Source organism: Anaerospora hongkongensis (genome assembly GCF_004339805.1).
GTDB classification, from domain to species: domain Bacteria; phylum Bacillota; class Negativicutes; order Sporomusales; family DSM-15969; genus Anaerospora; species Anaerospora hongkongensis.
In genome coordinates this window covers 1-100,731 of record NZ_SLUI01000017.1, presented here as the reverse complement: position 1 = coordinate 100,731, position 100,731 = coordinate 1, and the positions used below count along the sequence as shown (strand labels likewise).

Genomic DNA, 100,731 nt, shown 5'->3' with positions numbered 1-100,731 from the left:
TGCATTTATTCTAACAAGGGAGGCTGCTTTTTTCGAGGCATAGCTATAAGCTTTTTGGAACCACACGCCTAGCGTGTGGTATTCTGCAGACGCAAATAAGAAGTCCTGTCCAGCGCCATATGCTGGACAGGACTTCTTTAATCAGTAAAAGTCCCTTGGCCGCACCAACGAATAACACGCAGTATGCCAGCCGAACACAAATGTGGAGGGTTTATGCTTTTTTTGTCTAATACTATTACTGGACTTTTTCTTGCGGGAGGCCGGTATGGAACTTCGACTTGCAATCGTAGATGATGATATTACCGTTCGCAAAATACTTGCCAGGATTATTAGCGAAGCAGCCGCAGGCGTTGTTGCCGTAGAATGCGGCGATGGTCTGGAGGCGCAGCGAATCCTGCAGGATAATCCTGTGGATATTGCTTTAATTGATATGCTCCTGCCCGGACAGGATGGCGTGGAGTTAATAAAAACACTGCGAACACAAACGCTGACGACCTCATTCATTATGATCTCTCAAGTCAAAAACGAGCCAATGATTACCCGGGCTTACGAAAGCGGCATTGAGTTTTTTATTCATAAGCCGATTAACGCCTTAGAGGTCGTATCGGTGATTAACAGAGTAAAGGAAAGCCGCAAACTTCGCCAGTTTATGTCGCTGATCTACCAGGCAACCTCCCACTATTCTACCCTGGGAGATGCACCGCCGCAGACGGGTGAAGGAAAACACAAAGCAGCCGTGTACCGGACGTTTTCTGATTTAGGCATTATTGGCGAAACAGGCGCCAACGATATTTTCCTGATGACCGAACTGATTGCAGCCAATCAGCGCCAGGGCAATGAAGCTTCCTATCAGCTGAACGAGCTGTATGGACAGCTTTCACAAAGGCAAGGCCTGGATGCGAAAACAATTGAGCAGCGAATTCGCCGGGCGATTTCCAAGGCTTTACAGAACTTAGCCAACCTCGGTGCCGAAGATTACTACAATGAAAAATTTCAAAATTACAGCACCTCCCTGTTTGATTTCAAGGAGGTGCGGCAGGAAATGAGCTTTATAAATGGCAAAAGCAATTATCGCGGCAAAATCAACGTGAAAAAATTTATTGAAGGCATTATGTTTGCTGCTAAGCATACTAATTGACAAAGGAACAAATCACCTGTACATGCTTAACATTGCATAGTGAAGCAACAGCATTACGGTAAGCCGGGGTACCAACGGAGCAGGGATCTTTCAGGTGGATGGTCACCATTTCCGTCCCCTCTTTCACAATCATCCAGCCGGCGCCGGTAACTACTCTTTTGGACATGATAACACACCCCTCTCTTGCAAAATGAGCGTCTTAGCCTGTCAGGCTGAGGCGCTTTTTTCCTTCTTAGTTGTAGAAATTATAGCACGCCCTTTACAATGTTACAATTATTTACGAAAAGGTATTTTGTATACCCAAAAGTGTAACTTTCCTCTACCGAGGACAAACACATAAGCCAAAACAATAATTTTATTAATCCCACTATAAATAATATCTATCATTTTTCGTCTTTTTCTGTAGTTTTTTATAGAGCCACAGCTACAGTGGTACTACAGACATGTTTGGCCGCATGCTGACTGCAACTTTATAAACCGGAGGAATACGATGGAATCAAAACTGGTAAATGGCTTGTTGGTCTTAAAGTTTAGTATGATTCAAACCGTCGCCTTAGCTATTATTATTTACTATCTGGGAATTGCCATCCGGAAACATATTCCTTTTCTGGTAAAGCACAGTATCCCTGCACCGGTAGTCGGCGGTCTGCTGTTTGCCTCATTATCCACCTTTCTGCGCACGCAGGGTATCGTGGGCTTTGAACTGGACAGCACCATGCAAACCAATCTGATGATTATGTTCTTTACAACGATTGGCATGGGAGCCAGCGTTCTGTTGATCAAACGCGGGGGGATACCGCTTGTTCTATTTTTTGGTTTAGCCTGTCTGCTGGCAGTATTCCAGAATGTTATTGGCATACTGCTCGCCAAAGCGACCGGGATTCATCCCTTATTCGGCATCATCGCCGGAGCAGTCACACTAATGGGTGGCTTAGGCACAGGTGGTGCTTTTGGACCGCTATTTGAAAGCTGGGGATTATCAGGGGCAACCACGGCAGCAATTGCCGCCGCCACTTTCGGTATGGTAGCCGGCAGCCTCATGGGTGGACCTTTCGGAGAAAGACTGATTAAGCATTATGGAATCAAAACCCCCGCATCGCAGGGCATTACCTATGACCTGGCTGAGGTTACCTTTCAGGAGGAAGAGGCCAAAGTCTCAGGCGCAGCTCTGATGAACACCCTGGCGTTCGTCCTGACCGCGATGGGGCTGGGTGCGATTGTGAGCTATTACTTTACCCAGCAGGGAGCTACGCTGCCCCCTTATATCGGTGCCATGATCGTTGCAGCAGTCTTGCGTAACATTGGTGATTTATCCAGGAAATTTACGATTGACGGCAATGCTCTGGAAATCATATCCGATATTTCACTGGGGATCTACCTGACTATGGCTATTAATGGCTTAAAGCTTTGGGAACTGTTTAATCTGGCCGGTCCGCTGCTTGTTATCTTAATCGGCCAATGTATATTAATGCTCCTGTTCTGCTGGCTGCTTGTTTATCTCATCATGGGCCGCGATTACGAAGCAATGATGCTGTCCGTCGGCATGATTGGTTTTGGTATGGGCGCTACACCAAATGCGCTGGCGAATATGCAGGCGATCAGCCGGAAATATGGTCCGGCCCCGAAGGCCTATTTAATCGTCCCGCTGGTGGGAGCTTTCCTGGTGGACTTTATCAATGCGCTCATCATTACCGGGATGAGCAGTTTGTACCGCTGAAGCATGCAGGGCTGTCAACTGACGGCTCTGCATTTTCTTTTTAAAAGTGCTATAGTAGTAGTAGACTAATCAGGCAGGTGAAAATATGACGAGAACATTACCCAATCTAGTCCGCCAGCATCGGCTCGAGCTGAATACCATCATGCTTGTGACACTCACGAGTATGGTTTTTATTTACCCCTTTGACAATCACTTCCGCTTTACGCTGGGCATAGCGGTTTTATCGACGCTGCTGCTCTATTTCCCCGAGCTTCCGGCAGTCAGGTTCACGATTGCCTGTGGAGTGTGTATTGTCGCCCTGCGGACAGCCATCTACTTTTTTATTGGCCCCGAAGAACTCGATGATACTCTGTTTCGGCACTCTCCTGCTTTTCTCTACTATGTCATCTTCGGTATCTTATTTAAGCTGCTGTCAATCCGCACCTTTATTGACAATCTACCGGTAGCCGTACTGCTGCTAACCCTGACGGATGCACTCAGCAACCTTGCTGAGCTGCTGCTGCGCCCTACCCTGCAGCCTGTTTCCTTTGATCTGATTCTGGCGAGTATCGTTTCCGCCGGTCTTGTACGCTCCATTATTACCGTATACGGCTATGTACTGCTCAAGCAGTATCATGCATTTGTGCTGGAACAAAATCAACTGAAGCATTATGCGGAACTTACCATGATGACTGCCAAACTCAAAACAGAGCTCTTTTATTTGCAAAAGTCGTCGCAGGACATTGAAAACGTTATGGAGCGCAGCTATTGGCTGTACAATCAGCTCAATCATAATGAAGACGAGGCCGGTAACCGGGAATCCAATTCAGCCAGCGCTCTGGAGATCGCCCGGGAAATTCATGAAGTCAAAAAAGATTATGCCCGGGTAATCACAGGTATTGAAAACATCTTAAAACCCTCCAGTCTTGAGCAATTTATGAACTTATCCGAAGTTTTGTATATTATTGAACAAAATGTCCGCCGCTATCTGGCTTCGTCAAACAAAGCTATTTCCATTACCTTTGATCATACGGAAGACTTTAAAACCGGACGCCATTATACCATCGTCTCTCTGCTGGACAACTTGATCATGAATGCTATTGATGCCTGCGGGAAATCGGGACACATCCGCGTTTTACAAACAACCTCAGGTACGGATATTGTTTTTGAGGTTAGGGACAACGGCTGCGGTATCCATTCCCAGGAAATCGCCCTGGTTTTCCAGCCCGGATTTTCTACCAAGTTTTCTTTACAGACAGGCAAAATATCAACCGGTCTGGGGCTTTCCCATGTTAAAAATCTGACGGAATCCCTGAAAGGAACGGTTAGTGTCTCCTCCTCTATCGGCAAAGGGGCCCGGTTCATGATCACCATTCCACGGGAAGAATTGATCATCCGGGAAGGCTGAAATATTTTAATCTTTTTTGTTGTTTCCTGTAGTAAACAGATTATTCTAAATATGCAAAATGTTTTGCGGCCAAATTCCTGTGCGTAAAGAAAAGAAGAGACATAAAGGGGAGAAAACCAATGTCATCTAGCAACCAAACTGCGCTTGAAGTGGCTCAAATGCAATTAGATGCCGCCGCCTCCTATTTACAATTAGACCCCAGAATACACAGTATCCTGAAAGAACCGAAACGCGTGCTGGAAGTAGCGATTCCCGTTAAGATGGATGATGGCAGCATCAAAATTTTTAAAGGCTACCGTTCCCAGCATTGTGATGCCGTAGGTCCAACCAAGGGCGGTATCCGCTTCCATCCTGCCGTTACGATGGATGAAGTCAAGGCATTATCGATCTGGATGACCTTTAAATGCGGTGTCATCGGACTGCCGTATGGCGGCGGCAAGGGCGGGGTTGTCTGCAATCCGCAGGAGCTGTCCCAGAATGAACTTGAACGGCTGAGCCGGGGATATATCCGGGCGATCGCTCAATTCGTCGGGGCCGACAAAGATATCCCTGCCCCTGATGTGAATACCAATCCCCAGATTATTGCCTGGATGAGCGACGAATACAATAATATTAAAGGGCACAACGAACCGGGTATGATTACCGGCAAACCGATCAGTATCGGCGGATCACTTGGCCGGACTGCCGCAACCGGCCGGGGTGTGGCCTTTGCTACCCGCGAGGCAGCAGGCAAGCTCGGTATGGCGCTGGAAAATGCCACTGCCGTAATCCAAGGCTTCGGCAATGTTGGCAGCTATGCCGCCAGAATATTAGCCGATATGGGCTGTAAAATTATTGCGGTCAGTGATGTTTACGGCGGCATCTGCAACCGGGATGGCCTAAACCTGGAACAGCTTACTCTTCATCTGAAAGAAACAGGCAGCGTTGTCGGCTTTCCGGGAACCACTGCCTTAACGAATCAAGAGCTGCTGGAAACCAAATGCGATATCCTTGTCCCCTGCGCGCTGGAAAACCAAATTACGGCTGCAAATGCTCCTGCCATTAACTGCCGGATTGTAACCGAAGGTGCCAACGGGCCTACAACCCCGGAAGCGGATGCCATACTCAAACAACGCGGCATTCTGGTTATTCCCGATATTCTCGCCAATGCCGGCGGCGTAACGGTTTCGTATTTTGAGTGGGTGCAAAACCTTTCCAACTTCTATTGGACGGAAAAAGAGGTCAACGAGCGCCTTGAAGCCCTGATGGTCCGCGCCTTTGCCGAAGTATGGGATATGTATCAGAAGCATGATGTCGATATGCGTATGGCCGCCTATATGGTATCCATCAACCGGATTGCCGAAGCTGCGAAAGCCAAAGGCTGGGTAACAATAACAGGCTGATACACAAAGCTCCTGTACATCTTTAACGGATGTACAGGAGCTTCTTATATTAGTCCGTTATCTTCAACAATGCGTCCAGCTTCAGGATGCGCACCGTCTGGCGCTGAAAGGTGATCAGCCCTTCCTCCTGCATACGTGCCATCTCCCGTGACATCGAAGGCCGGGAAACATGCAGAAAGTCGGCTAATTCATTACGGTTGAGCAGCAATTGCAGGTCAGGCCTGCCCTGCTTTTTATATTGATCTAAGAAAAAGGCACTTAGCTTGCCGCGTAATCCCCGTATGGTCAGATACTCTACTTTTTTATTGAGCATCACTGCTCTTTCGGAGATAATGCGCAGCAAATTATGAATCAGCGTTCGATGCCAGCTGCAGGACTGACAGCGCTCGCCAATAATTTTCTCCCTGTCTAAAAACACCACGGTTGAAGCCTCACGGGCCTGAACGGTAGCCGGCCATGCGGAGTTGGCCGCATAGACAACCATTTCTCCAAACAAGTCTCCCGGCTGCAGCATGGTCATGACATGGCGGGAACCGGCAGCATTTTCTTTGATGACTACCGCTTCGCCTTTGACGAGAATCCCAATACATTCAAACCCGTCCCCGGCCAGGGCAATGGTCTCATTTTTATCGTAATGACACACCTTAGGCTGCAGACAGGCCAGCATATTGATCAGATCCTCTTCCCTGATCCCTGCAAACAGCAGTGTTTTTTTTAGTGCCGGCAGCATTTCTTTCATATATACCCTCACCGATTGCTCATAATCGTTTTACATTTATCGTAACATATTTCTCCCAAAAACAAAAAACTTTTCTGAATCGGTAGCCACGGCTACCGATTTTTCATTCTGATCTCTTTATAATGAGAATACAGAGAGAAAAACTCAGGAAAAAGAGGTGCGCTATGAAAAGAAACATGATTCTCATTGATGAAGATAAATGCAATGGCTGTGGGCTGTGTATCTCCGCCTGCCACGAAGGCGCCCTTCAGCTAATAGATGGAAAAGCCCGCCTGGTTTCCGATATTTACTGTGATGGTTTGGGTGCTTGTCTGCCTGCCTGTCCCACCGGAGCCATGCAGATAGTAGAACGGGAAGCGGCCCCTTTTGATGAAGAAGCGGTTGCCGAGCGCATGAAACACCACGCTGCCGTTCATCCCCAGACAGTAATTCCGCCGCTGGGCTGCCCGGGAATGCAGGCACGCGTTTTTGACAAGCCGCAGTCTGCTGCCCAGCCTGTTCAGCCAACTGCGGCACAGTCGGAATTACGGCAATGGCCCTGCCAGCTGCGCCTGGTACCGGTGCATGCGCCTTACTTCGATAACGCTCATTTGCTGATTGCGGCCGATTGCACTGCTTTCGCTTATGCGAATATCCATCAGGATTTTATCAAAAACAAGATTACGCTGATTGGCTGTCCCAAGCTGGATGATGCTGATTACAGCGAAAAACTGACACAAATTCTGGCTGCTCATTCTATTAAAAGCCTAACGGTACTCCGCATGGAAGTTCCGTGCTGCGGCGGCCTGGAACATGCTGCTAAACAGGCTCTCATCAACAGCGGCCAAATGATCCCCTGGCGGGTAGTCACCATCAGTACAGACGGTAGAATCCTTGAGGATTGAGCCGTAGCTGATGTGGATCATATAAAGACAAAATAATAGGGAGGCGTTTCTTATGTCCAACAACATGTTTTGCTTTCAGTGTGAACAAACTGCAGGTGGAAAAGGGTGCTTCACTGCCGGTGTCTGTGGAAAAAATCCGGAAACAGCCAATAACCAGGATGAGCTTACAGCAGCCCTCATTGATCTGGCCAAAGCTGCAGGCGGTAAATCTCCCAGTAAAACAGCAACCGAGCTTGTTATTCAGGGGCTGTTTACAACCGTCACCAACGTCAATTTCGATCCCGCAAAAGTAGCGGAATGGACAGCGGCGGTTAAACAAGAAACCGCGAAATTAAACGGAGCAACAACCTATGCCGGTAAAGACCTCTGGTCCGGCAATCCTGATATTGTATCCCTGCGCTCTACCTTGCTGCTTGGGATGCGCGGCATGGCAGCTTACGCCTGGCATGCTTATGTTCTGGGCAAAGAAGATGCTGCTGTGTCCGACTGGTTTTTCAAAGGACTGAAGGCACTGTCTGAAGACCATTCCGTCGACGAGTGGCTGGGACTGCTCATGGAATTTGGCGGTGTAAACCTCAAGTGTATGGGGCTGCTTGACGAAGCTAATACATCAGCCTACGGTCATCCTGTCCCCACTAAAGTAACGACGAATGTAGAAAAAGGACCGTTTATTGTTATCACCGGCCATGACCTGCTTGACCTGAAACAACTGCTCGAACAAACGGAAGGTAAAGGCATTAATATCTATACCCATGGTGAAATGCTGCCAGCCCACGGTTACCCGGAATTGAAGAAATATGCTCACCTCAAAGGCAATTTCGGCACAGCCTGGCAGAGCCAGCAAAAAGAATTCAACAATCTTCCCGCGCCGATTCTCTTCACAACCAACTGCCTCATGCCGCCCCGCGCCAGCTATTCTGACCGGATTTTCACCACTTCAGTCGTAGCTTATCCCGAATTAAAACACATTCCCGATGTCGAAATCGGTGGTGTAAAAGACTTTGCACCGGTAATTGAAAAAGCACTGGAGCTTGGCGGCTGGGATACGGATAAAGAATTCACCGGCATCAACGGTGGTTCAGAACTAATGACCGGCTTCGGCCACAATACGGTAATGAGTGTCGCCGGAACGGTAATTGACGCCGTCAAAGCCGGTGCGATCAAGCATTTCTTCCTGGTAGGCGGCTGTGACGGGGCTAAGCCCGGCCGTAATTACTACACTGAGTTCGTAAAACAAACTCCTCAGGATACCGTCGTATTAACCCTGGCCTGCGGCAAGTTCCGCTTTAATGACCTTAATCTGGGTGAAATCGGCGGCCTGCCGCGCATCCTGGATATGGGTCAATGCAATGATGCCTATTCCGCTATTCAAGTCGCCGTCGCTCTGGCAGGTGCTTTTGAATGCGGTGTAAATGATCTGCCGTTAACCCTGGTGCTTTCCTGGTATGAACAAAAAGCTGTCTGCATCCTGCTGACCCTCTTGTCACTCGGTATCAAAGACATTTATATCGGGCCATCCCTGCCCGCCTTCCTGTCTCCCACAGTATTGGGCGTGCTTGTTGAGAAATTCAACCTGCACCCGATCACCACTCCGGAACAGGATCTCAAAGCTATTTTGGGCTAAGATACGCATAAAAGAGTGCGTCCATTGGACGCACTCTTTTTATGTCTCCCCAGACGATTTAAAAAAGTCTCACTGTTTAATGTCCTGCCCCTTTTAAATTCAACAATACCACTCCGGCAATGATCAGAACAATACCAGTAACCGTATACAGGTTCATCGTCTCTTTCCAAATCACTACCGCCACCAGCGCAGTCAATGCCGTTCCTAATCCGGACCAAATGGCATAGGCTATGCCTAAAGGGATTTCTGTCAATGCCTGTGAAACGGAATAAAAGGAAGCGCCCATAATAACAACAAATAAGAGGCTGGGCACGAGTTTAGTAAAACCTGCGGAAGCTTTCATTGTCGAAGTTCCGATGATTTCCAGGACAATAGCAATGCCCAATAACACATATGCGTTCATTTTTCAATTCTCCACTGCAGCAGAATCGTTATGCTCTGTAGTATGATACTTTTTTCCGCTCTCTATGACACTTGTACCGGAGCGGTTTCCTTACTCTTTTTCTTCCAGCTCAGCTTAGCGGCAGTCCATTCGACAACCACAAACAACACCGGGATCAGGAATATGCCGAAAGCTGTGGCAACCGTCATGCCGCCGACAACAGCCGTCCCCATCGCCTTTCTGGCGGCCGCGCCGGCACCACTGGCTATCGCCAGCGGCAGGCAGCCGATAATAAAGGCAAAAGAGGTCATCAGGATGGGACGTAGTCTGAGTGCCGCCGCTTCAACAGCGGCTTTAACCGGATCCATCCCTTTGTCCACGCGGACCTTGGCAAACTCTACGATTAAAATTGCATTCTTTGCGGCCAGCCCGATCAGCATGATTACACCAATCTGCATATAAACACTGTTTTGCAGGTTCATTACATATTGGGAAAATAAGGCACCAAAAATACCTGTTGGCACAGACAACATAACGGCATAAGGGACACTCCAGCTTTCATACAGCGCTGCCAGGCATAAGAAGACAAAGATCAGTGCCAGCGCCAGAATCTGCATGGTTGTACTGCCAGCCTTCTTTTCCTCCCTGCTCTGTCCCGACCACTCAACGCTAAAACCGGCAGGCAGTGTTTCTTTTGCCAGCTTTTCCATGGCGGCAATTGCCTGCCCTGAGCTGTAGCCATCACCTACCGAGCCATTAACCGGGATACTGCGGGCTGCATTGAACCGGGAAATAATGGACGTACCCGTCGTTTGTTTTGGCTTGAGCAGGGTATCCAGAGGAACCATGGAGCCATTCGAAGAGCGGACGAAAATAAACCGGGTCATATCGGCTTCATTGCGGAAAAGCGTATCAGCCTGCATGACTACCTTATACGTACGGTTGAACATGTTAAAGTCATTGACCTGCGTGCCACCGAAATTGACTTGCAGGGCTGTAAAAACATCACTTAAGGCAATCCCTAAGTTTTTTACCTTTTCCCGGTCAATTTCAAATTCATAACCGGGGGAATCGCTTTTATACGTTGAGTAAACCGCACTCACTTGGGGAAGCTGATTGGCAGCGCCTACAAATTGTTTGGTCACCGCGTCGAGCTCTTCCTTGCTATGCCCGGTTAAATCCTGCAGAACCATGCTAAAACCACCAACCATCCCCAGCCCCGGCAGAGACGGCATATTAAAGGCCATAATCGTCGCTTCCGGGAACATATCAGTTTTAGCCTGCACCCCGCCGATAATGGAATCAATTTGGGTTGCGTCAGCCTTACGGCTGCTCCACGGGTCAAGTCCGACAAATAGAACTGCCGTATTCGCTTTGGCGGCATTTGCTAAGATATCAAACCCGGCAACGGCGATAACCTGCTCGACTCCTGCCTGCGTTTTGATTTCCTGCGTCAGCTTGTCAACCACCAGCTGGGTTCTGTTCATACTTGCCCCCTCCGGCAGATTGACGGCTACGGCAAAAAAACCCTGGTCTTCATCCGGCACAAAGGTGGTCGGAACAATTTTGTACAAGAATACCGTTCCTGCCAAGACGATCAGCAAGAAAATGCAGCAATATCTGGCTTTGGCTATTAATGATTTCACCCGGTTGCTATACGCTGCGGTAGTGCGGTCAAACCAATCATTAAACCTGCCGAAAAATCTGCCAAGCATACTGCTTTTGGCTTGCTCTTCATATGGCTGTAACAGCAAGGCGCACAGTGCCGGGGTCAGCGACAAAGCTACCAGTGCGGATAAAGCCATCGATACGGCAATCGTTAAGGCGAACTGCCGATAGAGAATTCCCACCATACCACCAATAAAAGCAACCGGAACAAACACGGCGGCCAGGACAAAAGCAATGGCAATAACCGGTCCTGATACCTCGGCCATAGCCCGTTTCGTAGCTTCTACCGGTGTCAGCTTATTATAGCGAAGGTGATGTTCAACTGCTTCAATTACTACGATGGCATCATCCACGACCAGCCCGATTGCCAGAACCATCGCAAACAGCGTCAGGGTATTTATAGAAAAGCCCAGCAGCACAAAAGCACCGAATGTACCAATGAGCGATACAGGAACAGCCAGCATGGGAATGAGAGTCGCCCGCCAGCTTTGTAAGAAGAGAAAGACGATCAGCATCACGAGTGCCATCGCTTCAAGGAAGGTTTTCACGACCTCGTATATGGATTCCGAAATATAATTAGTGTTATCAAAAACCGATTTATATTTGAAGTCCGGCGGAAAATTCTCTGCCGCTGCTGCCACTGCCTTTTTTACACCGGCAATAGTATTCATCGCATTAGCGTCACTGGTCAGCTGAATTCCTACCGCCACCGCATTGGCGCCATCTTGTTTGGAAGAAAAATTCAAATCCTTACCGGCATTTTCAATCCGCGCAATATCTTTTAGATAAACAAAGGCCCCATTGGGCTGAGCCTTTACGATAATATTCTCAAAATCGGCAATGCTCGCTAAACGTCCCTTTACTTTCGCCGGATACTGAAATTCCTGCTTTTGTGGAACAGGCATTGCACCGATTGTCCCTGCCGGTGCCTGGACATTTTGTTCTTTTACCGCATCAATTACATCGGCGATTGTCAGCCCCAGTTCGGCCATCCGGTCTGGGTTGAGCCAGATGCGCCGGGAAAAATCGGCTCCCAGGATCATGACATCACCGACACCATTGACCCGCTTAATGGCGTCCTTTAGGTACACGTTAAAATAATTAGTTAAAAACGTATTGTCATAAAAGCCCTTCGGCGAATAAAAGCTCAGCATCATCGCCATATCGGAGGAGGCTTTCTTAGTTGTAATACCAGCGGCAGTTACGTCTGCCGGCAAAGCGGCATTAGCCTGGGCAACACTATTTTGCACCTTAACAGCGGCAATGTCACCGTCAACCCCCAGATCAAAAACGACTTCCAGGCTGTAGGCACCGGAGTCATCCGAGTTGGAGCTCATATAGTTCATGCCCTGAACACCGTTGATCTGTTCCTCAATTACCTGGGCCACTGTCTGGTTGACAACCTCCGCGTTCGCACCTACATACGTTGCCGCTACCGAGACGGTCGGCGGCTGGATTTGCGGATATTGGGCAACAGGCAGACGCAGCCCGGCGATTGCTCCTGCCACCACAATCATGATCGACAGTACAATTGCAAAAATTGGTCGCTCAATAAAAAATTTTGCCATGCTTCGTCACACCTCCTACGAGTTAACTGACAGCCCTAACTCTTCGGGAGTAACAACGGTTACCTCAAGCGGCATACCCTCCTGAACCTTAGTCAGGCCTTCTACAACAACTGTGTCATTCACTGTCAAACCTTCTTTTACCAGGTAATAACTGCCTACCTTTTCGCCCAGGATTACCGGACGAGGCTCTGCCTTACCGCCCTCACCAGCGACCATAACAAGCGATTTGTCCAACACTTGCTGAACAGCCCGCTGGGGAACCAGTACCGCATTTTTCACAGGCACCCCGGTAATTTTGACTCTGGCAAACATACCGGGAATTAAAATTCCGTCAGGATTGGCAACCGCCGCTTTTAGCGTCAGTGTCCCGCTGTTGTTGGCCAGGCTCCGGTCGGCCTGCGTGACTTTGCCTTTTAACGGATAGGCTGCGCCATTGCTCAAGGTAATCTGCACATCATTTCCCCAGCCGCCGCTGACAACGGAATCCTCAGAAGTCTGGCGCAGGCTCAGGTATTCATTCTCACTCATATTGAATTGAACAAACACCGGATCCTGGGAACCTACTGTTACTAATGTAGTCGTTCCTGCCTGTACATAAGTGCCGACACCGACATCATTTATGTCAATACGTCCGTCGATTGGCGAAACGACCAGAGTGCTGTTCAAATCATCCTGCGCCTTTTTCACCAGTGCACGGTAAGAAGCCACAATTGCTTCATTCTGTCGTTCAGTAGCCTGCTGCGTGGTCAAGCGCTGCTCGGGAATAGCCGCCTCCTTCAGCAGACTCTGGTACCTCTGGGTATCAATCCGCGAATTTTCCCAGTTGGCCTCAGCTTGTACCAGCTGGGCCTGCACAGACAGCAAGGTGCTTTCGTATTGAATGCTGTCTATGCGAAACAACGGTTGACCGGCTTTCACCATATCGCCGCCGGAAACCATCTTTTCTACAATATTACCTGATATACGGGCCTGAATTTTTACTTCATTTCTGCTCTGTATCTGCCCGGCATATTCATGAACTCTTGCTACATCCTGCTGGATAACCTTTACCGCTTTAACCGGCACTGCTTTGGGCGCCACCTGCACCGGTGCGCTGCCGCACCCTGCAAGGATGAAGCCTGTTAAGATCATACTCAAGCCTGCGCAGTAAACTCTATTAGCTTTTGCTGAAAACACGGCTGTCCGACCTCCTTATATCCCCCTGCCACTATTCATTTCCGGCAGCTTGCCGTTTCCTGAATTTGACTATTCGGGGGTTGCTAAGGTATCATAAACTATACAGTAACGTTATAGTCAAGAGGAAAATCAAATGCATGAGATTTTACAGAAACATTTTACAACCGGCCAGTTTGCCGCCTTATACGGTGTCAGCAAACGCACCCTAATGTATTACGACAGCATTGACCTGTTTAAGCCTGCAATTGTAACAGAAAACGGTTACCGGTATTATACGTTTGGCCAAAGCGGACTCTTTGATGCCATCCAGCTGCTGCGTAAACTTCAGGTTCCCCTGGAGGAAATTAAGCAGCATCTGAGACACTGTACCCCTGCAGCGTCACAAAAGCTGCTGCAGAATCAGCAGCAGCTTTTGGAGCAGCAAATTGCCGAACTCACCTGGCTGAAAAAAGTTGTGGATAACAAGCTTAACAACCTTGCAGCCACTCCAGCTATTGATTTTACCAAAATGACCGTTGTCCAGGAACAGGCGCAGCCAGTATTGATCAGCAGCTCATTTAGTGAAGTTCCGCTCGAACAAGCAATGAAGGTCATGCTGGCATTTATGCAGGACAGCTACCATACGCGTACATACAGCGGCTATCCCTGCGGTTATATGCTTGATGCCAAAAAACTGCAGCAAAAAGACTTCAGTCAGTTCACCCATTGTTTTTACTATCTTGATGAAAACAGTGTCCCAGAGAGCCCGAACTATAAACCGGCCGGGCAATACCTAATAGGTTATTACAAAGGGGATTGGACAAAAATTGATCAAGCTTTTCAACAGCTTGTCCAGTATGCCAATGAACATACTCTGACTTTCAGCAGCCATGCCTATATCGACAGCATCCTGGATGACACTACGGCAATGGCTGAAGACCCCTACTATTGTGAAGCGCGAATATCCGTGCTGCTGGAATGCTAAAAGGCCTTAGTCAACTAATCTGACTAAGGCCTTTTTAATTCCCGGTCATTTATTTTTTTTACTATACAAAGTTACCTTCTCAAAAACTGGTAAATCTGCCATAATGTAGGAGTATCGCCCAGTAGAATATGCCAGAAATAAAAATAACCACATTGATTTAGAGGGGTGGTAGAATGGATTCACTTAACAGCAGCTGTAAACAGATATTGGACAACCTGTTCGACGGAGTGTATTGCCTTGATACCAATAAACAGGTTACCTTTTGGAATCGGAGCGCAGAGCTGATCACCGGCTACACCAGCAGCGAAGCAATAGCAAATATGCACTGTACAAACATGCTTGCTCATATTGATCAAAATGGTGAAAACCTGTGTGAAAGCCAGTGTCCCATTTCGCTTACGCTTCAAGACGGCTTAACCAGAGAGCTCAACGTGTTTTTCCGGCACAAGAAGGGCTATCGTGTACCTGTATCGATTCGCATTTTTCCGCTCTGGGCAGAAGACGGATCTATTGCCGGGGTGGTTGAAGCCTTTGTCGATAACTCACCCCATGAAACGTTGTTCCGGGAGCTGGAGCAGTTGAAAGACAAGGCGAACATCGATCAGCTTACAGGTATGTTTACCCGGCGCTACGGCGAGATTATTCTGAATGCAAAACTCGCCGAGCATCAATTGGGCGGCCGCTGCATGGCTGTGCTCTTTGCTGATATTGATAAATTTAAAACAGTAAATGATACATACGGACATCCGATTGGGGATTTTGTACTCAAAACGATATCCAAAACATTATCGAGCGCTATTCGTGAGGGTGACTACGTCATCCGCTGGGGCGGAGAAGAACTTCTGATCGTCCTAACCGGAACTTTTACTAGCGCCTTGTTAGATCGAATAGCAAACAAATTAAGGATGCTTGTACAACAAACTCCGATCTCTATCACCGGATATTCCCTTGAGGTAACAATTTCAATAGGAGCTACGCTTGCCACTTCCGCAGATACTCTCGAAACATTAGTGAATCGTGCCGATACTCTGATGTATCAGAGTAAGCGTGCCGGCCGAAATCGAGCTACGATAGGATAATCCCGCTATGCAGACCGTACCGGCAGCCTCAGCATACCAGTACCGAACACAACTCCCACCAGCACCAGGGATAGGGCAGCAAAATGCAGCCAGCTTAATTGTTCGCCAAGAAAAAATGCAGAGGCAAATACGCCGACAATAGGCGATGCATTCTGAAACAAGGACGCGGTCGTTGCGCCAACTTTTTGTATCCCCATATTCCATAGCACTGCCCCGATCGCTGTGCTGATAAAGCTGGAGAATAGCAGCACGGCCAGCGTATTGATTCCCAGGCTGTCAGGCGAATACGTCCAGACGGGATTAACGATAAGTCCGAGCAGCATAAGTCCTGCGGCCCCCAGACCATGACTGTAGGCGGTAACAACCAGGGGCGGCACGGTTACTGTAGCCTGTTTGACAAAAAAACAGCCGCAGACAAATGTAAACATGGCAACAAAAACCAGCAGATCACCATATAACGTCGCTGCCCCCTGGGCTTTACCACAGATGACGGCAGCCAGACCGCCCATCCCCAAGGCTATACCCATGCACTTTTCCAGCGTAAAGGCTTCCTTGAAAAGCACATTAGCCAGCAATATGGTACACAACGGGCTGGAACCGAGGATAATGACCGAATGGGTTGCACTGGTGGCCTTGATCCCATAGGTAAGCGCAATTTGATGCAAAAAGATTGAGAGCACGGCAATGCCTGCTATTGACCGCCAGGCCCGGCGATCTACTTTATGCCAGCCATGCCGGCAGTACGCAATCAGTAAGAGAAAGACCGCTGCCAGCGAAAGGCGGACCGGCGCCAGGGCCAGCGGCGGAAAAAAGTCAGTCAAGTACTTGATCGAGATCGTATTAACTCCCCAAAGAAAAACAACCAAAAATAAGGCACTCAAGGCGCGGTGCCGTTCATCTGTTTCATCCAAAGCTCAGCACTCCAAACATACTAATTCTATTATCTATAATAGCACATTGACTAAAAATGTGAACTGTAGCAACAAAAAAAGACACCTGTAAATCCACCGCGGAGGATTTTCAGGTGCCTTTTTTTGTTGTTATCTTGGCTGTAAATCCTGTAAATAAGCGGTAACAAAGACTTTGCGGTCATCTTCATAACCGTTGCTTAGATTCACAACTCCGCAGTTGTGTATGCACCAAGGCTGCTGCTGCCGGGGAATAACCACACTGTAGCCGGCATGACTGAATTCCAGGCACTGAGCCAGATCATAAAAATGCCATCCGGCAAAAACCTCTTGCTGCCAGGGAAGGTCATATTGGGTGATCATCAGCAGCCCATCAACACATTGAACCGCCTGATAAGGCTGCTCAATCTCCTGAAAGGCAACAAGCCCCAGCTCTCCTGAGTGACTATCATACACCTTACCGTACTTACCGGCCGCTTCCCACCAAATGCCGTTAGCCGGAAGCTGGGAGCAGCCGACAACCCCAAGCATGCCAATTTGCGGGTTAGTAAAAATCGTGATCATATCCTGAAGCAGCGTTTTATGAATGATGTATATATCCGGATGAAGATATACCTTATATTTAGCGTTTGATTGGCTGATTGCCTGGTTGTATGCAGCAGCCATAGAAACGCAATTTGTTACATTCAGTACCTCTACTTCGTAGCCGCTGGGGATTTCGAGTCCTTCTATATGAGAAAGACATTGCGGGAATTTGGCTTCATCCCCTTCGCAGATAACAAAACAAATCTTCCTGTCATCCAAGATCCGTTCCGCTGAAAAAGTGGGACAAGCACCAACCGGCCTGCGGGCTTTAACAATGTATTGATAAGTCCGGCATTGCTCCTGCAGCAGGCTATTGCCGGAAATAGCAGCCAGACTGCGGATAAATTCCTGATCGGCAGGTGACTCATAAATCGTATTGGGGCGGTAGCTGCCGACCTGATAGCCGGTACTGGTAAACAGCTTCTTTATTTCATTGAGGGTAAAAAACCGTAGATGAGTTTTGTCTAAAATCCCGGCTTCTTCATACGTCCAGTTCCCCTGCAGCAGGCTCCGCAGGACACTAAAGTGCATGATATTGGGAATACTCGCCAAAATCTGCCCTCCCGGCTTCAAATGAGGCCGAATATTTTCCAGCGCTTTCCACGGATCAGTCAAGTGTTCTAGAACATCTGCCAAAATCACATAATCAAAGTATTCCTCCTCATAGGGCAGTGTTGTTTTTTCGATATCGGCCGCAATAACATCGGCAAATAACTTTGCACTTAACGCCGCTTGCTCATTAAGCTCGATGCCATAAAGCTTGGCCTGGGGATATTCATTCTTGATTTTCAGCAGCGTTGCTCCGCAGGCACAGCCAATTTCCAAAACGGTAATCGCCTGCGTTTTGGGGTTCTCCAGCAGCCCCGTTATATCATGCCGAATCCAGGTGGAGTAAGTGAGATTAAACCCCCATTTAGCGCTAAACTTTTGTAAATTTTGATTAAACCAGTGATAATGTCCGCCCGGCCCGTTAGTAAAATGCTCCACTCCTGCATGATACACGAAGGTATCCCGGCATAGCAGAAGTTTGTATCCCCCAAACCGGATGCGAAAGGAATAATCCTCATCTGCAAGATAGCCCGGTTCCAGACTTTCATCCAGTTGACCTGCTGACTCCACTGCAGCTCGCTTTATAAGCATACAACAGCCGACCAGCTTGATCCGCTCTTCCCAAAGCTGTGGATTAAGCCGGTTATGTCTCTGGGCAAATATCTGCACTTCCTCCAGATTCTGATACGTAACCGGCAACGACTGATAATAGGCACTGTTGTTTGTAACTGGTGCCACTGCTCCTATTTGGTCGCTGCTGTACAGACTATGGAGCAAATTATCCAGCCAGCCTTGCGTGACTACAACATCAGTATCCAATAGCAGCAAATTGTCGCCAGAGGCCAGCTGTAAACCCTGATTACAGCCAGCCGGATATCCCTTGTGCTCCTCATTGCAAATGCAGAGGATATCCGGCTGGCTGCCGAGCCATTCTTTCGTGCCGTCAGTCGAATGATCATCAACGACAATGATTTCGACAGTCCCGGCAGCAGTGTATCTACGAATACTGGCAATACACTGCTGCAAATAGCATAACTGATTATAGGCCCAGATAATTATACTTGTTTTCATATTTCCCTCTCACTTATCCCTTTTCGTTCAAAATCGGCTTGTAAATCCAGTCTTTTAACCAAACCGGGAGTTGCTTAGGCCGGATTGCTGCTGAAAATAGGACCAGATAATATCGCTTCGACCAGGAGTCTCTTCCACTGCCGGTATTTCCGGCAGCGTATGTGAGCTGGGAAGCGAAGCATACAGCTGTTCCAGACTCTTAGTCCAATCCGAATGATGATTCTGAAGGATTTCCGCTCGTAAGCACTCACCCACTCGGCGCCGATAATCGCCATCCGTTACCAGCCGGTCCAGCGCCGTATTGAATTCACTTCTGCTCGTAAAGTGAGTCCGGCAGTTGGGGGATGCAAATTCATTGTCAAACTGCCTGGCAATCACTCCGCTCAGGCCGATTACCGGTATTCCCAAAATAGCCGCCGCCAGAACATCTTCCAATGACCCTAACGGAAGAGAATCAAGATAAATATCGGCCGCACTCTGATAGAGCCTTAGATCACTAACTGCCCCCAGTGCTTTAATCCGGTTATTGGTTTCGTTCTTTAATTGCGTCCACTCGCCGGCTTCCGCAATGCCTGCAATCAGAAATGTGGTGTTCGGATATTTGCCGCATATTTCCTTGAGCAAGGTTTTAAAATTATAGTCGCCACAGGCTGCTAACCGGAATACCTTGGCTGTAGTCAAGAATACGATCTCGTTTTCAGGTATCCCAAGCTTTTCTTTAGCAGATTTTTTCTCTTCAAGTTCCAGCGGTGCTTCCAGCGGCAGCGGCAAATGACTGGACCTGCTAAGTCCTCTGCTGGTCTGCGTAATAAACTGACCTGAAGGTCCATGATCGGCCACAATATCAGCACAAGTCATCCCGATCGAGAAAGCATGGTACGCATGATTAACAAATATGACCGGTGGTTTACTGCCGGTCGCAAATGCCACCGCCCCAACCGGATCGTGAGGATGAAGATGAAGCACCACAATATCTGCTGTTGAGTCTGCCAGGTCCCGTACTAGTTTTGCCCGCTGAACCAAAGAAAGGCCCACCTTATCGAGTGCAATATACCAACCGCCTGACTCCATTGCGGCTGTGGACAGTTCCGCAGGAGTAGTGTCACTATTTAAGGTTACGAGGATTGAGTGGGCCGAGCCAGTATCCATCCGAATCCAGTTTCTTACCGTTCTGGTATGCCCGCCTCCGGCATAACCCTGACTAAGAATATGTAAAACGTTTCGTTTATCAGCTGCTTTGGGGACTGCTACAACAGGAAAAGCTGTCTGAACAGTACTGGCCGCAGCGATTCTCCGCAAAAGGTTCTCCAGCCGCGGTGAAGTCAAAAAGCCGGGATGCGAATGGTGGGCGGTATTGGCCGCATTCATCATCTTGGTCATTGCTTTTTCACAGTCTCCGGTTAAAAAAGCATATTCGGCCTGATCAAGCAGCTCGTTAAATTTACAACGCTCATTTTCGATCAATTGACGATAATAGTTAAAATTGTGTTCATAGGCAAACCACTGCTTTAATTCTTCATCTTCGATCCGGTTGGATGACGGAGCACTGTGGGGGCCAAATCCCCATTTATTAATAAACTTCTGCTTATTGGTCTGTAAAAGGGTGCTAAACTGCGCCGACTGGGCACCAAACGATACACTGCCAAAATGATGAACAAAGGTGTCACGGCACAATAGCAGGCGATAACCGGCATTGCGTATACGAACACTATAATCGTCATCCTCATAGTTGCCCGGTGTAAAAATTTCGTCCAGTAATCCAATTTTCTTAATTACCTCGGCCTTAATCAGCATACAGTAGGCAACCAGCCGCTGTCTGTTTTCCCACAGAGTGGGATCAGAGCGGTTAAACTGCCGGGCAAACTGAATCATTTCATTAATACTGTCGTACTTGCAGACGATGGTCTGGAAATTGGAGCAATTGTTAGTAACCGTTCCGGCAGCACCAATATCATCAGCGCTCAGGAGACACTTTTCCAGATTGTCCAGCCACCCTGGCGTAACAATTGTATCGTTATTTAACAGCATAATATCATTGTCGCCGGCAGCAATAATTCCCTGATTACAGGCTGCGGGAAAACCAACGTTTACGGAATTTAGAATTACGCGCAGATCAGATTGCTCCTGCAGCCACGCGATTGTTCCATCGGTAGAACCATTATCAATAACAATAATTTTATAAGTTCCCTGCGCAGTATATTTGCGGATGCTGTCAATGCAAAGCTTGCTATAGTCCAGTTTATTGTAGGTTATCACAATAATGCTGATCACGAGTTGCACCTCTTTCCAGCGAATTCCAATAATGTATTATATGATTGAGTGCTCTTAATTGCCACTATATTTTCCGCAAGCGTAAACAAGGCACCTTACAAAATTTTGTAAGGTGCCTTGTTGGCAGGTATTTATTTTTCAATATGCTCCGCTTCCGCGTCTCTCATGAACAGCTTGGATAGTTCTTTGAGGATCAGCGGCACCAGGCTGAACAAAAGCACCAGCCCCCAATCCGCTGCAGAAAGCATTTGTACCTTAAAGGCACTGGCAAGGAACGGAACGGAGATCACCATGAGCTGCAGCATAAAGCCAATAATGATCGCCAAAATGAGAAACCGGTTCGAAAACAGGCCTATTTGGAAAATGGACTTAGTGGAATGGCGCATAGCCAGTGAGAAGAACAATTGGGAACCTGCCAGTACTACAAAGGCCATTGTCCGGGCATAGGTTAACACTGCCTCCGGGATATTTTTTGAGCTTAAGCTGTAGCCATACTCCCGTAACCCAAAGTAGAAAGCGGCCAGCGTAAGTGCACCAATCAGCGTACCGCCAAGCACGGCCCGGAAACCGGCTCCTTTGGCAAAAAAGCCTTCTTTCGGGTTGCGGGGCTTCTTCTTCATAACATCCTTATCCCCAGGGTCAACCCCCAGTGCAATAGCAGGCAGGGTATCGGTAATTAAATTGATCCACAGCAGCTGGGTAGCCATCAACGGTACCGGCCAGTAAAACAGGACGGAAAAGAAGATAGCAATTACTTCGCCTAAATTGCAGGATAGGAGAAAGATAACTGATTTTTTAATATTATTATAGATGTTCCGGCCCTCTTCTATCGCATGAACAATCGTCGTGAAGTTATCGTCAGTCAGGATCATGTCACTGGCACCTTTGGAAACATCAGTACCCGTAATTCCCATGGCAACCCCAATATCGGCATTTTTTAAGGAAGGAGCATCATTGACACCGTCACCGGTCATGGAAACTACATTGCCATGAGCCTGATACGCCTTGACAATCTTTACTTTATGTTCAGGCGATACCCGGGCAAATACCCGGTACTGACTAATCCTGCTAACGAATTCTTCTTCCGTCAGTTCATCGAGTTCGGCGCCGGTAATGCTTTGTTCCAGCGAAGTGGCAATCCCCAGCTCCTTGGCAATAGCCACTGCCGTATTTTTATGGTCGCCGGTTATCATGACTGGCGTGATACCGGCATTTTTAGCTTCCGCAATCGAGTCCTTAACCTCTAGTCTTGGTGGATCAATCATCCCTACCAGACCAACAACGGTTAAATCTCTTTCCATTTCAGCCGGGCTGACGACAGTATCGGTATTTTTAAACGCCGTGCCCAGCACCCTAAGTGCGTTATCGGACATTTTTTCGGCAATCTTGAGATAGGTGGCTTTCATTTCTTCCGTTAGGGGAACAGCTTGTCCATTGACTAACGCGTACTTTGACAGCATTAGAATATTATCGATAGCGCCTTTGGTATGAACCCGGAAAGCATGTTCTTCCCGATTGAGAGTTGACATGAGTTTCCGGTCCGAGTCAAAGGGATTTTCACTAACCCGCTTATACCCGGCATGTAGTGTCTTCCGGCCCAGGTTGTATTTTTCGCCCAGCACAACCAACGCCACCTCGGTAGGATCACCTGTGCTTTCCCCATTCTCATAAGTCGCATCCGAACAGAGGACAAAGGATTTGATCAGTTCCTGCTCATCCGGTGATGCCTCAAGGTCTGTAACTTCGGTGGGGACATCCTTTTCATTGCCAAGGGTATATAGCTTGACCACTGTCATTTTGTTCTGCGTAAGTGTACCTGTCTTGTCGGAACAAATAATATTGACCGAACCAAGCGACTCAACAGCAGGGAGCTTTTTCACTATCGCGTTAATTTTCGACATCCGGGTAACACCAAGTGCCAGTACAATGGCCACAATTGCCGGCAGCCCTTCCGGTATTGCCGCCACAGCCAGACTGATGGCTGTAATAAACATTTCGAATAGATCCCGGTTTTGAAATAAAGCAATGACAAAAATCAATACGCAGATGCCAATAGCAAGAAAGCCCAGCGCTTTGCCCAACTCATCCAGCCTTTTCTGCAGCGGCGTCATTTCCTCGATATCTTCATCCAGAATAGTGGCAATCCTGCCAATTTCCGTATCCATTGCTGTTGCCACAACAACACCTTCGCCCCGGCCATAGGTAACCAAAGTGGACATAAAAGCCATATTGGTTTTATCGCCAATTGGCGTTTTAGGATCTTCATGCAGATCAGCTGCATTTTTTTCCGAGGGAACTGATTCTCCGGTCAGCGACGATTCTTCTATTTTTAGATTGGCACTTTCAATGAGCCTCAAATCAGCCGGCACATACCGCCCGGCATCGAGGATAACAATATCGCCGGGTACTAATTCTTCCGAGTGGATTTCTTTTACTTCTCCGTCCCGTCTGACAAGTGACCGGGGAGTGGTCATTTCCTGAAGAGCTTCGATGGCTTTTTCCGCTTTGTATTCCTGAACAACACCAATCACCGCATTTAAGATAACAACCAGCAGGATAATCACAGCATCTACATATTCGCCGATATAAACGGTAATGACTGCCGCTCCCAATAAAACGTAAATCAGCATATCCTGCAGTTGAGCAAAGAATAAGGCAATCAGGCCTTTCTTCGGTTTGCCTTTCAGCTTGTTTTCACCGTATTTTGCCAGCCTGGCCTGCGCCTCCTGCAAAGTCAGGCCTGAGACCTGCTTGGTATTAAATTCGGCAATTGCCTCTTCTTGCGACTTAGAAAACCACATAGGGCAGTCACATTCCTTTCTGCTGAATATTTCAGTTTAACCCCCGCAATCAGAGGATATGTACATTACACCAGCAATTTTCCTTTCAGCACTGTCACTGCCTTACCGCCAATCCTTACCCGGTCACCTTCCATAAGCAATTCCAGAAAACCACCTCGCTCAGATGCCTGATAGGCAGTAAACCGGTCCTTCTGCAGCTTTGCCTGCCAATACGGAGCAAGCTTACAGTGGGCGGAGCCGGTAACGGGATCTTCATTGATCCCTTCCACGGGAGCAAAAAAACGGGAGATAAAGTCATATTCCTTTGCTCCAGCTGCCGCTGTGACAATTGCCCCTCTGACGACTTGAGCCAGACGTGGAAAATCAGGAACAACGGACCTTACCTCTTCCTCTGTTGCCACTTCCACAAGATAATCGTCATTCACCCGGCCAATATAGAGCGGCTTAACCGGCAGTGCTGCCAGCAATCCTGCCGGCAGTTCACAGGCAGACGGTAAAGCGGCTGGAAAATTGAGTTCAATTAAACCGGTGCTTTCTTCATATGCAGCTGTCAGTAAACCGCTTAAGGTATAGAACCGGGCCTCCCGATCAGCCGGGAGCAGTTTTTCCGTATATAAGATATGCGCACTTGCTAACGTTGCGTGGCCGCATAACTTCACTTCCGTTTTCGGAGTAAACCACCGCAGCCGGTAGCCATCGTTTTCGGGCAGCAAAAAGGCGGTTTCCGACAAGTTCATTTCATAAGCTACGGCCTGCATCCAGCTATCCTCTCTGGGCTGATCGAGCAAGCAGACTGCTGCGGGATTACCTTTAAAAGGCTCACTGGTAAAAGCATCAACCTGATACATGATTAGTTCCATTTTCCTCTCTCCTCCTGTAGCGCCGTAATACTCATTAATTTCCCAACAAAAGAGAAAAAGTCCTGCCAGATTGTTCATAATCTGGCAGGACAAGGTTTTCCGGATTAATCTAGTCTATTTTATAACTATAGTTGGCGCAGGATTGCCAGTATGGCAAAAATACGGCGTATTTCCCGTTATACCCTCAGCCGTATTATCAACGGCTTCACAGTTATTTGCAACAATTACCCAAGGCCGATCTCCTTGCTTTGTCGGAACATTCGTCCCACTATAAAACCAAAAGATATGGCCTGATTTCATATTTGTCGTAATGTTTTCAAAGATAGTCTTATTGGGCAAAACTAGCTTACCATCAAAGACACATTCGTACGTGTATCCATTGGAGATTACCTGCGCACCTTGTGCATACGCTGTATTGGCCTGCCAAGTATCGATTTCAGCAGCCGTGGTTTGGTTTGTAGTTGCTGCTCGAGCTACTGCAGCCTCGCCGATATATTTTAGGATGACAGTACCATTTTTAAATACGTTACCGCTAGTATCTGTCGGGGCGGAAGAGCCGCTTGTCCCGGGTAAACTGAGGTAAAGGCGCACTTGCCCTCCCGTCTCGCCATAGTCACAAATAAAGATCATGCCCGATTTGTATTTAGTGCTGGAATTTCTCCATACACCATCTGCCTCTGTATTGGTAAGCCGCTGCCATACACAGGAGCCGTCTTGGAAAGTCCCTGCACTCGTCCATGCTGCCCCAGCTACAGGTCCCCATTTATTATTAATATTCGTTGTGCCTGCTGTAATGCATTTAACAACAAAGGTATTATCACAAATGATATCCCCTACCGCATAGGTATTACCTGCTACACGCCAAGTTAGAGCATGCCTGCCTAAACACTCAAGAGGGATTTCACCATCCATAATCACTGTACCTACTGCGGTTGCGGTAGGTTGAGACGAGCCGCTTGTCCCCATCTGAACCACATACAGGTGCGTCCCCGACTTAATGGTAGTGTCTACTGCAAAAGGGGTGTTCGCTTGCCACCCTACAGCGCCGGAAGGGTCTGGGGGATCAGGATCTACTACGACTGGAGATGTATAACCAGATTTATACTCCCAGATAATGTCCCCGTCAACGCAAAATGGATTACCTCGTGTTGGTAAAACGCCCGTTGTAGTGCCGTCATGATTAACCAATTGATAAATGTTACCCATTACTTCACAAAACGACCCCTTGGCATACCAGGCGTGATGAGTCCATGTCGCCCCAATAAATCTAAGGATAGCTGTACCACATTCACTTTTTCCGAACCAAAACGTGTCATATGGAGGGTACTCTGTTAGTACACCAGACTTGACCACTTCATAAATTCGCCCTTCAGTGGGAATGTGAATACGCTCTCCTGCAGTTACGGACATATTGGCATTCCATTCATTGCACCAGCTGGCCTTCGGAGATACGAAAGACCACCAACATTCATCGGGTTCATTGACTGCATCATTGACACCTTCTAGTACCGTACCGCTTGTATGCGTTGGCGGATACCCATTTGACTGTCCAGCTTTAGTACACCGGAATAAGTTAAGTGGATAGAAATTGGATTGACTTGCAGCACATAAATCTCCCACTGCGTAGTTATGCTTCGCTTTCCAGAGGATATCAGGCGTATAGCGTAGTTTTGCAGTGCCACAAGTAAATTCTATATTGTCCTTATTTTGCGGTTTACTCCCGCTAAAGTCCAACATACCTGCTTGTGTGCAGATGTAGTAACGTCGGTTGTAGAACTGCGTCTTTTTATCTTTGTCGAGGAAGGAGTCCATCACTCGCAAAACACCGTTTACAGGGATCGACCGTATATCATCGCCCCAATTAATACCGCGTCCATAATATTCCCATGTGACAGTGCCATCATTTGAAACGCCATAGACATGCGAAGGGCGAGTAGTACTGGTAGTCGCCCGGCGTGTACCTGTTATTTTAAAATATGCATAGTGAGTATTCGGGTTACTTGAGTGAATATAGAGATTTTTACAGATAATCTCTGGTAATTTAAAGTGCTTCGTTATTGCGGTAGCGTGTGGCGAAAACTCCATCTTGAAGATATTAAACTCATCGTCCGGCGGGTTCTTGGTAACGACACGACAATTGTCAACATATACGGAACCTTCAAAAATTCGGCCATAAGTAAGATTAAACTCAACAATATGAGAGGAGGGATAAGAGTCATTCGGGATGTTGTTGTAGAAAAATAAGCAGTTTGTGAAAGAAGCCACTCCCCTGCCATAGCCTATCTGAATGGCATGATTGTAAAAAGTACAGTTATCAGCATATAGGTTGGCGAAGTAATCATGAATATCGAGCCTGTTCAGATGGCAGCGCTTGAAATAAATATTTTTGACGCTGTCCATTGCGGTAACGCCCCAATATCCCTGCATTCGGCAATCTTCTACATGTACATCCGCACAATTAGTGATGCGCAGCATGTAACCCGATGTCCCACTTTCGCTCCCCTGCGCCTGTCCGGAAGCATTGAAGCCTTGAAGATTTTTTACGGTTACGTTGTACGAATCCCATAGGTAAATCATGGTATTTCTGAATTTTGTATTGTGTAACTCCTCCTGCTTCGGGTGGAATAGGAAATCCTTCACCGTGGCATTATGCCGCTTGCACCACATAACAGAGCAATACTTATTAGCAGATACGTCCAACTTGACATCACACCCAACAAACGTACCATGTACATTGGGAACGTAGGTGTAAGAGGCTTTCAATCTCGTGAAGGCTTGCTGGGTTGTCACCGTTCCATGCTCAAGATCCGAAATCTGACAATTGATTTCCTCACCACCTGCGTGGGTCCAGTCATCTACCAGCGGCGCAGTACAAATGCCATTCATTCCATGCACCATGAGTTCACGACGAGCTACCGTATAGAGGTATCCTGAGTCATCACGAGCAGGATAGGGTTCTTCCTCTATTTTCAAGACTGTATTTGCTGGCAGTTGATCGGCACTGGGCATTTTGATTACGAAATTATCCGCTTCAAAGGATGCTTTCATATCATCCGACAATTCGTAGTCAAAAAATAGGGAATTGACATCACCCCATACATAAATGCCAAACCAAGTCGCATTCGTATCGTCTACAAGTAACGTAGAACCGCTAAGATCCACATCAGAGCAGCATGCGATTGCATCCGTCCCTTTCTTATAAATGATACCTTGATGATTTGTGACTTTGCAAAAATACTGTTTTAACAGACCGGTACCGTTATAATTAAAAAGTGAATCTGCGTATTTATGGCAGAGTAGCATTGCAGGTGCATCATCGTTAACTCCATCAAGAAAAGCACCAAACTGCTTGTAATTCACTTCTTCTTTTTCGCTGATTTCGGCAAAAAGGCCGTTATTCAGCGCTATCGCCCAGGGCTTATCTGTATTGTCTTCAATGATAATATAGTTAGCTGCTCCCCCATCATATGGCTCATAATACCCTCGTACCGCTGCACTGTACCCAACTTGTGTATCACTTGATGCAATTAGATCCGCCACAGTGTCAAAATCATCGAATCCTCTCCCATCGCCCTTGGGTCCTGGAATGCCAACCTCTATTACTTTAATTTCAATTTCATTCGAGTCCAAAATACTAATCGGTGTATCGCTGTCCATATCAAGTGCACCAATAATCCGTGCCTGATCGATACTCATTTCGTCACCTCCGGGCTAACAAATACAAAGCCATTTAAAAGCCTTCTACGGCGGTCATTGTAGACAATAAACAGGTCGTACACATATCGCTCTGTTTTCCAATATGCCTCTCCTGACGCATCTAGTTGCATATTTCTGCCGATTTCTATTTTGATTTTCCCTTGTGTGGCCGGTTGTAAAATCTCAATTGCTGGCGAACACGAAACACTGCTGGATTGTGCTGTTTCTCGAATTTGCATTTCTACTGTTGCGTTTGTTAAATCTATTGGTTTTCCATCAATTTTATACAATGACAGTACTCTTTCCCAGTCCGTCCCTTGCTCAATATATAAATTCAGTTCTGCAGCTCTCATTACGCACCTCCTTGCCTATCTATAGGATATGACTATATCTTTCCACACTTTCTAATGGCTGCTCACTCTTGCCAAAAACGTTGAAGGATGTCAGTTTAATATAAATGGTCTGGCCGCTATTGACCTCGGCGTAGTTGTATTTGAAGACCGCTTCGTTGAGTTTTATAAACGGCGCACCTTCTTTATGCGCGCTTATCTGCGTTCCATAGATACCTCTCACCAGATAGGAAACATCATAGCAATTTTTACCCGTCAATTCGGCGTCTTTGTAGCTGATAAGCTCACCGTCTACATATGATAGCGTCGTATAGGTGTCGGCAGCTTCTTTCGCTACATTATAAATCTGCCCCCGGCTTTCGGATAAGTCCACGCTTAGAATATTGGTTATGTCCGGGTTCTGCATTCCGCCTTCTACCGTCTCCGTTTCCGGCGGCGGAACGGGTAAATCCGCTGTCAGCCGTCCCATGGTCGCCGGAGCGGTCACGCTGCCAATCCGCTGATAGGTACTGCCATCCTGCGATACCCAGACACCGCAGCCCCCCCAATTGATGCTTTTACCGCTGGCAGCCAGATATACCACCAGTGCGCCGCCGGTTAAGCCAGCGGGGGCATTGAACAAAATCGGCGGGTTCGCATCGCCTGGATCGGCAGCAGCGTTAAGGCTTGGACGATCAGCTGCCTGCGTGGTGTAGACAGTCGGACTATTGACGCCCTCAGGGCAGTCCTCAGCGACAATCCGCAAGTTTTGTTCGTCATCTTCCTCAATTTCGATGATTCTGACCGGATGATGATCCAGTCCCAGAAACGCTTTTTCTGTGATTGTTATAACATCCATCGGATCAAGGAGGCAATGCCGCCATGAAAGTGTAAATTCATACTGCATGGCCGTGTAAAGCTGCCTTTGCAGTATGCTTTGTGCTGCAAATTGTCCGACCGACGCTTGGGTAATAAAGTGCATTTCGATGCTGTCAGCCTGCCGGATGCCTCTTGTACTGACATCTACATCGTCGGTTGCCTTAATCGGCTCGATGTTATAGTCATTGGCACGGTTCATGATTTCGATAGGCTGAACGTTGAAGCGGTCGGCAACAAGGTTCGGCTTAGCCCTGACCGGCGGCTCGCCCTCAACATAAACAAAATCATCCATCGTGATATCGTAAATTGGTGCTTTGGGGGGCTTGTAGGTTGCACCACCTCCCGTGACCTCTGCCAGACCGTAAGGAATCAATCGTAGCTTGCCTTGTGACCATACCGGCTCAGTATTCGCCGCTTGGCAAAGGCTTGTAATGATCTCCTGGGCCTCGGTCTGCGCCGTATAAGTCGGAGAAAAAAGGATGCCGTTTGCGGTGCAGTAATTACGAAAGCCTGTTAAATCATCGATATACTTTGCCGGGAAGCCAACGCCGATTTGTTCGTCGGCGATAATCGCGGCAATGATATCCGCCGGATGAGCATCTAAAGACCCAGGATAAATCAACTTGCCATATACCTCAAAGTTTAAGTTCGGCAGACTGCCGCTGTTTCTAAGATCAAGGTTCGGCGCCGCAAGATAAGCCGTACCGGGATAGCAAAGCGCCCGCTCGGGATGCTTGGATGCCATATAGTCCCAAGGCTGCTGGCCTGCCGCTCCTGTAAAGGCGACGAACCTCAATTCGCTCGGGCTGCTGTAAATCTCCTTATCACGCCAGACCTTGCCAAAATGCGATATTGCGCCCTCACAGAGCGCGAAGATGATTGCTACTTCATAAGTATAGGTGGTTTCACTGGACGTGACTTTTCCACCACCCTTACCGCTGGTGGTCGTTTTTGTGTGCGGGATCGCAGTAAAATCCATGTAGTCAATGAGATTGCCAGCCACACGATTTGTGCCGAAAACGACGGGGACAACCGTGCCGTAAGTACTCTGCTGTACTTGCAATGCATTGATCCGGTTTTCCTCGTGGCTGATGGTCGCTCCACCACCGAATATTCCGCCCATCTACTCACCCCAATAGGAGTAAAAGCCCTGCTGCCGCACGGCAAGCTCGCCTTTACTCGCGTCAGCCAGCACTACGCCTAAATCGATGTATGCGTGAATAACCTGCGGCCACCTGATTACGATTGCCCCGTGAGATATACAACGCCCGTATTTGTAAGCCACTATATCCCCTGGCTCCGGGACATCTACCGGCTTCGTGTATTGACTAAGCCATTCCAAATACTGCTGTTTGTCGCGGTGCAAATGCCAGTCATGAGGATAATAGTCAACCTTGACATGGTTGATCAGACCGCAGTTTTCAAAAACACCGAGGAGAAACATCCCGCAATCCACGCCTGCACCCTTGACGCGCCCCATATGATGGTATGGTGTATTCAGCCATTCCAGCGCTTCTTTTACAATTGCCTGCCGCTGCTTTTCTTCGTCTTGTTTCATACCTTTTATCACCCCTTCAATACGCCGTTTCAGGAACTGGAATAAACGGATAGCCCCGAAAATTGCTCAAATTGTTGAATCTATTGCGGCAGCAATTCATACTCTTGTCACAAGCAGGCAACACCTCAAATGTATCCCCCGCCTCCGGCACTGCCTGAAACGGCAGCACGACGCTGATTGTTCCACCGGTATTGCTGCGGATGCTGCGCGTTACGTTGGTATTTGCACCGCTGGTAAATCTGATGCTGCCTTGCGACAGATAGCCGTTGTTGAAAGTTAAATTGCTTTTGACTATGCTGCGTGTACCGAATGCCGCAGCTTGCCCCAGCACTTTGAAGCGATTTAAATCCACCTTGCAGCCAACGTCACCGAGCGTGTAGATGCAAGGAGGATAGTAAAGATTGCGCGGGAATTTGACGTTTAAAAGCTGTGTCATGGCCGCAGCCGTTGCCTCGATGGTATTGCCTCCGGCGCTGTTGATATTAAACAGGCCAATCCACCATAAAAGCGCATAATTGGCGCTGATCGCTGGCATGTTGAACCGGAACGGCTCCGGCGAAAATACCCGTTCAAGCTGAAGGATCGCATTTTCAAACGCGCCATTTACCACGCCTTGCATAAAAGTAAGCCCGCCGGGAATCACATCATTTTGATCTACCGTAATAGTCAGGTTAACCTCATCAACGCTGATGCCGCGCGCTTGTTTTGTGCCGGTGCGCTCGATCAAAAACGGTAGATAGGTATTACCGCCGACCAGCAGCTTGACGTCGCAGGTTGTATAGCGTAGGATCACACCGTTTGTCAGCGTAATCGTGTACAAGTCAGCCATATAAAAAACCTGCTGTTGTAGCAGTAACTGGTTGAGCTCTTCGTTTGCTCTCTTCATCCGCTTACTCTCTTTACGGATACAAATTCAACTTTTTTTGCTTCCCATAACCGATACGTAAAGTTAGCAAATTCCATGCTGCTCTCTTTGAATTTTACGCGGTAATAGAACTCGCCGCTCCAGGAGATTACAGCACGTTCCGGCGGCGCCTTCTTAAATTTCACAATACCTGTATCAGATACGGAAAAGGGCGCGGGAACGTTGTTAACGGCTACAACGGGCGTATCTTTTACGCCATAAACCGGCTCGGTAAATCCGGCGTAGGTACGACAAAGTTGAAAATCCGTTGCTGCACCGTCGCCGACGCCAATCAGCTCGTTTTGCGCTTTATGGTCGTTAGGATCAAGGTATAAAAAATCCTCAACGTTGCCATTGCAGGCCAAGAACAGTCCTAACAGCTTTTGCAGCTCACCGCGCGCCGTGCCATCATCACGAAGGAATTCATAACTTAAGGAAAATTGCCAGCGTGGATAGGCTGACAAGACGGCACTGACATCCAGCCCCGTCGGGCTTGTCTTAGTCAGAGTGTAGAACTCCGGTGTCTTAGTTACGCTCCACGACAAGCCGCGAAGCTCTGGGAATATGGTATTTGACAATTTCATCACCTACCTGAAAGGATTTTTAAATACCAGAAGAGAAGGGTGGCATTATACAAAACTGGAGGGATGTGGATAGATGAAGCGGATACTTTTGCTCTGCTTAGCACTATTGATGCTGCAAAGCGTTTGCTTGGCAAAGATTGAGAAAGAAGTGGATAAGTTTGATGGGTCATTTTGCTACTACGTGGATGCGACTTATTACGATCCCTATAATCCTCAATATACCGTAGCCTCATTTACGCTTTTCCCTGACCCGGAAAATGGTGATAGAAAATATCTGCAGATTTTTTTAAATTCGAAGACTGCCTACGCCATTGAACCTACAATTAAAGTACAAATTGATGATACAATTTACACTTGGGATTCCAATCACCAAAGCTCGCGCAGAAATGGCGCTGTAGATTTCACATTTACTTTACCGGATAATGTCTATGAGGCTTTACTGAATACAAATAGAAATATTTCCTTGCGTTTTTTTTATAAAGACATCAGCGGCGACTACAAACAAGATTTTGCTATTCCCTATAAGAAAATCAAAGAGGTTCAGACCATGTATAAAACATATGGCAGCTCCTCTGCAAAGCAGCCTGCAAATTAAAACAGGCTGCTTTATTTTAATTCATTACCTGCCTCAAAGGATTTCCAAATCAGAACAGAGAATGGTAGCATTATACAAAATTGGAGGGATGTGGATAGTATGAAGAAGATACTTTTGATCTGCTTAGCGCTTCTGCTGGTACAGGGCGTTTGCTTGGCAAAGATTAAAGAAGGTTCGGATCATTTTGAAGGCACGTATTGGTATTATGTGGATTATAGTCGCGCGGCATCAACAATGGACTTTCTTAACTCATCTTTTATTGTTTTTTTTAGGCAGGGTGATGTTTACGATGGGAAAGGTTTTGAAATCGCTTTTCTGCGTGATGATGGCTATGCTATCGGCGACACTATAAAAATGCAAATAGATGATACCATCTTCACCTGGGAAACCACTGTCGATAGTTATCGCGGCGCTTTTGTCCGACGCTCCTTTCCGCTCCCTGAAAATGTTTACACTGCCTTAATGAACACGAAAAAAAATGTTGCCGTAAGATTTTACTTTTATTCCTTGAGCGGCGATTTTAGAGAAGACTATGTTCTCCCCTTTAAAGTGATTAAAGAAGCACAGGAACTATTTACCAAATATGTGCCAAAGACAGATTCCCCGGCGCAGGCTGCACAATAAGCAGCCTGCTTTATTTTTTACCGCGATTGAAATTCCGGTGTTCAGTACCTAAAGCCTTAACTAGAAACCGTGCGTTTTGCTTAATCTCTGCCTGTACATCTTTATTCGTGCGGCCATAATGCGCAGCGCTATAGTTCAAATTGATCGTCGGAGTGCTCTGCCCGCCGCCACTTCCTAACAAATCTCGCATCCCATCAGCAAGGCCCCCTTTGGCAGGTACAATCATTTCATCTTTGTGTACCATCGCCAGTGTATCAGCCGGAAGCCGCCAGGAACCAACATCGAAAGAGGGGATTCCCGTCAATGTCGGCGTAGAATAATAGCTGTCGGGATTGCGGCCCAGATTGATACCCGGCCCCGTGCTTTCGGTTGTTTTACTGCCGCCACCGCCAAACATACCGGTGAGCACGCTCATCAAAATAAGCATGGGCAGCATTTCGATCATTGCCGTAATGGCCGATTGAATGGACGCTACTGACGCTTGACCTGCCGCCTGCGCCGAAGCTGTTATGTTGGTATCCTTAGTCGTTTCTATCGCTTGTTCAGCTTCCGCTTTGAGTCCCCTTGTCATGATTTGCTGCTGACCTGATACTCGATCTTGTGCCAATCGCTGTGCGTTACCTTGCGCATTTGCTGCTGTAAGCTGTGCCTGCGCTGCTTTTTCTGTTACAACTTTTGCTTGATTACCAACATTTTTTTTAGGACTTCTGCGAATATCCTTTTCATCATTCTTTATTATTTGATTATCAAAAGCTTTTTTAATAATGGTCTGAGAAATCGTATCGGTAAACTGCTTTAGGATACTTTTCATGGTCGTTGACCAAATACTTTTTAAAGCATCAAGAAAATTTGCCTGCCGGGTCAGCACGTCCTGAAAGGCCTGAGACATACTGTCCTTCAGCGAATCACTGATCTGCCTAATCTTCTTAATTTTCTCATCTACCAGTGAACGTTCCAGCTCTTGTTCTTTTTTCTCATGCTGCACCTTCAGGGCATATAATTCGTTTAAAATGCGAATGGCTTCGTCGGCGCTTTTCCCGTTTGCGGCAATTTCCTGCATGATCATTTCACGCGTCGCCTGATCGCGCGCGTCAACGTACCTTTGATATATTTCCTGCATCTTCCCGGCATCCTTGGCGCATTCATTTAATGATCTTTCAAGGCTTGCCTTTTCCATCTCATATCGCTGCTCTTCGCAGGTTTTCAGCGCGGCAGTAAGCTTCTCCTGGCTGATCAAATTTTGTTCGTACAGCCAATGCAGCCGGTTTTCTTCCGCTGCGATGGAATCCAACGCTACCTGTTTTCGGAAATCGTTAATTTTATTTGCGATGCTTAGCTGATAATCAGCAAGCGTCTTTTCGGCGTTTAAAACTTCTTTTAAAGCCTGCTTATACCATACAGTTGCTTCTACTTTTTCTTTGTACGCCGCAAGCTGCTGTGTCTTTTCTGCTTCGGACAGCTTCTCTGCTTCCATTGCCGCCTTTGCCCTGAAAGCGACCTCGGCATCCAAATTCTTTCTTTTGATCTCGGCAAGTTCGGTATGATATTGCAATTCTGTAACCAGTCCACGCGTCTTGGCATTCTGAAGATCTGCTTCCTGCCCTTTGAGCATTTCGGCGAACGCATTCTTTTCCACTTGGTACAGGCCGATCTTATAATCGATAGCCTCTTGATCCGATTTCTGCACATTTTCCAAGTACTTTTTATATAGCGCTTCCTTTTCTGTCGCCGTGTAGTCGGCCAACCGAAGCTGCTGGTCGTAAAGCTTCTTCGCGTTTTCATACTCGGATTTATCTTGTCCGGATGCCCGCCCGCCGGAACTGAAGCTGCCGGCAGACATTGCAGGCATAAATTTCGGCAGCTCCGGTTTCTTGAGGCTCTCGTCAGCATTTCCATCCTCACCGACGCTTGCATTGCCGCCTTCGCCGGATATCTTTAAATTTTTCCGGATCGCATTGCCAATCTCCGCCGTTTTAGCCGCGAGCGCGTTGCCAAGGCTTACTACCTGACTCCATAGCGATTTTGCCCAATTGGGGATAAAGGACCCAACCAAGGATGCTAGTGCATCGGCGAATTTACTTACCCCTTTTTGCGCGCCGTCGACAAACCTCGGCCAAGCTTCGCTTACGCTGTCGATAATTCGTTTTACAACTTGAACGATCTCATCAAGGAATTTTGTAAAACTCGTCCATAGCCCACTGACCGCCTGTACCGCGTCGTTCCAGTACTCATAGACTAAGTAAATGATTGCCCCAAGCCCCGGAAACAGCGCCATAATTAAACCAATATTATTGGCGATAAGATCTACGATTCCATTCCACAGCCCAATGCACCAGCCCTTGAATTCTTCCCAATTTGTATAGACCAGATAGACGCACCCAGCTAATAGTGTTATCGACGCCGTAACCGCAAGGACAAGCGGGCTGATGTTCATCGCCCCTGCCAGCGCTCTAAAGGCTGCTGTCAGTCCACCCGAAAGCATGGCCTTTTTCATATTATCGATAGCATCATAAATATCATTGAGCAATACCAACGGTTTTTTCAGATTCGTGATCGAATCTGTCAGCCCAATCACCGATTGCATCGCATCTTTCATACTGCCTGCAATCCCTTTTGCAGAAGCTGTATTTTCCATTTCCGGTTTTAATCCTTTAAGCGCTTGTGAAAGATTACGGATGGATTGCGCAGTCTGCACCGCCGATTCTTCTATCCCAGCTGAGATGTTTTGCGCTGCTATGCTTGATGCGTCCGAAGCCTCTTTCATGGAGGTTGTGATAGCATCTGTCATCTCACCAAAACCATTTTTCATCTCACCGACCATATCGGTAAGGCTGCTCATCGCATCCTTTAGCGCTCCGGAAAAACCACTGGAATCCGCCTCAATTTTAACTTGTACCGTATCTTCACTCATTTTATTTCACCTCCCGCCGCTTGAAATTCTGCGGTCAATTGTCCGCCGCCGCCTTGCCGCCAAGGCGACACCTCTGTATTCTCATAATAGGATTCATCAAAGAAAACATCTGAACTTTGCTTTGCCTGCACCCGATCCGGTACAGCCTTCATTTCCATTCCCAAGCATTTCGCAATTGCCAGCGTCGTAATAGAGAGGGGCGGCAGCTCGCGCCACGACTTTTTGAGCGCTTCATAGCGCTTAAAAGTCATGGCAGAGCGCACATAATCCCACGTCCAGCCCGTCGCTGTCACGATCTCGCAATAGATCGCGGTAAAATCAACTTCTTTTTAAGGTTGCGCCTTTCGCGCCGTTACCTCCTGCACCTTTCATTTTCATGAAGCCGGAGGCGCCCATAACTGCCTCCAGCACAACTTTCATATTGCGCATATCCATCATATCCTTAACCTCATCCAAGGTCATTGCCGGATAATTCCTGGACAGTGCCGCATGACTGATCTCGGAAATCGTTGTCATCATTTCCTTGCTCAATTTGTCGCCATTTTCCGCAATGGACTGGATTTTATCGGCCATACTCTCAATCTGTCCCAAGGACAACCCCGGTACGATATACTCTTTTCCCCGGATTTTTATGCTCTCGCCTTCATAAAGTTCATTTGCATTCATCGTTTTTTACCCTCTCCCCTTATTTCATTTAGTCCGCAGACGAAAGCGTTCCAAGCCGTCCAAGTTCATCCACCGACGCCGAGAAGTCAAATTCCGGAATATTGAAATCCTCCAGCTTTGTCGTAACCAAACTCAATTTTGATGCAACGCAGGTGTTTAAAATCAGCGTCATTTCCTTGCCGCCGAACCTGCCGCTGAAAATACCCATAAATGACGGCGCAGCGCCCATCGGTTGGTTATTGATGATGATTGTTCTGCCATTTACAGCATCGCTATACATATAGGAAAGATAAACCTGCTTGTCCGCCATATCGGCATTGAACGTGTATGTACCTGTTTCATTTGCCAGTGCGTACTCACCGGTTTTCGGGGCGGAGGCTACCCTTGTCAAAGCTTTGCCTGTTGCCCCGTCAATCACGCCAAGGTCGGTTAAAAACTTGCTTTTCTTGGCAATTACTGTATAGCCAGCATCTGTTACCGTTTGGCTTTCATTAATCGTCACCAAGTTCTGTCCTACCGTTGCTGTTTCATTAAAATAAAGATCATTGTAGGTATCCATCTTAATATTGGCAAACTTCGCTTTTCCCGTAACCTTTTGCTGGCCCCGTGCCACAGCTTCCGAAAACTGATTTTGTCCGAATAATTCTTTGATATTTCCGCTAAACTCAATGCTTACTTCCTGCATTGTCCCCAACAAGCGCGGCGTTGGCACCGCTGCCTTCGGTATACAAAACATATTCCCTGCTCCAAACATATACTGACTCATAAATAATTCCTCCCTTTAATCCTCTAAAATAATATTGATTGGTATGATCGCCACCGCCTGCGGCCCTAACATACCTTCGTAGGTTTCAATTTTTTCTCCGAATTTTACGTCGCGCACTAATCCGCCCAGTGTCTGGCAGCCACTGATTTTCTCCGGCTCCAGCGCTTTTTGAATCGCGTCCAGATACCGATTGATCGCTGCTGCTGGTATTGCTTCACTGTCATTCCCAACATTGCAGTAAAGATGTAAATCTACCGCCAAATTCCACGTCGTCGGCAAGCCCGGACGACTGACCGGCACTTCGCCAGCCTGCGTCATAAAAAGTGCTGGCTGTCCACTTGGCGGTACGTTGTCCCAGTGCTTTAACACTCGGCTAACCGTGACCAGGTTTTCAATAGCTTCTATCTTTCGGAACAAAGCGCTGTAAATCTCCTCACGGTTCATGATTCAATCACCTCCTTCATTGCACCGCTGACCACTATCAGGACTTGCCAATTTGATCTTTTGCTTTGAACCTTAGACCAACCAGCTGCCTACAAAGTAATGGACAAAACATATTTTCACCCCCTATTCTTTATACGTACATGAAATGAAAAATTAGGTAGTATTTTTCAAATAAATTTTTGCGGAAATTCTAATGTCCCCTTCCGAAAACACATACTACCATTTTGTTCTTCTATTATTTATCCGTACAATTTGACCTAAAAAAGTATAGATGCTTATAAATTTAAAGACCCGAGTACGTTTTTTTCGTACTCGGGTCTCTTTGAAAGGTTGCTTTATTAATCTGGCAGGACAAGGCTTTACGGCTACTACTGCATCGGGTGATCACTATATTCCGTCACCAGTTCCTGCCGCTCCTCTACGGTACGGGCCAGGATATACAAGACATCCGACAGGCGGTTAATATACTTAATCAGCAGCGGATTAACCGGCTCGTGCTCATCCAGACTGATGATCAGTCGCTCCGCCCGGCGGCACACGGTACGGGCTATGTGTAAAATGCCGGATTCCTTGTTGCTGCCAGGTACAATAAATTTGGTAGCCGGGCTAAGCTTGGCCACATACTCGTCAATCCAGCCCTCAAAACGGGTAATATGCTCTTCCGTTAGCTTAGAGGAAAACTCCCGGCCTGACGGATCGGCCAGTTCGGCAGCTACGGCAAATAATTCGCGCTGTACGATATGAATCTTCTCCCGCATCTTAGGGTCTTCCAAGAAGTTCTTGGCAAACCCCAGCGTAGAGTTCAATTCGTCAATAGTGCCGTAACTGTCCACGCGGGCACTGTTCTTGGGAACGCGGGTTCCGTCAAGTAAGCTGGTTTTCCCCTTGTCGCCGCCACGAGTATAGATCATCATACGAAACACCTCTTTTATGTGTATTAATCTAGTATTTAAGAATAAGGATATTCTTTATTAAATGATATCGATTATCTTTATTGTTTAATATATGCTTCTATTTATTATTTGCAATTCCTTCTTTTCCAATATAGAAATCATTATTTTTTTACAAAGGTCAGAACAATTTAAAATAAGTCAATTTTTATAATAAGTCAAGCCTGACCCCCTCTAACAATAAAGATGGGAATACTGCCAAACGTCAGTATTCCCATCTCGTTTCTTTCGGCGCTGCTTAGAAATAATCAACGCCCCAGACAACTTCACTTTGATTTAATAATTCTTTCAGCACTGCAATGACATCCTCTACGGCGCTGAGTTGGTCCTGCTGCTCAAACAAAGCCAAGAGGAATTCGTTTACGCCTGCCAAGCCTAGTGTGGGTACATTCAGGCTGGTCGTCTCCCATATTTCATCAATATCATCATAGGCAATTCCAATGATGATATCCGCATTCGCCCGGTCCAGCAGTTCTGTTTCCTGCTCTTCACCGAACTCTTCTTCCTCAAAACTAAGGGTTGACTTCAGGGATATCTTAATTTCGGCTTCCGCCGGCATATACTGCAGAACTTTAAAAACACCACTTTTACCGACAAAGGCTTTTTCGCCAGTGTATTTCATAATCTCACCTCTTGTTATGTTCCCTATACCAAATAAATCCAATGAAATTATGATAGTACTTTGCCGGGGTAAAGTCAAATGGACTCAGTCACTAACACGGAGTCCTGCCATATGGTAATTAGGTTCTCCAGTTTGCTCACAACCTCACTGGCAGTAATCCAGCTTGTATCGATCGTAAAATTGGCGACCTCATACCGGCTGCGGCGTTCCTGCAATAACCCGGTAATGATCTGCAGACTGTTCTCCTGCTTCACTAACGGACGCACATCAGGATCACCCGCAATGCGCTTGGCAATGATATCCGGTTGACATTGCAAGGCAATCACGAGTCCGCACTGTCGAAGGTTACTCACATTCTCCTCACAGAGAACAGCTCCCCCGCCGGTTGCAATAACCCTGTCATTCCGGTCGCTTAGCTGCCTGATGATTTGCCGCTCCTGGTCCCGAAAAAAGGCTTCTCCGTATTGAGCGAAAATTGTGCTGACCGGTAACCCTACCGAGCGCTCAATTTCTTCATCAAGATCAACAAATGTTCTGCCGGTGCGCTGGGCCAATAGCCGTCCTACCGTTGTCTTTCCTGTCCCCATAAAACCAATCAGCACAATGTTATTTTTTTGCCTGTGGCTGCCCGCCATATGATCAGCTCCTTATAGCAATAAAAATAAAAAATCCCGTCCCCTATAGGGACGAGATTACTCCCGCGTTACCACCCGAACTTGTATTACTACCGCTTCAGATACGAGAAATAAACATTTCCGATATCCTATCCTGGTAACGGTGGCTGCCGGCACAGTCTACTTGCTGCAAAGCGATTTGCAGTTTCAACTTGCAACTCCAAGGTGAATTTCACTGTAACCCTGCGTCCGGTTTGCACCAACCACCGGCTCTCTGCACGTTGTTTACAGTTACTTATCCTTTTTATCGTTTTTCGCATATGATGTTACACAAATTATTACACGGCTGCAAAGAAATGTCAATATTCAGAACCAAGTTTTTACTATCGACAGTAAGGCGCCCTCCAGCAATTGAATGAAACTCCGGAAATAAGCCAAAATACACTGTATACGCGTATAATCGCCGTAGGTGAGAGGTGGACTGCAATTGCGTCGGAATTCTTCTTTGTTCGCTGGGTTTTATTTATTTGCCGTGGCTAATATCGCACAAGCCTGGGTTCTGCTGCCTCATGAGCTAACCGCCGCCGGTTTGCTGCAGATCTTCACGTATTTGCTGGTATTGTGGCTGCGGCCGATTGCCGGCTTTGCTGTTATGGTCGCTGAGTTTCTAGCTATCGGCTTTTTTTATACGGGATCGGCATTTTACGACCAGTGGGACAAAGCCCTGCAGACTATGACAATTGTCAAGCTACTCTTATTCATGCTCACTACCGGTTTGTTCTGGCTGACCGTTCTCTTCTGTAAAACGCTGGCCCGAGATAAAGAAACAATGGAGAAAGCTTTACAGCAGTTTAACAAATATGAAGAAGCCACCGGCATATTAACGTTAAATGAATTTTTATACCGCGCCCAGGATATTCACATGGCGATGAAGCGTCGTCAAGAAGAGGGATTTTTAGTTACAATTACAATTTGTCCCAATGGTAAGGAATTTGCACTTAAAAGCCTGCATGAGCACTTCAGCCGCGCAGCCCTTGAAGCCATACGCAAGCAATATGACCTTGCCGGCAAGCGCTCTCCCACCGAAATCCTGCTGTTGTTGCAAAATACTACTCGCGAAGGCTGCGCCCTTGTTATAGCCCGTTTCAAAGAAAAGCTGCACGCAGCAGCGCCAGTCCCGGCTGAACTGTACGATGTGAAGATCGAACAGCTTCCTGCCAACTGGGAATTCGCGAAATTCACCATCATTGGCTCACCTCTGCTGCCGGTCCAGCCAAATCGCCGGGGTCTTCGCTTATGAGCCTGTTTTTTCTGACCGTTTGTCTCTTTTTTTGGCTATTATTAGGGTATTATTCGATCTTAACCGTAGCAGGAATTTTGTACCGGATCGAAAAACGCACCAGCTCCGCACTGCCCGATTATCCCAGTGTCAGCATTTTTATCCCTGCCTATAACGAAGGGATTGTCCTCGCTTCAACACTGGATGCCATGCTCAAGTTAGAATATCCCGGCAAACTGACAGTCTTTGTTTTAAATGATAACTCCCAGGATAATTCCGGAGAAATTGCTCAGTTCTATGCCGACTTATTTCCCAGAATTCGGCACCTTCTGGTGCCTCCAGGAACGCCCAAAGGAAAATCACGGGTATTAAACTACGGCTTGTCGATCTCTGAGTCCGAGTATTTTGCCGTGTACGATGCCGACAACCAGCCGGAACCGGCTGCCTTGCGCTTACTTGTGGAAACAGCCGTCACTACTCCCCAGGCAGTAGGTGCCGTTGGCTACGTAAAAACCATTAATGAAGAACGCAATATCCTAACCCGCATGATCTCACTGGAGTTTCAGGTTTTTCAGCTCCTGATGCAGGCCGGGCGCTGGAAATTGTTCCGAACAGGTTCCCTTACAGGTACCAATATGCTGGTATCACGCGCGGCAATTGAACAAGTAGGCGGCTATGATCCCCATGCCCTGGCAGAAGATGCCGACCTGACGCTGACACTTACCGCAGCAGGCGGCCTGCTGCCTATTGTCCCGGAAGCGGTTACCTGGGAACAGGAGCCAGAGACATTTGCCGTTTGGCTGCGCCAGCGAACCCGCTGGAGCCAAGGCAATATTTATATTCTGGCAAAAGCCCTTCATGAGCGCAGCTGGCTGCGCGGCCGGGTACTTGTCCACATCTTGCAGCAATTTATCGTTTATGTAGGCTTTGCGGGTCTCCTGCTGGCTTCCGATGTCTGGCTGATTCTCGGACTGACCGGCACCATTCATGAGCACTATACCGCTCCCCTGCTGCTGCTCTGGTTCTATTCTTACGCCGTCTATCTCTTGCAGCTCATTAGTGCCCAGACGGTTGATAACCGCCTGTCACCGGCCAACATTTTCGTTGCAATTATCATGTACTGCACCTACGCCCAACTCTTTCTCGTCCTGCTGATCCGCGGCACATACAGTTATTTACGGAGACAGCACGGCTCCAGTTCCGGCCCGGTGTGGGATAAGACTGACCGTTTCTAAGCAGGCGCTTGCCTGCTTAGTTTTATCTTTTTTCTTCCGTCATCCAGATATACATCACTGGCAGCATTTTCGTCTTGTACAACCTAACTTCCGCGAGCAGAGGAAATACATTATCAAAGATGTGCGTCTGATTATCCGATACATAACCCCCCTGATACTCACCGCTTCGGTGCTGAAGTTGCAGCATCCGCTTATAAAGAGCAAGTGCCCACTCCGTATCATTTCGTTCCAAAGAATATAAAATAGCCAATGCATAAACCGACGGAGACTCAAACTTCACGGGCGCCTCGTGCGACATCCTGTCATAACCCCCATAGATCAGCCCACGTATTTGAAATTCATTTTTCAAAAAGGCTGTCAACTCCGGAGATGGAATCCCTTGAGACGCTCGATGTAAAGCGATTAGCAGCTGATCAATCAGATTAACTACCGGGTCATAAGCATATTGTCCGGTAGGCAAGTGATAGGATTTCGGAAAAAAGGTCCCATCATTCGGGATAGCTTGAATAGCACCAATTGCCCGGTCATACAGCGGCTGCTCGGCAGGCTTCCACTGTCCCAGCTTTTTCAGCGGCCGCGGATCAAGATAGGATAGCGTAAGGACATCAGCCGACTTATTGTATTTGCGGTCATAGAAATCAACGAAGGTGTTACTTTTAACCAGGTAAAGCGAAACTGCATTTCCAATGGCACCGGCAGTCTGAGCCCATTCTTCCTGCCCCCAAAGCTGATGAGCCGCTAATAAGGCATCAACCAGCCGCAAATCATCAACAAGTGCGTTGGTCGTTACATCTGATTTTCCGTCAGGCGAGATTTTCCAGTACACGAACCCTTCAGGCGCGAAAAAGTACTGCCGCAAAATGGCATAGTTTTGTTGAAACAAGGCTTTGTCTTTGTTCTCAACAGCATATTCCAGCCATAAGCCCAGCGACTCTGACAACGCTTCTCTGCCATGGGCAAGATCCGGCGAAATAGCCGGCGTATCGCTAAGATAGGTTGCCAGCGTCCCATTCGGATTAAGCATATGCTTTTTTATAAATGATTCTGTTTCCAAGTAACGGGGCTGGTAAAAATACAGATATGCGCCACTTCCAACGACAAGCAACAGAACTATGGTCAAAATGGACATACTTTTTGTTCTCATAATTTAACAGCTCGCTTCTGCTACATTTTATGATACGATAGCATTACAAATTTACTTCGTTACGAGGGCATTTTATGACATTCAGATACTCCTTTATTATCTGCATCCTGCTTTGTACTATTATATTTCCCACCAGCTTATTATTTGCAATGCCGGCAAAAAATACTGCCGCCGACACAGAAGCTTTTATTAAAAACAAACTGACCAATCCAAATGGCACACTGGCTACTTATCTGCTGCCCGCAGAAGCCGGCAATGCGAATCAGGATATTGTGGCAGGCCGTGATTCTTTATCTGAATCACTGGGCTTTTGGATGCAATATGCACTTTTGAAAAATGATGCTGTTTTATTTCAGCAATGCTATGACTCGCTCGTCAGCCATTACCTCCTGCCCAACAAGCTGATAGCCTGGCAGGTTCCGTCAGCAGGACAAACAACGGTTACCGCTAATGCTTTGGTTGATGACCTGAGGATCATGGATGCTTTATTCAAAGCCAACGAGCTTTGGCCAAATCCTAACTGGCAGGATACAGCCAAAGCAATCAGCCTCGCTGTCGATGAGCACCTCCTGCAGCAAGGCTTATTGGTAGATTTCTATGATTCCCGCTCAGAGGCCGCTTCCACTACGCTGACCTTAACTTACCTTTATCCGCCGCCAATACAAAAGGCCGCTTCTTTGACCTATTTTTATCCTGTTGCCGCCAATCGCAGTCTTGAATTGCTTCGTTCCCTGCCGGGTGGTTCCATTTTTTATCCGAAAACATTTGATACGATAACCGGTGAATTTCACTTCCCCGAGAAGGTAAACCTGCTTGATCAAATGCTGATTGCCCTTAACAGGCAGTCACTGGGGTTATCGGCAAACGGCCTAATGGAATTTATTAAAGGAGAGTTCTATCGCAGCGGAAAAGTCATGACCGACTATGACAGAAGCAGCCATACAGCAGCTTCTCCTTATGAGTCGCCGGCCCTGTATGCTGTGATTATTCTTTATGCTGCCCAACAGGGTGATACGGGGTTTGCATTGGATATTTACCGCCGTATGATTTGCTTTCGCGCTGCCGATGGAGAAAACCGTGGTGGCTACATGGCAGGAAAGGATACCCACATTTTTGATAATTTACTGCCATTAATTGCCGAAACTACCTTACAGCAAAAAAATCTCCTGTAATACGTACAAAAGCACTGCTTTGCCGGCTACCGGCAAAACAGTGCTTTTTCTTGTAAGGTAATGAGATTTATTTAAATCCGGAATTTACTAACGTCATTCTGCAGGGTAACAGCTAGCTGAGATAAGGATTGGCTTGCTGAAGCAACTTCTTCCATCGAAGCAGCCTGCTCTTCAGTTGCGGCTGACACGGTCTGCGATTCAGCCGAAGCGGTCCTGCTCAAATTATTGATTGCATTCACGGAATTCACGATTTGGCCACTGCCTGTCGCAATATGCTCGATTGCCACAGAAATCTCTTTGGTTTGATTAGACCCCTCGAGAATCATGGCTACGATTTCCTCAAAGGTAACCCCGGTAGCATTGACAACTTCGGCACCGAGTTTTACCTCCCGTGTCCCATTATTCATGGCAGCAACGGCTTTCTCCGTTTCTCCCTGAATCTCGCTGATTAAGGTGGCGATTTGCTTGGCCGCGTTCTGGGACTGTTCGGCCAGTTTGCGCACTTCTTCGGCTACTACGGCAAAACCCCGTCCCTGTTCACCGGCCCGTGCTGCCTCAATGGCGGCATTTAAAGCCAGCAGGTTCGTTTGACCGGCAATGCCGGAAATGGTGTCAACAATTTGCCCGATTTCTTTCGACCGCTCTCCTAGTTGAACGACTACCTGCGCCGAAGCGGTAACAGTCTGCTCAATGCTGGCCATCTGATTAACTGCTTTATTAACGGATTGAGTGCCTTCATTGGCTTTATCTGCAGCCTGAGAGGTTTGGAGGGCTAGCTCATTGGCATTGGTGACAATCTGCTGAATGGTCTCCGACATCTGCTGGACCACAATCGAAGTGTCATCAGCTGCCCGCAGCTGCTGTTCGGCTCCTCGGGCCACTTCCGTAATCGAGCCGGCAACCTGACTGGCCGCTTGTGCCGATTGATCGGCACTGGCTGTCAGTTCTTCATGTGAATTAACGAATCAGACAGCTGACCAAACTCATCTTTTCGGATTAGTTTTTGCTGTTTTTCCCGGAAATCCCCGTCAGACAGCTCATCGCAGAAACCGATCATAATCTGCAGGGCACTCGTAATTGCCCGGGTAATGAATAATCCGACTGCAGCCAGCAGCACAACACAAGTCAGCAATATACCTACCGTAATTTGCGTTGAGGTTGTAAAAGCAGCCTTATTGGCATTATTGATAATGTTTGCCCGTTCTGTTGCATATTGGGAAAGGTCCATGCATTTATTTAGTGCCGCTACTTCTAAGGGTGCAACTTTTGCCAAATACAAAGCATAGGCTTCGGCATTCTTATTCTGTCCCGCCAGCTCAAGTGCCTCGGTGCGGGCGTCGCGATATGTTTTCATTGCCGCTTTCAGTTCTGCTATTTTTTGCTTTTCTTTATCATCTAGATTAGTTTTTTCAATTAGCGCAATGTTGGCATTAAAATTCTTGGCACGATCAGCAATTAATGTGCGTAGTTCATTCATTTTCTGTTCATCTGTTGTCAGCATGAATTCCAGCACAGCTGCACTGACCTTATTAATGTGAGCCTGGTTTTCATTAATCAGCATAACCGGTATCAGATTGTCAGCAAACAGCGCATCCATATCTACACTAGCTTTGTGCAGATAGTGATAACCGGTGTAACCGATAATCGACAGCGCAATAATGGAAATAAAAATTAAAATACCTAACTTAAGACTTACTTTGAGATTGTTAAAAAAATTCACTTTTGGATCCCCTTTTAAGTTGTAATTTTTTCCTCCTTCATTTCGACATTATTCGCTATTTTTCCTGTTGTTTATAAAAGTTAATTATAAATATTTCTAAAGAATTCCTTAAGCAAGAAAAGCTATTTCACAAAAAGGGGGCAAAAAATAAGGTGCCGCATTACTTTACAAAAAAGTATTTGCGACACCTGTCCTTTTGAAAACTACTGAGCTGCTAGGCGTTTATATGTGTTTAACCTTGCTTTCGCATCCTGTTCGGTTTTCTGAAATAAGGTTTCAGCTGTTTCCGGGAACTGTTTTTTCAATGCCGAATAACGGACTTCGCCCATTAAGAATTCTCTAAACTCCATTGTTGGTTCTTTTGAATCCAGTACAAATGGATTCTTCCCGCCTGCTTCAAGCTGGGGATTGTATCTGTATAGGGCCCAATAGCCGCTATCAACGGCCCGTTTGGCTTCCAGCTGACTGTTGCCCATACCAGCTTTCATCCCATGGTTAATGCAAGGTGCATAGGCAATAATCAAGGATGGGCCGGGATATGCTTCCGCGTCGGCGATTGCCCTTAAGGTCTGATTTTTGTCGGCCCCCATGGCAATTTGTGCAACATAGACATAGCCGTAGCTCATTGCAATCATACCGAGATCTTTTTTCTTGGTATATTTGCCGCTGGCAGCAAATTTAGCAATTGCCGCCGCCGGTGTCGCTTTGGACGACTGGCCGCCCGTGTTGGAATATACTTCGGTGTCCAGCACCAGGACATTGACATTCTCGCCTGACGCTAAAACATGGTCCAGTCCGCCAAAGCCAATATCATAGGCCCAGCCGTCACCGCCAAAAATCCACTGCGACCGCTTGACCAGAAAATCTCTGTTTTGATAAATACTAGTAAGCAGCGGGTCATTGCCTTTGAGCATTTCCAAAGCGGCTATCAGCTTGTCCGCCCTTTCCCGCGATCCTTCGCTGCTTTCCTTATTAACCAGCCACTCTTCGCAGGCAGCAGTAAGCCCTGCACCATATTTTAGCTTAGTGGCAGCTTCAATATCCATCGCCAGCTTTTCCCGAATCTGATTGCTGCCCAGCAGCATTCCCAGGCCAAATTCGGCATTATCCTCAAATAGTGAGTTTCCCCAGGCCGGACCATGTCCACGATCATTTCTGGTATACGGCACCGACGGCGCACTGCCCGCATAAACGGAAGAACAGCCGGTAGCATTCGCAATCATCATCCGGTCTCCATATAATTGCGTAATGAGCTTAGTATAAGGTGTCTGGCCGCAGCCCGCGCAGGCACCGGAAAACTCCAGCAGCGGCTGCTCAAACTGACTTCCCTTAACCGAAAAGGGATTCAGCGGATTGGGCTTTGCCGTGAGTGACATTGCATAATCCCACAAGGTAATCTCGGCCTGTTGAGCAGCTAACGGTTTCATGAGCAGCGCCTTTTCTTTCGCCGGACAGACTTGAGCGCAATTCCCACAGCCGGTGCAATCAAGGGGAGATACGGCGATACGGAAATTGTACTCCTTGGCGCCGATAGCAGGCTTGGTGACAAACCCTGCCGGTGCAGCCTGAACTTCAGCCTCAGTCACCAAGATGGGTCTAATGGCAGCATGGGGACAGACATAGGCACAATGATTGCATTGAATGCACTTGTCTTTGTTCCATTCCGGTACGTCAATGGCAATACCGCGCTTTTCAAAGGCTGATGTACCGACCGGGAATGTCCCGTTTTCCATACCGATAAAAGCGCTTACTGGCAGTTTGTCTCCTTCCTGGCGGTTCATCGGCACCAGAATCTGCTCAATAAAGGCTGGTACATCACGGGCAGCAGCAGCTTGATCATATGCTGCCTTCCATTCTGCAGGCACGTGTACTTTTACAATCGCGCCGATACCCTGGTCAATTGCGGCATTGTTCATTTCCACGATTGTTTTTCCCTTGTTGCCGTACGAATGCTCAACAGCCTGCTTAAGGTAACCTACAGCATCTTCAACAGGAATAATATCGGCCAGCTTAAAGAAGGCCGCCTGCATGATCATATTAATCCGTCCGCCCAAACCGACCTGTTGCGCGATTTTCACAGCATCAATGGTATAGAAGCGGATATCGTTGTCGGCAATATACCGTTTCATAGCTGCCGGCAGCTTTTGCTCCAGCTCCGCTTCCGTCCAGGTACAGTTGAGCAGAAACACACCGCCCGGTTTCAGTCCGTCTAAAACGTCATACTTGTCCACGTAGGATTGGTTGTGGCAGGCAATAAAATCCGCTTTTTGGATTAGATAAGGAGATTTAATCGGCTGACGGCCAAAGCGCAGATGCGAAACAGTAATACCGCCCGACTTTTTGGAGTCATAGGCAAAATATCCCTGGGCGTACAGGTCAGTGTGGTCACCAATAATTTTGATGGCATTTTTGTTGGCACCGACTGTTCCATCTGAGCCCAGTCCCCAAAACTTACAGGCTTTTGTGCCTTGCAAAGTTGTATCAAACTCTGCCCCCAGGGGCAGCGAGGTATAATTGACATCATCGACGATACCAACTGTAAAGTGATCTTTCGGCTGGTCCTGCTTCAAATTCTCAAATACTGCCTGAATGTGCCCAGGCTGTACGTCCTTGCCGCCTACGCCGCATCTGCCGCCGACAATCAGCGGCTGCCACTGCCTGCCATAAAAAACTGATTTTACATCCAGATAGAGCGGTTCGGCAAAAGCGCCCATTTCCTTTGTTCGATCCAATACCGCGATCTTTTGGACTGTCCGGGGGATATAGCGAAAGAAATGTTCAACTGAGAAGGGCCGGTAAAGATGAACTGTCAATAGCCCGACTTTTTCTCCTTTGGCATTCAGGCAGTCGACCATTTCCTCAATAGCTTCGCACATTGACCCCATGGCGATAATCATCCGGTCGGCATCTTCAGCTCCATAGTAGTTAAAAAGGTGATACTCCCGGCCGGTAAGCTTGCTGATTTCCTGCATATAGCCTTCTACAATCTCCGGTAAATCACGGTGGAAGCGATTGGATACCTCCCGCTGCTGGAAGTGAATGTCTGAGTTCTGAACAGTACCCCGTAAGACAGGATGATCCGGGTTTAGCGCATCACGGCGAAAAGCAGCAAGCGCATCCCAATCTAATAACTTGGTCAGCTCTTCATATTCCAGCACTTCTACTTTCTGTACTTCATGGGAAGTGCGGAAGCCATCAAAAAAATTCAGGAAAGGAACTCTTCCCTTAATAGCCGACAAATGAGCCACTGCCGCCAAGTCCATAACTTGCTGCACACTGCTTTCGGCCAACATGGCAAAACCGGTTTGCCTGGCAGCCATTACATCCGAATGATCGCCGAAAATATTGATCGCATTAGCACCAACCACCCGGGAGCTTACATGAAATACACCCGGCAGCAATTCTCCGGCAATTTTATACATGTTGGGGATCATTAACAACAGCCCCTGCGACGCCGTATAGGTTGTGGTTAATGCCCCGGCCTGCAGGGAGCCGTGAACAGCCCCGGCTGCCCCCCCTTCGGATTGCATTTCCACAACTTTAACGGTTTGGCCGAAAATATTCTTTCTTCCCTGAGCTACCCATTCATCAACACTTTCAGCCATATTGGACGACGGTGTAATTGGAAAAATAGCGGCCACATCAGTAAAGGCATAGGATATGTGAGCCGCTGCCGTATTACCGTCCATCGTCTTCATTTTTCTCTTCGAATTGCTCATAACATTCTCCCCATCCATCAATATTTAAGACTCTCCGGCTACGCACAACCAGCGTAACCGGAGAGTTTTCTTTATGAAACCTTATTTGTCTTGTTCGGTGATGTGCTGTGCAGGCTGTCTCTTGCCAATGCCTGCTGCAAAATAAACGGCAGTAATGATAGCGCAGAATACAGCTCCGGCGATCAATCCACCCCGGGTATCCTCGTTAAACCACATACCAACTAGTACGCATAGTAAAAAGACAATGGAGAAGTAATTGCTTATGGGATATAACGGCGATTTGAAGGGATGGGATTCGATTTCTTTGCCCCATTTTTCCCGGAATTTGAGCTGACTGATGCACAGGACAAACCAGGGAGCCATACCGGGCAAAATACTGGCACTGTAGATATAGACGAACAATTTGGAATTGGGGTAAATATAATTGAAGAATACGCCCAGCAGTAAGCAGGCTATCGTCACTTTAATGCTGTTAGCCGGTACTCCGCTTGGCGAAACTTTTTTCAGAAAAGCCGGAGCCTGTCCATTGGCTGCTAAGGTATACAGCATTCTGCCGGCACTATAGATACCGCTGTTGCAGCCCGACATCGCGGCAGTTAAGACAACGAAATTAATGATACCGGCGGCAGCGGCAATTCCCACTTTTGCGAAGGTTAAAACAAACGGGCTGCCAATTGTACCGATCTGGTTCCAGGGCTAGATAGTAACAATAACAAAAATTGCACCGATATAAAATATGAGAATGCGCCAGATAATGTTTTTAGTGGCTTTGCGCAGGCTGTTTTGCGGATCTTGGGCCTCACCGGCGGTAATACCGACAAGTTCAACCCCTTGATAGGAGGCAGTGACCAGACAGAGTGCGAATAAGAAGCCCTGCCAGCCACCGGCGAAAAAGCCGCCATGATTATACAAGTTGCCAATTCCCAAGGGCTGGCCTGCATTGCCTACGCCAAAAAAGACAATTCCAAAACCGACTACCAGCATGATAATAATTGTAGCAACTTTAATAAGGGCAAACCAAAACTCGAATTCGCCGTAGTATTTGACGGCAGCCAAATTAGCGGCAGCAACGATGGCCACGCCAATCAGGGCAGGTATCCACTGGGCAAGATCAGGAAACCAGTAATTCATATAGATACCGATCGCCGTCACTTCCGACATGCCTACCGTAACCCAGAGAAACCAATAGCACCAGGCAGTGATATACCCCGCCCAAGGGCTGATGTATTTATGGCCGTAGGTTGCAAAGGAACCGGTAACCGGTTCAAGATACAGCATTTCTCCCATGATGCGCATAACGAAAAACATGACCATACCGGCTAATGCATAGGCAAGCAGCACGGAAGGGCCTGCCCACTTAATTGTACTTGCCGAGCCCATAAACAACCCGACACCAATTGTCCCTCCTAAGGCAATGAGTTCAATGTGGCGGGCCTTGAGTCCACGGGTCAGCTCTCTTTCTTCCATAAGTTGTCCCTCCTGATGTTATACAATTTTTACGCAATACTGATGTTGTTCCATAATCTCTTTAATTGCATGCATATGATCTTGATCAGCCGTCTCCAGTTCCAGTTGGACGGCAGCATTGCCTAATGCAACACCACCGGTTTCCCGGTCATGGGTAACCGTCAGCACGTTGGCTCCCGTATCTGCTGTCAGCTTAAGCAGCTGCCATAACGAACCAGGCTTATCAGGGATTACAATATGAAATACGGCTTTACGACCTGACTTTGCCAAGCCCTTATTGATAATCCGGGACATCATATTGACGTCAATATTACCGCCGCTGACAATTGCTGCAATCTTGCGGTTTTCAAATACCTCCAGCCTGTTTAAAACCGCTGCAACGGCAGCAGCCCCCGCGCCTTCGGAAATCGTCTTGATCCGCTCCATCATCAGCAGAATCGTACTGGCGATTTCTTCTTCGTCAACGGTTACAATATCGTCGACATAGCGTTGTACAAGTGCAAAGGTCAATTCACCAGGAGTTTTCACCGCAATTCCGTCAGCGATTGTCGGACAGCCATTGCAGGTTACAATGCGCTTATTGGCAACTGCTTCTGCCATGGACGGCATATTTTTTGTTTGTACGCCAATGACTTTAATGCCGGGCTTAAGCTGCTTAATTGCTGCGGCAATACCGGCAATTAACCCCCCGCCGCCAATTGGCACAACCACCGCCTCTACATCAGGCAAGTCTTCGAGAATTTCCAGGGCAATCGTTCCCTGCCCGGCAATTACCATCGGATCATTAAAAGGATGGATAAAAGTCAGTTGTTTCTCCGCTTGCAAACGGCACGCCTCTGCATAGGCCTCATCATAGACGCTGCCATGCAGAACAACCTGCGCACCGTAAGCCCGGGTGGCTTTTACTTTAGACAAGGGTGCATTTTTCGGCATAACAATCGTTGTCGGTATCCCGAAGAGAGTACCGCCAAGTGCTGTTCCCTGGGCATGGTTGCCTGCCGATGAAGCAATAATCCCCATTTTTCTTTCGTCTGCGCTTAAGTTAGCGATTTTATTATAGGCGCCGCGCAACTTAAACGAACCAGTACGCTGCTGATTTTCCAGCTTCAAATAAATCCGATTGCCCGTCATATCGCTTAACGTATTGGTGTAAGCCAGCTCGGTCCGGCAAACGACTCCAGCCAGTGTTTCCCGGGCTTTTTGTATTGCTTCTAATGAAACATTCATTTCAGCATCTCCTTCGTGATGGTAGCTCCAATCCTCACCGACAACAGCATCGTCTGAGGATCATTTGTTTTCGATAATCAATTTTGGTTACTGCTTCCTCCTTTACAAGGAATTCTATCTATTCAAGGCACGGTTTGCCTCAAATACCCTAGTCAACATAGCTCGCCAAAATTCACCGCTAAAACTTTATCATGATAATTTTTTCTTATTATGACAGAGCAAAAAAATGGAATCAAATTTACTATTATTTACCGGACAGATAGCGATATATCGTACTTTCTGATGTTTGCAGCGTACTGGCCACTTTGGTAATGGCTCCCTTTATTTTAAAGACTCCGTTGGCGTTCAATTTTTGGACGACAGCAATTTTTTCATTGATTGACATTCTTTCTACAGGCATATCATACTCACCAATGATTTTTTCAATCGCCGAGTCAACTACGTTTTCAATGGAAGTCTGCAGTGACTCCACTACTTTTTCATCTTCTGCCACAACTGTACCAGCAAGCGTATGATTGGTAACCAAAGCATTAATCAGCTTGTCAGCCAGATTATTAACCGCCATACCATCAGGTGACAGTAGAATATTTACACACAGCATCCCGATAAGTTCACTATTCTCATTCTTAATAAAATAGGTAGATGACCGTAATTTCTCGCCGCTGGCCGTACGGCTTAAATAGTTGACGATTGCACTTTGGTGAATATACGATTTCTTTTCCAGCAGCTCCAAGCCCAGATCCGTTAAGGGACAGCCAATCTGCCGCCCGCTGATATAACCGTTGCGAACTGCTATGACCGAATTCTGCACATCGACAACATCATGCAACAGCACTTCGCAGTTTGGCCCGATAATATCTGCAATAAAATTAACTAGTGGAATGTATGTTTCGAGTAGTTTCATCAATATGCTCCTTATATTGTCTGAATTTATTTTACTTTTGTAATATTATATAATTATCGATCAATTCCTTTTTTTGTAATAAAAAATTATTACTACGACAAAAAAAAATAAACCCCCGCCTGGAAACAGCCGGCTGAATATCAGCCGCTGTCAGGCGGAGGTTTACTATTTTATGATCCGATTAAAACTTCAAAGTTGCGCCAATCGCTACTTCGTCCTTATCCCGGCCATGTTCAGGCATAAAGTTGGTGTATGTGGCATTCAGATCCAGGTTGGATGCCAAGCGGTAGCTGGCACCTGCCTGCATTTCGCTGAACTTATCACCAGTAATCACCGAAGCAAAACCATTCAGCTGCGGCGCTAGTGAACCCTGCAAGCCCAAGCCGAGATACATGGCCGAATCCCGATAGTCAAAATCACGGTTACCGATTATTCCTCTCAGATTACCGGTAAATTCATACTGACCATATAAATCCTTCATATCGCCATAATAATCACGATCAATAGACTGATAACCTAATGTAAAACGGTCAGTTAATTTATGTTCAATGTAAAATGCATCCCCGCTCAACCCTACTGCCGTCTGCTCACTATCCAAATTGTTAAGCGGAGCGGCAAAACTCGAACCTGCACTTAAAATAACGAATGCTCCTGCCAAAAGTAAACTTTTTTTCATTTGAAAAACCTCCAAGACATGTATTTGTCCATCAAAAGTATTTATTTGATAGACTTACGGAATTATTTACCTCTATTGACTATATCGTACAACTTTTAGAATTTCTTTAGAAATTCTTATAAATTGCACAAAATTATTCGTAAATAATTGGTAAATAATTAGCTGGTTTTACATCTATTCTAGTTCAGAATCTAAATCAATCTCGTCTTCCTCTACCAGCTCCTCTACTCCTACCTCAATTGGCAGTGCAGCTTTCCCGGCAACGAGCAAATCCCGGATTTTGCCTTCAATTTCATCGGCAACCTGTTTGTTATCTTTAAGAAAATCTTTGGCGTTTTCTTTGCCCTGCCCCATGCGGGTGCTGCCATAAGAATACCAGGTTCCACTTTTTGCAATAATGTCCATACTGGAGCCAATATCCACAATACTGCCTTCCCGAGAAACGCCGCGACCATACATAATATCAAATTCAGCCGTTCGAAAAGGCGGCGCAATTTTATTCTTGACGACTTTTACTTTTGTCCGGTTGCCAATCACATCATTACCGGACTTAATGGCTTCTCCTTTGCGAACCTCAATACGAATACTGGCATAGAATTTCAAAGCTCTCCCGCCGGTTGTCGTTTCCGGATTGCCAAACATTACGCCTACCTTTTCCCGTATCTGGTTAATGAAAATCGTAGTGGTTCTGGATTTGCTGATAATCCCGGTCAGCTTTCTTAGTGCCTGAGACATTAGGCGGGCATGCAGCCCCACATGCGAGTCCCCCATTTCCCCTTCAATCTCCGCCCGTGGAACAAGAGCTGCAACAGAATCAATAACCACAATATCAATCGCACCGCTGCGTACAAGCGCTTCGGCAATTTCCAAAGCCTGCTCGCCGTTGTCGGGCTGAGATATCAGCAGTTCATCCGTATTCACACCGAGCGCTTTGGCATATACCGGATCAAGCGCATGCTCGGCATCGATAAAAGCAGCAATGCCGCCCAGCTTTTGAGCCTCTGCAATCATGTGCAGGGCAACAGTCGTCTTACCTGAAGATTCCGGTCCATAGATTTCTAAAATACGGCCTCGTGGTACACCACCAACTCCCAAAGCAATGTCCAGTGCCAGTGCACCGGTTGGCATCACTTCAATATTCATTTTGGCGGCTGCCTCGCCCAGTTTCATAATGGAACCTTCACCGTAATCTTTTCTTACTTGCTTCAGTGCATTTTCAAGCGCCTTTTCTTTTGTCATACCTGATTTATTTAAGCCAAAGTCTTTCTCTGCCATAATACCCTCCGCTCCAGAACATTCGTTTGGTTTTACTATATCACGGAACATTTGTTCTGTAAATAGATAAAAGAAAAACTGCTCAAAAAGAACAGTTATAGCGAGTATTTATTTTATTATTTCATTATTCCTAAGCCAAAACCCTTGCTTCCTCCTGCAGCGCCTCTACCGGTTTCTTGTTACCCCAATAACTGGCCAGCAGGCTTCCTGTCATGTATTCCCAAACCGTCATAACCGCTCCCGGCAGTGCCGCCATGGGATCAAGGTGAGCCATCGCCAGCGCTACGGCAAGCCCTGAGTTCTCCATGCCAATTTCAAAAGTAACTGCCCGGGACTTTTTCTCAGACATGCCAACCGCTTTACCAGCGTAATAACCAAATACCAGGCCGGCAATATTGTGAATTGCCACCGCCAAACAAAGGACAAGCGCCATTGTTGCCATTCTGGCCGCATTTAAAGCAACTACCGAAGACATGATGGTAATGATGAAAACAACCGAAACTGCCGGAACAACTTTTACAAGCTTCTCTACTAATTTAGGTGCCGCAGTATGCATGGCGATCCCAATGCTGACGGGAACTAAAACGATTTTAACAATATCCAGCAGCAGTGCGCCGATATCGATTGGAATCATCGCACCAGCGAGAAAGGAAAAAATATACGTGGTGAGTACCGGCGCCAATATTGTATTGACACTGGAAACAGTGACTGACAGGGCCGTGTCTCCTTTTGCAATATAGGTCATAACATTGGAACCGGTACCGCTCGGGCAGGCCCCCAGCAATACCATCCCCGCGGCCAGCGCTGGCGACAATCCCAGTATCTTAGCTACGCCAAAACCGACAAGCGGCATAATTAAATAACGGAAAAAGACCCCGTAAAACACATCTTTGGGCCGGGTCAAAATTAGACGGAAATCCTCAAGCGACATTGTCAGCCCCATACCCAGCATAATGATCCCCAGCATGTAGGAAATATTCTTGCCAATCGGCTTAAACGGTTCGGGATTATAAAAAGCAATAACTGATATCAGGATCACCCACAGCGTCATATACTTGCAAATAAAGTGCGCCAGTTTCTCTAAGAATTTCATCATTCATCCTCCTAAAAATAAAGTTACAAATCAAAAAACCTCTTGCCCTTTAAGTCAATAGACTTAAAGGGGCAAGAGGCAAGCTTCTCGCGGTACCACCCTTTTTACAGATAAAAAAACATCTGCATCTCTCATCAGGTCTAACAACCTTAGCAGAATAACGACTGCACTCCTCACGGAGCTGAGACCGGCGCAGCTTACTTCTTACGATTCAGCCTTGCTGTTCAGGAGTGATTCTTGCATCTCTAGTGTTGCCGGTTCGCACCAACCACCGGTTCTCTGAAACGTTCAAAATACAACGTTCTCCCTCATCACATTTCAAATATATAGTTGTATAGAAATCATTTATTCATTCCAAATATACATCATTAATCACCAACTGTCAACATGTAAAGTTTTAGTCCGCGTTCATATTTTAAACTGCCCAAGGCAGAGGAGCCGATCTCCTAGTCTTATCCGGCCCGTTGTATTTTGATACCATTTCCGTGATCCCATTCAGCAAATCCAATTCCGGTGAGTCACGGTACTGGAAAAATCCAGATGAGAAGTTTCCAGCTATTTCAGCCACGCTTCCCGGAATGCCAGCTTGCCGGGGGAATACTTTGCGGATGATTAAATACATTCTCAGGATCATATTTTTCTTTTATTCTGCGAAGTCTGGCAAAGTTATTTCCATAATACGCCCATCCGAAGTCCTCAATATACTCATCCGGAACATTTACATAGGAGCCCACAACAAAAGGCTCCAGCTGCTCACGGGTTCTCTCTACCATAGCAATGTTGCGCCGGGCATCAGAATCTTCACTCCAAGAGGAGTTCCACTCTAAATAGTATTTTGGTCCCCGCCAAAAAAATGCCGTATCTTCAGGAGAAATCCTGGCTGCTGCTCCTCCCCAGTTTAAAAAGAAGAAACCCGCTTCAGTGCCGGTGGACTCTTCCAGAAAGCGGCGCATAATCTTAACTGCCTCGCATGGCAATAGATCATATGCCCAAGCCGAGGAAAACTTAGTACTCTGATCAGATCTTCCTGGAATTGGTTCGTCAGGTATTAAATATTCTACTGCATCCGGATAGTCTAGTGTTTCGATATATACGGTCGGAGAGCCGGTACTGGTCAAAGGATCTAACAAGCAAGTCAGTTCTTGTTTGGAACCAAGAAATAGCCCTTGTGCATGCAGCAATCCATTTACCTTACTTAAGGCTTCCATATATGTGCCTAATCGGCTATCAACAAAAGGGGCCCATTCTTGCCATGCTTCAAAAACGATTTCCAATTGATCCCATGGCCAAATAATCTGGAATACGGTTGCTTTGGCAGGGGCATTATGCACCTTGAATTTATATGCAGTATTAATTCCAAAGTTGCCGCCGCCGCCACCACGGGTTGCCCATAACAAATCCGAATTCGTCGACTCGTCAGCATAGATAACGCATCCTTCATAGTCAACCATTTCTACTCCCACGAGATTATCACTAACAAGACCAATTGACCGCAGCAGCAGTCCGATCCCTCCACCTGCCGTAATTCCGCCGATACCAACTGTCGGACTATCGCCAAAAGGGGCCATATAGCCTTGTTTCGCCAGCCATTTTACCAGAGGTCCTACATGTACACCGGTTTGGACGACAGCTTCTTCCTCCTCTTCATTCACCCACACCTGATCCATACTGCTCACATCAATGACAATTCCGCCTTTTACCACGGAAAGATTTTTGTCTAAGGCATGACGTCCACTGCGAGTCCGAATGGGTACGCAATTTTCTTGCGCCCATTTTACAGCATTACTTACATCCTCTGTACATCGCGCAAAGACAAAAACGAGAGGAAACGTGTCAACATATGGATTCCAATTTTTGCACGCCTGTTCGTATCCTAATTCTCCTCGGAAAATAACCCGGCCGGTTAACTGCGTTTTTCCTTTCACTATTGTCACTCCTTCTAATTGCTACTCAGCACCTTGTTTTTAACTAATGCAAAAAATATCCATCGCCTTATGATATGGTATTATGTCTTCACGTGTTCCTCTCAGCCGTAAAGATTATGCCAAAATCCTCCACTCAGCATCTACAGACTTAACACCTATACTCATCCAGTATTGGCAAACTTATTATCTTGTAAAAAGCAGCTAAATGCCGATATACTGATAAGTGGTTATTGCAATTTGTAGATGTGTTTGAGAAAGGAATGCTTAAATGGATGAACAATATTATGAAAAACTGCTACATATAAAAACCGCGGGCGAACAAAAAATATTCAATGAATCACCGCATTATAACAGATATGAACCGACTTCCTACTCTGTCTTAGAAACATTAGCTGAACAATATCCTTTTACAGCAGAAGATCATATCGTAGATTTCGGCTGCGGCAAAGGCAGGTTTAATTTTTACATCAATTATTTTTTTGATTCCACCGTCACAGGAATAGAAATGAGTCCCTTCTTCTATAAGCAGGCAGTTCAGAATCAGCGAGCTTATCTTCAAAAGCAGAATAAGAAAGCAAATAAAATTACTTTCATTAACGCTTTAGCGGAAGATTATCCAATCAGCCCCAAGGATAATAAATTTTACTTTTTCAATCCTTTTTCCTTACAAATATTTACGAAGGTTGTCCGCACTATTTTGCTTTCCGTAAAAAACCAACAAAGAACAATCGATCTTATCTTGTATTATCCGTCCAATGAATATCTAGATTTTTTAGAAACGAATACTTCTTTTACCCTTTTTAATACCATAAAAGTTTCTGCTGATCATGATCCTCGCCAGAGCTTTTCCGTTTATAGGTTAAAGTGACGTATCCAACAGCAATTCTCTTGTCATGATCCTTGATTTTTTTCCTATCACTGAAGGAATATGTAGAATTATCGTGAATTATGTTGTGTAATGTTTGCGTACAGCATCGTAAAGGTATGCTGCAGAAGGGAAGTAATACTATTAAAGACAATTTCATAACAAAAACAATTTGCTGTCATCGAATGAAAATCATTGGACTTGTTTTGATTTTTTGCGTAGAATTGTCCCTTTCGTTCCGATTCTTTATTCGTGAACCAGTATTTCCGATGAATATCTTTATTGTTGATGCATCAAATGCTATTTTTCGTGATTTGCTGTTAGTCAGTATTTTTTTACTTGTTAAAAACAATATTAGTCGTATCAAACAAGTTGTCAAAGATTACTTCCCTATCGTGATTATTGCCGCTCTTTGGACCGCTATTTCAATGGTCATTATTCACTCGTTAAATTTACTATGCAATATAATGACACTTATCGCCCTGCTTGCAGGAGTAATCAATAACAGCCTGCTCGTCCTGGCTGCAGGCGTTCTATACACCAAGTGGAGTACGCGATCAACTAAAGCAGTTTATTTCCTCGCCTATTTGATTACCCTTTTATTTTTTTATAGTGATACCGCCTACTTTCTTGTTACATCAAACCATATTGAGAAGATGCTGTTTGAAAACCTCAATAACTACTCCATTCTTAGTGTGATTCATACAACAGACAAGCTGATTTTTTTCGGTATAGGAATCAGCCTGATTTCACTCCTTCTTTTATTCCGCACTCCGAATAAAAGGCATTATGGACCTGCAGGAAATTCGGCAGCTATTATTTTACTCATTTGTCTCACAGCGAATTTGATTAATTTTGCTACAGCCTACTTCTATCCCAAACTGCTGCTTACCAATGGCTACGACGAGGAGGCCGAACTGGAACGGGCAAGAAACGCCTCGCGGAGCCTGCTTTCCCAATCGGTGGCCCTCAACCTGGCACAAGAATTTTTGCGCGATGACGAAAGGCTGGTAGCTGCGTCCAGCCAGCTTTATCGCGTAGCCTTCTCGGAACATGAAACGCTCCTGTTAAGTGACCTGGGCATTAAAGTTGGTGAAAAACCGGCTGCTGTGCCCAACGTTTTTCCCTATGATAAGATTATTATGATTGTCGGTGAATCTTTGCATCGCGATTACTTGCATCACTATAACCCGTTAATTCCGGCAGAGGCAACGCCATTTTTAGATAGTTTAGTGGCAGCGTACCCCCATTCCGATCGCTATTACACCTCCAATAAGCCGACGACTCAGGGACTCAATTCCCTTTTTCTTTCCCAGCTTCTCTACACCGAAGACCAGGCCTTTGAAAACAATAGCACCCTATTCCGCGTTCTTGAGAAGAATGGGTACGATACCTTATTTTTAGAGGCTACAAGCCAGTATTACAATGATGAATTCCGGGCCTATAAAAAACGTTTTGGAATGAGTACTTACAGAGCAAAAGAAGATCTCGAAAAAGAAGGCTATATTGGCAGCAGCGGCTGGGGCTTCCACAATGACGTCATGTATGAGGAAACGGTCCGGATTATGGAGCAAAATCGCAATAAGAAATTTTTCATGGTAACCAAAACCATTGATTCTCATCAGCCCTATCCTTATTGTGGCTTGACTGATGCAGATATTCCGGCGGCCATAAAAGATCAGCCGAATAATGTTTATCTGAAAGGAATTTATTGGGAGAATATTACTTTGCAAAAATTCTTCCAGGATCTTAAGGACCGGAACTTATTGGATGATAAAACGCTGATTGTTATTACAAGTGATCACAATCCTCATCCAAGTCAAAATGCTCATTATAAGCGTCTGGGCGAAGGCGATCTCAGTTTAACCTTAGCTCCCCTCCCGCTAATTTTTGTCAGCAAGAATCTAAAGCCTTTTGAAAATTTCAGCGGCACTGCTTATGCAAGTCAGATTGACTTTGCTCCTACACTGTTAGGCATACTTGGTATTCCTGCGCCTTCGGATTTTTCCGGAAGAAATATGATTAATGTTCCGGAGGAAGGCAGCTATGCAGTTGGCTTTTTAGGCGATACTATTTATTACTGGTCAAGTGATTTCCACATGAAAACAGATATGTATAACGGTAAAGATCAAAATCCATCTGAAAAGGCTCTTATCCACTGGGTCCAGGATTTATATGCCAAATACTTCGTTGGCGATTCCGTTCGTGCCCTTCAATAACAAATCCCTCTCACTTGTAGGATAAAGCCTGCAAGCGGGAGGGATTTTTATCTGTCTTCGAGATTTATTTTTTAATTTCGGTCTGGTCAATCAGCTCGCCATTTTGCTTAAAGGCAGCTACCTTCAGAGCAGCCTGTGAAGCTTCAAGCACAAGATAGTTGGGCATATCAAGCGGATTATAATAGACTTCATCCATGGGTTTTTGCGGTGATTTATCCCATGTTTTTTCCCCGCTCCGCCCCGTCGTAATATAGACGGTCCCGGCAGGGTCACGCCTGCCGTTTTTTAGTGCCGCCGTGCGCGCATAAGAGTGTACATGCCCGGTAAATACGAGATCCACATGATAGGTATCGAACAAAGGAGCAAATGCACTGCCATTCTCATCAAGCGGACCATTAAAAGGATGTTTCCATATCCCCCGGTGCATAAGAACGACTTTCCACTTTTTCTGCGTCTGGGCTAGATCTTTTTGCAGCCATTTCTGCTGCTTTTTTAACAAATCAGGATACCAGCTGCGCAATTCCTCCGATTGCGTATTGAGTACAATAAAATGAACATCCCCATAATCATAGGAATAGGCATATCGTTCCAGTCCGGACGGTCCGTTGCCAGGTATGGCAAACAGGGTGAGGTAATAAGTCGGCAAGGCCATCTTCCAATCGAGATTATAAGCCTCATGATTGCCCATTACCGGGGCGGTGGGAATTGCCATAGAAAGCTTTGCTGCTCCATCAAACCAGGCATTCCATTGATAATCATCCTGCCCATTATCAACAAGATCACCCATATTCACAAAAAATGCGGCATCAGGAACTCTTTTCCAGGCAGACTGGGCTGTATTCGCCCACTCTTTATAATCAACCGATTGGGAATCTCCAAAAATCAGGGTCTTAAATGCTGTCGTCTCTGGCTCTGTTCTAAATTCTTGCCAGGGTGATTGCCTCTTACCGGTAGATACACGATATTCATACTCAGTTCCCGGTAACAGATTCTTTGCGTGCGCCGTATAGAGAGTATAGGGCTTGCCGCCATTATAAACAGGCAGCTCTGCCGCCTCTGCTTTAACTACTGTACTGTCTTTCGCTTGTTTGGCCCGGACTTCCAAGCTGCCCGGACTTCCCATAGCTGCTGTTTTCCAGGAAATTGTCCGTTCATGCTTCATATCAGCTGTTATGACCTGCATGATTTGCCCTGCGTCGCTGTCTAACCCCGTATAAGCCGACTTTGCGATAGAGAAAATAACCAAACCGGCCGCAATACAAGCAACCACAATACCCCATATATATTTTTTCCTTTTTGTCATTATCGCTGCCTCCTGCTACCAGCTTCTAGTATCGTTACCGTTTCAAGTCATATTATGAAGCTAACGGTTCAACTTTTGCGGTTATCTAAATAAGCCTATCTCCTAATAGATACCTACTGAATAACTAATAACTATGCAGCAGGAAGGTAATATCCAATCTGGTGAAAGTGATGATTACAACGCCCTACAGGTTTAAACTGTAGGGCGCACTCTTGTTATATACTGACTTAGACTCCCGTCACCGTAGAATAGTATGCCCATTGTCAAATCAAAAGAACCAGACGCCGCTTCCTACAAATTCAACAATTCTTTCAGGGAAGTGATTGCCCGTTCACAGCCTTCTGCCTGTCCAAAACCATACTGAGCAAAGATAAATGGGATTTTTGCCTGTTGAGTTGCCTCATAATCGCCTTGCGTATCACCAACATAGATAGCACTGGTGATGCCATTCCGCTGCATTAGCTGCAAGATATTGTTCCCCTTGCCCTTACCTGTATTGCCAAAGCATTCCCAGTCTTCAATATACGGTTCAAGGCCTGACTTTTTCATAAACAGCTCAATATAGCCTTCTTGGCAGTTGCTGACAATGAAGATGCGATACGCAGCTGCCAGTTGACGAATGGTTTGAACAACATCAGGGAAAAGAAGATTTTGGGTGCATTCTTCCAAAGCCGCATGTTCATACAGGCAGCACTTTTCCATCAGCCGTTCTTTCGCTGCATCATCAGCATCAGCAAATAAACTGTCGGCAATCGCCTTCATTGTTTTACCAAATTCTTTTTTTAACACGGAGGAACTTACCACTGTCGTTGTACCGCCCACTTCCGCAATTGCCTGATTCCAGGCTTGGGCTACCACTTCGGTTGTATCCCATAAGGTACCATCAACGTCGAAGATAATACTTTCTATAATAAAAACCTCGCTTTGTACGCCTAGTTAAGTATAACCGTAAATTTATGGACTGGTGGTTGATCATTAGTTATGCATATACCGGCAAAATTCCTGCAAAAAAGCCTTCCGGCATCTGACGGAAGGCTTTCACTGTAATCTTTGATTAGTGGGAAAGGGACTCGCCGGTTTTTTTCTTCGCATTGTTGCGGATTTTGATTGTACCAACAATAATTTCCGGAAGCAAAACAAAAAATAAGCCAATATACCCGACTGAGCCATAGCCTTTCACCACAATATTCGTTAGTCCAAATACCGATATGCCTGTGCACAAAGCAATAGTAAAAAGAGAAATAGCAATCCTGCGCGCTTTGAGGCTTTTCAATATATTTCTTTCAACAAGCACAGGCTCAAAACGGGCAACAGTAGAAAACACCAGTGAAATACCTGTACCCAGCAAGGCAACAAATAAGATTACACTGTACAAAATCTTAAGCCAGGGCACGTCAAGCTGGGTAGTAACGTAATATACGGGCAGCGTCTGCTTAAGCGCCTCGGGACTAAAACCCAAAAGCATAATGCAGACAACAACCAGAAAAAGTCCATTTAATAAGGTTCCGAAAAACATAAATTGATTGCATTCTTTCGTAGTTTTAATATTATGTGCAACCGAAATGATCGGCAGAACGGTAAAAGCCTGAAAGCCAATATAAATCATCATATACCAAACTGCATCCCAAAAACTTGTGCCAAAGGTTTCCTGCGTCGCTACAATACGCTGGAAGTTGAACGAACCGGTCTTAATACCAAGGAAACAGAGAATGAGTAAAGTAACAATTAAGAAATAGGTTTTGAGATTGAGAACTTTAATAATCAAATCACTGCCAAAAATAGTCAGCAGCAGCAATACTGCACCAACAGTTACAATACCGATGCCATAAGGAATTCCCAGAGAGCTTTTTAATAAAGCGCCTGAACCGGCTATGGACGTACTCACGCCGCAAGCAATCAGCATGATAAAGCCAAGCTCAAATACCAGGGAGAAATATTTTTCATATGGATGAAAAAGAGCATCGCCAAAACTCTTATAATCATAGGTCTGATAATCTTTTGCCAGAACAAGGGCATTTCTGTGCCCCCAGCCCAAAATCGCCATAGCCACAATTGGTAAAAATATCGAATACCAGCCATATTTCACAAAATAATTTACTTCCTGATTACCGGTGGCAAATCCGCCGCCGCTATGCGTGGCAAACCAGACAGCTGCCATGGCAAAGGCTATACTTATTGATTGATTTCCCATAATAGTCCTCCTAAACTAGTGAATGAATACAAAAAGCCCCTATTGACAATTCATGTCAATAGGGGCGACGTTACTTCGCGGTACCACCCTACATAAGGCTCATTCAGCATACTGGTAAGTATTAGCTGTATCTTTAACGCAGACATACGCTATTGCCTATATAAGGATTACCCTTACTTTCAGCAACAGAATTCCCGGGTGAGTGGGCAAGTATACCTGCACCGGTTCGCACCAACCACCGGCTCTCTGGGCATTGAATAGCCTGCCTGTTCCCATTCATCATCTTTACCATTATCGGTTTTCACATCATTACGCGCCTGCAGGACGAGTGTAACTTTGTAACTTTATCACATTATGCCATGTACTTACCTGACTGTCAAGCATTATAAAATAAAGCCTCCACCTGCTAGAGAACACTGCTCTCGGTCTGGTGAAGGCCTTCTCCGTTTATTGTTACTAACTAAAAGGATTACTTTGTGCTTAGAAGCTCAACTGCAGCTTTGCTTAACAAGGCAGTGGCCGTAACTAAGCTTTCTTCTTCAAAATCGAAACGGGAGTCATGATGCCCTGCCGCTAGTTTAGTGCCAACCATCAGGTAAGCAACCTGCCCTCCCTTTTGCTGTACCCGTTCCATAAAGTAAGTACAATCCTCGCTGCCGCCAATGTTGCCTTCCGGTAATATGCTGTCAAACAAGTTACTTTCTGCCGCAACCTGCTGCAACCGCGTGACCAGTGCGGGAGTATTTTCGCAATTAGCCGCACCGCCCATGGGCGCTACAGCAAGCTTAACCTCATACATTGCTGCGGCGGCCTCTAAGATGGTGAGTGCTCTTTTGTACATATATTCATTGATTTCGCTGGTTGTGCCGCGCGTTTCCAGTTTTAATACCGCCTTATCCGGTATAACGTTTCGTCCGGTTCCAGCCTGTAACACCCCCACATTGATCCGTGAAGCCCCCTGGCTGTGGCGGGAAATAGCGTGCAAATTCAAGGCCGCCGTGGCTGCCGCCAATAAGGCATTGCTCCCTGTTTCCGGTGCAGCGCCGGCATGAGCAGGCACACCGGTATAAACGGCGTCAAGTTTTGTCGTCGCCAGAAAACCCACTGTATTGCACGTCATCGTCCCCATTTTCTTCAGTCCAATGCCTAAATGCAAGCCAACAAAAAAATCCACATCATCTACAATACCGCGCGAGACCATTGCTTTTGCGCCGCGCACCCCTTCTTCGGCAGGCTGGAAAATCAGCTTTACCGTTCCGGCAAGCTGTTGTTTTGCTTCTACTAATACCTCTGCCAAAGTTAAGCCGATCGAAGTATGACCATCATGCCCGCAGGCATGCATCGCTCCTGGATTGACCGATGCAAAGCCTTCCCGCCAAGGCCGATGCTCGTCTGCAGTCGCTTCCAGTACGTCATTTGCATCCATATCAAAGCGGAATGCAACAACCGGTCCTGGCTGAGCAAAGTGCAGCACGCCCATCACACCGGTTTTCCCGCCCTGCATTTTAGCGACCCACTGGGGATCAGCACCTTGCGCTATTGCTCTTTCCTGATGGTTGAGCAATTCCTGCTCAGACGGTACTCCCATCATAACCTCAGCCTCAATGACTTCTGCGCCCACGGATACCTGATAACCGAGACGGGTTAAGGTTTCAGCCACAATCGAAGCTGTGCGGAATTCAGTCCAAGCGGCCTCTGCATGTTTATGAATATCGCGCCGGCGACTGACCAGTTGTTCTTTTTTGGCTTTTACTAATTCCAAAATATCTGTCTGCATTGTTTAGCTCCCCTCGTCAGTAGTTTACGGTTGCACAATAAAGGCAAGCTATACAGCGTTTCCACTGTACAGCTTGCAGTAAGGCTGTCTTTTTCTCTACTAGTACATTAACAAGGCCATACCGATAATCATGGAGCCTACCATCGGCAGCCAATTGCGTTTGGTAACTTCCATTGGATTAACCCCGGCAATACCGGCTACAATGATCGTTGCACCGGCAATCGGCGACATCGTACGTCCAAGTGTACCGCCTAAGGTAGCCATACTACCCATTTGCATAACTTCCATGCCAAAATCGGCTGCATGCGGCGTAACTGCCTGATTGAACGCCATTGTAGCCGCATCGCCTGATCCGGTGACAAAGCCCAGGAGAAAAGGACCAACAGCAGCACAAATCTTGACAATGGCCGGATTATTCAGCATAGCGGTAATAAAAGCTTTTACTAGTCCCATGGAAGTCATACCGGACACAAATACTCCGGCAGCAATGATAATGCCAATGATTTCACCGTAGGCTTTGCCCATACCATCAAAAAAGGCATTGCTCAGTCCTACGGGATTTTTCCGGGTAACTAAAAGCGACAATGCGCACCCGATGATCATGGCCTGTGGAACATCGGTTTTTAAGGCAGGTATCAAAGTAGCGCCTAACAGAAGCAGTACAATCGGAAACATTGGCATGGCAGCATACAGCAAATTTACTTTAAAGCTGCTGTCTACTTCCAGTCCATCTGCATGGTATCCCTTATGCTCTTTTTTATAGTAGGCAATAGCTGTAATACACAGCGCAGCAACAATTAACGAGGCAATATTTGCCTTAAACTGAAAGGCAATGACTTCCATAACCCCTACACCGGCAATTTTAGCTACCACCGGATTATGGGCCAGTCCTGGATTCAGCATACTGCCATAAGTACCACACTTAACCGCAGCCGCCGCCATGGCAGGGTGCACACCGGCAGACATCATCAACGGTACGAAAATCGCACCCGCTGCAGCTGCAGTTCCTGCTGCGCTTGGCAAAGCCACATTAACCGCGAAGGTTGCCATTACCACACCGGGAATTAAGAGGGGACGAACTTTTCCCAAACCGCTGGCCATGAGATTAATCAAATGTTTGTCACATTCCGTATACCGCATAACCATTGCAAAACCCATTACAGAACATACGGCCTGAATCAGACCGGCATTCGTCATGTCTTTGGCAAAAGCATTTAAAGCCGCCATAGGGGTGCCTGCCACGCAGGCCATAACAATACCGGATACCAATAGCACTAAACGCGCATCATAGCGTTTGATTAAGAAATAAATGGTAATAATGACCAAAATCACACCAATAGTAAGCATCATCTCAAACACCTCTCCCCTTATTGCACTGAACTTATTCCGCGTTATTCTCCGACATTTGCTCCTTTCTGTAGTTCTAAAATAGTAAAACAGCGTGACAGCACTACAAACTCCACTTTCAGCCCATTTATGGATATTTCCATTAACAGGCAATGAAAAAACGAGGTTCGACTCGTACTGTAAAACAAAAGCCCTCGTACAAAATACGAGAGCGACGTTGCTTTGTAATATTTACTATACTAGTCTTTGTTATTCTTGTCAATATGTTAAGCTGAACTTATCTTGCTGAGGAAAAATAACCTAATAGTAACGGTATATTAATCCGATACAGTTTACGCGGCCGCCCCTTAGCAATCATCTCTTCCCCGGCTAACTCAGCCAGACTATTGTCCACTAATATCGTAAGGATTCTTCTGGCACTGCGGGATGTGATGCTCAAATAGACGGCTAGATCTTCAGCTCCGATAGTGTCGGTGTCCAGCTTATCAATCACTGCCAGTAACCGGTTTACGGTAGTGACGCTGAGGTTTAGCTGATCAGCAATCCGCTTGCAGGCTGCAGTATCCGCCTGCACGGAATACTTAAGATGGACAGCCGAGCTCAAGGGACCGATCACTTCCCGCTCATCATTTACCGCCATCCATAGCCCCTTGCCTTTCTGCTGGGCAATGCCCAGTGCATGAAAGGCATTTTGTTCGGCATCATAGGCCGTATCGCCGAAACCAATACCGCCGCAGACTGCAGCCTTTACCTCACAGGCTATTTTTTCGAATATGGGTATGGTGGTGAGTTCATTTGTAATGTCCTCCAGTATGCCGCGTGTGGAATACAGGGTATATTTCCCATCACCACGATTAACAAGCGACCCTTTCAGCATTTCCGCATAGTCAACTAAAATCTTGTACAAGCACATTTCCATGCGCTTTACATTATAGCTTGAACTGGCGCGTACAATATTATCGTATTCGTCAATGGCAATTTCCTGTATTGCCAACTGACTGCCTTTAAAGCGTTGCGCCAGGCAGGAATTGATTGCCACATCAAGCGTAGTGCGGATATTACTCCGCGTAGTCCACACCCGGAAAGCCGGCACCCCTAATTCTTTTAGCCGATCATAAGTTTCCAGAAAACACGTAACGGCAATATCGATCTTGCCCGCCTGCCATAATTCATAGTGATAATTCGCAAACTCCTTGGACGAAGCCACATCGGAAAATGGTTTAACATATATGGTAGGCAGCGGTAGATTGATATCTTTAAAAGTTTCTTCTACCTCCAACTGGCTAAAGGTATCAAAGCTAATCCTACGCAGCTTCAGATTTTGAATATATGTAATTTCAAACAAGGCCCGGTATAAACTGGAACCGGTATGGGGCAGATAAAACAACGGCTTATGTGTGGCAACAGACAGTGCATAATGATAGGGCACAATACCTGAAAATAACCACATATCAAACTCCGGACAACGGGTCTGCATAATAGCGGGAACTTGCGCTGCATCCTGATAAACAATTCCCTCAGGTAATAAGATATCGCTTCTCTCCGTTGCTACCGAGTAGGCCAAGGCTACCGAATCAGAGGGCCCGACAATGGCCATTCGTATTTTATCCATGTGTTCTTCTCCAAATCTTTTTGAAATCAAAGCATGCTTGCACGGACTTACAAGGTTATTTTTTACTTGATATTAACTATAAAAAACTCCACCTAATGTTATAGAATTATATCTATTATACACCAGATGGAGGCAAATTTAACGAGATCCCTTCTGCGCCTTGAAACTCATTTTTTCTCTTGGAACATGCATAAACTCAATTTTTTTGCCAGTATTTCTAAATTATCATCATCAGTTAACATCGATATATGGTCTCCAGGCGTTTCATAAACCACTAGCCCACCATCAGCCATTCCGTTCCACCCAAGCTCCAGGTCGGTTTCTTTGAGAGCAAATGGATCGCCTAATGCCCGAAATAAAGTCAATTGTCCTGGATAACGTAGAGGCACGTAACATAAATTTCTATATTGAACAATCCTTTTCCACCGTTTTCCTACTTTAGTTAATTTCTTAGATTCCTGATTAGCTCCCACTATTCCCCTGACAGCTTCTCTACGCAGTCTATGAAGAATATAGTCAATTTTAGTATGCAAATCAGGCATCGCTCGCAATCGCTGCATATAAAATGTTATCCAATGCCATAGACCTTTTCTTATTTTGGGTTTTGCCTTTAGTGGATATATTTTATGATTTCTCGTATCAAGCAGAGCTAAAGCCACTTCCTGATCCTGACGATAAAGCTGCTGCGCCACTTCAAAGGCAATAGTTCCACCAAGTGAATATCCTGTCAAATAATATGGTCCCTTTGGCTGTACACGGCGAATTTCTTGAACATAACTTGAGGCAATTTCTTCAATCGTTTCGGAGGCAGTTTCACTATATTCATCCATTAATCTCAAGGCGTATACAGGCTGCTCCTTACCAAGATATCCGGCAATTTTACGGTAATGGGATATATGACCGCCAATTGTATCAATCGTAAAGAGCGGTGGTTTGTTCCCTGCAGTCTGCAGGGGCACTAGATGCAAATAAGGACTTACTTCCTGTTCGTATGATAAAAAGCTAACTAATTTTTCAATAGTATCATGCTCATATAGTAGCGATACGGGTACATATCTGCCAAAAGTTTCTTCTATTTGCACTGATAAAAAAGTGGCAGTCAGCGAATCTCCGCCTATAGTAAAAAAGCTTTCATGAATCCCTATATCTGATTTTTTTAAAATTTTTTGCCAAATGTCCATCATTTTATGTTCAAGTGCATCGCAGGTTGGATTTTTTACTCTTCCAGAATTCGCGGTATTTATAGTAATCCCTAATTTTTCAGCCATACTAAGGCGGTTTATCTTTCCAGTGGCTTCTTTAGGGATATTGTCAACAAACAAGACCTTATGGGGGACCTTATAATAAATTAGATGTTTACTAGCATATCGTTGCAGTGCATCCTCGCTGATTCTCTTTTCCCCTTGCGTTACAATCGCAACAGCAACAACTTCCCCCAGACTTAGATGCTCAATTGCAAACGCTACAACTTCTTTTACAGCCGGATGTTGCAATAGAACTTCTTCTATTTCCCGTGGTGATATTTTGGCGCCGCCACAATTGATAATTTCTTTAAACCGCCCGTTTATATACAAGTAACCGTCATTATCGAAATATCCTTGATCCCCAGTCCGGAACCATCCATTTTGAAAAGACTTTACATTGGCAGCAGCGTCATTCTCGTAGCCAGAAAAGACACTTGCGCCCTGAATGACAATTTCTCCACTAACACCGGCAGGAAGCAAGTTGCCGAATTCATCCATAATCGCAACTTTACAACCGGCAGGCTTACCAGCGGAGCCCAATTTCCGCAGGCCAGGCGACAGAGGATTAACAGCAATCTGGCTCACCGCTTCACTAGAGCCATAACCTTCAATAATGGGAACTCGTAAAGCACTCTCTATTTTTTGTGCTAACAGCGGTGGCAAAGCAGCTGATCCACACCTGATAAATCGTAAAGAATGAACAACCGCCGGCTGCCCCATGTGCTCCCATTGTTGTAATACTACCTGATGAGTAGTTGGCACAGCACTGTACCAGGTAGGTGATAATTCAGACAACCACCCAAAAAATTGACTGGCGACAAGGCCATTTGTACATATAATGCTGCCACCTGCAAACAGCGTTGACAGCAATGACATAACCAGCCCCCCGGAATGAAACAGGGGCATAACATTGAGGCAGCGATCTTTTGAAGACAACAGTAAGGATGACACAATATTTTTAGTGCAACTATAAATGTTACTATGGGTTAAAGGAACAATTTTAGGTTTTCCTGTTGTTCCTGATGTAAACAGAATTAAGGCCACATCTTCCGGCTTAGAATATTCTACTGCTTTTTGACATTCGGGTGGTGCATTTATAATATCAAATATCCCGGCTTCATCGCCTTCACATTTTACTGTTATGATTTCTATCCCAAGCTCCATTGCGGCCGTTGTTGCCTCCGTAGACAGCCCATAGGCCATAACAAGCGCCTTCGCCTTTACTGCCGATAGATATGTTTTAAACTCACTTAAAGAAGAATGCGAATTCATAGGCACACACACTGCAACCGAACCTATTGCTAAAAAAGCAGTTGCCATTTCCGGACCATTATTCATCACTAATGCTACCCGGTCAGTATGAGTTATTCCTAATTGTTGCAAAGCACTGGTCGTTTTAACCAGGTGCTGAAATAATCGATCATAAGTAATCGATTGTTTTTGTGGTGCTAAAATTGCTGCTGCATTAGGTGTTTTCTGTTTGTAACCGGCAATTAGATCAATGAACATGTTCCATTTACTCCAATCCGCATAAGGTTTATTGTATTAGACTGCGCAATTGTAAGTATAGCAGTAAAATTGTATCTGATATTACAAAAAAATTATAAAATTTTTCTTTATTTTTCAGACTTTTCTTTGTCCGCCACCTTGTTAACCTTGCTCGACTGCCCTAAATAGCAAAAGCTCCCCGCCAAAATGCGGAGAGCTCATAAGTCAATAATTTTTGGATTCGAATGTTATGACAAGGAAAAGGCTTCCCTTTCTTCTGCCATAAACCGGATTGCATCTGCTTCTGTTAAAGGCTTGCTGAACAAATACCCCTGCGCATAACCACAGCCATTGGCAGAGAGATATTCCAGTTGTGACTCAGTCTCAACCCCCTCTGCGATAACATTCATATTCATAGTGTGTGCCATACCGATTATGGAACTGATAACCTTTGCTCTTTTGGGATCTGAGGCTATTACATCAATAAAAGATTTATCAATTTTCAGTGTTTCAAAAGGTAATCCAAACAAATACGACAAAGAGGAAAATCCCGTGCCGAAGTCATCTAACAATAAAGGAATCCCCAGCTGTTTAAGCTGCATAAGCTTAGCATTTGCTCTTTCGAGAGAGGACATGCAGATACTTTCTGTAAGTTCAATTCCCAGCATCTGCGGTTTGATACCGGCTTCCTGAATAGCATTCCGAACAATAGAAATGAAGTTGTCATCCTCAACTTGCTTAGCAGATACATTTACTGCAACACAAATATTATCCCATCCCTCGTCGACCAAGCGGCGAGCAAATAGACAGCCTTCATGTAGTACCCATTTGCCGATACTATGTATAAGCCCTGATTGTTCTGCAATTGGAATGAATTGTAAGGGAGATACTGAGCCATACTCTGCACTGTTCCAACGCAAAAGTGCTTCGAAACCACTGACTCTTCCTGTGGTGATGTTAATTTGCGGCTGATAAACTAAAGTATACTCTTCACGTTCCAGCCCGCAGCGCAAACCATCAATTAACTGTATCCTTCTATACGTTTCACGCAGCATTCCCTCCGTATAGAATTGCCAACTGTTTTTTCCGCCTTCTTTTGCTGCGTACATTGCATTATCCGCATTTTTAATTATTACTTCCCTGGAATCTCCATCATGAGGAAAAATTGCAATTCCAATGCTAACCGTCAATTGGAAACGTGTTCCCGAATTTTCGTGGTCCACTTTTAGCGACTTGCTGATTACATTTACTATTTGACTAATTTTATTCCGGTCATGAAGCTCACGCAGCACAACAATAAATTCGTCACTGCCAAGCCGGGCGACAAAAGCATCCTCAGGCACTATTTTTTGCAATCGCGAGGCAATCAGAGCAATCACCATATCTCCCGCTGTATGTCCGCAAGTATCGTTGACCAGCTTTAAATCATCTATATCAATAAATAATATACTTCCTGCCGTATTACCTAACTTCGCTTGTTCCATTTCCCTATCCAGATATTCGTTTAAACTATGGCGGTTAGCCAGCCCGGTTAGCGAATCAAAATACGCCATCTGCTTAATAAGTTCCGCTTGCTGGCTGCGTTGCTTCTCGATTGAAACCCATTCTGTAATGTCCTGATTAATACCATGTACCCGGATAACTTGCCCTTTACTATTGCGCGTAAACCGCCTCCGAACAAGGACATTTCGTATCTCGCCGCCCTGTTGAATAATCCTATGTGTTACATCAGCAGGACACTCCAAATCCGTAGCGGACAGAATATTTTTTTCGTTTTTTAGCAGCAGCCTGTCTTCAGGATGTACAAATTTATTGACATAAGTATCAAAAGACATATACCGTCCTTCGCAGGCAGTGTTTGTGAGATAAAGCGCATAAAATTCATCTTCAAATTTAAAAATATCCAGATCCGGTTCATATTCCCACGGGCCTAGTCCGACCAGTCCGGCAGCTGCAGATAATTTATTGCGGCTAATCAATAAGTCTTCTTCCTGTTGTTTCCGTTCCTGTTCAGCCAGCACCAATTCAGAGACATCACGTACTAAAGCAACATAGCAGCACTGACCATTAAACATCATACAACAAACCGATAGTAAGCCATAAACAGTATGCCCGTTTCTATGACAAAATTTTACGGTCATATCACGAACCCTTCCATGATGCCGCAACGTTTTCTCAAAATGCCGTTGTTCTCTTACATCCAACCAAAGACCCAAATCAGAACACTTTTTGTTGAGTAATTCCTCCCGGTCAAACCCACTCATCCGAGTAAATCCTTCATTAACCTCCAGATAAGTTCCGTCCTGGCGAATAATTGCGAAAGCATCCGACAACATAGAAAATAACTGAGTAAGCTTTAAATATTTCTTTCGGCTTTTGCGGATAACCTGAAATCCAAATATGCCATCTAACAGAGCTAACACCTCATTCCTACCATACTTTATAAGACAGTGCTTTTTGAAACACCGGTTGGATATAGTAAATAGACATCATTCCAATTGTAGAATGATGTCCCGTCAAAAACAACAACTCCTCTTATTATACTTGAAACTTGGCAACTTCCGCTTGAAGGTCTTGTGCCAGCTTGGATAAGGTTTGGCTCGATGATGCAATTTCTTCCATTGATGCCAACTGTTCCTCTGTTGCTGCCGAAACACTCTGCGACTCTACCGCCGATGACTTACTAAGCCTGTCAATCTTTTGGACTACTCCTACAATCTGCTGGCTGCCGCTGGCCATCTGTTGAATAGCTGCTGATATTTCCCGAACCTGAGCCGATACTTGAGAAACAAGTTCAACAATTTCCCGGAACATATGGCCGGCAACGTTCACGACTTCGGCTCCCATTTTGACTTCTCGAGTGCCCTCATTCATTGCTACAACTGCTTTATCTGTATCCCCTTGAATCTCGCCGATTAATTGAGCAATCCGCCCTGCAGCTTCTTGCGATTGCTCGGCAAGCTTTCGAACCTCCTCAGCAACAACTGCAAATCCACGACCCTGTTCTCCCGCACGTGCCGCCTCTATGGCAGCGTTGAGGGCCAGCAAATTTGTCTGCCCGGCAATACCGGAAATTGTATCCACAATCTGCCCGATTTCTTTCGAGCGTTCGCCAAGCTTGGCAACAACATCAGCCGAAGTATTTACAGTATTCTCTAAGTGCGTCATTTGATTAACTGCCTTGTCGACTGATTTTTCACCTTCTTTAGCCTTGTCGGCAGCCTGGGCAGATTGTTCGGCAACAATATTCGTATTGGCAGCAACTTCTTCTATACCGGCGGACATCTGTTCTACAACCGCAGATGCTTCATTCGCGGCAGCAAGTTGTTCATTCGCACCATTAGCCACATCGTTAATTGATGCAGCAACCTGATTGGCAGCCTGAGCCGACTGTTGAGAGCTGGCAGTCAGTTCTTCAGAAGAAGCGGCTAATTGCTCCGCATTGGTATGAATCTGCGTAATGAGAGATTTAAGCTGCTCCACCATTGTATTAAAGGATAATCCCAATTTGCCAATTTCATCCTGGCGATCCACGCTAACCTGTTTAGTTAGATTCCCGTCAGCTACATTCTGAGCAACTACAGCCAGCTGATTAATCGGACGCGCAATGCTACGGGCAGCAAAAATTCCTATGATGATCCCCAGTACTGCTGCCAATAGTGCCGCAGCTACAGACGCTGCCTGTGCCTCACCGGCATGGTCTTCGGCCTCCTCCAGAATACCAGACATTTGTTTGTTTCGCATTTCCTGATAATCATCAAATTTATCAAACAAAATCAATGCAAGGGGGTTCATTTCATACTGCATAACAGCAAGCGCTTCTTCCATCTTCCCTTCCTTAGTCAAGGGAATATACTTTTTTTCAGCAAGCTCGAAATATTTGTTGCTGACTCCTTGCAACTCATTGGACAATCGTTTTCCGTCTACCGTAATCGATGCTTTCACTAGTTCGTCCAGGCTTTTCTTTATCACTTCAGATTTTTTCTGATAATCATTCAATAATTGCGAATCCCTGGTAACATAATAACCACGTAAATCAGCAACAGCATCACTGTAATCGGAATTTGCTTCAGTCGTCTGCAGGAGAAGCGGGAGAAATTTACCACGTACTTGTGCAGTAAATTTAGCTGCATCATTCACTTTCCAGATCGTATAAACAAAGCCAATAGTGGCAGTCAATACGACCAGTAAAAAATATGCTACCATTTTAGCTGTCAAATTCATCTTCATATTGTACCTCCATTTTGATAACCGCGTATTTTCTGGTTTTTATTAACTTAAACATCACCATAAATTAGCTTACCGTTTAAATAGTTTGGATCAACGGAGCTGAATAAATGAATAGTTGACATTTGTCATATGATCCCTCACATTCTCATAAATTGTTCCCTCAATTAACGGTTTATTTGTTTTTACTAAATAAGCGATTTTCTTCAATTTATGACAAATTATTTAATTTTCATGCAAAATCCTACATTCATTTTAATTCCAATTTTATGGGAAATCAATGTTTTTTCTATTATAATGGGACATTTTTCTGTTTTTCATTACTTATTTGTATTATGGATATGGAGGTGAAACCTGATTGCAATTAGGAGATCGCTTGCGCCAGGCTAGGGAACACAGAGGCTTAACTCAAATCCAAGTGAAAAATGCAACCAACATTAACAATAAGACACTCTCAAATTATGAGAATAATATTAGCTCTCCTGATCCTTATACACTTAAAATACTAGCAGATTTATATAAAGTGACTACAGATTGGTTAATTTGCGGCAAAAACAATTTACTTCAATCTCAGTTATTACCCTCTATGACTATCTCTGCTGAGGATTTGGAGTTACTAAGAAAATTTAAAAGTCTTTCCGAACAGAAGAGAAAAGCAATAGAAATATTAGTATTCGATAAGGATTAGCAGTCAGTATAATGATATAAAACAAAATACGATCTTTTTTCGTTGCAAATTGGATCGATTACGAACTTTGACATTGGATCAGAGTCAGATGAGAAGGGAATAAAATAAAAAGAAAATGGCGCATTTGCTTTATTAAAGCTTTGCGCCACCTTTTTCACTACTATTCTTTTCCCGTGCTCCTGCTGTAATCTATTCAATCCAAGCTGCAACGGCAAGTAAGACGAACTGCCTACCTATAGTCAGTTTCTTTGTTATGCTCTACAAACAAAATGTTGCATTCAGTTTCTTTATCAAAAATGTGTGCCTTATCCATATCAATAGTGAACGTTGCCGTGTCACCACGCCGCACATTGACCGCATCCTTCACCCGGATTGTCAGCATATTTTCACAAACCCCATTGCAATATAAGTACACCTCAGCTCCAGTGTTTTCTTTAACCTCAATACAGGCCTGAAAGTTATTTTGCGAGTCTTCCAACTGAGATAATCCTGTATGAATATCTTCCGGGCGTATACCAAAGACCACTTCTTTGCCTATATAACCTAATTGACAGGCTTTAACACCCAACACGTCGCTCAATTTCCATTCGAAACAGGAAGAAGCAAAAAATACCTGACCCTCTTTTTCCTTTAAAATACCGTTGATAAAATTCATAGCCGGAGAACCAATAAAGCCAGCAACAAACAGGTTATGCGGAGAACTGTAGATTTCTGCAGGGGTAGCAGTTTGCTGAATAACGCCATCTTTCATGACAACCAGGCGATCCCCCATCGTCATCGCTTCGGTCTGATCATGTGTTACATACACAGTTGTAATTTCCAGGCGTTTTTGCAGCTTACTGATTTCAGTCCGCATATGAACCCGCAGCTTGGCATCCAAGTTGGACAAAGGTTCATCCATCAAAAAGACGCGAGGCTCCCGGACAATTGCCCGCCCTAGAGCAACGCGTTGGCGTTGACCGCCGGACAAGTCTTTCGGCTTGCGCTGAAGGAGATGCTCTAAGTCCAAAATACGAGCTGCCGCTTTTACACGTTCATCAATCTCCTTCTTGAGGAGTTTTCGCATTTTTAAACCAAACGCCATGTTTTCATAAACGTTTTTATCAGGATATAAGGCATAGTTTTGAAATACCATAGCGATATCCCGGTCTTTAGGGGCCATATTATTCACCCATTGATCGCCAATAAACAAATCACCCTCGGAAATTTCTTCAAGACCGGCTATCATCCGCAATGTTGTTGATTTACCACAACCTGAAGGCCCCACCAATACAACAAACTCTTTATCCTTTATCTCTAAATTCACATTATGAACTACAATAGTCTGCTCATAGCTTTTACTAATATTTTTCAGACTTACACCCGTCATGTTGTCCTCTGCCTTTCCATGTTTATTAATATTACATTACAGCCATTTTCCATCCTGCTGCTCTGCCAGGTAGAGGTGAATTCTACCTTTCCGGTCTGATGCAAACAGGATTTTTTCGTTATTCCAGCTAAAGGTAGGGTGGCAATGGCTCTGCTGCGTACGCCATGATGTATGGTGAGAGCATAAGGTTTCAAGTTTGGCCGAATTTTCGTCAAGGTGAATCAGTACCAAATCCTCAACCTGATCCCCTACTAGCAGCTTATTATCGTTTGTAGCATGATAATGGTTGCAATAGTAAGGCATATCCGTGCACTTCACCACGTTGCCCTTGCTGTCAGCCAATCCAACATAAGGAATTTCAGCCGTTTCAGGCTCCACTGACGTAGCCTGGGTCTTATCGGAAGTAATAGTGCCGTCATGACCTTTACGCCGGTTATCAAAGAATATTTTTGCATCACTGGTCCAGAATTCATGCCCAACACAATCATCCTGATGCTGACGGAAACATGGAACAACATCTCTGCTTATCAGATCCAGCAGCCAAATCCGCTGATTTACAAGATGCCATGGACCTTCATGGCAAAACATAGCCAAGGTGCTGTCATCAGGAGCAAACTGGAAATGCCCGAGCCAATGCGAACTTTCATGCACAGTAACAGCCTTTGAACCATCCAGGTATACTAGCGTAATCCAGCCCTTTTTAATAGCGTACATTTGCTCTTTGAAACCATAATAATTAGCTCCATGATATAGACCAGGGTTTTCATTAATAGCCAAACCAATATATTTCTTGTTAGGAGCAATGAATGGATGCCCTAAATGGGCTCCGGTGGTTTCTTCGTAGATCACTGTAGTGGTCATAGTTTTCGTATTGAGTTTTTTTATTTTGTTTCCTGTCACATAAACCACAATTTCACTGTCAGGTGTTTTCGTATGCCCGGTAGGCGTAATGCCAGCTTTTTCATCGGTCATCTGCTGAATAACCCCTGTCCCCAGATCCATCCGGAAAAGATTATATACTTCCAAACCGTTCGACGCCCGGTCGGACATAAAATAGATTTCTTTGTCACCTAACGTGAACGAATTATCGGTGAAGTAAAAATGATAGTTATTACTATCACCATTGGTCAGCTGCCAGACAGGTTTCCCGGTTTTTTCATCAATTATTTTTCTTTTCTCTGGTGAATATTCATCTCCTATCACGATAGCTGCTCCTCCCTTGTTCCGAACGCAAAATCATTCTTCAAGCAGTGCATGACAGATAGCCGTGACGCCAAGAGATATTTCCTAGCGTCACAACCGTAATCATCAGTAAAGAGATTTAGGTTTTATTTCTTTCCGGCTACCATTTTGTCATATTTATCTCTGGATTTATTAATAGCATTTGCCCAATCATTTAAGAATTCTTCTACCGTTTTCTTGCCAGTCATGACACCCTGAATACCGGGATCCACAACTTGGTCAAGAATGGAGCGATAGTCCGGCAAATACATGGGGGGATCATAGAATTTAAGATTTGAATCAGACAGGACTTTTAAAGCCATTTGCATATGCGGTAATTCTTTCGCCCATGGCTCCTTCAGAGAATCCAGATGAGTCGGTATTTGCCCTATTTTTTGATTCCAATAGCTTTGGCTTTCCTGGGAACATAAAAAGCTTACAAAGGTCCAGGCTGCCTCTGGGTTTTTGGTGGTTTTGTAGATGCCGTAACCCAGTGTATTGCCAGATTCCTGAACAAAGCGGCCATCCGCAGTTTTGGGCAGAATTAGCGGGGCGTATTGGCCCGGTTTCAGCGCTTTACTATGTTCAGAATAAGAGCCGATATTATGCTGGACTAAAGCTACTGCGCCAGTGTCAAAACCGGCTACCATTTCTTTATAACCATTCGTTACGTCGCTGATCGGGGTATATGTTTTATAAAGGCCAAGATATTTCTTTAAGAATTCTATATGCTTAGGATCATTAATCGTGGTTTTCTCATTAGCGTCAAAATAGTTCAGTCCAGAATAAGCGTACATCATTCTTTGTAACTGGAAGGACCCGCCATTGCCGCCGCGGATTGAAAAGCCATAACGGTTCTTATCTTTATCAGTCATTTTTTCTACAGCGACGAAGAACTCATCCCAGGTTTCAGGAGCTTTTACACTGGCTTCGTTGTACCAATCGGCTCTGTACCATAAGCATTCCAGGTTCATTGTATTAGGTATTTGATACAATTTCTTATCTAATGTCATATTACGGTTAGACTGGATGATGCCAGGATTAATTTTATCTTTATCAGCCCATTTTTCATAAAAAGAATCGAGCGGCAATAAGGCGCCTCGGGCGCTAAAATCAGCCAACCAGCTAGTTTGTATTCCGGAAACATCAGGCATATCATTGGCTGCAATGGCAGCATCCATTTTTTGCTTAGCCCCGCTTTTAGGAAGACCAACATATTCTACATGAATAGCAGGGTATTTTTCCTCAAACTTTTTAATTAGCTCTTGATAATAAGGAGTCCGGTCAGGGCCAGCATTTTCGTCCCAAAATACGATAGTCACCTTTTCCCCGGCTTTATTTTGCCCGCCACCGGTTGTACTTTGACCGCAGCCGGTCAATACAAGGGATAAAAGCAAGCCCGTAACCAAAAACATTTTGGCGATTTTGCTAAACATACATGCATCACTCCTATTTATTCTAGTGAAGGATTATCCCTTCACCGCACCACCTAAGCCGTTTACTAAATAACGTTGTACATAAGCGAACATAGCAATAGCCGGGATTAAGGCAATTACGCTGCCGGCAGCTAAAGCGCCGTAATTAATGTTAAACTCACCCATCATATAACTTAACCCAATGGAAAGTGTAAAGTTGGCATGCTTATTCATGAACATAAAGGCAAACAGGAACTCATTCCAGGCATAAATGAAGGTAAATACGCCGGTAGCTACAATACCTGGAAGCAGCAGCGGTAAAACCACATGGTAAATCGCCTGCAGGCGGCTGCAGCCATCGACCATGGCCGCCTCTTCTAGTTGTTTGGGCACACTTGTAATAAAACCGTTCATGAGAATAGAATTAAAAGGGATTTGAAAAGTTGTGTAAACCAGAATAAGTGACAAGGGATTACTGATCAGTCCAAGATTCTTAAAGATAATAAATAGCGGAATAATCAGCATGGCGCCTGGAACAAACTGCGTACATAATAAAAGCATCATAAATACGCGTTTTCCCTTGAAACGATACCGGCTCAGCGAATATCCCACTAAAGTAGCACAAGTCACAACGGAAAGTACTGTACAAAGAGCCAAGAATAAGCTGTTTTTAAAAAACTTAGAAAAGCCTACGTTATTCCAGGCGTTGATAAAATTATCAATTGTCAGATGGTTGGGTATGTATGCCAAAGGGGTTTGCAGGATATCCCCCTCCGGCTTTAATGCCGTATTCATTGTCCAGTAAAATGGAAATAAAATGAATACCATTGTCATGAACAGCGGCAAATACAATGTGATTAAACGTTCAGATATTCTCGGACTAAGGCTCATCCTTCGGCACCTCTTTCCATGCGGCTCAATTTCAGATAAGTCATTGCAAAAATCAGTAAAATGACAAACGATACTACTGTAATTGCTGAACCATAACCAAAATTATTTTCCCGGATAGCCAGTTCAGCTACATACATCGTAAGTGTTGTTGTGTGATGGGCCGGGCCCCCGCCGGTAAGGTTAAAAATCAAGTCAACATTGTTATATTCCCATACGCATCGCAACAAGGTTGTCAATACCAGCGTATTTTTCAATTGTGGTAAAGTGATATGGAAAAATGTTTTTACTCTTCCCGCACCATCTACCCGGGCCGCTTCATATAATTCTTCCGGAATTCCCTGTAAAGCCGAAAGCAATGTTATTGAAAAAAAAGGAATCCCCCTCCACAATTCGGCCACAACCACTGCCGAGAAAACAGTATCTAAATCGGCTACCCAGGCGTATTTGTGGGAAATTAAATTCAGCTTCATAAATAAATCGTTAACAACCCCCATATGCTCGTTATACATCAACGACCACATAACCGATGTCAAAACGCCGGAGATGGCCCAGGGAGTAAAGGCCATGGCCCGTAAAAATGTTCTTCCTTTAAATTTCTGATTTAAGGTAAGTGCAATACTAAGCCCCAAAATTACCTGCAGCGACACTTGGGAAACTACCCATTTGAAAGAATTAATTAGACTAGGTAAAAACTGCGGATCATCAAACAATATTGTCTTAAAGTTATCCAATCCGGCAAAACCATTATAAAAGGGAGTATTCGCATTATAATTTTGTAAACTGTAATAAAACACATTAGCCAAAGGATAAAACCAAAAGCTTGCAATAAGTAAAATTGCGGGTGCGATGAAAAAATAAGGGAACAATTTTTCAATATCTATTTTTTTCTGTTCTTTAGTGCGTTTTTGCGGTGTGTAACCCAATTGTTCCTGGGCCTTTCGCTTCAACGGCAATTGCACATTATCACCTTCGTTTTAGTTCTTACTTATATTCTAAAAAAAAAACATCTTTCCGGGAATTAGATTTATTAAGATAAATATTTGATATATTTAGAATATTTATCTTGTAATTAATTTCTTCAGGCCGTTGGTATAAAGCTAACCCGTCATGCGCTCAGAAAAAAAAGACACGGCATAGGAAAATCCATCCTAAAAGCCGTAACTCTTCTATTTTGCTCCAATCAACCAAGATAAGATGGTGTACCCATTGTTACTGCAACTTTTATTGTAACTTTATTGTAAATTAACGCTTATATTTGCAGAATTAAAAATATTAAGATAATTGTTTGTTTTTTTCATAAGCTGATTAAAATGGCTATGTTTTCTAAAAAAAAATCACCCTACCAACATTTCTGTTGCAGGGTGATTAAAGTAATGCATTGATTAACCATTGTAATAATTTTATAAGACAAATTGTACGGAAGCATGAATATGGATAGATCGGTCTTCACCGCTAAGAGGGGCAGCAATGTAAACTTTACCTGATGTTTTAGGAGAAAAAGCAATGTTGGCACCTACCCCGATACCTGTCAAGTACGTATTGCCGCTTTCCCAGTTACCCGCGTAAGGGTACACTCCGCCATGGTCGATAAAAGCATTCCCTTTTACTTTTGCTGAAGCAGTTGGAAAACTAAGCTCTGCACTTACAAGATAGCCCCTATTGCCGCTGGTAAACCCTTCATCATATCCTCTGACCGTACCCGAGCCTCCCAGTGAGAATTGTTCTGATGACGGCAGCGGACGGTCGTTGGTTGGAGTCCACTGTCCATTGAAGCGAAGGGTAAGCAGCCTATCCTTTTTGATTGCCCGTTGCTCAACTACATAGAAGTTGTACTTAGTGAAAGACTGGCCACCTTCGACAAATCCTCTCGTTACATCCTGTCTATTATATAGCACGCTATTTTCTTTGTTGTATTGCGTTGCTGCACCGACAACAAGCGTTTTCAGCTTAGTCTCAAGTAAGGATTCCCCGGAGAAGGAGGTTGCTGATTTCTTTTGGTGCCCTTCCGCAATCAATTCCAGTTTAAAATCAGGATGCACAATTTTCGGATGATTGAGGATCAGGCCTATGTCGGAGGAATCGCCTTGGATATCCAGACTTTGAAGCGGGCCAGAAATCATTGTCACTTGATTGGAATCATAGGTCAGGCTGAGCCTCGTTCCCTTAGTATCGATAGCCTGACTATAGACGAAAGCACCTGCCGTCGTGCCGTGGGAATTCAGTCCGGTAAGTGCGATTTTGTCCCTGTTTCCCGTGAGACTGTTATGGATATAGGTTAGTCCGACTCGGTAAAGACCAATCGTATCACGACCACTGTTGTCAGTAAATAAAATAGTCTGTGTAACTTCCGGTTCAGCGATGCGGAAGATGCAGTCTGTAGTGCCCGGCAGTTCACCGGCCTTGAGTTCCACTTGGAGACGAACATCATTTGTCTGATTGAAGCGATAAATCACCTCGTTCAAGGCATCTAGTCTGACAAATTCCCCGCTTTGCAGCTTAATCCGGTCTTTTATGTATTTTTCCCGTGTGGTTTTATTGCCTTCCACGATAATCTTGCCGATGCGGCCTTCGACCAAATCAATTTTTAAAATACCATCTGTTATTTTTTGCGGCTGTAAGATAGCTTTTGATGTAACAAATTGTTTTTTTGTATAAAGGCTGTTAATTTCTTGTACGGCCTGAGATAACTCGCTGATGGATACAGATCGTCCTTCATATTTGCCGGTAATAGCTTTAAGTTCGTCTGGTGTCAGAATGTCCGACCGGGTTGTGACGATAGTATGAATATAAACACTCTCGGGGGCTTCTTGCTTTGTCTCTTCTTGAAGCACACTTTGCTTGGCTTCTGCATCATCCGGTGAGATAACTTCTTCAGCATGTCCGACTGTAGTGCTTAAGCACAGCAGGAGGGCGAGCAGCGCTTTTGTACGTTGTCTTTTATCCATTTGTATTCTGCCTTTCACTCCGTAATTTCAGCCTGCACCTACATAAGGGTGCAGGCTGACTGGTTGAATTGAGATTATTCTGTGTCGCGTTTGTCTTCCGTAAGCTTGCCGTCCAATATGTCTGGCTGAGCTATTATCTCTTTATCAATCGGAGAAGTCTCTTCCGGCAGCCCGGTAATGTCTACATTTACCACACTGTCTTTATGGAAGACGATATTGGTATTGGTACTACCCGAATGGGATTCGGGGTAAATCGTCGGGGTCCCCCGTTTGGCGATATTCTCCAGCGGATTATTGCTCCGTGCTACTGCCGGTCCTTGGATAAAGCGGTTGGAAAGTTTTTCAGATACACGAATAAAGCTGTTTTCCGTATCAAATGCATTAACGATGAAATCATTATCATAATTTACGATAAATGCATTGGTAGACATCTTATTATCTTTCCCCATAAGCAAATAGAACGGCTTATTCTGCGGATAAATCTGCAATGATGCATCACCAAATAGTTTCTTATGAAGGTTGTCGGCGATGACTGTCGCATGGCTGTTATTGAAATCAGCTCTGCTGCCTACCGTCGTATTATAGAAGCTAAGTTCATCGGTTTGTCCATTGATGCGGATTTTATCGCCTGTCAGTTTATCGAAAACAATACCTGTATCGGATTGAAGATTCATGGAGATAGTATCCGCCATTTCGTTATCCTGTCCTGTGGCAGTGATGTGAAGCGGGTTCTCTCCGGTGTGAGTCAGATTGTTGACAGTGATGCTATCGGCAGTAAACACGACACTTTCTTTAATGCTTGCATCGGTTACTTCAATTGATCCGCTCTGGCTTGTTACGTCGAGCGAGTCGGCAATCGTCTTTCCTGTCATCTGAATTGCTCCTGAATTGGTGAGGACGGTACCGCCATTGCCCTGCACGATTCCGCGGACATTGAGAGTATCGGCTGTATTGACAAGTACAATATCTCCGGTTTCATTGGCTGCAGTAAATTCCAGGATAGTGTTATCGCCTGTCAGGATTTGTTCACCGGCACTCTTCGTAATCAGCTTATCGGCAATAATACCGCCGCCGCTTCCTTGGTGCATAATACTTCCGGCATCCGCTTGGAGAGAAACAATATTGCCTGCAGCTATCGACGTATAGTTTATATCACCGGTAGGACGGGATAAGTAAATATTATTTTTTGCTTGCGCCTTTACTGTTCCTGTCGTACCAATCGTCAAGGCCTTCTCCGCGGTGCCAATATTGCGCCCTGCGTTAAGTTCGAGATTCGTGCCGCCGGTAATCGCCACGGGATCAGTCGATACATTGAGAATGTCCCTGTTGGCACTTAATTTAATATTTCCTGGCGAAGAGAGGTGCCCAATTTTCAGATCTTCCCAGCTGGCAAGGCTAATGGAAGATTCATAATCAACATTGACAATATCGTCACTGCTGACAAATACCGGCGTAGCTTGCTTAATAACAAGCTTGTCCCCTTCAATATGGAAGTCTTCTGGCAGTTGATCAGCAACGGTCAGAACTTTCGCTTTTTCCTCAGGTGTTAACGGAATCTCAGTAATTGTCTGTGACGGCATTCCGTTGCCTGTATTGGTTCCGCTGAAAGTCACTTTCTTGCCTTCGCCTGCATCAATATTGGGAGCGTATACTGCCGGGGTATTATTAAATTCGTACTTCGGTGTCCAGTCCGCGCCCTCAATGAGTTCCTGATAGGTTCTTCCACCTGTTGACGCTGTTGGGGCTGCTGCCCGTAAAGAACTTCTCCCAGTGGTGGGTGTACCGGTAATGACAAAGGTATAGTTTTCATTATACTGTTTAAATTCCGTTCGCTCTGCCCACTTACTGCCCATGGCATCGGTGAATACATTGGTCACATCTTTGTAATAGCTGCCGGCATAGGCTCGCACTTGAGCATCGGTCGGATTATCGATACCAAGATTTGCTGCCGCCCGATCTTTGAAATCGGTTATCGCATCGCTGTTAAGCACAAAACTGCCATTAACAACTTTTCCGTGCTGCAGGAGCTGCCAGTATTCGCGGTAGTTGCGCTCGACGTTATACTGGTATGGCTTAACAGTATCTTGTACCGCATCGAATTCGGCTAATCTATCCTGATTGACTTCCGCCTGCTCAGCATCAACCATGCCGTGCGGAACTGCACTGACAATTTGGCCGTTGTTGGCGGTTACATGAATATTGCCTTCCTCGGACTTAATTTCATCAATTCGCATGTCGCCATTTGTCTGCTGCAAACTAATATCTCCACGAGCATGAGCATTGATCGTTCCGTTAGTTACCTTACCGTTACTATCGGTAGTAGATACAGCCTCGAAAGTGAAGTTGTTTTCTTCACTGCCTATCGCACCAGTAAGACTGACCAGATCTACATTGGCACCCTTTACCGCCGGAGTGGCACCTGCATTAGAGCCCAATTTAACACTATGAAGATCGCCGGCAGCAGTTAATACAATATCACCTGCACCATGAGCTTTAGCAATCGTAAGGCTTGTTTGCGGAGCATCAATATAGATGCTGCCCTTACCGCTTACAGCAGTAAGGCTGCCTTTTAAATCAACTGCCAGGGCTTGCGCCGACGAACCAATGTTGTTATCAGCACTAATATTCAGGTTATTGGTTACTACTGATGCGCCCGCAGTCTGACTAACGCCCATATTTTTACCCGAAGCCGCCAGGCTGACATCACCGACGACATTCTTCACCTGACCGTCGATAACAATTCCTGCAGCCGAGTCGATATTAACCGAGCTGGTAGTCTTAATTGTTCCGTCACCGCTATGGAATTGAATTTTAAACGGATTATCGGCTTTCACACTGCTTACGGCGGTAAGCTTGGCTTCGGTTGGTACTACAACCGTCCATTCACCTGAGTCCGGCATACCAAGCAGCCAGTCTCCGTCACGGAAATGGAATGTTTTTGTTTGCATACTGTTGCCAAATTTATTGGTATCTACGTCTATGGTCTGCGTGTAGTAAGGATCACTTGCACTTCCCATAACAATACCTGACGTATACGTCCAGGGGTCATTCGCACCATTTCCTGCGGGTATAGACCACTTCCATTCCGTTGGCTGTGCGGCCTCCGTTAAATAGTAGGCAGAACTGTCCCACGTCCTTGACAATTCGGCAGTTTGTGTCCACTGGTACCGTTGGTTGGCTACAGGGTTATACCATTGAGCTCCGTTACCTGATGTAAAGTATTTCAGGGTTGCACCTGTGTAATCACTGGCACCGGTAGTTGATTCATAAATTGAGACCCCGCCTTGTTTCATATCATACACATACCAAGTAGTAAGCGCATTGCCGGAAGGCTGCAGTTTAGCAGTATCGGCGATTTTGACCTGAGCAATATTATTGCTGCTGGTATCGATATTTCGTATCGTAAGGGCCTTACTGCTCTTATTTACTACATCGACATCACCGTAACCGGTCATAACCTCAATATTTCCCAGCGTATTCGTACTCAAAATATGTCCACGCAAGGATACATAGCCGTTGGTCACGTTCATATCATCTACCTGGATCTGGTTCGTACTGAAATTATAGGTCATCGTTGGAGTTCTGTCACCGTTGTCGATAACAGACCAGTACGCTTTCGGTATTTCCACTTCGCCGGTAACACCGAGGGCTGATTGCTGAGCAATCCAGCCGTCCAGATTTTCGTTTATTTTCACTGAAAAATCTCTAGCCATTCCTGATTTGATCGTTCCGTTAACGTCGATATACTTAGCGTTAATGGCAATTGATCCACCGGCGATTGTCGCTTTATTTCCGATCTGCGATTTGACAGCAGACTCATCGTACCCTGCCGTCTTGGTAAGATAGCTGTTAAGATTACCTTGATAGCTCGGAGTAAGGGTCGTACCATAGAAACCATGTCCATAGAACACTACAGTTGACAGAACACCACCTGGCTCTTCCCAGTCAGCGGGTTTATTGGGGAATTGACCTACAACATAGGTGATACCGCCAGGAGAAGATGCCCAGAAATCATGACCAGGTTTGTCAATGTGATGCTCACGCTGCTTGTCAAGTGAATCAGCGAGGAAATAGCTCCAGGTGAAATCAGTAAATTCACCTTCACCATTTTCAACAATTTTTGGATTTGATTTTACCCAGTTGTTAAATTCGTCTTTGTAATAGACATTTGTTATCAAGTCAATGGCTTTCTTCTCCGTGCTTGGCAGTATGTTCAGGTAGTTTAAAAATCCTTCCGGTGCTCCGCCGGCAAAGTAGAAGCCGGGATTATTCACAACAAAAGTACTGTTAGGAACTTCAATCCCGATTGCCTTTGCCCGAACGTCACTGAACTGTGCAACTGCACCGGATTGGTTAAAGATATTGACGTCACCACGCAGGTTGCTGACATTGCCTGTCAGGAAGATAGCAGGTCCGTTCGACGATGTGTCATAGGTATTTCTGATATTGATTTCCGGTGTGCCATTTTTACCGATCTCTTGTACGGTTAACGCGCCTTTACCGGCTGACCCGGTGAAGGAGACTGCTCCTCCGGGATCTTGATTCGCTATCGTCAGACCATTCACTTGCAAATATTTATTGCTGGCATTGGTAATGGTAATCTTGGGTGCTCCGTAGGCCGTAACAGTGCCTGTGCCATTGATGGCATCGGCTGCAAGCGTGACATTACCGCCTGCTGTCATAATGGGATCAACTTTGATCAGATCAACATCTTTATTAGCAATAGCTGATTTTAGAATTTCAAATGTATCAATTTGGGCCTGAATATCTTCCTTCTCAGCTGCTGTCGCTGCTGACGCCAGGGCTTGCTTAAGAGTATTAATTTGATTTGTCAGATCGTTTGCAGGGTTATAAGTAGTCTCCTGTCCTGAGATATCTTGCTTTTTCATCTTCTCTAAAACAGCAATCCGCGAGACTAATTCCAGTTTTTCGACGTTTGTTGGTGCTTTATCGAAGGCAAGTTTGAGCTTATCAATTTGCTGCTCAAGAGAATTCACCAGATTCGCCTGGTCTTTGGTCTGGCCAAACGTAATATTTCCGTTGCGGTCGATATTCACCGTCTTTTCATTTTCAATACCGGCTTTCACTACGCCATTTTGATTAAGTGTCCCGGAACTAACGGTCTTTGATTTACCGTCTGATTCGCTTTTACTTATCCCTAAGAAGGCAAGCGCATCGAGGTAAGGATTATGTCCGGTACCAGATGCTTTAACGTTGATACCGCCGTCCTCTGCGGCAAGTTTTACGTTCTGAAGACCTGATATGGCTGCGCCATTCGCTATATTTAAGTTGTTATTGTTTTTGAGTTCGGCATAGGCGCTGTGGGTAGTATGTAAAGGCAGCGCCGTATAGTTATACACATCGGTAACGGCGATTACGGACATGTTGCTGTCACCGCTTCTGCCTGCCCCGGCAGCAATATTGATGTTGCCATAGCCAAGCAAATAGGCATTCTTATTGATGTTCACTTCTTGTGTCGAGTCAAGTATGGAATTGGTGCTGCCGCCTGCAAAGCCGACGCCGCCGTAGGTTTTTACTAATGCCGTGTTTACAAGCCGGTTATTACCATAGGTTGTGATATCAATTCCGCCGATACTGATGATTTTGGCGTTAGCACCCACTGTCACATCTGCATCAAGGTTCGCAGTAGTATTGGACTCAGCAAATGGCTTCTGAGCTACACCACCGGTTGTGAGCACTACTTCATCGGAAGTAGTAATCTCATTGGCTGCCTCTAGAGTAATTACCGGCTGGTCATACCACGGCATGCCAAGAGCCGCTAAGCTGGCATTCTCACCAATCGTAACTGAACTGTCTTGGGTAATATTACTGTTGCTTTCTACTGATGAACCATTGAAGACACCACCAGCTCCGCCTTTTGCATTGTCGCCGATATAGTCCTGCTGAACTTTGTTGACACTGGCAATATCAATTCCGGTCTTGCCAGTAGTCACAATAACTGTGTTATCTGCAACTTTTGCTTCCACGGCTGTGTCAACATCATTATGAGCAAAAGCTCCGCTAAAGCCAACTGCTGCTGCATTCATACTGTCTGACTTGCTGTTGAACTTAGTCAGATGCTCGGCCTTTATCTTAAGATTGGTTGCCGCTATTGCATTTCCCGTGGCTCCTTTACCAATCTGGGCAAGGGTACGGTTATATGCGTGTGTTTCTGCATCAGCGGCCGCTCCGGCCGCCAGACCGCCGCTGCCTGCAGTCGCTTCCGCATAGTTATCATCCGTACCATCGGCATGAATTTTTACATCACCGCCGGTGAAGTTAACATCGCCAATGATAGCGGTTGTACTGGTATTTGAGGATGCATCGGCATTATTGGAGCCAGCGGCAATCAAACCGCCCACAATGCCTGATACATCGGCAGATTGCCTCGTGTCGTTTACAGCCTCGACGGTTATCCCTTGGCCGGCATAGATCCGGGTACCGGTTTCTATCGAGGCGTTGACATCGGAATTGGTTTTAGCGCTGCTGTCTGTCGCCTTGACACCGATCAGACCGCCGCCTGCAGCGACTGCATCGGATTTGGCAGTATATTCACCGGCAGGAACCTCATGGGTCGCTGCAACAGTAACGTTGCCGGTGGAGAGAAGCACGCTGCTGTTCACTTGTGCATTGATCGTTGAATCGACATTAGCTTTCGCGACAGAAGCACCAACAGCGAGAGCGCCTACATCATAGCCTGCTGCTTTTGCATCGGCGTTTTCTTTGCCCAGTGCTGTCACGACAATATTGCCGGTATTGGCTACTTGATTGGCAGTCCCTAGAGCAGCATTGACTTTATTATCCACATTTGCAGTGGCAACAGAACCGGAACCTGCACCAATACCTGCCGCACCCGCTAAGGTGTATGCTGTTGCATCGCTGTCGCCTGAGGCGGAGATTTGAATAGCACCTACATGCTTACCCGTCTCTCCTATCTGAACATTCTTACCGGTATAAGCTGTAGTGGTGCTGTCAACATCGGATACGGCTACTGCGGCACCGGCACCAACAAGACCTACGCCAACACCGACCGCCCTTGCTTCCATACCACTGTCTACGCTTACTGCAGTAATGCCAATCGAATTCGCACTCTTAATTTGGCTATTGTCTCCAATGAAGGCTGTCGTATTTCCCGTATCATTCACAAGGGCAACTGATGCGCCTAGTCCGCCGAGGTATCCGGCTGCACCACCTTCAGCAGCTGCGTGAGCATTATCCTCATCGGTCGCCCTGACGTTGATATCTCCGGTGGCATCGATAGCAGCTCCGCTGCCGATAAAGGCTGTCGTATCCCCATTTAAATTCGTAATACTTACAGAAGCACCAAGCGCTACACCGCCGATCGATGCATTGATGGCCTTGCTGTCAGTGGTTGTACTCGCATCTGCCCCGACAGTAAGGTGATTCACCGTGAGCTGGCCGTTTTCGCCAATATAGGCTGTTGTATTTGTGTCGTCATCGACGTAGTTAGCAGCTGCCCCCAGTGCGTTGAGCAACCCGCCTGCAGACGCATAGGCGTCACTTTCCAGGTTGTGTTTTGTACCGGCCTTAACCGCTACTGTACCACCGCTGGAAAGGATTACATTTTTGCCAATGTGTGCATCGGTGTTCGCATCAAGCGTGAGTACCCCAACTGCGCCACCGACACCGTGAGTTACCCCTAAGGCTCCGCCCCCGTTCATGACACGGTAGTCAACCATATCTTTAGCGTTTATGGTAACGTCTTTACCTGCGCTGATCGTCGCATTGTCGCCGATAAAAGCACTGGTCCCCCCCGGCACAGTTGTAGCCTCTACATTTTTAGTAACCGAGAAATCTTTGGTTTGATTTGCTAAAGCAGTGCTTACACCGCTCACATTCGAATCACTGTAGCCCTGGAAAAGGGTGGAAACATGATTTTTCTTGAGTTGTTCGTCAGCATAACCTTGCGCATTACCTCCATTATTGCTGTTCAGGCTGTTCTTCGCATCGTCACTTAAACCTGAACCGATGGAATAAACCGACACACCGCCGGCAACTCCGACAACGCCTGTGGAAGCACTGACTGCAAAGCTGTCAATTTCTTTCGTAGCTAAGGCGTTTACAGCAATAGAATCAGCCGCCTTAACATTTGCGCCATTGCCAATATAGGCAGTGGTATTGTTGCTGATAACACCTACATCAACACCGCCGGATACACCCACTAAACCACCGGCGACCGAACCACCGACAGAGAAAATTTCCAGATCGTTAACAGCGGACACATTTACGGACTGGTCACTGCCAACATTGGCTTGGTCGGTATTAACGTTGGCACTTTCAGCAATATGGGCATCTGTATTGGATGTAACGGTATTGACGGAAACCGCACCGGCTACGCCTGCATAGAGACCGGCAGCTCCACTGGCGACAACATCAACAAGTTCTTCACTGCTATCCGCTTGAACGGCTACCCCCTGGAAGCTGTCATCGGTTGTTCTGCTGCCATTAGCTTGGTCTTTGTAAACCGTCAGATCACTAGTGCCATTTGCTTTCCCGTCTACAGTTGCCCCTTGGGCGATATAAGCAGTGGTATCTTTGTTAATCACGGTAACCTGGAGCGAACCGCCGACACCTGCTGCTCCAAAGCCAAGACCTGCGCTGCCGGAAATAGCTGCACTGGATGTTTTGTCACTGGCTGCAACCAGAACATTATTATCGGCGCTGATTTTTGCCGCCTGGTCAATGTAGGCTGAGGTATTACTGTTCATGATAGTTACATCGAAAGCTCCGGCTACGCCAACCATACCGCCGCCTGCAGCAGCTGCAACAACAGTCAGCATATTTTCTTCCGCTTTCGCGGTTACTTTTACATCTTCTGCGGCTTTGACTTCGGTGTTCTTACCGATATGTGCATCGGTATGCAGTGTGGTAACAGCCACTTGAGCACCCGGTCCTACACCGACAGTGCCCCCGGCTGCAACCGAACCGGCAATCCCAAGATGATAATGGTCCGTTCCTGCAGCAACCATAACACTTTGATCTGCTCCAGCCTTCGCATTGTCATTGTTTATCTTAGTATTATCACCTATGAAAGCCTTAGTGTCATTATTAATAATCGTAACTGCACCGGATCCGGCAACGCCGGCGGTGCCGCCGCCTGCACCGGCCGCAACAGAAGCTTTGATATCATTTTTCGAGGTGGCTGTAACGGCGATACCTTTTATCGCAGTTGTTTCCGCTGTGGTAGTACGGATTTTAGTTAAGAGGTTAAGGTCATCGACCTGACTCCAATACTGATCGTCTTCTTCTACGCCAGGCATAGTGACGTTGCCATCCTGTACATCTGTGGAAAGCGGATTGTGGAAGTTTTCCTGGTACTCGCCGGTTTCTGCATTCATTGCTGCCTGGTTACCAAGAGCCGTGACACTGGCGTTATCGGCAATGTAAGCCTGCGTATCTTTGTTAATGACCGCCGCACCGGCAGACGCACCTACACCGGCCGTACCGCCAAAGGCACCTGAACCTCCAATCAAGTTGGCTTCCGTATCATCTTTCGCCGCAACTTTGACATTGCCGTCAGCTTTCACATCTGCCATTGTCCCAATAAATGCTGTCGTTGCGTTGTTGATGGTATAAACAGAGGCCGCACCAGCTATCCCTGCTGTTCCTCCACCGGCACCACTGGCAGCGATAGAACGAACCGTCTCACTGGCAATCGCTTCTACAGAAACGCTGTTACCGGCATTTACTTTAGTATCATGACCGATGAACGCTGTTGTGTCTTTATTAATTACACCAATATCTGCACCTGCGCCAATGCCTGCAGTACCACCTACAGCTCCCGCACCGCCTGTACCTACAACACTGGTGTGATCCTCTGCTTTGACATTAACACTTTGGGCAGCATTTGAGCCTAATGCATCAGCCTGGTTTATGTTTACGTTATGGTCAATATACGCTTTGGTGTCAGTATTGAGAACGGTTGTTGCACCGGAAGCCGCTACCCCGGCTGTCCCACCGGCACCTGCACCGGCAGCTCTTGTCGTCGCTGTCTCACTGGCATCGGCTTCGACGGAGGTTGTTCCGTCTGCGTCGATTTCACTGCCTGTCGCAATATGGGCATCTGTTTGGGTTGAAATGATATTGACAGCTACCGCAGCAGCACCGCCTACCTTGCTGCCAGCCCCAACCGTCACTGCCTCAGCATTGCTGTAAATATGGTTATCGGACGTCACTGCAAGACTGCCGCTGGCATTAATGGTTACATTGTTGGCAATTGCCGCATTTACGTTATGATCCGCAGCCACAACTCCCACGGCTGCACCTACACCTACTTTTCCTGCCACAGCTACACTCCAGGCATTGGCATCCAATATACTTGTGTTGGCCGCTGTTACGGCAGTACTTCCTGCATCCTTAATGAAAACATCCTGACTGACAGCCGCCTTGGTGTTGACCTCTGAATCGGTTACAGCCAAGGCTCCGGCAACACCAACGCTTTTAGCACCGGCGCCTGCCACTGCTTCTGCATTGGCATTTTGCACCGAGACTGCGCTTACCGTCAAATCACCGGCCTTTTCAATGATAACACCGTCGCCAATTGTTGCAGTAGTTTCGCTGCGGTTGATGGTCATTGCCACACCCACACCAATACCGGTTGCCGTCAAAGGATCAACGGCCTCGCCGCTGCCAAGCGCTGTAACGTCAGATTTGTTTTCTGCAGCTACAGTAAGAGCACCATTGGCGCTAATGTTTCGCCCGTCTGTAATTACAGCCTCTACATCATCATTTGTATAAACCGTACCTAATGCAGCTGCTATCTTAACTTTTCCGCCGCCAGGAGTTCCTTTTTGCGAACTTTGATTGTCCTGAAGCGTTTTAGCACTAGCATTAGATGGATTCACATCTTCCTTATTTAGTGCCCCTTTGGCACTGGCCGTAGATAAGGCACTATAGCTTCGATCAGCTTTTGCAATTAGTTCAAGTCCGCCGCCAGACGTTACTTCGCCATCAATTACAGCTGCTGCCAAAGGAACTGACGCTCCGCTATTACTTAGAATGACTGCTGCCGATGCACCGACACCGACTTTTTCCGATTTGGTATCACCTGCAGCGATTGCCTCATTTTTACCGCTGGTTTTAGCACTGATGCTTGTATCATCATGAGTTGTAACAATGGCATCTTGTGCGATGGTTGCTTGTGTAGTCTGCGTTAATTTGGTCATAGCTACTACGGCATCAATGGCAATACCGCCCGCTGCACCAGCTTTTGCCTCGGTAAAGGTGTCACTGGCAGATACAGCGTGAATCGAAAGTTTACCGGCATCAAGGACTTGTGCATCTTGCGCAATCGTTGCAATGGTGCTCTCGTCAACAAGATTTAGGGCTACAGAGGCACCGACACCCAGTTTGCTGCCACCGGTTGTCACACCTTCAGTCGGCATAGCTCTGGCACTGTGGCTGGTAAGAGTTTCAGCAAAAATTGCGATATCGCCCTCATGGGCATTTACTTTTGCGCCTGTTTTAATTTGCGCTTGCGCAGTGTTATCAACGCTGTTCAAGGCAAATGAGCCAGCGATGCCCACTTTACCTGCCCCAGCGCCAGACATCGCTTCCGCACTGAATAAACTGGTCTTATCATCAAGGGCTTCAGCCCGTACTTCGGCCCCTTTTACATGATGTTCCGCAATACCGATAGTTGCGCTGCTTGAAGCGTCTACCGTGTTGATTGCAACTGCTGCACCGATGCCAACCGAAGCTGTTCCGACAGCCGCACCATCAGCCTTAGCACTGTCGTCAGCAAAGTGCGCTGCTGCCACCGTGAGTTTACCGCCTGCATTGATGGTCCGACCATCCATGGTGTAGGCTTCGGCTTTTGTATCCGCTACGTTTACACCCACTGCCGCAGCGACTGCCAATTTCCCTTCACTAGTAGATGCCGATCCGGCCTTCTTTTTCTCTCCGTCTGTTTTGCCTTGCTGGCTTTGACCAAAGCTAGTCTGCTCTTCTATGGATTTATCAACCCCGCCTTGTTCTTGTGAATCAGCCGGTGTTGCTTTGCTGCTGGTATCAGCTTTACCACCTGCGGCGCTTGCTGTTGCATCTGCCGCCGCGCTTCCGCTTGCTTTAGCATCAAAGGTGACGTTGCCGCCTGCGTTAATATTACGGGCAGTCATGGCATTCGCCGCGTCATTAATTACGTTTACTGCTATGGCAAGACCTACCGCAGCTTTACCACCGTCAGCTGCCCCTTTGGCAATTGTGATGGTATCGCCGGTATTGCTGGCGGAAACGTTAATATCACCTGTTACATCTAAAAGATTATCATTTCCAATTTCATCAATTTTTGCCGTTGCAATATTGTCTACTACCGACAGACCCACTACAGGCGTTATGGCGATACCTCCGGCAGCTCCGGCTTCAGCTGTGGTTCGTATCACATGGTTGCCTAGAGCTTTGAGTGTAACATCATCCGCTCCCGTGATATGTCCGCTCAGTTCGGCTATCGCTTTATTGGTCTCGATGTTCATTGCAATAGATGCACCTAAACCTAAGCTGCCGCCTGTTACCCCTTTTCCTTGTGGAGTGGCGCTGGCCTTACTGGTTGTTCTGTTTTCTGCTTCAATGCTTATGGAACCGGTATTCTCAGCATCCTGATGAACAGCAATCGTTGCCCCATCTTTAATTTCTGCCGTTGCAGTACTTGTCACGCTGTTTAAGGCAAACGATCCGGCTAACCCCACTTTCCCGCCGGCTGCTCCTGAGATCGCTTCTGCCGTGAAATCGCTGCTTTGGGCGATATTGCCTTCTTTGTGGGCAATCGCTCGTACTTCTACGCTGCCTGCTTCATGGTGGGCTGCTCCGATGCTGGCGCTGGTGGTAGCCGTCACGGTATTGATGGCAACGCCCGCACCGATCCCGATGGCTGCTGTGCCGGTTACTGGCTTGCCGTCTTTATCCGTCCCAATTCTACCGCTTGCCGAGCCATCTCCCGCGGCTTTGGCATCTGTTTCATTCGCTGCAATCACGCCGAATTTACCGCTTGCTTTGATGGTCACGCCATCCGGAGTGGCTGCTACAGCGCTGCTATCCGACAGGTTAACCCCGACTGCTGCTGCTACGGCCAGTTTGCCTTCACTCGTCTGGGCGCTGGCTGCTTCTTTCTTCTCGGTTTTATCCTTTTGGGCAAAGTCGGTCTGCTCTTTGACCAGGCTGTCTACGTTTTTCCCGTTGGACACACTGCCATCGTCTTTGGCCGGGGTTCCCCCTGCCGCACTTGCAATGGCATTAGCCTCGGTTTTGCTTTGGTTATCTGCATGGAAGACCACATCGCCACCGGCGGTGATGTTTCTGCCGGTCGTCGCAAAGGCTTTGTCATTGGCGATGTTGATCGCTACTGCCGCCCCGATGGCGGCTTTTGAGCCGTCCGCTGCTCCTTTGGCTTCAGTCACACCAGTGGCGCTGTTAGTGGCACTTACGCTTAAGCTGCCGACAGTCAACAGGTTTTCAGCCACGTCTTCGGCACTGCCTGTCCGTTTTTCAACGATTGCCGTTGCCTGGTTATCTACACTGTTCATGGCTACAACCGGAGTGAGGGCAATGCCGCCGGAAGCTCCTGCTTCGGCTTTGGTCGTAATGGTATGGAATCCGGCTGCCGCTAAGCTTACGTCGCCTGCTCCGGTCACATCCGCTCCGCCTGCTATTTTCGCCAGGGCACTATTTGCCCCGATGTTCAACGCTACCGATGCTCCCATGCCTAAACTACCGCCGCTTGCCCCTTTGCCCTGCGGCGTAGCGCTGGCACTGCGGGTTGTTCTATTTTCTGCTTCAATAGTTACAGAACCAGTATTCTCAGCATCCTGATGGACAGCGATCGTCGCCCCATCTTTTATTTCCGCTGTTGCGGTACTTGTCACGCTGTTTAAGGCAAACGATCCCGCTAAGCCGACTTTGCCACCAGCTGCACCCGAAACTGCTTCTGCTGTAAAGTCACTGCTCTGCGCGATATTGCCTTCTTTATGGGCGATCGCTCGTACTTCTACGCTGCCTGCTTCATGGTCAGCGGCTCCGATGCTCGCACTGGTTGTTGCTGTCACGGTATTGATGGCGACGCCTGCGCCAATTCCAATAGAAGCCGTGCTAGTTACCGGCTTGCCGTCTTTATCGGTGCCAATTCTGCCACCGGCTGAACCGTCTCCTGCGGCTTTCGCATCCGTTTCGTTCGCTGCTGTAACACC

Annotated in this window: 66 protein-coding genes, 1 pseudogene and 3 other annotated features; of the genes and pseudogenes, 16 read left to right on the top strand and 51 right to left on the bottom strand. The window is 46.2% G+C overall.

What is annotated here, in order from left to right:
* The first annotated feature begins 265 nt into the window (after nucleotides 1–265).
* On the top strand, nucleotides 266–1,138 hold the full coding sequence (locus EV210_RS19845) for a response regulator (RefSeq protein WP_132083102.1): 873 nt from the start codon (nucleotides 266–268) through the stop codon (nucleotides 1,136–1,138).
* Here the strand turns inward: EV210_RS19845 and EV210_RS22775 are convergent.
* Nucleotides 1,131–1,304 (bottom strand): hypothetical protein, encoded by a 174-nt coding sequence (locus EV210_RS22775; RefSeq protein ID WP_165898978.1) that lies wholly within the window; start codon nucleotides 1,302–1,304, stop codon nucleotides 1,131–1,133. The genes EV210_RS19845 and EV210_RS22775 overlap by 8 nt on opposite strands.
* Before the next feature lie 324 nt (nucleotides 1,305–1,628).
* On the opposite strand from EV210_RS22775, the gene gltS reads away from it, so the two are divergent.
* The 3 genes from gltS to EV210_RS19830 all read left to right on the top strand — a co-directional run bounded on the left by gltS (nucleotide 1,629) and on the right by EV210_RS19830 (nucleotide 5,624).
* Nucleotides 1,629–2,855: a sodium/glutamate symporter gene (gltS, locus tag EV210_RS19840; protein WP_132083101.1), complete on the top strand. Its 1,227-nt coding sequence runs from the start codon at nucleotides 1,629–1,631 to the stop codon at nucleotides 2,853–2,855.
* An 85-nt stretch (nucleotides 2,856–2,940) separates the two neighbouring features.
* Entirely contained in the window at nucleotides 2,941–4,242 is a 1,302-nt protein-coding gene (locus tag EV210_RS19835) for a sensor histidine kinase (RefSeq protein ID WP_132083100.1), read from the top strand.
* A 119-nt stretch (nucleotides 4,243–4,361) separates the two neighbouring features.
* A complete protein-coding gene (locus tag EV210_RS19830) occupies nucleotides 4,362–5,624 on the top strand; it encodes a Glu/Leu/Phe/Val family dehydrogenase (RefSeq protein WP_132083099.1) in 1,263 nt (420 codons plus the stop codon).
* 49 nt (nucleotides 5,625–5,673) lie between these two features.
* Here EV210_RS19830 and EV210_RS19825 read toward each other — a convergent pair whose 3' ends face one another.
* Nucleotides 5,674–6,363, bottom strand: coding sequence for a Crp/Fnr family transcriptional regulator (locus EV210_RS19825; RefSeq protein ID WP_132083098.1), 690 nt, complete (start codon nucleotides 6,361–6,363; stop codon nucleotides 5,674–5,676).
* A gap of 164 nt (nucleotides 6,364–6,527) precedes the next feature.
* Here EV210_RS19825 and EV210_RS19820 point away from each other — a divergent pair, with 164 nt between their 5' ends.
* A complete protein-coding gene (locus tag EV210_RS19820; protein ID WP_132083097.1) occupies nucleotides 6,528–7,247 on the top strand; it encodes an ATP-binding protein in 720 nt (239 codons plus the stop codon).
* A 52-nt stretch (nucleotides 7,248–7,299) separates the two neighbouring features.
* Nucleotides 7,300–8,871 carry a hydroxylamine reductase gene (gene hcp, locus EV210_RS19815; RefSeq protein WP_132083096.1) on the top strand — a complete coding sequence of 524 codons (1,572 nt, stop codon included), beginning with the start codon at nucleotides 7,300–7,302 and terminating at the stop codon, nucleotides 8,869–8,871.
* A gap of 76 nt (nucleotides 8,872–8,947) precedes the next feature.
* Here the strand turns inward: hcp and EV210_RS19810 are convergent, their stop codons facing one another.
* The 3 genes from EV210_RS19810 to EV210_RS19800 all read right to left on the bottom strand — a co-directional run bounded on the left by EV210_RS19810 (nucleotide 8,948) and on the right by EV210_RS19800 (nucleotide 13,665).
* On the bottom strand, nucleotides 8,948–9,274 hold the full coding sequence (locus EV210_RS19810) for a DMT family transporter (RefSeq protein ID WP_132083095.1): 327 nt from the start codon (nucleotides 9,272–9,274) through the stop codon (nucleotides 8,948–8,950).
* Between the two features lie 62 nt (nucleotides 9,275–9,336).
* Nucleotides 9,337–12,489, bottom strand: coding sequence for an efflux RND transporter permease subunit (locus EV210_RS19805; protein ID WP_132083094.1), 3,153 nt, complete (start codon nucleotides 12,487–12,489; stop codon nucleotides 9,337–9,339).
* Nucleotides 12,490–12,504: 15 nt separating this feature from the next.
* The gene (locus EV210_RS19800; RefSeq protein ID WP_132083093.1) at nucleotides 12,505–13,665 is read right to left on the bottom strand and encodes an efflux RND transporter periplasmic adaptor subunit; all 1,161 of its coding nucleotides are present in this window, start codon (nucleotides 13,663–13,665) and stop codon (nucleotides 12,505–12,507) included.
* Between the two features lie 133 nt (nucleotides 13,666–13,798).
* Between EV210_RS19800 and EV210_RS19795 the strand changes: the two genes are divergently transcribed.
* Nucleotides 13,799–14,629, top strand: coding sequence for a MerR family DNA-binding transcriptional regulator (locus EV210_RS19795; protein ID WP_132083092.1), 831 nt, complete (start codon nucleotides 13,799–13,801; stop codon nucleotides 14,627–14,629).
* 173 nt (nucleotides 14,630–14,802) lie between these two features.
* Complete coding sequence (locus tag EV210_RS19790) at nucleotides 14,803–15,708, top strand: sensor domain-containing diguanylate cyclase (RefSeq protein ID WP_132083091.1); 906 nt, start codon at nucleotides 14,803–14,805, stop codon at nucleotides 15,706–15,708.
* 5 nt (nucleotides 15,709–15,713) lie between these two features.
* Here EV210_RS19790 and EV210_RS19785 read toward each other — a convergent pair whose 3' ends face one another.
* From EV210_RS19785 to EV210_RS19735, 11 genes are all read right to left on the bottom strand, one after another.
* Nucleotides 15,714–16,619: a DMT family transporter gene (locus tag EV210_RS19785; protein ID WP_132083090.1), complete on the bottom strand. Its 906-nt coding sequence runs from the start codon at nucleotides 16,617–16,619 to the stop codon at nucleotides 15,714–15,716.
* Nucleotides 16,620–16,748: 129 nt separating this feature from the next.
* The gene (locus tag EV210_RS19780; protein WP_165898977.1) at nucleotides 16,749–18,821 is read right to left on the bottom strand and encodes a glycosyltransferase; all 2,073 of its coding nucleotides are present in this window, start codon (nucleotides 18,819–18,821) and stop codon (nucleotides 16,749–16,751) included.
* A gap of 54 nt (nucleotides 18,822–18,875) precedes the next feature.
* Nucleotides 18,876–21,092: a glycosyltransferase gene (locus EV210_RS19775; protein WP_243650647.1), complete on the bottom strand. Its 2,217-nt coding sequence runs from the start codon at nucleotides 21,090–21,092 to the stop codon at nucleotides 18,876–18,878.
* A gap of 131 nt (nucleotides 21,093–21,223) precedes the next feature.
* A complete protein-coding gene (locus tag EV210_RS19770; protein WP_132083088.1) occupies nucleotides 21,224–23,893 on the bottom strand; it encodes a cation-translocating P-type ATPase in 2,670 nt (889 codons plus the stop codon).
* A gap of 65 nt (nucleotides 23,894–23,958) precedes the next feature.
* Nucleotides 23,959–24,753: a PhzF family phenazine biosynthesis protein gene (locus tag EV210_RS19765; RefSeq protein WP_132083087.1), complete on the bottom strand. Its 795-nt coding sequence runs from the start codon at nucleotides 24,751–24,753 to the stop codon at nucleotides 23,959–23,961.
* Nucleotides 24,754–24,867: 114 nt separating this feature from the next.
* The gene (locus EV210_RS19760; RefSeq protein ID WP_132083086.1) at nucleotides 24,868–28,449 is read right to left on the bottom strand and encodes a hypothetical protein; all 3,582 of its coding nucleotides are present in this window, start codon (nucleotides 28,447–28,449) and stop codon (nucleotides 24,868–24,870) included.
* Entirely contained in the window at nucleotides 28,446–28,802 is a 357-nt protein-coding gene (locus EV210_RS19755; protein ID WP_132083085.1) for a hypothetical protein, read from the bottom strand. Before EV210_RS19755 ends, EV210_RS19760 begins: the two co-directional genes overlap by 4 nt.
* A 19-nt stretch (nucleotides 28,803–28,821) precedes the next feature.
* Nucleotides 28,822–30,780 (bottom strand): phage tail protein, encoded by a 1,959-nt coding sequence (locus EV210_RS19750; protein ID WP_132083084.1) that lies wholly within the window; start codon nucleotides 30,778–30,780, stop codon nucleotides 28,822–28,824.
* The gene (locus EV210_RS19745; protein WP_132083083.1) at nucleotides 30,781–31,215 is read right to left on the bottom strand and encodes an NlpC/P60 family protein; all 435 of its coding nucleotides are present in this window, start codon (nucleotides 31,213–31,215) and stop codon (nucleotides 30,781–30,783) included.
* 16 nt (nucleotides 31,216–31,231) lie between these two features.
* Nucleotides 31,232–32,101 (bottom strand): DUF2163 domain-containing protein, encoded by an 870-nt coding sequence (locus tag EV210_RS19740; RefSeq protein ID WP_132083082.1) that lies wholly within the window; start codon nucleotides 32,099–32,101, stop codon nucleotides 31,232–31,234.
* The gene (locus EV210_RS19735; protein ID WP_165898976.1) at nucleotides 32,098–32,697 is read right to left on the bottom strand and encodes a DUF2460 domain-containing protein; all 600 of its coding nucleotides are present in this window, start codon (nucleotides 32,695–32,697) and stop codon (nucleotides 32,098–32,100) included. The genes EV210_RS19740 and EV210_RS19735 overlap by 4 nt, the downstream gene beginning before the upstream one ends.
* Before the next feature lie 79 nt (nucleotides 32,698–32,776).
* Between EV210_RS19735 and EV210_RS19730 the strand changes: the two genes are divergently transcribed.
* Nucleotides 32,777–33,298, top strand: a complete 522-nt coding sequence (locus EV210_RS19730) for a hypothetical protein (RefSeq protein WP_132083080.1) — start codon at nucleotides 32,777–32,779, stop codon at nucleotides 33,296–33,298.
* A gap of 99 nt (nucleotides 33,299–33,397) precedes the next feature.
* Nucleotides 33,398–33,922, top strand: a complete 525-nt coding sequence (locus EV210_RS19725; RefSeq protein WP_132083079.1) for a hypothetical protein — start codon at nucleotides 33,398–33,400, stop codon at nucleotides 33,920–33,922.
* A gap of 10 nt (nucleotides 33,923–33,932) precedes the next feature.
* Here the strand turns inward: EV210_RS19725 and EV210_RS19720 are convergent, their stop codons facing one another.
* The 8 genes from EV210_RS19720 to EV210_RS19685 all read right to left on the bottom strand — a co-directional run bounded on the left by EV210_RS19720 (nucleotide 33,933) and on the right by EV210_RS19685 (nucleotide 40,916).
* Nucleotides 33,933–36,833, bottom strand: a complete 2,901-nt coding sequence (locus tag EV210_RS19720) for a hypothetical protein (protein WP_132083078.1) — start codon at nucleotides 36,831–36,833, stop codon at nucleotides 33,933–33,935.
* Complete coding sequence (locus EV210_RS19715) at nucleotides 36,830–37,084, bottom strand: hypothetical protein (RefSeq protein ID WP_132083077.1); 255 nt, start codon at nucleotides 37,082–37,084, stop codon at nucleotides 36,830–36,832. The genes EV210_RS19720 and EV210_RS19715 overlap by 4 nt, the downstream gene beginning before the upstream one ends.
* Nucleotides 37,085–37,151: 67 nt before the next feature.
* Nucleotides 37,152–37,499, bottom strand: coding sequence for a hypothetical protein (locus EV210_RS19710; RefSeq protein ID WP_132083076.1), 348 nt, complete (start codon nucleotides 37,497–37,499; stop codon nucleotides 37,152–37,154).
* Nucleotides 37,500–37,527: 28 nt separating this feature from the next.
* Nucleotides 37,528–38,265 carry a hypothetical protein gene (locus EV210_RS19705; protein WP_132083075.1) on the bottom strand — a complete coding sequence of 246 codons (738 nt, stop codon included), beginning with the start codon at nucleotides 38,263–38,265 and terminating at the stop codon, nucleotides 37,528–37,530.
* A gap of 15 nt (nucleotides 38,266–38,280) precedes the next feature.
* Nucleotides 38,281–38,709 carry a hypothetical protein gene (locus EV210_RS19700; protein WP_132083074.1) on the bottom strand — a complete coding sequence of 143 codons (429 nt, stop codon included), beginning with the start codon at nucleotides 38,707–38,709 and terminating at the stop codon, nucleotides 38,281–38,283.
* Nucleotides 38,710–39,077: 368 nt separating this feature from the next.
* Complete coding sequence (locus EV210_RS19695) at nucleotides 39,078–39,623, bottom strand: cob(I)yrinic acid a,c-diamide adenosyltransferase (RefSeq protein WP_132083073.1); 546 nt, start codon at nucleotides 39,621–39,623, stop codon at nucleotides 39,078–39,080.
* A gap of 274 nt (nucleotides 39,624–39,897) precedes the next feature.
* Nucleotides 39,898–40,281 (bottom strand): hypothetical protein, encoded by a 384-nt coding sequence (locus EV210_RS19690; RefSeq protein ID WP_132083072.1) that lies wholly within the window; start codon nucleotides 40,279–40,281, stop codon nucleotides 39,898–39,900.
* A 74-nt stretch (nucleotides 40,282–40,355) separates the two neighbouring features.
* Entirely contained in the window at nucleotides 40,356–40,916 is a 561-nt protein-coding gene (locus EV210_RS19685) for a shikimate kinase (RefSeq protein ID WP_132083071.1), read from the bottom strand.
* A gap of 44 nt (nucleotides 40,917–40,960) precedes the next feature.
* Nucleotides 40,961–41,212: a binding site (T-box leader), on the bottom strand.
* 170 nt (nucleotides 41,213–41,382) lie between these two features.
* On the opposite strand from EV210_RS19685, the gene EV210_RS19680 reads away from it, so the two are divergent.
* Both EV210_RS19680 and EV210_RS19675 read left to right on the top strand, forming a co-directional pair.
* The gene (locus tag EV210_RS19680) at nucleotides 41,383–42,195 is read left to right on the top strand and encodes a hypothetical protein (protein ID WP_132083070.1); all 813 of its coding nucleotides are present in this window, start codon (nucleotides 41,383–41,385) and stop codon (nucleotides 42,193–42,195) included.
* Entirely contained in the window at nucleotides 42,192–43,409 is a 1,218-nt protein-coding gene (locus tag EV210_RS19675; protein WP_132083069.1) for a glycosyltransferase family 2 protein, read from the top strand. The genes EV210_RS19680 and EV210_RS19675 overlap by 4 nt, the downstream gene beginning before the upstream one ends.
* Before the next feature lie 22 nt (nucleotides 43,410–43,431).
* Here the strand turns inward: EV210_RS19675 and EV210_RS19670 are convergent, their stop codons facing one another.
* Entirely contained in the window at nucleotides 43,432–44,538 is a 1,107-nt protein-coding gene (locus tag EV210_RS19670; protein WP_207900788.1) for a glycosyl hydrolase family 8, read from the bottom strand.
* A gap of 89 nt (nucleotides 44,539–44,627) precedes the next feature.
* Between EV210_RS19670 and EV210_RS19665 the strand changes: the two genes are divergently transcribed.
* Nucleotides 44,628–45,725: a glycosyl hydrolase family 8 gene (locus tag EV210_RS19665; RefSeq protein ID WP_132083067.1), complete on the top strand. Its 1,098-nt coding sequence runs from the start codon at nucleotides 44,628–44,630 to the stop codon at nucleotides 45,723–45,725.
* A gap of 71 nt (nucleotides 45,726–45,796) precedes the next feature.
* On the opposite strand, the gene EV210_RS23485 is transcribed toward EV210_RS19665, so the two are convergent.
* The 10 genes and pseudogenes from EV210_RS23485 to EV210_RS19620 form a co-directional block, all read right to left on the bottom strand.
* On the bottom strand, nucleotides 45,797–46,606 hold the full coding sequence (locus EV210_RS23485; RefSeq protein WP_424218249.1) for a methyl-accepting chemotaxis protein: 810 nt from the start codon (nucleotides 46,604–46,606) through the stop codon (nucleotides 45,797–45,799).
* Between the two features lie 59 nt (nucleotides 46,607–46,665).
* Nucleotides 46,666–47,445: an MCP four helix bundle domain-containing protein gene (locus tag EV210_RS23480; protein WP_207900787.1), complete on the bottom strand. Its 780-nt coding sequence runs from the start codon at nucleotides 47,443–47,445 to the stop codon at nucleotides 46,666–46,668.
* Between the two features lie 203 nt (nucleotides 47,446–47,648).
* Nucleotides 47,649–51,164, bottom strand: a complete 3,516-nt coding sequence (gene nifJ, locus EV210_RS19655; protein WP_132083066.1) for a pyruvate:ferredoxin (flavodoxin) oxidoreductase — start codon at nucleotides 51,162–51,164, stop codon at nucleotides 47,649–47,651.
* Between the two features lie 81 nt (nucleotides 51,165–51,245).
* Nucleotides 51,246–52,631, bottom strand: a pseudogene (locus EV210_RS19650) (amino acid permease).
* An 18-nt stretch (nucleotides 52,632–52,649) separates the two neighbouring features.
* A complete protein-coding gene (ilvA, locus tag EV210_RS19645) occupies nucleotides 52,650–53,858 on the bottom strand; it encodes a threonine ammonia-lyase (protein ID WP_132083065.1) in 1,209 nt (402 codons plus the stop codon).
* A 244-nt stretch (nucleotides 53,859–54,102) separates the two neighbouring features.
* Nucleotides 54,103–54,762, bottom strand: coding sequence for a helix-turn-helix transcriptional regulator (locus EV210_RS19640; RefSeq protein ID WP_132083064.1), 660 nt, complete (start codon nucleotides 54,760–54,762; stop codon nucleotides 54,103–54,105).
* Between the two features lie 181 nt (nucleotides 54,763–54,943).
* Entirely contained in the window at nucleotides 54,944–55,438 is a 495-nt protein-coding gene (locus EV210_RS19635) for a hypothetical protein (RefSeq protein ID WP_132083063.1), read from the bottom strand.
* Nucleotides 55,439–55,612: 174 nt separating this feature from the next.
* Entirely contained in the window at nucleotides 55,613–56,713 is a 1,101-nt protein-coding gene (gene recA / locus EV210_RS19630) for a recombinase RecA (RefSeq protein WP_132083062.1), read from the bottom strand.
* Between the two features lie 130 nt (nucleotides 56,714–56,843).
* On the bottom strand, nucleotides 56,844–57,809 hold the full coding sequence (locus EV210_RS19625) for a bile acid:sodium symporter family protein (RefSeq protein WP_132083061.1): 966 nt from the start codon (nucleotides 57,807–57,809) through the stop codon (nucleotides 56,844–56,846).
* 61 nt (nucleotides 57,810–57,870) lie between these two features.
* Nucleotides 57,871–58,127 (bottom strand) — a binding site (T-box leader).
* Nucleotides 58,128–58,366: 239 nt separating this feature from the next.
* Nucleotides 58,367–59,731, bottom strand: coding sequence for an FAD-binding oxidoreductase (locus tag EV210_RS19620; RefSeq protein WP_132083060.1), 1,365 nt, complete (start codon nucleotides 59,729–59,731; stop codon nucleotides 58,367–58,369).
* A gap of 268 nt (nucleotides 59,732–59,999) precedes the next feature.
* Here EV210_RS19620 and EV210_RS19615 point away from each other — a divergent pair, with 268 nt between their 5' ends.
* A complete protein-coding gene (locus tag EV210_RS19615; protein WP_132083059.1) occupies nucleotides 60,000–60,599 on the top strand; it encodes an SAM-dependent methyltransferase in 600 nt (199 codons plus the stop codon).
* A gap of 182 nt (nucleotides 60,600–60,781) precedes the next feature.
* Complete coding sequence (locus tag EV210_RS19610; protein ID WP_132083058.1) at nucleotides 60,782–62,815, top strand: LTA synthase family protein; 2,034 nt, start codon at nucleotides 60,782–60,784, stop codon at nucleotides 62,813–62,815.
* Nucleotides 62,816–62,879: 64 nt separating this feature from the next.
* Here EV210_RS19610 and EV210_RS19605 read toward each other — a convergent pair whose 3' ends face one another.
* The 9 genes from EV210_RS19605 to EV210_RS19565 all read right to left on the bottom strand — a co-directional run bounded on the left by EV210_RS19605 (nucleotide 62,880) and on the right by EV210_RS19565 (nucleotide 78,001).
* Nucleotides 62,880–64,118: a purple acid phosphatase family protein gene (locus EV210_RS19605; RefSeq protein WP_132083057.1), complete on the bottom strand. Its 1,239-nt coding sequence runs from the start codon at nucleotides 64,116–64,118 to the stop codon at nucleotides 62,880–62,882.
* Between the two features lie 291 nt (nucleotides 64,119–64,409).
* Nucleotides 64,410–65,015 carry an HAD family hydrolase gene (locus EV210_RS19600; RefSeq protein WP_279388518.1) on the bottom strand — a complete coding sequence of 202 codons (606 nt, stop codon included), beginning with the start codon at nucleotides 65,013–65,015 and terminating at the stop codon, nucleotides 64,410–64,412.
* Nucleotides 65,016–65,172: 157 nt separating this feature from the next.
* Nucleotides 65,173–66,309, bottom strand: coding sequence for a YkvI family membrane protein (locus EV210_RS19595; RefSeq protein ID WP_132083055.1), 1,137 nt, complete (start codon nucleotides 66,307–66,309; stop codon nucleotides 65,173–65,175).
* Nucleotides 66,310–66,366: 57 nt separating this feature from the next.
* Nucleotides 66,367–66,598 (bottom strand) — a binding site (T-box leader).
* Nucleotides 66,599–66,778: 180 nt separating this feature from the next.
* Nucleotides 66,779–68,086, bottom strand: coding sequence for an amidohydrolase (locus EV210_RS19590; protein WP_132083054.1), 1,308 nt, complete (start codon nucleotides 68,084–68,086; stop codon nucleotides 66,779–66,781).
* A gap of 99 nt (nucleotides 68,087–68,185) precedes the next feature.
* On the bottom strand, nucleotides 68,186–69,436 hold the full coding sequence (dcuC, locus tag EV210_RS19585; protein ID WP_132083053.1) for a C4-dicarboxylate transporter DcuC: 1,251 nt from the start codon (nucleotides 69,434–69,436) through the stop codon (nucleotides 68,186–68,188).
* Nucleotides 69,437–69,710: 274 nt separating this feature from the next.
* Complete coding sequence (locus EV210_RS19580) at nucleotides 69,711–71,045, bottom strand: GTP cyclohydrolase (RefSeq protein WP_132083052.1); 1,335 nt, start codon at nucleotides 71,043–71,045, stop codon at nucleotides 69,711–69,713.
* Between the two features lie 167 nt (nucleotides 71,046–71,212).
* Nucleotides 71,213–73,798: a non-ribosomal peptide synthetase gene (locus EV210_RS19575; protein ID WP_132083051.1), complete on the bottom strand. Its 2,586-nt coding sequence runs from the start codon at nucleotides 73,796–73,798 to the stop codon at nucleotides 71,213–71,215.
* A 227-nt stretch (nucleotides 73,799–74,025) separates the two neighbouring features.
* A complete protein-coding gene (locus EV210_RS19570) occupies nucleotides 74,026–76,200 on the bottom strand; it encodes a sensor domain-containing protein (protein WP_132083050.1) in 2,175 nt (724 codons plus the stop codon).
* A gap of 115 nt (nucleotides 76,201–76,315) precedes the next feature.
* Nucleotides 76,316–78,001, bottom strand: a complete 1,686-nt coding sequence (locus tag EV210_RS19565; protein ID WP_132083104.1) for a methyl-accepting chemotaxis protein — start codon at nucleotides 77,999–78,001, stop codon at nucleotides 76,316–76,318.
* Between the two features lie 361 nt (nucleotides 78,002–78,362).
* On the opposite strand from EV210_RS19565, the gene EV210_RS19560 reads away from it, so the two are divergent.
* The gene (locus tag EV210_RS19560) at nucleotides 78,363–78,692 is read left to right on the top strand and encodes a helix-turn-helix domain-containing protein (RefSeq protein ID WP_132083049.1); all 330 of its coding nucleotides are present in this window, start codon (nucleotides 78,363–78,365) and stop codon (nucleotides 78,690–78,692) included.
* 229 nt (nucleotides 78,693–78,921) lie between these two features.
* Here EV210_RS19560 and EV210_RS19555 read toward each other — a convergent pair whose 3' ends face one another.
* From EV210_RS19555 to EV210_RS19525, 7 genes are all read right to left on the bottom strand, one after another.
* A complete protein-coding gene (locus tag EV210_RS19555; protein ID WP_132083048.1) occupies nucleotides 78,922–80,061 on the bottom strand; it encodes an ABC transporter ATP-binding protein in 1,140 nt (379 codons plus the stop codon).
* A 36-nt stretch (nucleotides 80,062–80,097) separates the two neighbouring features.
* Complete coding sequence (locus tag EV210_RS19550) at nucleotides 80,098–81,264, bottom strand: oligogalacturonate lyase family protein (protein WP_132083047.1); 1,167 nt, start codon at nucleotides 81,262–81,264, stop codon at nucleotides 80,098–80,100.
* A gap of 125 nt (nucleotides 81,265–81,389) precedes the next feature.
* A complete protein-coding gene (locus EV210_RS19545; RefSeq protein ID WP_132083046.1) occupies nucleotides 81,390–82,718 on the bottom strand; it encodes an ABC transporter substrate-binding protein in 1,329 nt (442 codons plus the stop codon).
* Between the two features lie 33 nt (nucleotides 82,719–82,751).
* Complete coding sequence (locus EV210_RS19540) at nucleotides 82,752–83,588, bottom strand: carbohydrate ABC transporter permease (RefSeq protein WP_132083045.1); 837 nt, start codon at nucleotides 83,586–83,588, stop codon at nucleotides 82,752–82,754.
* Nucleotides 83,585–84,541, bottom strand: a complete 957-nt coding sequence (locus EV210_RS19535) for a carbohydrate ABC transporter permease (RefSeq protein ID WP_207900786.1) — start codon at nucleotides 84,539–84,541, stop codon at nucleotides 83,585–83,587. The genes EV210_RS19540 and EV210_RS19535 overlap by 4 nt, the downstream gene beginning before the upstream one ends.
* Nucleotides 84,542–84,988: 447 nt before the next feature.
* Nucleotides 84,989–86,533 (bottom strand): ShlB/FhaC/HecB family hemolysin secretion/activation protein, encoded by a 1,545-nt coding sequence (locus EV210_RS19530; RefSeq protein ID WP_132083044.1) that lies wholly within the window; start codon nucleotides 86,531–86,533, stop codon nucleotides 84,989–84,991.
* Between the two features lie 74 nt (nucleotides 86,534–86,607).
* The gene (locus tag EV210_RS19525) at nucleotides 86,608–100,590 is read right to left on the bottom strand and encodes a beta strand repeat-containing protein (RefSeq protein ID WP_207900785.1); all 13,983 of its coding nucleotides are present in this window, start codon (nucleotides 100,588–100,590) and stop codon (nucleotides 86,608–86,610) included.
* Nucleotides 100,591–100,731 lie beyond the last annotated feature (141 nt).

Bases quoted from the DNA above. Each gene is read 5' to 3' on its own strand.
- EV210_RS19710 (WP_132083076.1), bottom strand. From the start codon at position 37,499: ATGAATGCAAATGAACTTTATGAAGGCGAGAGCATAAAAATCCGGGGA.
- EV210_RS19725 (WP_132083079.1), top strand. From the start codon at position 33,398: ATGAAGAAGATACTTTTGATCTGCTTAGCGCTTCTGCTGGTACAGGGC.
- EV210_RS22775 (WP_165898978.1), bottom strand. From the start codon at position 1,304: ATGTCCAAAAGAGTAGTTACCGGCGCCGGCTGGATGATTGTGAAAGAG.
- EV210_RS19730 (WP_132083080.1), top strand. From the start codon at position 32,777: ATGAAGCGGATACTTTTGCTCTGCTTAGCACTATTGATGCTGCAAAGC.
- EV210_RS19805 (WP_132083094.1), bottom strand. From the start codon at position 12,489: ATGGCAAAATTTTTTATTGAGCGACCAATTTTTGCAATTGTACTGTCG.
- recA (WP_132083062.1), bottom strand. From the start codon at position 56,713: ATGGCAGAGAAAGACTTTGGCTTAAATAAATCAGGTATGACAAAAGAA.
- EV210_RS19835 (WP_132083100.1), top strand. From the start codon at position 2,941: ATGACGAGAACATTACCCAATCTAGTCCGCCAGCATCGGCTCGAGCTG.
- EV210_RS19685 (WP_132083071.1), bottom strand. From the start codon at position 40,916: ATGGCGGGCAGCCACAGGCAAAAAAATAACATTGTGCTGATTGGTTTT.
- EV210_RS19825 (WP_132083098.1), bottom strand. From the start codon at position 6,363: ATGAAAGAAATGCTGCCGGCACTAAAAAAAACACTGCTGTTTGCAGGG.
- EV210_RS19695 (WP_132083073.1), bottom strand. From the start codon at position 39,623: ATGATGATCTATACTCGTGGCGGCGACAAGGGGAAAACCAGCTTACTT.
- EV210_RS19565 (WP_132083104.1), bottom strand. From the start codon at position 78,001: ATGAATTTGACAGCTAAAATGGTAGCATATTTTTTACTGGTCGTATTG.
- dcuC (WP_132083053.1), bottom strand. From the start codon at position 69,436: ATGATGCTTACTATTGGTGTGATTTTGGTCATTATTACCATTTATTTC.
- EV210_RS19580 (WP_132083052.1), bottom strand. From the start codon at position 71,045: ATGGATAAAATACGAATGGCCATTGTCGGGCCCTCTGATTCGGTAGCC.
- EV210_RS19810 (WP_132083095.1), bottom strand. From the start codon at position 9,274: ATGAACGCATATGTGTTATTGGGCATTGCTATTGTCCTGGAAATCATC.
- EV210_RS19750 (WP_132083084.1), bottom strand. From the start codon at position 30,780: ATGGGCGGAATATTCGGTGGTGGAGCGACCATCAGCCACGAGGAAAAC.
- EV210_RS19770 (WP_132083088.1), bottom strand. From the start codon at position 23,893: ATGTGGTTTTCTAAGTCGCAAGAAGAGGCAATTGCCGAATTTAATACC.
- EV210_RS19780 (WP_165898977.1), bottom strand. From the start codon at position 18,821: ATGAAAACAAGTATAATTATCTGGGCCTATAATCAGTTATGCTATTTG.
- gltS (WP_132083101.1), top strand. From the start codon at position 1,629: ATGGAATCAAAACTGGTAAATGGCTTGTTGGTCTTAAAGTTTAGTATG.
- EV210_RS19670 (WP_207900788.1), bottom strand. From the start codon at position 44,538: ATGTCCATTTTGACCATAGTTCTGTTGCTTGTCGTTGGAAGTGGCGCA.
- EV210_RS19845 (WP_132083102.1), top strand. From the start codon at position 266: ATGGAACTTCGACTTGCAATCGTAGATGATGATATTACCGTTCGCAAA.
- EV210_RS19830 (WP_132083099.1), top strand. From the start codon at position 4,362: ATGTCATCTAGCAACCAAACTGCGCTTGAAGTGGCTCAAATGCAATTA.
- EV210_RS19765 (WP_132083087.1), bottom strand. From the start codon at position 24,753: ATGGAACTAATCATGTATCAGGTTGATGCTTTTACCAGTGAGCCTTTT.
- EV210_RS19705 (WP_132083075.1), bottom strand. From the start codon at position 38,265: ATGAGTCAGTATATGTTTGGAGCAGGGAATATGTTTTGTATACCGAAG.
- nifJ (WP_132083066.1), bottom strand. From the start codon at position 51,164: ATGAGCAATTCGAAGAGAAAAATGAAGACGATGGACGGTAATACGGCA.
- EV210_RS19640 (WP_132083064.1), bottom strand. From the start codon at position 54,762: ATGAAACTACTCGAAACATACATTCCACTAGTTAATTTTATTGCAGAT.
- EV210_RS19615 (WP_132083059.1), top strand. From the start codon at position 60,000: ATGGATGAACAATATTATGAAAAACTGCTACATATAAAAACCGCGGGC.
- EV210_RS19595 (WP_132083055.1), bottom strand. From the start codon at position 66,309: ATGGGAAATCAATCAATAAGTATAGCCTTTGCCATGGCAGCTGTCTGG.
- EV210_RS19740 (WP_132083082.1), bottom strand. From the start codon at position 32,101: ATGAAGAGAGCAAACGAAGAGCTCAACCAGTTACTGCTACAACAGCAG.
- EV210_RS19605 (WP_132083057.1), bottom strand. From the start codon at position 64,118: ATGACAAAAAGGAAAAAATATATATGGGGTATTGTGGTTGCTTGTATT.
- EV210_RS19545 (WP_132083046.1), bottom strand. From the start codon at position 82,718: ATGTTTAGCAAAATCGCCAAAATGTTTTTGGTTACGGGCTTGCTTTTA.
- EV210_RS19720 (WP_132083078.1), bottom strand. From the start codon at position 36,833: ATGAGTGAAGATACGGTACAAGTTAAAATTGAGGCGGATTCCAGTGGT.
- EV210_RS19665 (WP_132083067.1), top strand. From the start codon at position 44,628: ATGACATTCAGATACTCCTTTATTATCTGCATCCTGCTTTGTACTATT.
- EV210_RS19795 (WP_132083092.1), top strand. From the start codon at position 13,799: ATGCATGAGATTTTACAGAAACATTTTACAACCGGCCAGTTTGCCGCC.
- ilvA (WP_132083065.1), bottom strand. From the start codon at position 53,858: ATGAATGTTTCATTAGAAGCAATACAAAAAGCCCGGGAAACACTGGCT.
- EV210_RS19745 (WP_132083083.1), bottom strand. From the start codon at position 31,215: ATGAAACAAGACGAAGAAAAGCAGCGGCAGGCAATTGTAAAAGAAGCG.
- EV210_RS19700 (WP_132083074.1), bottom strand. From the start codon at position 38,709: ATGAACCGTGAGGAGATTTACAGCGCTTTGTTCCGAAAGATAGAAGCT.
- EV210_RS19625 (WP_132083061.1), bottom strand. From the start codon at position 57,809: ATGATGAAATTCTTAGAGAAACTGGCGCACTTTATTTGCAAGTATATG.
- EV210_RS19690 (WP_132083072.1), bottom strand. From the start codon at position 40,281: ATGAAATACACTGGCGAAAAAGCCTTTGTCGGTAAAAGTGGTGTTTTT.
- EV210_RS19610 (WP_132083058.1), top strand. From the start codon at position 60,782: ATGAAAATCATTGGACTTGTTTTGATTTTTTGCGTAGAATTGTCCCTT.
- EV210_RS19675 (WP_132083069.1), top strand. From the start codon at position 42,192: ATGAGCCTGTTTTTTCTGACCGTTTGTCTCTTTTTTTGGCTATTATTA.
- EV210_RS19530 (WP_132083044.1), bottom strand. From the start codon at position 86,533: ATGGATAAAAGACAACGTACAAAAGCGCTGCTCGCCCTCCTGCTGTGC.
- EV210_RS19790 (WP_132083091.1), top strand. From the start codon at position 14,803: ATGGATTCACTTAACAGCAGCTGTAAACAGATATTGGACAACCTGTTC.
- EV210_RS19590 (WP_132083054.1), bottom strand. From the start codon at position 68,086: ATGCAGACAGATATTTTGGAATTAGTAAAAGCCAAAAAAGAACAACTG.
- EV210_RS19715 (WP_132083077.1), bottom strand. From the start codon at position 37,084: ATGACTTTTAAGCGCTATGAAGCGCTCAAAAAGTCGTGGCGCGAGCTG.
- EV210_RS19820 (WP_132083097.1), top strand. From the start codon at position 6,528: ATGAAAAGAAACATGATTCTCATTGATGAAGATAAATGCAATGGCTGT.
- EV210_RS19575 (WP_132083051.1), bottom strand. From the start codon at position 73,798: ATGTTCATTGATCTAATTGCCGGTTACAAACAGAAAACACCTAATGCA.
- EV210_RS19540 (WP_132083045.1), bottom strand. From the start codon at position 83,588: ATGAGCCTTAGTCCGAGAATATCTGAACGTTTAATCACATTGTATTTG.
- EV210_RS19755 (WP_132083085.1), bottom strand. From the start codon at position 28,802: ATGAGAGCTGCAGAACTGAATTTATATATTGAGCAAGGGACGGACTGG.
- EV210_RS19555 (WP_132083048.1), bottom strand. From the start codon at position 80,061: ATGACGGGTGTAAGTCTGAAAAATATTAGTAAAAGCTATGAGCAGACT.
- hcp (WP_132083096.1), top strand. From the start codon at position 7,300: ATGTCCAACAACATGTTTTGCTTTCAGTGTGAACAAACTGCAGGTGGA.
- EV210_RS19760 (WP_132083086.1), bottom strand. From the start codon at position 28,449: ATGAGTATCGATCAGGCACGGATTATTGGTGCACTTGATATGGACAGC.
- EV210_RS19635 (WP_132083063.1), bottom strand. From the start codon at position 55,438: ATGAAAAAAAGTTTACTTTTGGCAGGAGCATTCGTTATTTTAAGTGCA.